90 protein-coding genes, 3 tRNA genes and 1 pseudogene (2 of these 94 running past the window's edge) are annotated in these 115,343 nt (G+C 72.1%); 40 read left to right on the top strand and 54 right to left on the bottom strand.

Annotation, left to right across the window (positions count from 1 at the left end; translation table 11 throughout):
- Both K7C98_RS30860 and K7C98_RS30855 read right to left on the bottom strand, forming a co-directional pair.
- Positions 1 to 4,221: the 5' portion of a tetratricopeptide repeat protein gene (locus K7C98_RS30860; protein WP_224195388.1), read on the bottom strand. The gene continues 603 nt to the left of window position 1, outside the view; 4,221 of the gene's 4,824 nt are visible here — the first part of the coding sequence; the start codon lies at positions 4,219 to 4,221; its stop codon lies beyond the left edge, outside the window.
- Between the two features lie 13 nt (positions 4,222 to 4,234).
- Entirely contained in the window at positions 4,235 to 4,507 is a 273-nt protein-coding gene (locus tag K7C98_RS30855; RefSeq protein WP_224195387.1) for a hypothetical protein, read from the bottom strand.
- Positions 4,508 to 4,615: 108 nt separating this feature from the next.
- Between K7C98_RS30855 and K7C98_RS30850 the strand changes: the two genes are divergently transcribed.
- Positions 4,616 to 8,293 (top strand): protein kinase domain-containing protein, encoded by a 3,678-nt coding sequence (locus K7C98_RS30850; RefSeq protein WP_224195386.1) that lies wholly within the window; start codon positions 4,616 to 4,618, stop codon positions 8,291 to 8,293.
- A gap of 179 nt (positions 8,294 to 8,472) precedes the next feature.
- On the opposite strand, the gene K7C98_RS30845 is transcribed toward K7C98_RS30850, so the two are convergent.
- From K7C98_RS30845 to K7C98_RS30825, 5 genes are all read right to left on the bottom strand, one after another.
- The gene (locus K7C98_RS30845) at positions 8,473 to 9,108 is read right to left on the bottom strand and encodes an RNA polymerase sigma factor (RefSeq protein ID WP_224195385.1); all 636 of its coding nucleotides are present in this window, start codon (positions 9,106 to 9,108) and stop codon (positions 8,473 to 8,475) included.
- Positions 9,109 to 9,435: 327 nt separating this feature from the next.
- A complete protein-coding gene (locus K7C98_RS30840) occupies positions 9,436 to 9,804 on the bottom strand; it encodes a hypothetical protein (protein ID WP_224195384.1) in 369 nt (122 codons plus the stop codon).
- A 338-nt stretch (positions 9,805 to 10,142) separates the two neighbouring features.
- Complete coding sequence (locus K7C98_RS30835; protein WP_224195383.1) at positions 10,143 to 11,552, bottom strand: KamA family radical SAM protein; 1,410 nt, start codon at positions 11,550 to 11,552, stop codon at positions 10,143 to 10,145.
- 171 nt (positions 11,553 to 11,723) lie between these two features.
- A complete protein-coding gene (locus K7C98_RS44050; protein WP_346660314.1) occupies positions 11,724 to 13,283 on the bottom strand; it encodes a sensor histidine kinase in 1,560 nt (519 codons plus the stop codon).
- Positions 13,280 to 13,951: a response regulator gene (locus K7C98_RS30825; RefSeq protein ID WP_224195382.1), complete on the bottom strand. Its 672-nt coding sequence runs from the start codon at positions 13,949 to 13,951 to the stop codon at positions 13,280 to 13,282. Before K7C98_RS30825 ends, K7C98_RS44050 begins: the two co-directional genes overlap by 4 nt.
- Positions 13,952 to 14,095: 144 nt before the next feature.
- Here K7C98_RS30825 and K7C98_RS30820 point away from each other — a divergent pair, with 144 nt between their 5' ends.
- The 4 genes from K7C98_RS30820 (at position 14,096) to K7C98_RS30805 (ending at position 20,119) form a co-directional block, all read left to right on the top strand.
- A complete protein-coding gene (locus tag K7C98_RS30820) occupies positions 14,096 to 15,136 on the top strand; it encodes a protocatechuate 3,4-dioxygenase (protein ID WP_224195498.1) in 1,041 nt (346 codons plus the stop codon).
- A gap of 420 nt (positions 15,137 to 15,556) precedes the next feature.
- Positions 15,557 to 17,170 (top strand): DNA polymerase, encoded by a 1,614-nt coding sequence (locus tag K7C98_RS45120; protein WP_224195381.1) that lies wholly within the window; start codon positions 15,557 to 15,559, stop codon positions 17,168 to 17,170.
- Between the two features lie 92 nt (positions 17,171 to 17,262).
- Positions 17,263 to 18,813, top strand: a complete 1,551-nt coding sequence (locus tag K7C98_RS30810) for a TldD/PmbA family protein (protein WP_224195380.1) — start codon at positions 17,263 to 17,265, stop codon at positions 18,811 to 18,813.
- Entirely contained in the window at positions 18,806 to 20,119 is a 1,314-nt protein-coding gene (locus K7C98_RS30805; RefSeq protein ID WP_224195379.1) for a TldD/PmbA family protein, read from the top strand. The genes K7C98_RS30810 and K7C98_RS30805 overlap by 8 nt, the downstream gene beginning before the upstream one ends.
- A gap of 205 nt (positions 20,120 to 20,324) precedes the next feature.
- Here K7C98_RS30805 and K7C98_RS30800 read toward each other — a convergent pair whose 3' ends face one another.
- The 7 genes from K7C98_RS30800 to K7C98_RS30770 form a co-directional block, all read right to left on the bottom strand.
- Positions 20,325 to 21,107: a hypothetical protein gene (locus tag K7C98_RS30800; protein ID WP_224195378.1), complete on the bottom strand. Its 783-nt coding sequence runs from the start codon at positions 21,105 to 21,107 to the stop codon at positions 20,325 to 20,327.
- A gap of 118 nt (positions 21,108 to 21,225) precedes the next feature.
- A complete protein-coding gene (locus tag K7C98_RS30795) occupies positions 21,226 to 22,002 on the bottom strand; it encodes a hypothetical protein (protein WP_224195377.1) in 777 nt (258 codons plus the stop codon).
- A 133-nt stretch (positions 22,003 to 22,135) separates the two neighbouring features.
- The gene (locus tag K7C98_RS30790; protein ID WP_224195376.1) at positions 22,136 to 23,305 is read right to left on the bottom strand and encodes a chlorophyllase/cutinase-like alpha/beta fold protein; all 1,170 of its coding nucleotides are present in this window, start codon (positions 23,303 to 23,305) and stop codon (positions 22,136 to 22,138) included.
- 288 nt (positions 23,306 to 23,593) lie between these two features.
- Positions 23,594 to 24,826 (bottom strand): NAD(P)/FAD-dependent oxidoreductase, encoded by a 1,233-nt coding sequence (locus K7C98_RS30785; protein ID WP_224195375.1) that lies wholly within the window; start codon positions 24,824 to 24,826, stop codon positions 23,594 to 23,596.
- 38 nt (positions 24,827 to 24,864) lie between these two features.
- The gene (locus tag K7C98_RS30780; protein WP_224195374.1) at positions 24,865 to 25,719 is read right to left on the bottom strand and encodes an MBL fold metallo-hydrolase; all 855 of its coding nucleotides are present in this window, start codon (positions 25,717 to 25,719) and stop codon (positions 24,865 to 24,867) included.
- Positions 25,719 to 28,013 carry a transketolase C-terminal domain-containing protein gene (locus K7C98_RS30775; protein ID WP_224195373.1) on the bottom strand — a complete coding sequence of 765 codons (2,295 nt, stop codon included), beginning with the start codon at positions 28,011 to 28,013 and terminating at the stop codon, positions 25,719 to 25,721. The genes K7C98_RS30780 and K7C98_RS30775 overlap by 1 nt, the downstream gene beginning before the upstream one ends.
- A gap of 197 nt (positions 28,014 to 28,210) precedes the next feature.
- On the bottom strand, positions 28,211 to 29,761 hold the full coding sequence (locus K7C98_RS30770) for an FHA domain-containing protein (protein WP_224195372.1): 1,551 nt from the start codon (positions 29,759 to 29,761) through the stop codon (positions 28,211 to 28,213).
- 45 nt (positions 29,762 to 29,806) lie between these two features.
- On the opposite strand from K7C98_RS30770, the gene K7C98_RS30765 reads away from it, so the two are divergent.
- Positions 29,807 to 31,507: a glycerol-3-phosphate dehydrogenase/oxidase gene (locus K7C98_RS30765; protein ID WP_224195495.1), complete on the top strand. Its 1,701-nt coding sequence runs from the start codon at positions 29,807 to 29,809 to the stop codon at positions 31,505 to 31,507.
- Between the two features lie 108 nt (positions 31,508 to 31,615).
- Here K7C98_RS30765 and K7C98_RS30760 read toward each other — a convergent pair whose 3' ends face one another.
- The 7 genes from K7C98_RS30760 to K7C98_RS30730 all read right to left on the bottom strand — a co-directional run bounded on the left by K7C98_RS30760 (position 31,616) and on the right by K7C98_RS30730 (position 37,626).
- Positions 31,616 to 31,861, bottom strand: coding sequence for a hypothetical protein (locus tag K7C98_RS30760; RefSeq protein ID WP_224195371.1), 246 nt, complete (start codon positions 31,859 to 31,861; stop codon positions 31,616 to 31,618).
- A 1-nt stretch (position 31,862) separates the two neighbouring features.
- On the bottom strand, positions 31,863 to 32,828 hold the full coding sequence (locus tag K7C98_RS30755) for a hypothetical protein (RefSeq protein ID WP_224195370.1): 966 nt from the start codon (positions 32,826 to 32,828) through the stop codon (positions 31,863 to 31,865).
- 107 nt (positions 32,829 to 32,935) lie between these two features.
- Positions 32,936 to 33,946 carry a hypothetical protein gene (locus tag K7C98_RS30750; RefSeq protein WP_224195369.1) on the bottom strand — a complete coding sequence of 337 codons (1,011 nt, stop codon included), beginning with the start codon at positions 33,944 to 33,946 and terminating at the stop codon, positions 32,936 to 32,938.
- Positions 33,947 to 34,075: 129 nt separating this feature from the next.
- On the bottom strand, positions 34,076 to 35,455 hold the full coding sequence (locus K7C98_RS30745) for an ABC transporter permease (protein WP_224195368.1): 1,380 nt from the start codon (positions 35,453 to 35,455) through the stop codon (positions 34,076 to 34,078).
- Positions 35,452 to 36,162 carry an ABC transporter ATP-binding protein gene (locus tag K7C98_RS30740; protein WP_224195367.1) on the bottom strand — a complete coding sequence of 237 codons (711 nt, stop codon included), beginning with the start codon at positions 36,160 to 36,162 and terminating at the stop codon, positions 35,452 to 35,454. The genes K7C98_RS30745 and K7C98_RS30740 overlap by 4 nt, the downstream gene beginning before the upstream one ends.
- An 11-nt stretch (positions 36,163 to 36,173) precedes the next feature.
- Positions 36,174 to 36,998 (bottom strand): VOC family protein, encoded by an 825-nt coding sequence (locus K7C98_RS30735; protein WP_224195366.1) that lies wholly within the window; start codon positions 36,996 to 36,998, stop codon positions 36,174 to 36,176.
- Between the two features lie 55 nt (positions 36,999 to 37,053).
- On the bottom strand, positions 37,054 to 37,626 hold the full coding sequence (locus tag K7C98_RS30730; RefSeq protein ID WP_224195365.1) for a hypothetical protein: 573 nt from the start codon (positions 37,624 to 37,626) through the stop codon (positions 37,054 to 37,056).
- A gap of 287 nt (positions 37,627 to 37,913) precedes the next feature.
- On the opposite strand from K7C98_RS30730, the gene K7C98_RS30725 reads away from it, so the two are divergent.
- From K7C98_RS30725 to K7C98_RS44040, 3 genes are all read left to right on the top strand, one after another.
- Positions 37,914 to 39,893, top strand: a complete 1,980-nt coding sequence (locus tag K7C98_RS30725; protein WP_224195364.1) for an IgGFc-binding protein — start codon at positions 37,914 to 37,916, stop codon at positions 39,891 to 39,893.
- 139 nt (positions 39,894 to 40,032) lie between these two features.
- Positions 40,033 to 41,319 (top strand): dicarboxylate/amino acid:cation symporter, encoded by a 1,287-nt coding sequence (locus tag K7C98_RS30720; RefSeq protein ID WP_224195363.1) that lies wholly within the window; start codon positions 40,033 to 40,035, stop codon positions 41,317 to 41,319.
- Positions 41,320 to 41,492: 173 nt separating this feature from the next.
- Complete coding sequence (locus tag K7C98_RS44040; protein WP_263429956.1) at positions 41,493 to 44,327, top strand: serine/threonine-protein kinase; 2,835 nt, start codon at positions 41,493 to 41,495, stop codon at positions 44,325 to 44,327.
- 151 nt (positions 44,328 to 44,478) lie between these two features.
- Here the strand turns inward: K7C98_RS44040 and K7C98_RS30705 are convergent.
- Positions 44,479 to 44,549: transfer RNA gene (locus K7C98_RS30705), tRNA-Cys, on the bottom strand.
- Between the two features lie 25 nt (positions 44,550 to 44,574).
- Positions 44,575 to 44,645, bottom strand: a tRNA-Cys gene (locus K7C98_RS30700).
- 640 nt (positions 44,646 to 45,285) lie between these two features.
- On the opposite strand from K7C98_RS30700, the gene K7C98_RS45115 reads away from it, so the two are divergent.
- A complete protein-coding gene (locus K7C98_RS45115; protein ID WP_224195362.1) occupies positions 45,286 to 46,908 on the top strand; it encodes a hypothetical protein in 1,623 nt (540 codons plus the stop codon).
- Between the two features lie 65 nt (positions 46,909 to 46,973).
- Here the strand turns inward: K7C98_RS45115 and K7C98_RS30690 are convergent, their stop codons facing one another.
- A complete protein-coding gene (locus tag K7C98_RS30690) occupies positions 46,974 to 49,247 on the bottom strand; it encodes a response regulator (RefSeq protein ID WP_224195361.1) in 2,274 nt (757 codons plus the stop codon).
- Between the two features lie 53 nt (positions 49,248 to 49,300).
- Positions 49,301 to 50,188 (bottom strand): CAP domain-containing protein, encoded by an 888-nt coding sequence (locus K7C98_RS30685; RefSeq protein ID WP_224195360.1) that lies wholly within the window; start codon positions 50,186 to 50,188, stop codon positions 49,301 to 49,303.
- A gap of 110 nt (positions 50,189 to 50,298) precedes the next feature.
- Between K7C98_RS30685 and K7C98_RS30680 the strand changes: the two genes are divergently transcribed.
- On the top strand, positions 50,299 to 50,664 hold the full coding sequence (locus K7C98_RS30680) for a cupin domain-containing protein (RefSeq protein WP_224195359.1): 366 nt from the start codon (positions 50,299 to 50,301) through the stop codon (positions 50,662 to 50,664).
- 251 nt (positions 50,665 to 50,915) lie between these two features.
- Here K7C98_RS30680 and K7C98_RS30675 read toward each other — a convergent pair whose 3' ends face one another.
- Positions 50,916 to 52,631, bottom strand: coding sequence for an OmpA family protein (locus K7C98_RS30675; protein ID WP_224195358.1), 1,716 nt, complete (start codon positions 52,629 to 52,631; stop codon positions 50,916 to 50,918).
- Positions 52,632 to 52,774: 143 nt separating this feature from the next.
- A complete protein-coding gene (locus K7C98_RS30670; RefSeq protein WP_224195357.1) occupies positions 52,775 to 53,299 on the bottom strand; it encodes a hypothetical protein in 525 nt (174 codons plus the stop codon).
- Between the two features lie 294 nt (positions 53,300 to 53,593).
- Between K7C98_RS30670 and K7C98_RS30665 the strand changes: the two genes are divergently transcribed.
- The 8 genes from K7C98_RS30665 to K7C98_RS30630 all read left to right on the top strand — a co-directional run bounded on the left by K7C98_RS30665 (position 53,594) and on the right by K7C98_RS30630 (position 63,562).
- Entirely contained in the window at positions 53,594 to 54,967 is a 1,374-nt protein-coding gene (locus K7C98_RS30665) for a hypothetical protein (protein ID WP_224195356.1), read from the top strand.
- 56 nt (positions 54,968 to 55,023) lie between these two features.
- Positions 55,024 to 56,769: a hypothetical protein gene (locus K7C98_RS30660; RefSeq protein ID WP_224195355.1), complete on the top strand. Its 1,746-nt coding sequence runs from the start codon at positions 55,024 to 55,026 to the stop codon at positions 56,767 to 56,769.
- 455 nt (positions 56,770 to 57,224) lie between these two features.
- Positions 57,225 to 58,817: a lamin tail domain-containing protein gene (locus K7C98_RS30655; protein WP_224195354.1), complete on the top strand. Its 1,593-nt coding sequence runs from the start codon at positions 57,225 to 57,227 to the stop codon at positions 58,815 to 58,817.
- Between the two features lie 19 nt (positions 58,818 to 58,836).
- On the top strand, positions 58,837 to 60,330 hold the full coding sequence (locus K7C98_RS30650; protein WP_224195353.1) for an amidase: 1,494 nt from the start codon (positions 58,837 to 58,839) through the stop codon (positions 60,328 to 60,330).
- Between the two features lie 70 nt (positions 60,331 to 60,400).
- Positions 60,401 to 60,946: a gamma-glutamylcyclotransferase gene (locus K7C98_RS30645; RefSeq protein ID WP_224195352.1), complete on the top strand. Its 546-nt coding sequence runs from the start codon at positions 60,401 to 60,403 to the stop codon at positions 60,944 to 60,946.
- Positions 60,947 to 61,213: 267 nt separating this feature from the next.
- Positions 61,214 to 61,795: a sugar transferase gene (locus tag K7C98_RS30640; RefSeq protein WP_224195351.1), complete on the top strand. Its 582-nt coding sequence runs from the start codon at positions 61,214 to 61,216 to the stop codon at positions 61,793 to 61,795.
- Positions 61,786 to 62,802, top strand: coding sequence for a sensor histidine kinase (locus K7C98_RS30635; protein ID WP_224195350.1), 1,017 nt, complete (start codon positions 61,786 to 61,788; stop codon positions 62,800 to 62,802). The genes K7C98_RS30640 and K7C98_RS30635 overlap by 10 nt, the downstream gene beginning before the upstream one ends.
- Positions 62,803 to 62,839: 37 nt before the next feature.
- Positions 62,840 to 63,562 (top strand): LytR/AlgR family response regulator transcription factor, encoded by a 723-nt coding sequence (locus tag K7C98_RS30630; RefSeq protein ID WP_224195349.1) that lies wholly within the window; start codon positions 62,840 to 62,842, stop codon positions 63,560 to 63,562.
- A gap of 60 nt (positions 63,563 to 63,622) precedes the next feature.
- Here K7C98_RS30630 and K7C98_RS30625 read toward each other — a convergent pair whose 3' ends face one another.
- From K7C98_RS30625 to pyk, 9 genes are all read right to left on the bottom strand, one after another.
- Positions 63,623 to 64,546, bottom strand: coding sequence for a pirin family protein (locus K7C98_RS30625; RefSeq protein WP_224195348.1), 924 nt, complete (start codon positions 64,544 to 64,546; stop codon positions 63,623 to 63,625).
- A gap of 142 nt (positions 64,547 to 64,688) precedes the next feature.
- Positions 64,689 to 65,606, bottom strand: coding sequence for a LysR family transcriptional regulator (locus K7C98_RS30620; protein WP_224195347.1), 918 nt, complete (start codon positions 65,604 to 65,606; stop codon positions 64,689 to 64,691).
- A 116-nt stretch (positions 65,607 to 65,722) separates the two neighbouring features.
- Positions 65,723 to 66,094, bottom strand: a complete 372-nt coding sequence (locus K7C98_RS30615) for a hypothetical protein (RefSeq protein WP_224195346.1) — start codon at positions 66,092 to 66,094, stop codon at positions 65,723 to 65,725.
- Between the two features lie 229 nt (positions 66,095 to 66,323).
- Entirely contained in the window at positions 66,324 to 68,048 is a 1,725-nt protein-coding gene (locus tag K7C98_RS30610) for an FG-GAP repeat domain-containing protein (RefSeq protein WP_224195345.1), read from the bottom strand.
- Positions 68,049 to 68,244: 196 nt separating this feature from the next.
- Entirely contained in the window at positions 68,245 to 68,652 is a 408-nt protein-coding gene (locus K7C98_RS30605) for a RidA family protein (RefSeq protein ID WP_224195344.1), read from the bottom strand.
- Positions 68,649 to 69,377 carry a hypothetical protein gene (locus K7C98_RS30600; protein WP_224195343.1) on the bottom strand — a complete coding sequence of 243 codons (729 nt, stop codon included), beginning with the start codon at positions 69,375 to 69,377 and terminating at the stop codon, positions 68,649 to 68,651. The genes K7C98_RS30605 and K7C98_RS30600 overlap by 4 nt, the downstream gene beginning before the upstream one ends.
- 133 nt (positions 69,378 to 69,510) lie before the next feature.
- Entirely contained in the window at positions 69,511 to 70,377 is an 867-nt protein-coding gene (locus K7C98_RS30595) for a 3-hydroxyacyl-CoA dehydrogenase family protein (RefSeq protein WP_224195342.1), read from the bottom strand.
- Between the two features lie 151 nt (positions 70,378 to 70,528).
- Positions 70,529 to 70,613: transfer RNA gene (locus K7C98_RS30590), tRNA-Leu, on the bottom strand.
- Between the two features lie 49 nt (positions 70,614 to 70,662).
- The gene (gene pyk / locus K7C98_RS30585; RefSeq protein WP_224195341.1) at positions 70,663 to 72,114 is read right to left on the bottom strand and encodes a pyruvate kinase; all 1,452 of its coding nucleotides are present in this window, start codon (positions 72,112 to 72,114) and stop codon (positions 70,663 to 70,665) included.
- Positions 72,115 to 72,260: 146 nt separating this feature from the next.
- Between pyk and K7C98_RS45550 the strand changes: the two are divergent.
- Positions 72,261 to 72,425, top strand: a pseudogene (locus K7C98_RS45550) (hypothetical protein); the annotation flags it as partial.
- Positions 72,426 to 72,627: 202 nt separating this feature from the next.
- Here K7C98_RS45550 and K7C98_RS30575 read toward each other — a convergent pair.
- From K7C98_RS30575 to K7C98_RS30565, 3 genes are all read right to left on the bottom strand, one after another.
- Positions 72,628 to 72,930 (bottom strand): hypothetical protein, encoded by a 303-nt coding sequence (locus K7C98_RS30575; RefSeq protein WP_224195497.1) that lies wholly within the window; start codon positions 72,928 to 72,930, stop codon positions 72,628 to 72,630.
- The gene (locus tag K7C98_RS44025; protein ID WP_263429954.1) at positions 72,927 to 73,262 is read right to left on the bottom strand and encodes a hypothetical protein; all 336 of its coding nucleotides are present in this window, start codon (positions 73,260 to 73,262) and stop codon (positions 72,927 to 72,929) included. Before K7C98_RS44025 ends, K7C98_RS30575 begins: the two co-directional genes overlap by 4 nt.
- Positions 73,263 to 73,380: 118 nt before the next feature.
- Positions 73,381 to 73,788: a hypothetical protein gene (locus tag K7C98_RS30565; RefSeq protein ID WP_224195340.1), complete on the bottom strand. Its 408-nt coding sequence runs from the start codon at positions 73,786 to 73,788 to the stop codon at positions 73,381 to 73,383.
- A 250-nt stretch (positions 73,789 to 74,038) separates the two neighbouring features.
- Here K7C98_RS30565 and K7C98_RS30560 point away from each other — a divergent pair, with 250 nt between their 5' ends.
- The 6 genes from K7C98_RS30560 (at position 74,039) to K7C98_RS30535 (ending at position 80,137) form a co-directional block, all read left to right on the top strand.
- On the top strand, positions 74,039 to 74,731 hold the full coding sequence (locus K7C98_RS30560) for a CAP domain-containing protein (RefSeq protein ID WP_224195339.1): 693 nt from the start codon (positions 74,039 to 74,041) through the stop codon (positions 74,729 to 74,731).
- 96 nt (positions 74,732 to 74,827) lie between these two features.
- Positions 74,828 to 76,003 carry a THUMP domain-containing class I SAM-dependent RNA methyltransferase gene (locus tag K7C98_RS30555; RefSeq protein ID WP_224195338.1) on the top strand — a complete coding sequence of 392 codons (1,176 nt, stop codon included), beginning with the start codon at positions 74,828 to 74,830 and terminating at the stop codon, positions 76,001 to 76,003.
- Positions 76,004 to 76,033: 30 nt separating this feature from the next.
- The gene (corA, locus tag K7C98_RS30550; protein ID WP_224195337.1) at positions 76,034 to 77,014 is read left to right on the top strand and encodes a magnesium/cobalt transporter CorA; all 981 of its coding nucleotides are present in this window, start codon (positions 76,034 to 76,036) and stop codon (positions 77,012 to 77,014) included.
- Between the two features lie 128 nt (positions 77,015 to 77,142).
- Entirely contained in the window at positions 77,143 to 78,405 is a 1,263-nt protein-coding gene (gene glgC, locus K7C98_RS30545) for a glucose-1-phosphate adenylyltransferase (RefSeq protein WP_224195336.1), read from the top strand.
- Between the two features lie 20 nt (positions 78,406 to 78,425).
- Entirely contained in the window at positions 78,426 to 79,871 is a 1,446-nt protein-coding gene (gene glgA / locus K7C98_RS30540) for a glycogen synthase GlgA (protein WP_224195335.1), read from the top strand.
- 44 nt (positions 79,872 to 79,915) lie between these two features.
- Entirely contained in the window at positions 79,916 to 80,137 is a 222-nt protein-coding gene (locus tag K7C98_RS30535) for a DUF3820 family protein (protein WP_224195334.1), read from the top strand.
- A 6-nt stretch (positions 80,138 to 80,143) separates the two neighbouring features.
- Here K7C98_RS30535 and K7C98_RS30530 read toward each other — a convergent pair whose 3' ends face one another.
- Positions 80,144 to 80,950: a hypothetical protein gene (locus K7C98_RS30530; RefSeq protein ID WP_224195333.1), complete on the bottom strand. Its 807-nt coding sequence runs from the start codon at positions 80,948 to 80,950 to the stop codon at positions 80,144 to 80,146.
- Between the two features lie 35 nt (positions 80,951 to 80,985).
- The gene (locus tag K7C98_RS30525) at positions 80,986 to 81,912 is read right to left on the bottom strand and encodes a LysR family transcriptional regulator (protein ID WP_224195332.1); all 927 of its coding nucleotides are present in this window, start codon (positions 81,910 to 81,912) and stop codon (positions 80,986 to 80,988) included.
- Between the two features lie 96 nt (positions 81,913 to 82,008).
- Between K7C98_RS30525 and K7C98_RS30520 the strand changes: the two genes are divergently transcribed.
- Both K7C98_RS30520 and K7C98_RS30515 read left to right on the top strand, forming a co-directional pair.
- Entirely contained in the window at positions 82,009 to 82,797 is a 789-nt protein-coding gene (locus K7C98_RS30520) for a 3-oxoacyl-ACP reductase family protein (RefSeq protein WP_224195331.1), read from the top strand.
- A 54-nt stretch (positions 82,798 to 82,851) separates the two neighbouring features.
- A complete protein-coding gene (locus K7C98_RS30515) occupies positions 82,852 to 83,448 on the top strand; it encodes an NADPH-dependent F420 reductase (RefSeq protein WP_224195330.1) in 597 nt (198 codons plus the stop codon).
- Positions 83,449 to 83,532: 84 nt separating this feature from the next.
- Here K7C98_RS30515 and K7C98_RS30510 read toward each other — a convergent pair whose 3' ends face one another.
- The 6 genes from K7C98_RS30510 to K7C98_RS30485 form a co-directional block, all read right to left on the bottom strand.
- The gene (locus K7C98_RS30510; protein WP_224195329.1) at positions 83,533 to 84,444 is read right to left on the bottom strand and encodes a zinc metalloprotease; all 912 of its coding nucleotides are present in this window, start codon (positions 84,442 to 84,444) and stop codon (positions 83,533 to 83,535) included.
- Positions 84,445 to 84,811: 367 nt separating this feature from the next.
- Positions 84,812 to 86,884, bottom strand: a complete 2,073-nt coding sequence (locus K7C98_RS30505; RefSeq protein WP_224195328.1) for a carbon starvation CstA family protein — start codon at positions 86,882 to 86,884, stop codon at positions 84,812 to 84,814.
- Positions 86,885 to 86,960: 76 nt separating this feature from the next.
- Positions 86,961 to 87,764 (bottom strand): PAS domain-containing protein, encoded by an 804-nt coding sequence (locus K7C98_RS30500; protein ID WP_224195327.1) that lies wholly within the window; start codon positions 87,762 to 87,764, stop codon positions 86,961 to 86,963.
- 42 nt (positions 87,765 to 87,806) lie between these two features.
- Positions 87,807 to 88,706, bottom strand: coding sequence for an aldo/keto reductase (locus tag K7C98_RS30495; RefSeq protein ID WP_224195326.1), 900 nt, complete (start codon positions 88,704 to 88,706; stop codon positions 87,807 to 87,809).
- A gap of 457 nt (positions 88,707 to 89,163) precedes the next feature.
- Positions 89,164 to 89,583 carry a hypothetical protein gene (locus K7C98_RS30490; RefSeq protein ID WP_224195325.1) on the bottom strand — a complete coding sequence of 140 codons (420 nt, stop codon included), beginning with the start codon at positions 89,581 to 89,583 and terminating at the stop codon, positions 89,164 to 89,166.
- Between the two features lie 96 nt (positions 89,584 to 89,679).
- Positions 89,680 to 92,667 (bottom strand): carboxypeptidase regulatory-like domain-containing protein, encoded by a 2,988-nt coding sequence (locus K7C98_RS30485; protein WP_224195324.1) that lies wholly within the window; start codon positions 92,665 to 92,667, stop codon positions 89,680 to 89,682.
- An 80-nt stretch (positions 92,668 to 92,747) separates the two neighbouring features.
- Here K7C98_RS30485 and K7C98_RS30480 point away from each other — a divergent pair, with 80 nt between their 5' ends.
- Complete coding sequence (locus K7C98_RS30480) at positions 92,748 to 93,158, top strand: hypothetical protein (RefSeq protein WP_224195323.1); 411 nt, start codon at positions 92,748 to 92,750, stop codon at positions 93,156 to 93,158.
- A gap of 75 nt (positions 93,159 to 93,233) precedes the next feature.
- Here K7C98_RS30480 and K7C98_RS30475 read toward each other — a convergent pair whose 3' ends face one another.
- The gene (locus K7C98_RS30475) at positions 93,234 to 93,377 is read right to left on the bottom strand and encodes a hypothetical protein (RefSeq protein ID WP_224195322.1); all 144 of its coding nucleotides are present in this window, start codon (positions 93,375 to 93,377) and stop codon (positions 93,234 to 93,236) included.
- Positions 93,378 to 93,476: 99 nt separating this feature from the next.
- Between K7C98_RS30475 and K7C98_RS30470 the strand changes: the two genes are divergently transcribed.
- The 4 genes from K7C98_RS30470 (at position 93,477) to K7C98_RS30455 (ending at position 98,009) form a co-directional block, all read left to right on the top strand.
- On the top strand, positions 93,477 to 94,388 hold the full coding sequence (locus tag K7C98_RS30470; RefSeq protein WP_224195321.1) for an ABC transporter permease: 912 nt from the start codon (positions 93,477 to 93,479) through the stop codon (positions 94,386 to 94,388).
- Complete coding sequence (locus K7C98_RS30465) at positions 94,385 to 95,308, top strand: ABC transporter ATP-binding protein (RefSeq protein ID WP_224195320.1); 924 nt, start codon at positions 94,385 to 94,387, stop codon at positions 95,306 to 95,308. Before K7C98_RS30470 ends, K7C98_RS30465 begins: the two co-directional genes overlap by 4 nt.
- A 52-nt stretch (positions 95,309 to 95,360) precedes the next feature.
- Positions 95,361 to 96,509 carry a hypothetical protein gene (locus K7C98_RS30460; protein WP_224195319.1) on the top strand — a complete coding sequence of 383 codons (1,149 nt, stop codon included), beginning with the start codon at positions 95,361 to 95,363 and terminating at the stop codon, positions 96,507 to 96,509.
- Positions 96,510 to 96,815: 306 nt separating this feature from the next.
- Positions 96,816 to 98,009, top strand: a complete 1,194-nt coding sequence (locus K7C98_RS30455; RefSeq protein WP_224195318.1) for a hypothetical protein — start codon at positions 96,816 to 96,818, stop codon at positions 98,007 to 98,009.
- A 13-nt stretch (positions 98,010 to 98,022) separates the two neighbouring features.
- Here the strand turns inward: K7C98_RS30455 and K7C98_RS30450 are convergent, their stop codons facing one another.
- The 4 genes from K7C98_RS30450 to K7C98_RS30435 form a co-directional block, all read right to left on the bottom strand.
- A complete protein-coding gene (locus tag K7C98_RS30450) occupies positions 98,023 to 98,625 on the bottom strand; it encodes a GTP-binding protein (RefSeq protein ID WP_224195317.1) in 603 nt (200 codons plus the stop codon).
- Between the two features lie 99 nt (positions 98,626 to 98,724).
- Complete coding sequence (locus tag K7C98_RS30445) at positions 98,725 to 99,399, bottom strand: TetR/AcrR family transcriptional regulator (RefSeq protein ID WP_224195316.1); 675 nt, start codon at positions 99,397 to 99,399, stop codon at positions 98,725 to 98,727.
- Positions 99,400 to 99,631: 232 nt separating this feature from the next.
- Positions 99,632 to 100,669, bottom strand: coding sequence for an RNA 3'-terminal phosphate cyclase (gene rtcA / locus K7C98_RS30440; RefSeq protein WP_224195315.1), 1,038 nt, complete (start codon positions 100,667 to 100,669; stop codon positions 99,632 to 99,634).
- Positions 100,670 to 100,679: 10 nt separating this feature from the next.
- A complete protein-coding gene (locus tag K7C98_RS30435) occupies positions 100,680 to 101,915 on the bottom strand; it encodes an RtcB family protein (RefSeq protein ID WP_224195314.1) in 1,236 nt (411 codons plus the stop codon).
- A 156-nt stretch (positions 101,916 to 102,071) separates the two neighbouring features.
- Between K7C98_RS30435 and rtcR the strand changes: the two genes are divergently transcribed.
- Entirely contained in the window at positions 102,072 to 103,673 is a 1,602-nt protein-coding gene (rtcR, locus tag K7C98_RS30430) for an RNA repair transcriptional activator RtcR (protein ID WP_224195313.1), read from the top strand.
- 234 nt (positions 103,674 to 103,907) lie between these two features.
- Positions 103,908 to 104,798, top strand: coding sequence for a hypothetical protein (locus K7C98_RS30425; RefSeq protein ID WP_224195312.1), 891 nt, complete (start codon positions 103,908 to 103,910; stop codon positions 104,796 to 104,798).
- 128 nt (positions 104,799 to 104,926) lie between these two features.
- On the opposite strand, the gene K7C98_RS30420 is transcribed toward K7C98_RS30425, so the two are convergent.
- Together K7C98_RS30420 and K7C98_RS30415 are read right to left on the bottom strand one after the other, a co-directional pair.
- Positions 104,927 to 106,075 carry an elongation factor Tu gene (locus K7C98_RS30420; protein WP_224195311.1) on the bottom strand — a complete coding sequence of 383 codons (1,149 nt, stop codon included), beginning with the start codon at positions 106,073 to 106,075 and terminating at the stop codon, positions 104,927 to 104,929.
- 517 nt (positions 106,076 to 106,592) lie between these two features.
- The gene (locus tag K7C98_RS30415; protein WP_224195310.1) at positions 106,593 to 107,651 is read right to left on the bottom strand and encodes a hypothetical protein; all 1,059 of its coding nucleotides are present in this window, start codon (positions 107,649 to 107,651) and stop codon (positions 106,593 to 106,595) included.
- A 172-nt stretch (positions 107,652 to 107,823) separates the two neighbouring features.
- Between K7C98_RS30415 and K7C98_RS45110 the strand changes: the two genes are divergently transcribed.
- The 5 genes from K7C98_RS45110 to cphA all read left to right on the top strand — a co-directional run.
- Positions 107,824 to 109,431, top strand: a complete 1,608-nt coding sequence (locus tag K7C98_RS45110; RefSeq protein WP_224195309.1) for a sensor histidine kinase — start codon at positions 107,824 to 107,826, stop codon at positions 109,429 to 109,431.
- A gap of 15 nt (positions 109,432 to 109,446) precedes the next feature.
- The gene (locus tag K7C98_RS30405) at positions 109,447 to 110,244 is read left to right on the top strand and encodes a hypothetical protein (RefSeq protein ID WP_224195308.1); all 798 of its coding nucleotides are present in this window, start codon (positions 109,447 to 109,449) and stop codon (positions 110,242 to 110,244) included.
- Between the two features lie 152 nt (positions 110,245 to 110,396).
- A complete protein-coding gene (gene iadA / locus K7C98_RS30400; protein ID WP_224195307.1) occupies positions 110,397 to 111,623 on the top strand; it encodes a beta-aspartyl-peptidase in 1,227 nt (408 codons plus the stop codon).
- Entirely contained in the window at positions 111,620 to 112,465 is an 846-nt protein-coding gene (locus K7C98_RS30395) for a cyanophycinase (RefSeq protein WP_224195306.1), read from the top strand. The genes iadA and K7C98_RS30395 overlap by 4 nt, the downstream gene beginning before the upstream one ends.
- 59 nt (positions 112,466 to 112,524) lie before the next feature.
- A protein-coding gene (cphA, locus tag K7C98_RS30390) for a cyanophycin synthetase (RefSeq protein ID WP_224195305.1) crosses the window boundary here: on the top strand, positions 112,525 to 115,343 show its 5' portion. Its footprint extends 43 nt past the window's final position; only the first 2,819 of its 2,862 coding nucleotides appear in the window; it begins with the start codon at positions 112,525 to 112,527; its stop codon lies off the right edge, out of view.

Here is a 115,343-nt window from a genome sequence, read left to right as displayed (position 1 = left end):
CTCGAGGCCGATCGCCCCGCGGGCGCGCAGCGATCGCAGCTCCCACGACGCCAGCAGCCAGTCGAGCGGTCCGGCCACGCGGTACCAGCCCCACAGGTAGCCGACCACCGCCGCGGCCGCCGGCACGCGCAGCAGATCGGTGAGCGTGCGGTCGAGCTGGGCCGCCGTCACCCGCTCGCGCACCAGCGCCGCCGCGTGCTCGAGCCACTCGCGCTCGATCGTCGCGTCGCGGGCGTGGGCGGCGAACAGCTGCAGGCCCTGGTTCGGCCCGCGCTCCAGCGCCAACCGCAGCTCGGCCTCGCGGGCCACGTCGGCGTCGCCGAGCCGGCGCAGCGTCGCCAGCGTCTGCTCGGCCGCCGGCGTCGCGCCCGCGCGCAGCTGCACCTCGAACAGCGCCTGCGCCACCTCGAGGTTGTCGGGGTCGAGCCGCAGCAGCTGCGCCAGCGCCTCGGCGTGCTTCTGTCCGGCCGCGACCTGGCGGTACCACTCCGCCAGGCAGCTCCAGCCGAACGCGTAGTCGGGCTCCTCCGCCACCAGCTCCTGCATCTGGCGGATCCCCTTGTGGATGTCGCGGCGGGCCCGGATCCACACCGCCCGCCCGCGCAGGTTGAGCGGCGGCGGCGAGCCCAGCTCCGGGGGCGAGCAGGCCGCGAGCGCCTCTTTCCACCGCTCCGCCGCGCAGAACAGCAGCACCTTGTCGTCGTGGGCCACGCCGTTGTGCGGGTCGAGGCGCAGCACCTCGTCGTAGGCCGCCAGGCGCTCGTCGATCGCCGCCTCGGGCGCCAGGCGGGCCACCCCGAAGTGGGCCCAGGCCAGCTGCGGCCGGGCTGCCGCCAGCCTGCGCGCGGCCCGGAGCGCGTGCTCGCGCATGCCGAGCAGGTCGGCGACGCGCTCGATCTGCCGCCAGCGCGCCTCGGACGACGGATCGATCTCGATCGCCGCCAGCAGGCGGTCGAGCGCGGCCCGCTGCTCGCCGGAGCGCCACAGCAAGTCGGCCAGCTTCTCGCTCAGCTCGACCACCAGCGGCTCGCGGGCGATCGCCCGCTCGACCAGCTCGACCGCGCGGCGGACCTGGTCGGCCTCGACCAGCGCCGACGCCAGCTCGAGCACCGGCGCCACCGCACCGGGCGCGCACGCCACCGCCCGCTCGAGCGTCGCCAGGGCCGCCTCGCGCTCGCCGGCGCCGCGCTGGACCGCCGCGAGCGCGAGCATCGCGTCGAGTTCGCGCGGGAACCGGCGCGCCGCCTCGGTCATGACCGTCAGCGCCTCGGCGTGGCGGCCCATGCTCGACAGCTGGCGCGCGTACTCGCTCCAGCTGGCCGCCAGGTCGGGCCGGACCGCGCGCGCCTCCGCCAGCAGCTCGAGCGTCGCCGCGGGCGGCTCGATGCCGGCGGCCGCCTGGCGGTAGGCGACGAGCGCTCGCGCGCCGACGACCTGGCGGCGCAGCTCGGCGCGCACGTGGGCGAGCGCGGCGGCGCGCGCCGCGTCGGTCAGCGCCGTCCCGAGGCACACGGCGATCGCCCCGGGCGCGTCGACGTCGGCGCTGACGGCCGCCCGCAGCGACGCCGCCGCCGCCTCCCGCTCCTCGCGCCACATCGCCAGCTGGGCCGCGACCAGGTGGGCCTGGGCCGAGTGGGGCGCCAGCGCGCGCGCCTCGGCGATCGCCGCCGCCGCCTCGTCGTGGCGCTTCAGCCGGCCGAGGCGCAGCGCCAGCTCGCCGTGCATCCCGGCGTTGCCGGGCTCGACGGCGAGCAGCGCCCGCACCACCTCGACCCCCGCCTCGCCCTCGGCCGGGGCCCAGGCCACGCGCAGGCGGGCCAGCCCGGCGTGGTGGGGGAAGCGGGTCACCGCCGCCTCGATCCGCTCCAGGGCCGCCGCCGGCCCGGCCAGCGCCGCGTCGAGCCCGGCCAGGGCCACGCGGGCGTCGAGCGCCAGCGGGTTGTGCTCGAGCACGCGCTCGTAGCGGGCGCGGGCCGCCGCCAGCTCGCCGGCCAGCGCGTCGAGGTGGGCGGCCGCCACCTCCCACGCCGCCGCGCGGGCCAGCGGGCGCGCCTGCTCGAGCAGCGCCCGCGCGCGCTCGGGCGCGCCGAGGCTCGCGTGGGCGCGCACGGCGGCCAGCAGCAGGTGGGCGTCGTCGGGGCGGAGGGCGACCGCCTGCTCGAGCACCTCGACCGCCTCCGCGGTGCGGTCGCACGCCTCGAGCGCGCGCGCCAGCCCGAGCGCCGGGCCGGCGAAGCGGCGGCCGAGGCGGGCGAAGCGGTCGCGCAGGAACGCCAGGCCCTCGGCGCGCTGGCCGGCCTGGACGAACGTCGCCGTGTACTGGTCGACCGCGTCGCTGTCGACCTGGTCGAGGCAGACCGCGAAGCGCAGCAGCGCCGCGCCCTCCTCCCAGCGGTCCTGAGCCGCGCGCACGCCCGCCAGCATGGCGTACACCGCCGGGTCGGCCGGCATCGCCGACAGCAGCCGGCGCAGCAGCTTCTCCGCGCGGGCCAGGTCGCGGTCGCTCTTGAGGATGTCGTCGACCAGCAGCTGCAGGAAGAACGGGTGGACCGGGCGCGCCTCGGCCAGCGCCTCGAGCCGGGCGCGCCGCTCGGCCCGCTGCCCGAGCCCGCCGAGGCACGCCAGTCTCCTGGCCTGAAGGACATGCGCGTCCGGCCATGTCTCGAGGCGCATGTCGAGCGACGCCAGCACGCGCGCCTCGTCACCGTCGTAGGCCGCCAGCGCCTGGGTCGCGTGGCCGACCAGGTAGTGCTGCGGCGCCGCCGCGGCGATCTCGGCCGCCGCCGCCACCGCGGCCTCGCGGTCGTGCACGCGCAGCGCCTGGTCGACCGCGTGCATGCGGTCGTACAGCGGCGCGTCGGGCAGCTCGAGCCCGTCGAGGCGGCTCGCCAGCTCGGGCGGCACCAGCACCATCCCGCGCGGCCCGTTCCACGCGTTGCCGCGCAGCAGCGGCTCGACGTTGAACAGCACCGGCTTGGCCTGGCTGGGGTCGCGGACCGAGAACGACCCGATCTCCGCGTCGTAGCCGGTGACCGCCTGCGCGTGGCCCGACGTCACCGCCACCGTCGACAGCGCGAACGGCAGCCCGCGGTCGAGCAGCGCCGTCGCGGCCGCCCACGTCACCGTGAACTCGCGGACGACGAAGCCGCGCGCCTCGGCCCAGCGGCGCTCGCTGGCCGCCGACGTGCCGTCGAAGCAGATCTCCTCGGCGATCGCCAGGTGGTCGGCCGTCTTGCCGAAGAACTGACACAGCGCCGTGAGCGTCGCCGGCACGCACGTCTTGTGGGCCTGGCGCACGTACGGCACGTCGAGGCGGACCCGTCGCCGCTCGCCCCCGGCCTCGAGCCGCTCGGCCAGCGCGTCGAGCCCGGCGTTGCGCGCCAGCGCGGCCGCGGCGAGCCGCTCCCCGGCCTCGCAGGCCGCCTCGCAGGCGGCCGCCGCCAGCGCCTGCAGCACCTCGACCTCGAGCCACGGGAACAGCCCGGCCGCACGCACGACCCAGTCCCACGCCGGGCGCGGGCGCTGGCGCGTCAGCTCGAGGTGCGCCAGCTGCAGCGCGATCGCCCCGCACTCCATCGTCGTCATCGCCGTTTCCAGCAGCGCCGCCGCCTCGTCGACGCGGCCGAGCTCGAGCAGCAGGTGGCCGGCGAACTGCACCGCCGCGCGGTGATCGGGGCGCGCGGCCAGCAGCGCCTGCAGCCCGGCCAGCGCCGCCGGCAGCTCGTCCTGGGCCTCGTGCAGGCGCGCCCGCACGCCGGCGATCGTCGGCGACGTCGGGTCGAGGGTCTCGGCGCGACACAGCTCGAACTCCGCCGCCTCGAAGTCGCGCAGCGCGATCAGGGCCTGCGCGCGGACCAGGCGGAGCTCGCACTGCGCCGGCGCCGGCGCGGCGTCGACCGCGAACGCGCGCAGGAGCTCGAGCGCCGCCAGCGGCCCGCGGGTGCCCTTGAGGTGGCGCGCGTACGCCTCGGCGACCGCGGGCTCGCGCGGCGCGGCCCGCCAGGCCCGCAAGCACTGCAGCGCGGCCGCCCGCGGCGCGCCGGCGTGGTGCAGCAGCCGGCTGGCGAACGCACAGGCGCCGGCGTCGCGCCACGCCAGCGGCCCGCCGGCGATCGCCTCGGCGGCGCGGAACGCCTGCACGAACAGCCCGCGCTCGTGGAGCGCTTCGAGGCGCCGCAGCGCCTCCGACGACGGTCCTGCCGGACCGGGCGCGGGCGTCAAGGAGCGACCCGCCTCAGCCGTGGAAGCCGGAGCCGTCCCAGCGGTGCGCGGGATCGGGGTAGAACAGCGCGCCGCCGGTGTCGCGGTACTCCTGGCAGATCAGCACGAGCCACCCGCCGGGCACGCGGGTCCGATAGGTCTCGATGTTGTTGCTGGCGGTGAGGCGCTCCCACACCACCTGGGGGCGCTTCATCCCGCGCTCGGTCCAGTAGGCCTCGGTGTTGGGGTCACCTTCCGACTCGAAGCCGCCCTCGGCATCGTCCCGCATCATGTTGCTGATCGCCATGGCAACCGCGATGGTGACATAGCCCGCGGGCAGCGACCAGGGGGCCTGGACCATTGTCGCGCCCGTTCGGCTTTGGCATCTTCAAGAGCCCCCGGCTTCAGGACCCCCGTGCACAAGGACGCTCCGGCGGACGCCCCCGACGGCGACTCCTTCGCGGCGCAGTTCGCCGCGGCCGTGCCCACGCGGCCGCGCGAGCCGCCGGCCGAGCACACGCGCGCTCGTCTGGCGGCCCAGCTCTTCGGCGCCGAGCTGCGGGTCCCGCCGCTCGGGCCGTACAGGGTGCTGCGGGAGATCGGGCACGGGGCGATGGGCGTGGTGCACGAGGGCCGCGGCCCCGGCGATCAGCAGGTCGCGCTCAAGACCCTGCGCCGCCCCGATCCCGCCGCGATCGCCCGGCTCAAGCGGGAGTTCCGCAACGTCGTCGACGTCGGCCACGCCAACCTCGCCGCCGTCTACGAGCTCGCCCTCGATCAGGCGCGCGGCGAGTGGTACATCGTCATGGAATATGTCCCCGGGGACAGCTGGCTGGCGCACCTGCGCCCGGCCGGCGAGCGCGCCCCGGAGGCGGCGATCCGCGGCGCGCTCGGGCAATTGGCGTCGGGGGTCTACGCGCTGCACCGGGCCGGCCTCTTGCACCGCGACCTCAAGCCGTCGAACGTGCTCGTCACCGGCGAGGGCCGGGTCAAGATCGTCGACTTCGGGCTCGCGCGCCTGGCCGACGGCGGCCACGAGGGCCTGGCCGGGACCGCCGGCTACCTCGCGCCCGAGCTGCTGGCCGGCGCCCCGCCCTCGCCCGCCAGCGACTGGTTCGCCGTCGGCGTGATGCTCTACGAGGCGCTCGCCGGCCGGCGCCCGCGCGTCCCCCCGGGGCCGACCCCGATCGACGGCGTCCCCGCCGACCTGCTGGCGCTGTGCCGCGACCTCCTCGCCGAGGACCCCGAGGCGCGCCCGAGCGGCCGCGACCTCCTGCTGCGCCTCGGCCTCGACGCCCCGCCCGCGCCTTCGCCGGTGTTCGTCGGCCGTGCCGACGAGCTGGCCGCCTGCGCCCGCGCCCTCGACCCCGCGCCGGCGCTGCTGCTGCTGGTCGGCCCGAGCGGCGCCGGCAAGTCGGCCCTGCTCGCCCGCCTCGTCGCCGACCTCCGCGACCGCCGCGGCGCGCTCGTCCTCCACGGCCGCTGCTACGCCGGCGAGTCGGTGCCCTACAAGGCGCTCGACGGCGTGGTCGAGGCCCTCGCCCAGCACCTCGGGACATGCTCCAACAAACATGTCCTCTCATCCATGCCCGAAGAGGCATACGACCTGGTGCGCGTGTTCCCGGCGCTGGCGCGGGTGATCGCCGCCACCGGCGGCGGCGGCGACCCGGCCGACGCCGCCCCGCGCGAGACCCGGCGGCGGGCCGTCGCGGCGCTGCGGCGGCTGCTGGCCGGGCTCGGCGGCGAGCGCCCGGTGGTCCTGGCGATCGACGACCTGCAGTGGGGCGACGCCGACTCGGCGCGCCTGCTCGGCGAGCTGCTGGCCCCGCCCGACCCGCCGGCGATCGTCGTCGCCGCCAGCGTGCGCAGCGACGTCCGCCCGGGCTCGCCGTTCTTCGCCGAGCTCGACGCCGCCCCGCTGGCCTGCCCGATCCACGAGGTCGCGCTCGACCCGCTCGCGCCCGCCGAGGCCGAGCGCCTGGCCGCCTCCATCCTGTCCGAAGGGCCAGGTCGTGGCGACGATCCGGCCGCGCGCCGGCGCCTGGCCGCCGCGATCGCCCGCGAGTCGCAGGGCAGCCCGCTGTTCATCGAGGCCATGGCCCAGCGCATGAGCGGCCACGGCGCCGCCGGCGTCGCCGCGACCTCGCTCGAGGGCGCCCTGCAGGCCGAGGTCGCCGCGCTCGAGCCGGGCGAGCGGCTCACGCTCGAGCGCCTGGCCGTCGCCGGTCGCCCGCTGCGCCGCGACCTCGCCCTGCGCCAGGCCGGCGGCGCCGCGGCCCGCGTGCTCGACGGCGCCGCCCTGGCCGTCCTCGGCGCGCGCCGCCTGGTCCGCCCGTGCGGCGAGGGCGACAGCGTCGAGACCTACCACGACCGCGTGCGCGAGGTCGTGCTCCACCGCCTCGCCGCCGCCGACCGCCGCGCCCACCACCGCGCCCTCGCCCTCGCCCTCGCCGCCGCGCCCGACCCCGACCCCGACGAGCTCGTCCTCCACTTCCACGGCGCCGACGACCTGGCGCAGGCCGGCGCCTGGGCCCTCCGCGCCGCCGAGCGGGCCGCCGCCGCCCTCGCGTTCGCCCGGGCCGCCAGCCTGTACGAAAAGGCCATGTCCTGGGGTTCATGTCCTCCAGAGCATGTCCTCAAGTACACCATCGCCCGCGCCGACGCCCTCGTCCACGCCGGCCGCTGCGCCGAGGCGGCGCCCGTCTACCTCACCGCCGCCGCGCTCGCCCCCGACCGCCTGCAGGAGCTCGAGCTGCGCGGCCGCGCCGTCGAGCACTACCTCGTGTCCGGCCGCGTCGACGCCGGCCTGCACGTGCTCGACCCGCTGGCGCACGAGCTCGGCCTGCCGTTCCCGGCCACCAGCGCCGGCACCGCCGTGCGCCTGGTCGGCGAGCTCGCGCGCCTGGCCGTCGCCCGCCGCCTCCCCGCCCCGCCGCCGCGGACCCCCGCCGCCCCCGAGTTGCTGCTGCGCATCGACCTGTGCTGGTCGGCCGGCAAGGGCCTCGGCTTCATCGACCCGATCCGCGCCGCCGCGATCTCGGCCCAGGGCCTGCGCCTCGCCCTCGCCAGCGGTGATCCGCGCCGGATCGCCCGCGCCGCCGCGTACCTCACGATCGTCGACATCAACGCCCCCGACCCGCGCCGGGCCAGCGCCGCCGCCCGCGAGCTCGCCCTCGCCCGCGGCCTCGCCACCCGCCTCGCCGACCCCCACCTCACCGGCCTCACCACCATCCTCTCCGGCGTCGCCGCCCTCAACAACGGCCACTGGCGCCGCGCCCTCGCCGGCGTCGAGACCGGCGCCGACCTCCTGCGCGCCCGCTGCGTCGATGTCCACTGGGAGCGGGCCATCGCCCACGCGATGGCGATGCACGCGCTGCTCATGCTCGGCGACTTCGCCGGCCTGCGCGCCCGCGCCGAGGCCTGGCAGCACGAGGCCGAGGACACCGGCGACCGCTTCGCCGGCGTGGTCGCGATCCTCTACACCGCCCACGCGGCGCTGGCCGCCGGCGACCCGAGCCGCGCCCGCGCGGCTGTCCAAAAGGCCCTGTCCTTGTGGCCATACGAGGGCTTCTCGTTCCAGCACTGGCTCGCGCTCGGCGTCGAGGTCGCCTGCGACCTCTACGACGGCCGCGGGCGCGACGCCTGGCGCCGGGTCGAGCGGGCCTGGCCGGCGCTGGTCCGCTCGCAGCTGATGCGCATGCAGATCCCGCGGATCGACGCCCACCGCCTGCGCGCCAGCGCGGCCCTGGCCGCCGCCGCCGCCGGCCGCCGCGAGCTCGTGCGCGTGGCCCTGAGCGACGCCGCCGCCCTCGCGCGCGAGCGCATCGAGCTGGCCCACGCCGGCGAGGACCTCGTCCGCGCCCAGATCGCCGCCCTCCGCCGCCGCCCCGCCGCCGACCTGGTCCAGCGCGCCGCCGACCGCTTCACCGGCGGCAACATGCCCGCCCTCGCCGCCGCCGTCCACCTCGCCCACGACCGCCTCGTCGGCCGCCCCCACGCCGCCGCCGAGCTCGCGCTCACCCGCCACGGCGTGCGCGACCCGATCCGCTGGTCCGCCACCGTCGCACCAGTCCTCCACGGCCGGTCCTCCTGAGGCACGCATCACCTGCCCCTTACGACCTGTCCTCTCACGCAGCCGGCCGCTCGCGCCCTGTCCCTTCCGACCTGTCCCTTACAACCTGTCCTCTCGCACTCTCAGCCGTCCACCGCGTCCCTGACTCTTGCGACCTGCCCTCGACCCCGTCCGGCTCCCGCGAAATTCTGACCTGTCCCTTACGACCTGTCCTCTTGCACTTCCCAGGCCGAGCTCGGCAGCGCCGCGACCCAGCCGTCGAGGTCGAGCTCGACCGCGGGCAGCTCGGCGAGCGCGTCGCCGGCCGCGAGCTCGGTCATGTGGCGCCGCAGCTGCGTCTTCGCGCCCTGCAGCCTGCCCTTGACCGACCCCAGGCTGATCCCGAGCGCCGAGGCCAGCTCGCTGTGGCTCATGTGCTCCCAGTAGTGGAGCTCGAGCAAGATCTGCAGGTCGAGCGGGATCCGCCGCAGCGCCGCCGCCAGCAGCCGGGCCGCCACCGCCTCGTCGACCAGCCGGCTCGGGCTCGGTCCGAGGTCTTCGAGCGACGTGTTCACCGCGTCGAAGCGCTCGTGCAGGTGCTTGCGGTAGTGGGCGTACAGCACGTTGCGCGCCGTGCCGAACAGGTAGGCGCGCACGCTGGTCGTCGACTCGCCGGCGATCCGGTCGCGCCCCTCGACGCACGCCAGCATCGTCTGCTGAATGAGGTCCTCGACGTCGCGCGACACCTTGCCGGCGAAGAACCGGTAGAGCCCGTCGAAGTGGCGTTCGAACAACGCGTTGCCGGCCGCGAGGTCTCCGTCCCGCCACCGCCTCAGCAGTTCGCGCTCGTCGTCCACCACCGCCATCGTAGCTGCGTCTGCGACTCGCGTGCCACATCCGAGGAACCTGCAGGCGCAGGCCCGCAAATCCCCCGCGAAGGCACCGACATGGCCGGAAGGCCATGGCAGAACGGTCACGCGTGAACCCCGCTAGAGCTCGAGCGATTGCAGATGTCCGCGCCGTTATGGCGCGTGAACGCGATTATTTTCAGAAAGACAGATCCCCGAGCACCTGGCCATCACTACTAAGGCAACGACTGGACGGCCGCCATGCCCCCCACCAAGCCCCCGCGCCCCTTTGCAGACGCCACACCTCCGCGCGAACTGTCTGCACCGGAGCAGTCGTCACGGACCTCGCCCGAGGGCGACCCGCTGCGCCAGCTCTTTCGTCGTCACGCGAACCACTTTTCCGGCGTCCGCGCCCGGCAGATCCAGCATCGCCTGCGTGACCGCCTCTTCCGCGAAGTCCCCGGCGACCCCGACACCCCCTGAGCCGACACCGACGGTCATGCCCGAGGTGCCCGCCCCCTCACGGCGCGCCTCCACCCCGTCGCTGCCGCAGCCCCGGCACAGGTCACGTTCCCGTTCGCTGCACAGCTCGGTCGGCCCCCGCGCTCGCTGAGCCCGCTGCACCGCCCCGGTGCGCGTGGTGATGTCGGCGCGATCACACCGGCCGCGGCTGCGGCGAGATCGTCGCGCCGGCGACACTTCCACAGTTGCGACACGGGCAGTCGCGGCCGCGTGAGACGGATCGCGCTCGCGATCGCCAGGCCGGTCGCAAGAGACGTCGTGAAGTGCGAAGCACTGCCAGCCGACCCGCACAACCCATGGTCTCCGCGAAGTGCCCTCGCCTTGGCTATCTATCCCTATTCGTCGCCCCGGCCGGCGAGCCCGACCGTCAGTACGCGAATTCCCTGAATTTCGCACTCCTGGCCCTCGGGATAGATCGAATCACGCCACCTGCGCCAGGGGACATGTCCCGACGGACATCACATAACAGACCGCGAGGGCCGACGCAGCGCCGGCCCTCGCTCTCTCGGCGAGAGAGAGCCTCAGCGCTTGCGGTCGCGGGCCGCCGCGACGGCCTCGCGCACCATCACGTCGTGTTCGGCCGGGTCGGCCCAGCGGCGCTGGCCGGCCTCGGGCAGCAGCTCGATCGGGTCGAAGTACAGGTAGTGCGCGTCGGCGTTGACGTTGGGGCTGCGGTACACGCTGATGCCCGTCTCGCGGTTGTAGTGCTCGAACGAGTGGCAGTCGCGCTTGCCGCCGCCGCCGGGCGCGTCGACCACGAAGGTCGGCGTGTTGAAGCCGGCCGTCAGCCCGCGGACCTGCTTCTCGAGCTCGATCGCCGTGTCGACGGTGGTCCGCAGGTCCTCGACGCCCTTCACCAGGTCGTGCACGTACACGTAGTACGCGTGCACGTTCAGGTAGCTCATGCGCTTGATCAAAAGCCGCATCGCCTCGGGCGTGTCGTTGACCCCGCGCTGCAGCACCGACTGGTTGCGCACGAACACCCCCGCCGCGAACAGCCGGTTCATCGCCTTCTGCGTGATCTCGGTCAGCTCGGCCGGGTGGTTGAAGTGCGTGTGCAGCACGACCTCCTTGTGCATCTTGCGCCCGCGCTCGACCACCCCGACCAGCGCCGCGAACCACGCGTCGTCGGTGAGGATCTTCTGCGGCATCACGGCCGGGCCCTTGGTGGCGAAGCGCATGCGCCGGATGTTCGGCATGTCGAGCAGGCGGTTGCCGATCGTCTCGATGTGCTCGGCCCGCAGGTTGTACGCGTCGCCGCCGCTGATGACGATGTCCTCGAGCTCCGGCCGCGACGCCACGTAGGCGAACGCCCGCTCCCAGCGGTCCTGCGTCGGCCGCAGGTGCACCTTCTCGACCTGGTCGGTGTCGATGCCGACGGCGTAGCTGCGCGTGCAGAAGCGACAGTAGACCGGGCAGGTGTCGAGCGCGAGGAACAGCGCCTTGTCGGGGTAGCGGTGCGTCAGACCCGGCACCGGCGCGTCGGCCTGCTCGTGCAGCGAGTCGAGGTCGAGCTTGGGGTGGTCGGGCCGGAGCCGCGAGCCCAGCGGGATGAACTGCCGCCGCAGCGGGTCGACCGTCGGGTTCTGCCAGTCGATCAGGCTCAGCAGATACGGCGAGACCCGCAGGCTCATCGGCGAGCGGTGAAAGCCGTCGCGCACGTCGGCGATGAACTCCGGCGTGACCAACTCTTGCACAGCCTCGAGCAGCTTGTCGGGCCGCGTGATGGTGTGCTTGGCCTGCCACTTGTGATCGAGGAACGTGGCCTCGTCGATGTCGCGATACGCCGGGATCTTGCGCCAAAAATCGCCGCCGAGTAGCTGCCGGTGAACGAGCGAGGCCGGGTCGACCGGCGGCTTGAGTGCCGGCACCGGCTCGCCGCCGGAAGCCGCCGTGGTGGTCACCACGGGCAATTTGATCGGGCTCGTCACGCTGCTCTCCATAGCGAGAGAAGGTGTAGTCGAAAACGTCGCGCCCGGGCACAAAGCGCGGATCTTCGCCGCAATCGCGCCCAACTCGCGGGCCTCGCCGCGAACTACCGCACGCGCGAGGCCGCCGCACACCTGTCCACAAGCGCAACGCCGCACACGCCGGGATCTACCTCACAAGTGCGCCTCCTGCGTGGAATCAGCGGCCTCTCCGAAGTGACACACGCCGGTGAAATCGACCTGCAGACCGCCGCCCGGCGGTGTCGCGAACGCGAGCCCGATGCCGTGCAGCGCCGCGACCCGGGCCGCGATGTGCAGCCCCAACCCCTGCCCGTCCGGCGTCCGCGTGCGCGCGGCGTCGCTGCGAAACCCGCGTTCGGCGAGCCGCGCCAGCTCGGCGGGTGGCACCCCCGGCCCGTCGTCGACGACCCGCAGGCGAAACCTGTCACCGGCGACATGCTCGAGCAACACCGCCGCGTGTCCGCCCGCCCGGTTGTGACGGATCGCGTTGTAGACCACGTTGCTGACCGCCTGCTCGAGCAATGTGACATCGGCCGCGACGCGCACCGGCGCCTCCGGGACGCCGCCGTCGAGCTCGACCCCGAGCCGCCGCGCGATCGGCCGGTGCCGCGCCAGCACCCGCTCGACCAGCTCGTCGAGCGCCACCGGCTCGCGGTGCAGCCGCGGCACCTCGGCGTCGATCTTCGCCATCACCGCCAGGTTGTGCACGATCGCCGCGATGTAGTGCGCCTCGGCCATCGCCGCCACCAGCGCGCCGCGGCCCTGCTCCGCCCCCGCGAGCAGCTCGCTCAGGTGCCCCTGCAGCACCGTCAGCGGGATCATCACGTCGTGCGTGGTGTTGGCCAGGAACTCGCGCAGCGCCAGCTCGCGCCGATCCTTCGCGGCCAGCTGCGCCCGCACCTCGCGACCCGCGGCGTCGAAGGCCCGCGCCAGCTCGCCGATCTCGTCGTCGCCGTCGACGGGCACCGGGCTCGCGTAGCTCGCGGAGGCCGAGCGCCGCACCGCCTCGGTGAGCCGGCGGATCCGCCCGACGATCGGGCCGAGCGCGAGCAACACCGCGGCGAACAGCGCCACCAGCGGCGCCAACCAGATCCGCGTCGGCGGCAGCACCGCGCCGAGCCAGCCCGGCACCGTGGAGCCCTGCGCCAGCACCAGCGCGCACGGCCCCGACTGCCACGGCATCCGCACCAGGATCTCCACCTCCGCGCCGACCCACGCGCGCGGCCACGTCGCAACCTCCGAGGTTGCGATCGCCGCCGCCAGCGGCCCGCCGATCGTCGGCGCGGCAGGGTTCGCCGAGCGCAGCTGCAGATCGTACGCGTACAGCACCGCCGGCCGCCCCCGCGGCCGCCCGTCGTCCGGCGGCGGCGGACGCCTCGCCTCTGCTTCCCGCTCACCGTGGCCCGGCGGACGTCTCGCCTCTGCATCCGTCGGCCCTCCGCCATCCGGCGGACGCTCATCATCCTCCGCGCTTCGCGGTCGCGCGTGCTCCGGCGGCGGTCCTCGCCCCGGCCCGAGCTCACCGCCCCAGCGCGAAGGATCGGCCTCGCAGCGGTCGCGTCCGCCCGGCTCCTGCATGCGCGCCAGCGTGTAGCCGGCCAGCGCCTCCTCGGCCGCGCGGTGGCGGGCCACCGCGTCGAACAGCACCAGCCCGACCACCATCGGGATGGTCACCGCGATCGTCGTCAGCGCCAGGCGGAGCCGCAGCTTCACGGCGACGGCTCCACGCGCAGGCGATAGCCGATCCCCCACACCGTCTCGATGCACTCCTCGGGCGCCAGCTTCTTGCGCAGGCGCGACGCGTGGACGTCGAGCGTGCGCTCGCTGCCCTCGCGCTCGGGTCCCAGCGCCTGTTCGGCCAGCCAGCTGCGAGTCACCGCCGCGCCCGGGCGGCGTGCCAGCGCGACCAGGAAGTCGAACTCGACCCGCGTCAATTCGACCGCTCGCCCGCGCACCTGCACCGTGCGCCCGGCCCTGTCGATCGTCAGCGGACCGACCGTCAGCGTGTCGCTGCGCTGCAGCGCCGGCCGGCGCAGCCGCGCCCGCACCCGCTCGACCAGCTCCTCCGGCCAGAACGGCTTCGTCATGTAGTCGTCGGCCCCGAGCTTGAGCGCGCCGACCTTGTCCATCGTGTCGGCGCGGGCGCTGAGCACCAGCACCGGCACGTCGGCGCGGGCCCGCAGCTCGCGCAGGATGTCGAGCCCGTGCGTGCCCGGCAGCATCAGGTCGAGGATCACCAGCGCGAGCCCGGCTGCCTCCTCGGCCGCGATCGCGCGCCCCTCCGTCCACCACGTCGGCTCGTAGCCGGCGCGCCGCAGGTGCAGCACGATCTGCCGCCCCAGCTCGCGATCGTCCTCGATGACCAGCACGCGCTCGCCCACCCCGCAGTGATTCTCGATCGCGCAGCCGCGCGCAACGCCGCCCGGCGTGAGCCCCCTGCACGACTCGCGTCGGCGATCCTCCGTCGCGCGCAACAATTGCTTAAGATCCCTCGCCTATCGTTCGGCGACGAGGGAGCGAACACCATGACATCGCAACAGACCCATCGACGTCCCACGCGGCGTGAATTCACGCTCGGCGCCCTCGGCGGCGCCGCAGCGGCCGTCCTGACCGCCTGCGGCGGTTCGGAAGGCGGCGACACCGACACCGCGAGCACCACCGGCGCCACCGAGCCCACCGGCACCACGAGCACCACGAGCGGCTCCGAAGCGACCACCGGCCTGACCTCGACCGGCGCCCCGACCACCGGCGACAGCGACGCGGGCACCACCGGCGATCCGACGGGCGACACCACCGGCGACACCACCGGCGCCGCGTGCGGCGACGCCACCGCGTGGGCCACCGGCGGCACCGCGGCGATGACGATGAAGCACTGCTACCCCGACCCGTTCGCCGGCGGCGTCAGCGAGTGCGTGCTGATGTGCGAGACCACCGAGGGCCCGTGCACGGCCGACACGCTCGAGCGCCAGGACGTGAGCGAGGGCTTCTCCGGCCTGCCGGTCCGCCTCGCGCTGCTCGTGGTGGCCGCCGACACCTGCGCGCCGATCGCCAACGCGAAGGTGGAGATCTGGCACACGCAGCGCACGGGCGTGTACTCCGGCGAGACGCCGAGCGGCGCCTTCTGCTACGGCGACGACCCCGACGCCGAGAACTACCTCTACTTCCGCGGCACCCAGACCACCGACGCCGCCGGCCGCGTCGACTTCGACACCTGCTTCCCCGGCTGGTACAGCGGCCGCGCGATCCACATCCACTTCCGCGTCTACGTCGACGACGCCCTGCACGCCACCTCGCAGCTGTTCTTCGCCGACGAGCTCAACGCCGAGATCTTCGCCGGGCACCCCGAGTACGCCGAGTTCGGCCAGCCGAACACCACCAACACCACCGACAACATCATCGGCGGCGAGGGTGACATGACGAATTATCTCTGCACCACCGCGCGCATGCCCGACGGCGCGATGCTGGCGTCGAAGGTGATCGCCATCCGCTCGTCGCTCGGCCACCCCACGTGCCAGACCCAGGGCGCTGGCGGCGGCGGCATGATGCCCCCGCCGCCGATGCCCTGACGACAGCGCTGCCTCGTCGCCACGACCGAGTGACTTCACGGACACAGTCACTCGCGGCTTCGCGTCGCCCCTCGCCCGAGTGACTTCGCGACCGACGCGGCTGACTCGCCGCCCCGTCACAGTCACTCGCGGCTTCGCGTCGCCCCTCGCCCGAGTGACTTCGCGACCGGCGCGGCTGACTCGCCGCCCCGTCGCAGTCACTCCACCGCTTCGCGCCGCCCCTCGCCCGAGTGACTTCGCGACCGGCGCGGCTGACTCGCGACACCGTCGCAGTCACTCCACCGCTTCGCGCCGCTGCAATCCCGGTCTCCGCGCTCGCCGCCCGGACGCCCTCGCGCGATCGGCGACCGGGGCCCCGGCTCGCGGCCCACCTCACGCCCGGTCCTCCCGGCCGCCCGCCCGCGCTACACTCGCGCGCTCGTGACCGCGACGATCGCCAGCGAGGACGTGCTCGACGCCGAGGCCCTGCGCCGCGCCGCCGACCTGCTCGCGGGCAGCCCGGTGCTCGGCGTCGCCGTCGTGCTCGCCGCGCCGCACCCCGACCTGCCCCGAGAGGCAGCCAGCGATCCGCGCCGCGTCCGCGTCGACCTCCTGGCCCTCGCCAGCGAGCGGCACACCTTCGTCGTCCACTGCACCTGCTTCGCCGACCTGCGCCCGCTCGCGCCGGTGCTCGCCGGCCCGCACGCGCCCTACGTCGTCTTCCCCGACGCCCACTTCCACCTCACCGCCCTGGCCGGCCTCGGCCTGCAGGCCCCGCGCGTCGGCTGCACCCGCACGGCCGCCACCCTGCTGGCCGAGGGCGTCATCGGGCGCCACGACGAGCTCGAGATCTCCGCCCTCGCCCGCCGCCACCTCGGCGCCACCTTGCCCGGCGAATGGCTCTCGGGACAGGTCCTTCCGGCCTGGTCGCGGCTCGAGGTCGTCGCCGCCGCCGCCGCCGCCGCGCCCGCGCTGCTGCGGGCCCTCACCCCCGAGCTGCGGGCCCGCGGCCTGTCCCGCGCCTACGAGCTCGAGTGCAAGCTGCTGCCGGCCGTGGTCGCCATGGAGGCCGCCGGCATCGGCGTCGACGGCCCGCGCTTCCTCGCCATCGCCGAGGGCTGGCGCGCCGAGCTGCAGGTCGCCGAGGCCGAAGGGCGCCGGGCCCAGCTCGAGAAGCTGATCTCGACCTACGCCGGCTGGCCGCGCGACTTCCTCGGCGACGACGGCCGCATGCGCACGCACCTGCACCCGCTGGCCACCGACAGCGGCCGCTTCGCCTGCAGCCAGCCCAACCTGCAGCAGGTCCCGTCGGAGCATACGGCGCCGGGCCTGCGCTCGTGCTTCCGGGCCGAGCCGGGGAACGTCCTGGTGGTCGCCGACTACGCCCAGATCGAGCTGCGCGTGGCGGCCCACCTGGCCCCGTGCGCGGCCATGCGTGAGGTCTTCCACGCCGGCCGCGACCCGCACCGCGCGACCGCGGCGAACCTCGCGCGCAAGCCCGAGGCCGAGGTCACCAGTCACGAGCGCAAGCTGGCCAAGGCCGTCAACTTCGGGTTCCTGTTCGGCATGGGCGCGCGCCGCTTCCAGGAGTACGCCGAGGGCAACTACGGCCTCGTGCTCGACCTCGCCGCCGCCGAGCGCGCCCGCGAGGCCTTCTTCGCCACCTTCCCCGGCATCGCCGCCTGGCACCGCAAGGTCTCGGCCCTGCAGCCCCGCAGCGCCCGCGAAGATCTCACCGTCCGCACCGCGATCGGCCGGCGCAAGCGCTTCCTCGCCGGTAAGTTCAGCTTCAACGCCGCCCTCAACATCCCCGTGCAGGGCACCGCCGCCGAGGGCTTTAAAAAGGCGATGATCGCCCTCCATCCGGCGCTCGCCGAGCTCGGCGGCCGGGGCGTCCTGTGCGTTCACGACGAGTACCTCGCCGAGGTCCCCGAGGAGCACGGCGAGGCGGCCCGGGCGCTGGTCCAGCGCATCATGCAGGAGGCCATGGCCGAGGTCGTGACCTCGGTCCCGATCGTCGTCGACAGCCGGGTCGCCCGGCACTGGGCCGAGTAAACTCGGAGCCCGCCGGCTGCCTCATCTTCGCGCCGCGAAACCTCACGCGACATCTTCGGTTCCAAGCACGCCAGACCCCACGCGGAGCCCTCATGCCACAGACCCTCTCACGCCGCTCGTTCGCGGCCCTCTCGACCCTCGGCCTCGGGCTCCCGGGCTTGCTCGCCGGCTGCAGAGGCACCACAAAGGCCGGGAGCACCACCATGATCCCCGGTGAACACGCCCCCCTCGCCGACCACCTCGGGTGGTTCTCCGTCGACAAGCCCACGATCGCGCGCGTCATGAGCGAACTGACGTCGCGCGGCGCCGACGCTGCCGACCTCTACTTCCAGTACAGCCGCGACAACTCGATCACGATGGAGGACGGCATCATCAGCCGCGCCAGCTCCTCGGTCGACCAGGGCGTCGGTCTGCGGGTGGTGGTCGGCGACCAGACCGGCTACGCGTTCACCGAGGACCTCTCGCTCGAGGCGATGCTGGCGGCGGCGCGCACGGCGGCCGGCATCGCCCACGGCGGCGCGGCGCGCGGGCCGGTCGAGTTCAAGCAGCGCCAGCGGCCCAGCTACTACGCGCTGTCGCAGCCGTGGTCGGACATCCAGACGGTGCAGAAGCTGCCGCACATCGAGCGGCTCAACGCCCTGGCGCGCAAGGCCGACCCGTCGATCCACAAGGTCACCGTCAGCTGGGCCGACGGCGAGGAGCTGGTGCTCATCGCCGACATGCACGGCAACATCCAGACCGACATCCGGCCGATGACGCGGCTGTGGTGCATGCTGACCGCCAAGAAGGGCGACGTCACCCAGAGCAACTCGGCCAACCTGGCCGGCCGCCACGGCTTCGACTGGTACACCGAGGAGCGCCTGCAGTTCCTGGCCGACGAGGCCGTCAAGCGCACGATGGTGCTGTTCGACGCCCGGCGCCCGCCGGCCGGCGAGATGCCGGTGGTGCTGGCCGCCGGCGCCAGCGGCATCCTCCTGCACGAGGCCATCGGCCACGGCATGGAGGCCGACTTCAACCGCAAGAACACCAGCATCTACGCCAGCATGATCGGCAAGAAGGTCGCGCCCGACTTCGTGACGATCGTCGACGACGCCACCCAGGACGGCGAGCGCGGCGCGCTCAACGTCGACGACGAGGGCAACGCGGTCGAGAAGACCGTGCTGGTCGACCACGGCGTGATGGCGTCGTACCTGCACGACAGCATCAGCGCCAAGCACTACAAGGTGAAGGCCACCGGCTCGGGCCGGCGCGAGTCGTTCCGCCACTCGCCGATGCCGCGCATGCGCAGCACGTACATGGAGAACGGCCCGCACACGCGCGAGGAGATCATCGCCTCGGTGAAGAAGGGCATCATCGCCGAGACCTTCACCAACGGCCAGGTGCAGATCGGCGCCGGTGACTTCACCTTCTACATCAAGAACGGCTGGCTCATCGAGGACGGCAAGATCACCGCCCCGATCAAGGACATCAACATCATCGGCAACGGCCCCGAGGCGCTGCGCAACGTCACCATGGTGGCGAACGACTGCAAGCTCGACTTCGGCGGCTGGACCTGCGGCAAGGACGGCCAGAGCGTGCCGGTCTCGCAGGGCCTGCCCACCACCCTGGTCTCGAAGATGACCGTCGGAGGCGAGAATGTCTGACCTGCTCCAAAGCGCCAAGACCGCGGTCGACCTGGCCAAAAAGTCAGGTGCACAGGACGCCTGGGCCGCCGTCTCGCGCGACCGCTCGGTGTCCCTCATCTACCGCGACGGCAAGGTCGAGAAGGTCGAGGAGAGCACCTCCCGCGGCCTCGGCATCAACCTCTACGTCGACGGCCGCTACTCGTCGCACAGCACCACCGACCTGCGGCCCGACCGCCTGGCCGGCTTCATCAAGGAGGCGGTCGCGCTGACCCGCGTGCTCCAGCCCGACCCCTACCGCGTGATCCCCGACCCCGCGCTGTTCAAGGACCGCCCCACCGTCGACCTCGAGCGCGTCGACCCGGCCGTCGCCAAGCTCACCCGCGAGCAGCGCGAGGCCTGGTGCGCCGAGATGGACGCCAAGGCCCACACCGACCCGCGCGTCATCTCGGCCGAGAGCAACCTGTTCAGCGGCGAGTCGCAGGGCGCCGCCGCCAGCAGCAACGGCTTCGACGGCGAGTGGAGCGGCAGCTACCTCGGCTACGCCTGCACCGCCACCGTGCGCGAGGGCGAGGACAAGCGCCCCGAGGGCTCGGCCATGGCCGTCGGCCGCTTCATCCAGGGCCTGCCCGAGCCGGGCTCGGTCGCCGCGCTGGCGCTGCGCCGGGCGGTCGAACGCCTCGGCAGCACCAAGGGCCCGACGGTGCGCACGACGATGGTCGTCGACCCCGAGGCCGCGGTGTCGCTGCTGTCGCGCGCCCTGGCCCCGCTGTCGGCCGCGTCGATCCAGCAGGGCCGCTCCTACCTGGCCGGAAAGCAAGGTCAGAAGGTGTTCGGCGACAAGCTGACGATCACCGACGACCCGCTGCTCCCCCGCGGCCTCAGCTCGCGCCACTTCGACGGCGAGGGCATCTCCGCCAGGCGCATGCCGCTCATCGAGGCCGGCGTGGTCCGCAACTACTACGTCGACACCTACTACGGCAAGAAGCTCGGCATGGCCCCCACCAGCGGCTCGGCCAGCAACCGCGTGCTCGGCCTCGGCAACAAGCCGCTCGCCGCCCTCATCGCCGACGTGAGCGAGGGCATCTACGTCACCTCGTGGCTCGGCGGCAACAGCGACGCGACCACCGGCGACTTCTCGCTCGGCCTCCGCGGCCACCAGATCAAGGGCGGCAAGATCGGCGCCCCGATCGGCGAGATGAACGTCACCGGCAACCTCGCCGCCCTGTTCGCCAAGCTCGCCGTCGTCGGCGACGACCCCTACCCGTACTCCAGCCTGCGCGCCCCCACCCTCGTGTTCGAGGACGTGCAGTTCAGCGGGACATGACCCAAAGGACCTGTCGCTCGCGCCAGGTCTCTTAAGCAAGAAGGCAGATTCAGGGCGCGGAACGGCGCCCTGTTCTGCTTCTTGCGCGCCGATCCGCGCCGCGGTCGCAGTGGCGGTCCGCCCGCGGCCGCGCCACCATGGTGGCGATGAGCGCCACGAAGATGCACCAAAGGACATGTCGCCATCGACATGTCCTTGCATGCGCTCACCGGGCATCGACCCGCTCGCATCGTGGCTCGCCGGTCGTCATGTCGATCGTGAAGCCGAGCGAGCGCCAGCCCGGCTGGTCGGGCAGGCAGCCGCTGGGAAACTCCCACTTGCCCCCGCGCGGGTCGACGGCGTGCGTGATCGAGTCCGTGCACCCCTCCGCGCGCGTGCAGCCGGCCAGCGCCGCGGGCTCGCGGCAGCGCGGCAGACCGTGGAGGTCCTGGCAGAACGCGTGCGCGGGGCACTGGTCGACCCGCAGCCGCTCGCAGGCGCAGAACTCGTGGTCGTCCTCGGCGCAGCTCGGCGTGACCATGTAGACCTGCGGCAGCCCCATCGCGCCGCGCACCGCCGGGTGCGGCGCCGTCACGCTCACGCTGTCCCGGCCCCAGTTTTCGTCGATCTCGTGGGCCCCGTCGGCGCGCAGGCGGTCGAGGACCTGCTGCCTCCGCTCGCGCAGCGCCGCGTCGCCGAGCGCGACGCGGTCGCCGCGCTCGTCCGTCGTGTACTCGTCGAGCGACAGGAGCCACGAGAAGCGCACCTCCGGGTGCGCCCGCGCCTGCAGGCAGCGCGCGAGGTAGTGCGGCGCGTGACACTTCACCTCGACGTCGCCAGGCATCAGCTCGCTGCTGATCAGGAGCGATGGATCGACGCCCACCGGCTCCGGCGCGACGCCGGCCGCGGGCGACGCCGGCGGCCCCGGCTCGACCGGCCGCGCACACGCGAGCGCGACGCACAGCCCGATCGCCGCGCAGGCCAACCATTCCATCCGCGCCTCGGCCATCGAGCCGACGCTACCACGACCGCGCCCGGGGACCCTCGGACGTCGCTCGGCGGCGGACGCTCATCTCGCCAAACTTTAAAAGACATGTCTCCAGGGACATGTCCTTGTCGCCGCTCGATCAGCGAGGCCGCGTCGCGGCCTCACACGGCGGCGTCTCCCCCGTCCAGCCCACCGGTCGCCAGCCCGGCTGGTCGGGCAGGCAACCGCTGCTGAACTGCCACAGCGTGCCCCCCGGGTCATACGCGTGACCGATCGCCGTCTGGCACAGTTCGGCGCGGGTACATCCTGCCAGCGCGGCCGGCTCGCGGCAGCGCAGCAGGCCGTGGACCTCCTGGCAGAAGGCGTGCGCGGCGCACTGGTCGACCCGCAGGCGCTCGCAGGCGCAGAACTCCCGGTCGTCGTCGGCGCAGTTCACCGTGACGACGCGGACCTGCGGCAGCGCCATCGCCCCGCGCACGGCGGGCGCCGGCCCGACCAGGATGACCTCCGACAGCCGTGAGCGGCGCGGATAGATCTCCCGCACCCCGTCGGCGAGCGCGCGGTCGATCACCTGCTGTCGCCGGGCCAGCATCTCCGACTCCGTGTACGCGACCTGGTCGCCGCGCTCGTTCGTCCGGTGCTCGTCCCACGCGAGCGACCACGTGAAGCGCACCTCCGGGTGCGCGCGCGCCTGCAGGCAGCGCGCGAGGTAGAGCGGCGATGGACACTTCGCCTCGACGTCGCCGGGCGCCAGCTCGCCGGTGGTCAGCAGCGATGGATCGACGCCCACCGGCTCCGGCGCGACGCCGGCCGCGGGCGACGCCGGCGGAGCCGGCTCGGCCGGCCGCGCGCACGCGAGCGCGGCGCACAGCCCGATCCCCGCGCAGGCGAACAGAACCCGAAGCGCTCCGGCCATCGAGCCGACGCTACCACGACCGCGCCCGCGGGCCTTCGGACGTCGCTCGGCGGCCGATGCGAACGCGGCTCGGCTGCTCACATGTCTTCAAGGACATATCTTCGCGACAAGAGCGCCGTTCAGCGCGCCGCCCTCACTTCTCGGCGAGCGTCACCAGCCCCGGGTCGACGTAGCGCTGCTGCGCCGCCGCGCCGGTGAGGTACGTGTCGTAGCCGGCGTTGCCGCGCAGGTATCGCCCGTAGTAGGCGACCACGTAGGCGCGCGCGAGGTCGTTGACGACCGCGTTCTCGAGCGTGGGCATCTGGCAGAACGAGCAGGTGATCCCGCACGACGCGACATCGTCGAGGAAGCTCATGTGGTTGGCGCCGTTGACGGTGACTTGCAGGGCCGGCGCGCCCGCCTCGGCGTAGAAGGTCGTGAAGTTCTCGGCCGCCGGCGCGCAGGCCATGAAGCCGGCGGTGTCGAGGGTCTCGCCGAGGAAGCCGAGCGGGATGGCGATCGGCAGCAGCCCGCTCGCGTCGGGGCACGCCTGCATGTTCGGGCACATATTGGCGCCGTCGACCGGGTCGAGGGTGATCGCGGCCTTGATCCGGGCGTCGTACATGGCCGCGAGCACGGAGATCTTGCCGCCCAGCGAGTGACCGGTGGCGCCGGCGTTGTCGACGTCGCTGATCGGCCCGAGCTCCGGATGCCCGGCCGCCCAGTCGAGCCCGGCCAGCAATTGATTCGCGTTGGCGACGTGGTCGACCGGTCCGAACAGATAGCCGGCATGATCGACGTTGACGACCACGTAGCCGTGCGAGGCCAGGCGCGTGGCGTAATTGGTGTACTGCGTCGGCGGCAGGTTGAAGCCGTGGGCCAGCAGGACCACCGGATACGGCCCCTCCTCCGGCCCGCGCGTCGGGTAGTGCGCGGTCACGCCGATCGTCTCGCCGCCGACCTCGATCTCGCCGGCGAGGTCGTCGTACTGCCACGGCCCGTCCTCGTCCGGATCGTAGACGTCGCCGGCGGGCTCACCGGTGGTGCCGTCGTCCGTCGTCGCCGTGGCGGTGGTGTCGGGCCCGTCGCTCGTCGCCGAGGTCGAGGTCGGCCCCGACGTCGGCTCGCTCGCGGTCGCGGTGGTGGTCGTGATCGGCGGGCTCGTGGTGCCCGTCGTCGGGGTGTCGCCGCCGGTGCTCCCGGTCGTGGTGCCGGTGCTCGTGCCCGGACTCGTACCGGTCTCGGTGCCCGTGTCCGACGACGTCCCGCCGCCGTTGCAGGCGAGGGGGAGGACAAAAAATAGCGTGATGACAGACCGCTGCATGCGACCACGCATAGCGGCGGCCTCGCCTGCCAGCAATCGCCGCTCGCTCACGAGACCGGGTGAAACGCCGGCGCCGCGCCGGCGCGGAGGCCCGCGGCGTGGTGCGGCGACGACACCACCTTCGCCCCCACGAGGGCGCCCTCACGCCATTTCATCCCCCTGGAACACGAGGCGAGGTCTGGACGCCACCAATACCTATTTTCGCGTAGATTTGACCGCCGCTCGCCGCGATCAATTCCCCGCCGCGCACCGCATGTCCGTTCGGACATGTCCCGCCATTCACGGCGGTCAGCTGTAGCGGGCGAAGTAGCGGCGCATCAAGAACCGGCGGAACCAGGTGTTCACCGCCGCGAAGTCGAGCACCAGCCGGCCGTACACGATCAGCGACTCGTCGCCGAGGCTGATGCCGTGGAAGAAATCCTCGCGCAGCGTGTGCGGCCGCAGCGGCGGCACCCCGTGCGGGTAGTCGGGCGCCTCGTGGGCCAGCCGCGTCAGGTTGCGCGCGGTCAGGCCCGCCTGCCACAGGCACTCGATCGCCCGCTGCATCGTCGGCCACTCCCCGGTCGCGCTCTGGACCCGCGCCGCGTCGCCGATGGCGAAGATGTCCGGCCGCGTCGGCTTGGCGGTTGCGAAGCACTGCAGCGTCGGCCCGACCGCCAGCCAGCCGTCGTCGGTGCGCGGCAACGACAGCTTCGCCAGCACCGGCGCCGGCCGCACGCCACCGGACCAAAAGGCCATGTCGCAAGGGACATCCTCGATCCCGGCCCCGGCCCCGCCCGCGCTGGGCCGGATCGCGGCTGTCCCCGCGGCCAGGCGGGTGAGGCGCGTGTTCAGCCGCAGCTCGACCCCCTGGGCCCGCAGGTGCCGCTCGGCCGTGGCGCCGGCGCGGGCGCACAGGTGCGGCAGCAGGCGCGCGCCGGAGTGGACCAGCGTGACCTTCGGGGCGCGCCAGCCGGCGGGTCGCACGCGCGCGAGGCGGGCCAGCTCGCCGGCCAGCTCGACGCCGGAGATCCCGCCGCCGACGACGACGAGCGCGGGGCGCTCGCCGGCCGGGCCGCCGGGCGCGAGCAGGGCCGCCAGCCGGTCGGCGGCGTGCACGAACTCGCGGTCGAACTTGTAGTCGACGAACCGCTCGGCGCCCTCGATCGCCGCCGGCGGCGCCAGCACCGAGCCGAGCGCGACGACGATGAAGCGCGCCCGCAGCCGCTCGCCCGAGGCCAGCGCGACCTCCTTGCGGTCGGGGTCGAGCCCGACGACGTCGCCGACCACGTAGCGCGCCCTCGCCGGGCCCTCGACGTAGCGCCGCGTCGCCAGCACCGAGCCGGCCGCGTCGATCCGCCCGACCAGCCGCTCCTGCACCAGCGGGATGTACGGGTGCTCGGCCTGGCGGTCGACGACGACGATCTTGAGGCCCCGCCCCCGCGCGCTGCGGCGGAGCTGGTGCAGCAGCTCGACCCCGGCGAAGCTGGCCCCGAGGATCAGGACATCGGCGCCGGCGTCATCAACTGTCCCATCAGCCATGTCCGTTCCTCCCTGTCCCTCGGGTCCTGTCCTGAGCGTCAGTGGCCGAACACGACCACGCGATCGCGCACCCCGGCGGGGAAGCGCTCGCGCGCCAGCCGCTCGGCCTCGGCCCGGCTGTGCCGCATGCTGCGGTGGACCAGCACCAGCGCCTCGCCGGTGAACTGCTCCGACGCGGCGACCAGCTCGTCGAGGTGGGTGTGGCCCCACCGGCGGGTCTGTTCGACGTCGCGCTCGTCGGTCCAGCTGGTGACCTCGTGGACCAGCACCCGGCAGCGGCGCGCCAGCTCGTGCTGGTGGAAGAACTCGATCTGCGTGTCGCCGGTGACGCACAGCAGCGGCTCGGTGTGGGCGTCGAGCACGTCGGCGCCGCTCCGCCGCAGCTCGGCGATCTCCGGCCCCGGCAGGCCGACGTACTCCGGCTTCAGGCGGCTGGTGGTGCGCTCGACCACCCACGCCAGCGACGGCACCCGGTGCGTGGTCCGCAGGCAGGTCGCCGCGCACCCGCGCGCGAGCCCGCCGCCGAGCGAGAAGCGATCGCCGGGCGCGTGCCCGTGCAGCTGCCACTTGAGGTCGAAGCCCTCGATCTCGGCCCACGCGCGGAGGATCCGCGTCAGCGGCTCGTGGACCTCCTGCGGCAGGTGGATCGCCGGCGGCGGCGCGCGCATCAGGTTGCGCTGCGACACCAGGTACGCGACCCCGCCGAGGTGGTCGGCGTGGCCGTGCGACACCAGGACATTGTCGTACTTGAGCGCGCCGGGCGGGCACATGCCGACGTCGAACATGACCCCGAGTTCAGGGACCATGAGACAGGTCTCGATGCCGCCGCGGGTGATGCCCCGCAGGGTGAGACCGCCGACCTTGAGCTCGTCGAGGGCCGCGAGGTCGTGCATCAGGTGACCGAGTTACGGCTCGGCGTCCACAAGATCTGCGGGCGCGCGAACACTTCGGCGCCGCCGCGCGCGGGCCGGACCGGGGCCGGCGGGGCCGCGGCGGCCGCCTTCTTCACCGACATGACCTCGAGGACAGCCGCGTGGACCTTCTCGGGGCTGACCACGATCTGCTCCTCGAGCTCGATCGGCGACGGGATGCCCGGGCTGGGGTCCTGGCCGAGCACGCGGGTGATCACGTGCTCGCCGGCCAGCGCCTCCTGCACGGCCCCCTGGATCTCACGGCCGAGGCTGGCGAACACGCGGTCCTCGTGGACGACCAGCAGGCGGCCGGTCTTGCGCACGCTGGCGAGGATGGCCTCGAGGTCGTAGGGCACGATCGTGCGCAGGTCGATGAGCTCGACGTCGACGCCCTCGCCCGCGAGCTTCTGCACCGCCTCGCCGCAGAACAGGGTGCAGCGGCCCCAGGTGACGACCGTGATGTCCTTGCCGGGGCGGCGCAGCGCGGCCTTGCCGAGCGGCACGCGGAAGTCGTCGGGCAGGTCAGGGATGTGGCCGCCGAAGCCGATGCTGCGCTTGAGCGCCGCGATCTCCTTGGGGTCGGTCGGCTCGCCGGGGAACGCGTCGCCGAGCGTCATGCGGTAGAGCCCCTTCGACTCGAACACCAGCACCGGACCCGGGTACTCGGCGGCGCTGCGGAGCAGGCCGTACATGTCGCGCGAGGTCGTCGGCGCGACGATCGTGATGCCCGGGATCGAGGCGTAGAAGCCCTCCATGCACATCGAGTGGTAGACCGACCCGCCGTGCAGCGGCTCGACCGGCAGGCGCAGGACCACGTTGACGTCGACCGTGCCCGCCGACTGCCAGCGCTGGTTGCCGAGCAGCACCAGCCAGTGCAGCGTGTTGAGCGAGTAGTCGGAGAACTGGATCTCCGGGATCGCCGTCGCGCCCTTGTGCAGCGCGAACCCGAACGCGGTGCCGAGGATCAGCGGCTCGTTGATCGGCGCGTCGCGGACCTGCTCGGGGAAGCGCTCCCACAGGCCCTTGGTCGCCACCATCACGCCGCCCTTCTTGGCGACGTCCTGGCCGTACACCCACGTCATCGGGTTGGCCTTGAGGATCGCCTGCAGCGCCGAGCGGATCGCCCCGTTGATCGAGATCGCGGTCGGGCGGTTCTCCGGCGGCGCCTCCTCCACCGCCGGGAACGGCGCGCGGATGTCCGAAAGGACAGACTCGTAGCTCGGCTCCGGCTCGGTCGCGCAGATCGACATGGTCTCGAGGACGTAGTCGTCGGCGGCCTTGGCCAGGGTGCCCCAGTCGTGGCGGCGGAAGTAGTCCTTGCCCTCGGTGATCGCGTTGCGGCGCAAGATCTCGTGCGGCATCGCGATCCCGGCCTGCACCAGCGCCTCGCCGAAGTCGATCAGCGGGTCGTAGCTGTCGAACTCGAACGTGAAGTCGGCCGCCGAGCTGTGGTTGTTGAGGCGCGACAGGTTCTTGACCCACATCAGCGCCGGCGCCTGCTGCTCCTGGCAGTAGCGCGCGGCCGCCCGGGCCGTCTCGTAGACGCCGAGGAAGTCGTTGCCGTCGCACTCGAAGTAGGCGAAGCCGAACGCGGCCGCGTAGTGCTCGAAGCTGCGGATCCCACGGCCGTCCTCGGGGCGCACGCTGATGGCGACGTTGTTGTCGGTGACGGTCAGCAGCACCGGCAGGCGCAGGATCGACGCGCCGGTCATGCCCTCGTGCATGTCGCTCTCGGCGGTGGTGCCGTCGCCGACCACGGCGACCACGAGGCCGTCCTGGTGGCCCTGGCGCCGCAGGCCCTGGGCGTAGCCGACCGCCTTGCCGAACTGCATGCCGAGCGCGCTCTGCACCGGCAAGGTGTTGAAGCGCAGGTCGTTGAAGTGCGCCGTCATCAGCCGCCCGCCCGTCCACGGGTCGGTGACCTTGCACAGCTGCTGGCGCATGTGGTCGAGGTGGAAGTCCTGGTAGCCGCGCAGCCGCGACCACATCGCCAGCAGGCCGGCCGAGCGGTAGTGGGCGCAGATGCCGAACGCGTCGGGGTTGACCACCTCGGAGAACGCCAGCGCCTCGGCCGCCCCGTGCAGCTCCTCGCCCGAGCCCCAGATGGCGAACTTGATGGTTCCCTTGGCGCACTCCTGGACCACCCGCTCGACGTGGCAGCGGGCGATCAGCATCTCCTGATAGGCCAGCCGCAGCAGATCCGGGGTGAGGCTCGGGAACCGCGCGAGGTCGCGGAGATCGAAGCGGAGGGTCTTGCTGGGCGTCGGCAGGTCCATGCGCGTGGCAAAGCCTAGGCGACTTCAGCGCTGGGGTAAACCGACGCCAGATGAGCGCTACGTCGCAGCGCAGCGGGCGCGAGCGCCCTGCGTGACGTGGCGCATGCCCGTGTGTGGGGACCGTGAAACGAACTCGGCACCTGGCGAAAAGGCCAGGTGCCGCTGCAGCGCGCGCCGTCGTGCGACGGCGCGTCGACTCACGCGCTCGGGAGCGCGGCCACTTCCCCGCCGAGGCGCGCGCGCGCCTCGCTCTCGGGATCGCCGCCCTCGTGCTTGCGCCGGACCCAGAAGTACAGGAACACGCTGAGCGCCGCGCCGAAGGCGATCATGAACGCCATCACGCCGTTGACGAGAATGCTGTTGAGGAGCCCGCCGAACGGCAAGAAGCCGAGGATGATCCCGAGGATCGTCATGGCGATGCCGACGGCCAGGCCGCCACCGAACACCGAGGCGAGGATCGGCACCAGCTCCTTGCCGAGCAGGTTGAAGTTGCGGCCGATCACCGCGCCGATCTTCTTGTCCTCGACGAAGTAGATCGGCGCGGCGAACACCCCGAACACGATGCCGGGCACGAAGCAGTTGACCGCGACGTCGGCGACCTTCTGGATCGACTGCTGCACGGCCGCCTGGATCGTGATCGGCTGGCCGAGGTAGCTGGCGAGCACGAAGCGCCCGACCGACGGGAACAGGATCACCATCGCCGCCAGCTGCACGAGCGACAGCAAGCCCGCCAGCAGACCGGCGAGGCTCAGCGGGAGGATCAACAGGCCGAGCTGCGCGAGCAGGCCGATCGGGATGAGCACCGCGCCGACGGTCGCGACCGCGGGCGCCGCGACCGGCTGCAGCACCTTCCAGCTCTCGCCGAGGATGAACTTCACCTGCGAGACCAGGTCGTTGCCCGCCGGACTGGCGGCCGGAGCCGCGGCCTCGCCGGCAGGCGGCACCTCGGAGACCGCGGCCTCGGGCACCAGCACCGGCGGGCCCGACGGCATCGGCGCGGCGGCCATCGGCTGCGGCGGCGTCGGCGCGGCTTGCGGCGGCGGCGTGGCGATCGCCGACTGCGGCGTCGGCGCGGCGCCGAACACCCCGGGCCCCGGCGGCGTCGGCGCAGGGAACGGTGCGGGCGCGGGCGCGGGGAACGGCGCGGGCGCCGGTGCGCCCATCGGCGGGGTCATCGGCGCCGGCATCGGCTGCGGCGGCGCGGCTGCGAACCCGCCCGGAGCCGGACCAGGCGCGCCGCCGGGCGCCGGACGGAGCAGCGGGCCCTGGTGCTGCGCCGTCGGCGCGAAGGCGAACCCACCGCCGGGCGGCGGCGCCCCTGCGGGCGCGGGCGGGGCGGGCATCACCGGCCCGGGGGGGCGCGCCACGGCCGGCTTCATCGGCGCCGGGAAGCCCGGGACCATGCCCGGCGCGGCGATCACGGTGCGACCCTTGCCCGCGCTGGAGGCGACGCCCTCGATGTTCTGCACGGTGATGAGCGAGTTCCCGAGGCGGAGGGCGATGCCGGGGGTCAGCTCGAGGTTGGCGACGCGCTGGCCCTGGAGCAGGAAGCTGCCGTTGGTCGACCCGAGATCGGAGAACTTGAGGGTCGAGCCGTCCCAGAGGATCTCGGCGTGGCGGCCCGAGACCTGGCTGTCGTGGAGGATGATGTCACCGGCGTCCCGACCGATGAGGAGCTTGGGCTGGGTGACGGTCCGGGTCTCCGCAGGGCGGTCGACGTACTGGATGTGGAGCGTGTACGAGGCCATCGAGGTCTCCGGGGGGTCGCGGTAGGCTTGGGCAGAGTGTCACAAATGCCCGCCGTGCGGCGCAACCATCGCGCCGATGTCCTGCCAGTACAAGAGTCGCCGCCTCCGTGGGGGCCCGTCGAGATCCGCTCGCTGCGAGACCGATTGCGGCAGGCCGACGCCGATGAGCGCGGCCGCACCGAGGCCGCCTGGGATTTGATCGTCGTGGGGGCCGGGATCGCCGGCGCCGGCGTCGCCCGAGACGCCGCCCTCCGCGGCCTGCGGGTCCTCGTCCTCGACGCGCGCGACCTGGCCTTCGGGACCTCCTCGCGCTCGAGCCGACTGATCCACGGCGGCGTCCGCTACCTCGAGCAGGGCGAGCTCGGGCTCGTCTACGAGGCCCTGCGCGAGCGCCGGCTGCTCTACAAGATCGCCGGGCACATCGTTCAGCCGGCGCGCTTCCTGTTCCCGGCCTACCGCGGCGACCGCCTGCCGCTGTGGAAACTGCGGATCGGTCTGTCGCTCTACGACGCCCTCAGCCTCTACCGCAGCCACGGCCACCGCGTGCTCCGCCCCGCCGCCGCTCGCGCGCTCGAGCCGCTGCTCCGCGAGGAGGGCCTGCGCGGCGCGGTCACCTACGAGGACGCGGTCACCGACGACGCCCGCCTCACCCTCGCCACGCTCCAGGACGCGCGCCGCCACGGCGCGCAGGTCCTCACTTACGCGCCCGTGGTCGCCATCCGCCGCGCCGACGACGACCAGCTCGTCGAGCTCGACGGCGGCCTCCGCGTGCGCGCGCGCGCCGTCGTCGTCGCCGCCGGGCCGTGGACCTCCGAGCGCCTCCTCGGCGTCGCCGGCGCCCACCTGCTCGCCCTCTCGCGCGGGATCCACCTCGTGCTGCGGGCCGCCGACGTCCCGATCCGCCAGCCCCTCGTCGTCCAGGCGCAGAAGGAGCGCCGGATCTTGTTCGTCGTCCCCTGGGGCGCGCGGACCTACCTCGGCACCACCGACACCGCCTACGAGGGCGACCCGGCCGCGTCCGGCGTCACCGCGAGCGACACCGACGAGCTGTTCGCCTTGATCGGCAAGGTCTTGCCGGGCGCGGTCCTCGGCCGCGAGCGCATCGTCAGCGCCTGGTCCGGCGTGCGGCCGCTGGTACGCGACGAGCATGCCGATCCCGGCGACCCGACGGCGGAGATCTCCCGCTCGCACCGGATCGTCGAGACCGCCGAGGGCGTCATCGCCGTGGTCGGCGGCAAGCTCACCACCTACCGCAGCATGGCCGAGGAGACCGTCGATCGGGTGATCCGCCGCTTGCGGCAACGCGGCCGACTGCCGGCCGGAGTCGGCCGATGCCAGACGCACCGCCATCCGCTCGTGGCCGGCGAGCCGCTCTCGCCGCTCGAGCTGCAGAACCCGCTCCTGGGCGATCTCGCCCAGCGGCACGGTCCGCTCGCCCGCGACCTGCACGCCCGGATCGAGGCCGATCCCCGGCTCGGCGCCCGCATCGTCGAGGACCTGCCCTACTGCTGGGCCGAGGTCGACCACGCCATCAGCCACGAGGGCGCCGTCCACCTCGAGGACGTGCTGCGACGCCGGATCCCCCTCGCCCTGACCGACGCCGACCTCGGCGCCCGCGTCGCCCGCGAGGTCGCCACCCGCCTCGTCACCGCCTGGGGCGGCGGCGCGGCGGACATCGAGGCCGAGCTGCAGCGCTACCGCGAGGCGATGCGGGTCGAGACCGGCCGCGTCCTCGCTCCGTGCTGACCTGTCCCTCGCGCCAGATGACATGTCCCTTGCGACACGTCATCGAGGGCGCCGGTGACATGTCCCTTGCGACATGTCATCGACGCGTCGCAGGGGGCTGCGGGCGCGTCAGCCGGCGAACAGACCGACCACGCCGGTGACGGCCCAGGCGATCCAGCCGTCGGGGTAGTGGGCGCCGATCAGCACGCCCCCGCCGAAGATCCCGCCGAACACCAGGCCGGGCACGCCGACCCAGCCGATGAACCACGCCAGGCGCGACGGCGGAGCCTCGTCTTCCTCGCGCTTGGCGACCTCCTTGCTGGGGGGTTCCTGGCGCTTGGGGCTGTTGTTGGCGACGCGGGCGGGGGCGGCCATCTCAGATGTCTCCTTTGGGGGCGGCGTCCTCGGCCGGCTGGGCGGGGTCTTCGGCCTCGGGCGTGAACGGCAGGTGCTTGCGCTCGAGGATGATGCGTCGGTCCTCGTCGGCGAAGGCGATCGGGTTGGCGTCGGCGGAGATCGGGTCGCTGCCCATCGCGTGGGTGACCGCGCGCAGCAGGCCGCGCAGGTGCGGCGCGGGCGACGTCGGGTCGGAGCCGAACGCGATCGCGGTCGACGCGTGGTGTTTGGGGGTGGTCGCCGCGGCCTGCAGCGGCGTGCGGACGTTGCGGCCGCCGAGGCCGATCAGCAGGTCGGCGCCGTCGTTGCCGACCCCGGCGAGGTCGGCGAATGCGACCTGCCCCGAAGACCAGGTGGTCGGCCACGCGACGATCCCGCGCAGCTCGAGCTCGACGCCGAGCTGGCTCTGCAGCACCTGGGAGGCCCAGCGGACGTGGCGCTCGACGTAGTCGATCCAGTCGCTGCGGCGACCTGCCACCTCCTCGTCGACCACCACCTTCACGCGGATCTTGAGCGGCTCGGACAGCTTGGCCTGCAGCTCGGGGGGCAGCGGTGCCGGGTCGACGACCGCGAGCGGGAGCGCGTCGGGGCCGCGGGGCGGCTCCGGGGTCGGCGTCTCGGGCTTCGGCGGCGGTGTCTCCACGACCGGCTGCGGCTCCGGTTTGGCCTCCGGCGGCGGCTCCGGGGTCGTCACCGGCGGCTTGACCTCCGGCTCCGGCTTGGCCTCCGGCTTCGGCTCGGGCCTGGTCGTCTCGGACGTGGGCTTGCTCGGCTCGCCGGGGACCGCGACGTCGAGGCCGAGCCAGTCCCGCTCGAAGCCGAGGATCGCCGCCCGGTGACCGTGGCCGACGTAGACGCCGGCCCCGAACAGACCGACGACGAAGGCGACGGGCAGGCCGATGAGGACAGTCAGCTTGCCGAGACTCTTCAGACGCGCCGCACTCATGACTGTGGGGCAGTATACTGCGCCTTTTAAAAGGACCAGGCCGGGCCGCGAGATCGGCGAGATTTCGCCGTCTTCGCCGACTCCGGCCCGCCGGGGAGCGCCCTCGCTCAGAGCCCGTCGAGCGCGCTCGCCGGGATGACGCAGGTCTCGGGGTCGCCGAAGTTGTAGCCGGGCGCTTCGAGCGCATAGGGCTCGTTGAGCGCTCGCCACGTGAGGAAGCCGTCGGTCCCCTGGCACTCGTCGAGGAACAGGTCGCCGTGCTTCATGTCGCCGACGCCCTCGACCTCGAGGATGCTGCCGCGCGCCCGGCCGTTGCCGTCGCCGTCCCACGCCGCCTGCACACTCGCCTTCTCCTGCTCCGGCCCGCTCCAGCCGTAGTCGTCCCACTCGCCGTACAGCGTCAGGTCGAAGGTCCCGCCGCCCTTCGCGTCGCGCGTGTAGGTGTACTTGTCGTCGCTGAAGAGCACGTCGTCGTCGAGGTAGCCGAGGTACTCGAAGCTGACCGCCTTGAAGTCGAGGTCGATGACCTTCTCCTCGGTCTCGACGTCGCGCTTGAAGGTGACGTCGACGACCCCGCCGATCACGCTCATGTCGGCGTCGGGGCCCTTCATCTCGCGGTACTTCTCGACCACGTCGAAGTCCATCGTGAAGCCGCCGCTGCGCTCGCTCTCCTCCTTGTGGAGGTCGCCGCGCATCAGCAGGTCCATCGCGTCCTGGCCCTTCGCCCCGCGGTTGCCGACGTAGACCTCGTAGTTCGAGCCGTCCTCGAGCGTCTCGACGCGCACCAGCCAGGCCAGGTCGCGGCCGTCGTTGTCGTCGTAGGGCCCGTAGACGCGGGTGTCGCCGTCGCGCGAGGTCGGCTGCACGTCGTCGAGGTAGGCGATCACGCGCGCGCAGTGCTCGACGATCACCGTCACCCAGCGGTTGACCTGGTCGGCCGTGTACTGCACCCCGATGTGCAGCGTGCCGCGGACCTGCCCGCCCTCGCGCGCCGCGATCGACTCAGGCAGTTCGAGGCGCACGTCGTCGGCCTCGATGAAGGCCGTCTCCTCTTCGGTGAAGAAACAGCCGGTGGTGAGAGCCGCGGAGAGGGCGAACAGCGGGGCGAAGCGCGTCATGCCCGACCCCTTAGCGGGGGACGTTCCACCGGCGCCGCCCGCGATTCGCCCGCGATCTCCAGGTCTTGCGCGGCGCGCTCGGAGTCGCGCGGCGGGCCTGTGGCGGGACGCCACGCCGCGCCGCGCCACTCATCGGCCGGTGAGGACCGCCGCCGGGTCCATGCGCGCGGCGCGACGCGCGGGCAGCCAGGCGCCGAGGACACAGAAGCCGGCCGCGAACCCGAGCGCCAGGGCCACGAGGTCGACGCTGAACGCGAAGTAGGTCTCGGGCTTGTAGGGGAAGTCGGGCAGGTGCTGCGCCGAGACGTAGTCGAACACGCGGCTGGTCGCGTACGCGAGGCCGACCCCGATCGCGCCGGCGATGAGGCCGACGCAGGCCGCCTCGCCGAGGATGATGCGCTGGATGTCGGAGCGGCGGGCCCCGACCGCGCGCATGATCCCGATCTCCCGCTGGCGCTCGTACACCAGCATGAAGAACACGTGCATGATGTTGACCGCGGCGATGCCGACGATGATGGTCGACAGCAGGCTGAACACCAGCACGAATACGCTGATGAGGAAGCCGGCCTGCTCGGCGCCGCCGTCGGTGACCTCGAAGCCGAGCTCCTCGATCGCCTTGGCCACCGCCGCGACCTGGTCCTTGCTCTCGATCTTGACGATGATCGAGTGGTAGCGGGTCGCCGCCTCGGGCGCCCCGAAGTGCACGTTGTAGCGCGCCACCTGCGACAGCGGCAGCGTCACCCCCAGCGGCACCGCCTTGTCGGAGAAGCCGACCAGCTTGAGCTTCTCGTACAGCAGCTCGTCCTTCTCGGCCGCCTGCACCATCGACGCCCCGACCTGCATGTCGAGCGTCACGCCGATCAGGAAGTCCGGGTTGAGCCGCGGCAGGTTGTAGGCCCGCCGCAGCGAGCCGTTGTAGATCTCGAGCATGTGCGGCGACGCGATCACCGGCACGTAGTCGCGGCACACCTTGCCCGGGCCGCCCCTGTAGGGCTTGCCGCAGTACATGTCCTTCGGGCAAGCCGAGTCGGCGGCGCAGGCCGTCGGCGTCGTCGCCAGCGGGTCGGGCACCACGCGGAACTGGTCGGAGCCCGAGAACTCGCCCTGCACCAGCGCCGGGTCGACGCCGTCGATGATGAGCTCGGTGCGGATGTCGTTGCCGATGATCTGCTTGCCGCCGAGCCCGATCGCCGGGGCCGTCAGCTTCATCTTCGGGTAGACCCCGCGCACCCCGGCGACCCCGCGCAGCTGCTCGGCCGCCTTCTCGTCGAGCACGTCGCTGGCCAGCCCGAGGCTCACGGGGCCGACGTCGAGGGTCATCGACTTGGCGATCACCTCGAGCTGGTCGAGCGGGAAGATCTTGCCGAGCACGACCTCGCGCACCCCGGCGCCGAGGGCCAGGAAGAACGCGAACGCGGCGATGCCGACGATCACGCCGACCGACGCCAGCGCGAAGTGGACCGCGTTGTTGCGCAGGTTGCCGCGGACGATCGCGCCCAGGCTGCTCACGCCTGCACCTCCTCGCCGCCGCCGGCCAGCTCGACCACGCCGTCGCGGATCTCGATCACCCGGTCGGCCGCCGCGGCGATGGTCGGGTCGTGCGTCACGATCGTCAGCGTCACCCCCGACTCGTCGCGCAGGCGGCGGAACAGCGCGATGATCGCCGCCGCCGACGCGCTGTCGAGGTTGCCGGTCGGCTCGTCGCAGATCAGCAGCTTGGGCCGGTGGTAGAGCGCCCGCGCGATCGCCAGCCGCTGCTTCTGCCCGCCCGACAGCGTACCCGGGCGCGCGCCGATCTTGTCGGCGATCCCGACCGTGTCCATCAGCTCGCGCGCGCGCGTCAGCCGGGCCTCCTTGCTCTCCTTGCCGTCGACGCGGAACAGCGCCGGCAGGGCCACGTTGTCCTCGCAGCTCAGGTGGTCGAGCAGGTGGAACGCCTGGAACACGAAGCCGATGGTGGCGTTGCGGTACGCGCTGAGCTCGGCGTCCGACAGCGTGCGCAGGTCCTTGCCCGCGACCTTGAGCTCGCCCGAGTAGTCGCTGTCGAGCCCGCCGAGCAGCGCCAGCAGCGTGCTCTTGCCGCTGCCCGAGCGGCCGATCACCGCCGCGAACTCGCCGTCCTCGACGTCGAAGTCGACGCCGCGGAGCACCGGCAGCTCGCCCGCCCGCGCGCCGGCGAGGCGGTAGCTCTTTCGGATCCCGCGGGCGCGGATCATCGCCGTGGACGCTACTCGCTGCGGCCGATCGCGGTCAACCCCCGCTCCGGCGGCGAGCCGCGGCCCGCCTGGCCGTACGCGACGATCGAGAAGATACCCCCGTGTGGGTCGCTCACCACCGCGAAGCGACCGACCGGCGGGATGTCGCACGGCGCGACCAAGATCGCGCCGCCGAGCTTCTCCGCGAGGGCCGCGCCCTCGTCGCAGTCCTCGACCCGGAAGTAGGTCATCCAGTGCGACGGCATCCCGCCCCACGCCTCGTTCATCTGCAACATGCCGCCGACCTTGCGCTCGCCGACGAAGAAGTCGGTGTAGCGCGTCGCCGCGTCGACCGACCTCTCCGCGCGCCGCCAGCCGATGACGTCGCTGTAGAACACGCCGGCCTCGTCCGCGTCGCGCGTGTTGAGCTCCCACCAGCACATCGTCGCCGGCTCGTCGATGAGCCCGGCGCCCGCGTGACCGACGGCTTGCCACAAGGCCAGGTGCGCCCCGCTCGGGTCCTCCAGCACCGCCACGCGCCCGGCGTCGTACACCTCGCGCGGCGGCACGATCACCCGCCCGCCGCGCGGCTCGACCCGCGCCACCGCGCGGTCGATCGAGTCGACGTTGACGTGCAGCAACCAGTACGGCGTCTCGCCCCGCGCCTCGCGGTCGGCCGGCATGCGGTGGATCGCCGCCACGTCGCGCCCGCGCTTGCGCAGGATCGTGTAGCCCTTGCCGTGGTGGATCCCGAGATCGAACAGCGCGCTGTAGAAGCGCGTCGTCACCGCCGGCTCCGGACTGCCGAGCTCTGCCCAGCAGAAGCTCCCGTGCTTGTAGCGATCGACGACCGTCACCCCACGCAACCTACCAAACCGGCTCGGATCCGCCCAAGCGTTTTCGCCCGCGACGTCAGCGCGCCGCGATGAGTCCGAACACGAACTCCCGGGGACATCCGGACCCCGGCAGGGTCGCCCTGGCCGCCTCGACGTAGGCCATAAACGCCCCTTCGTCGCCCGCCGGCGAAGATGTCCCATCGTACAGGCGCACCGGCGCGCCGCCCGAGAGCTGCAGGTCGAGCGCGCCGCGCCGGGCCTCGCCGCAAGCTGTCTCTTCGACCATGCAGGCGCTGGCCGCCTCGCGGAAGGCGAACGGCGCCGCCCAGCCGGGGTCCGCCGGGGGGTCGACGCGCGCCGCCACGGCCGCCGCCAGCAAGAGGCGCCCGTCGGCGGCCTCGACCCGCAACCACACGTCCGCCGCGCCGACCGCGGCGCCCGGCGCCCGGATCGCCGCGATCTTCACGGCCTGCCCGGGCAAAAACCCGTCGCGCGCCGGCGCCGGCTCGGCCTCGACCGACAACCGCGCCGCCGCCCCGCCGCACTCGAGGTCGAGGACGCGAGACCCCGGCTCACCCCGCATCGCCGTCACCGCACAGTCGAGATCGGCGCGCGGCTCGCCCGGCGTCGGCTCGAGCGTCGCGCGCAAAAACGCTGCCTCGGTCGGCACACAAGGTGTGAGCTCGGGGCCCGCCTCGTCCGCCGGCAAGACGCCGTCGCTCGGGGCCGCGACCTCGCAGGCGATCATCATGACCCCCGCCGCGCAACACCGTCCTCGCCGACCTCCCACCACGACCGCAGAATTTAGCCGGCCCTCGGTGGGCCTGTCCAGAAGGACATACGAGGCCTAGGGCCGATCCCGGGCGCATGTTTGCGGACCTGTCGCCCCGACGCCTGGATCTTGTGGCGCCGCGGCGGGCGCGGCACCATCGGACCATGCACTTACGCCGGCTCGCCTGCTCGACCCTGGCTCTCGCCCTCGCCGGCTGCCCCCCGCCCTACACCGCCACGACCGAGCACGAGAGCGAGACGACCGCCACCACGGCGACCAATGGCGGCCCGACCGACGCCACCAACCCGACGACCACCACCGGCAGCGCCGGCCCGACCACCAACGACCCCCCGACCACCGACACCACCTGCGAGGGCGTCGGGGAGCGCTGCGACGGCGAGCAGCACCAGCTGTGCGTCGGCGGCAACTGGGTCAACGACCCCTGCCCCGCCGGCACCGGCTGCGAGGCGGGCGCGACGACCTGCCAGCCGTGCGACTGCGCCGCGCCGCCGACCTGCGTCGACGCCATGACGCTCGAGACCTGCGGCTGCCTGACGCCCAAGCAAATCACATGTCCCGAAGGCCAGGCGTGCGACGCCGCGTCGGGCGGCTGCAGCGCGGTGATCTGCACCCCCGGCGAGCAGGTGTGCGTCGGCTCGAACAGCCGCCAGACCTGCAACGAGCACGGCACCGGCTACGACGCCCCCGACGCCTGCGACGGCGACGAGCTGTGCGACGCCGACGTCGGCAGCTGCCAGCCGGCCTGCGCCGTGGTGGCCAAGCGCGACTCGAGCCTCGGCTGCGAGTTCTGGGCCGTCGACATGGCCAACGTCCCGCCGCGCGACGCCTTCGTCTACGCGATCGCGATCTCGAACCCGAGCGCCACCCAGCCGGTCAACGTCGAGATCTTCGACGCCAAGAGCGGCAGCGAGCAGAAGCTGCTGGGCGGCGTGATCGCCCCGCGCCAGGTCCGGACCTTCCTGCTGTCGGGCACCAGCAACGCCCAGAGCGGCTTTTACCCCGGCGACGCCGGCTTCCTCGGCTCCGGCATCGCCGGCGGCCGGGCCTTCCGCGTCGTCAGCGACCTGCCGATCGTCGCCACCCAATTCAACCCGCTCGGCGGCGCCCTCGCCTTCACCACCGACGCCTCGCTGCTGCTCCCGACCCACGCGCTCGGCACCCGCTACTTCCACCTCGCCTGGGGCGAGGGCCTCGGCAGCGGCTCGTCTCTGGTCGTGGTCGCCACCGCCGACGACACCAAGATCTCCATCAAGCCGACGGTCAGCGTCGCCGCCGGTCTCGGCGGCATGCCGGCGATGACCAAGGGCGTCGTCACCGAGGTCCAGCTCGACCGCTACGACTACATCCAGCTGCAGAGCAGCAGCGGCGACTTCACCGGCTCGGAGATCGAAGCCGACAAGCCGATCGCGGTGTTCGGCGGCCACACCTGCGGGCAGGTGCCGAACAAGAACGTCACGTTCTGCGACCACCTCGAGGAGCAGATCTTCCCGGTCGAGACGTGGGGCGTCGAGTACGTCGCGCTGCGCAGCCCCAAGCGCGGCACCGAGGACATGTACTGGCGGGTGCTCGCGCGCGAGACCGGCGCGACCGTCACCTTCACGCCGAAGCCGGAGGGCCTGGTCGACGCCACCCAGGACATCCCGGCCGGCGGCTTCATCCAATTCAGCGCCAGCGGCGACTTCCGCATCCAGTCCAGCAACCCGATCCTCGTCGCCGGCTACATGTACGGCTCCGAGGCCCCCGGCGTCCCGGTCGACGGCAACCCCGGCGACCCCTCGATGGTGCTGATGGTCCCGACCGAGCAGTGGCTCGGCGACTACGTGTTCCTGGTCGACAGCTCGTACGCCAACGACAACGTCCGGCTGGTGCGCAAGGCCATGAACAACAACGTCGAGCTCGGCTGCCTCGGCGCCGTGCCCGACGCGGACTGGCAGCAGATCGCCGGCACCCAGTACGTCACCGCCGTCGTCAACATCAACCCCGGCGAGGGCAACTGCGAGCCGGGCACCAACACCGCCTCGGCCCAGACCACCACCTTCGGCATCGTCGTCGTCGGCGAGGCCCAGGGCGCGTCCTACGCCTATCCCGGCGGCATGGCCCTGAAGGAGATCGCGCCGGGCTGACCGACCCCGGCCGCGAGCTTTCGGTCCCCCTGCCGGCCCGCGCAGGAGCGGCCTTCCCGGCGGCCCGGGCGCCCCTGCCGGCGTGAGTCTCCTGGCCCCCGCGCCCGCGACGGCCGACCTCGCCTACCATGCGCGCCGCATGCCGCTGCACACCCGGATCTTGCTCGGCCTCGCGGTCGGCGCTGCTCTCGGCCTCGCCGCCAACCTCGGCCTCGGCGCCGACCATGGCCTCGTCAAGTTCGCGCTGACCTACATCGCCGGTCCGATCGGACAGGTCTTTTTGCGCATGTTGTCGATGGTGGTGATGCCGCTGGTGTTCGCCTCGATCGCCCTCGGCGTCGCCGGCGTCGGCGACATCCGCCGCGCCGGACGCATGGGCGTCAAGACCCTCGGCTTCTTCCTCGTCACCACCGCGCTCGCCTCCGCCCTCGGCCTGTTCCTCGTCAGCGTCGTCGACCCCGGCGCCTACGTCCTGCCCGCGGTGCGCGACGAGCTCGTCGCCCAGTACGCGCGCACCAGCGGCCCCCCGCCCGCGCCGACCAGCTTCGGCGTCGACACCTTCATCGCCATCGTCACCAAGAACCCGCTCAAGTCGGCCGTCGACGGCGACATGCTCGGCGTGATCTTCTTCGGCCTGATGTTCGGCGCCGGCATCACCCTCATCCGCGAGGACCGGCAGAAGTCGATGATCGGCTTCCTCGAGGCGCTCGCCGACGTCATCTCGGCGATCGTCGACATGGCCATGAAGCTGGCGCCGTGGGGCGTCGCCGGCCTGATCTTCGGCGTCACCGCCATGTTCGGCTTCGCCCTGCTGGCCCCGCTCGGCGTCTACGTCGCGCTCGTGCTGGCCGCCCTCCTCCTGCACGCCCTCGGCACCATGGGCCTCGTGATCCGCGCCCTCGTCGGCGTCAGCCCGCGGATCTTCCTCTCGAGGATCCGCGCCGCGCTCGTCACCGCTTTTTCGACCTCCTCGAGCAGCGCGACCCTGCCGACCAACCTCCTCGTCGGCCAGCAAAACCTCGGCATCCCGCCGCGGATCTGCGGCTTCGTCTATCCGCTGGGCGCAACCATGTGCATGAACGGCACTGCGCTGTTCGAGGGCATCACGGTGATCTTCCTGTGTCAGGTGTTCGGCGTGACGCTGAGCCTCGGCCAGATGGCGGTCGTCATCGCCATGGCGGTGCTCACCTCGGTCGGCGCCGCCGCCGTCCCGGGCGGATCGGTCCCCCTGCTCGTCGGGATGTTGACCATGTTCGGGGTCCCCGGCGAAGGGATCGCCGTCATCATCGGCATCGACCGGATCCTCGACATGGCGCGCACCGCCGTGAACGTCCTCGGCGACCACGTCGCCGCCGCCTTCGTCGCCCGCAGCGAGGGCCTGTGGAGCCCGGATCTCCTGTCTAAACCTGTTCCAACAGACAGGTGAGCTCAGCTCGCACCCGGGGTGGTGCGGCCCATGCCCCCCACACGCCGCGCGCCTCGGGTCGGCCCGGAGCCGCGCGAGCGCGACGCCTGCGCGCTCGATCGCACATCGAAACCGCGACGAGGCGTGCCGGGACCCGTCGTCGGGGCCCACAGAACTCGGTATGTTAGTGCTCCATGGCGTCCTCTCTCGAGCAGGCCGGCGACGTCGCCGCGTGGAAGCCTCGTTCTGCGCTTCTCGGCACGTTGCTGGCCAACCGCTACCGGATCACCCAATCCATCGGTCAGGGTTCGACCGGCGCTGTGTACCGCGCCGACGACCTCTTGATGAATCGTCCGGTCGCGATCCGGATCCTCGTACCGAGCCTGGCCCAGAACCCCGCGTTGGTCTCGCGGATCCGCGCTCGCATCGACCGCAACATCAAGGTCCAGCAGCAGCAGCCTGATGCGTTGGTCAACCTCGTCGACGCCTTCGACGTCGGCATGACCCTCGAGGGCGAGCTCTTCATCGTCACCGACTTCCTCGACGGCGACCACCTCTCGGCGATGCTCGAGCGCGGCGGACGGCTGCCGTGGTCGCGAGCCCGCCACCTCTTCATCCGCCTGAGCCAGCTCCTGCAGGCGCTCCACGAGCGCGGCATCGTGCTCGGCACCTTGCAGGCCCAGCACTGCTACGCGGTGCGCAACCGGCCGAAGAACGAGGCGATCAAGATCGTGAGCACGGCGGTGTTCGAGCACATCGCCGCCAACCTCGGGCCCGGCGCCGGCGAGGTCGGGGCGCAGATGGCCCGCTACGCCGCGCCCGAGCAGGGCTGCGGCGAGCCGATCGACATCCGCACCGACGTCTACTCGTTCGGCATCATCGCCTACGAGCTGCTCACCGGTCGGCTCCCGTTCAACGACAGCAACCCGATCCGCCTGGTCGCGCAGCACCTGCACGCCACGCCGACCCCGCTGCGGCAGGTCGCGCCCGACGCCGACATCCCGGCCGCGGTCGAGGAGGTCGTGCTCAAGGCGCTGGCCAAGTCGCCGGCCGATCGCCACCCGAGCATGGAGGCGTTCGCCGCCGCCCTCTCGGCGATCCCCGCCGACGCGAGCGACACGGCGGCCCCCGTCGCCGCCGTGCCCGAGCCTGCGCCGCCTCCGGCCCCGCCTCCGCCGGCCCCGCCCCCGCCGGCCCCGGCCAAGCCGCTGGCCTCGACGCTCCCTGTCTCTTCGGACACCCTCTCGGCACCTGTCCCTCCGGTCAGCTCGGCCGCCGCCGCGGGGGCCGTGGTCGAGGAGTCGCCGGCGCCGACCCCCAGCACCGCCCCGGCGAAGATCGCCCCCTCCGTGGTGATGCGCGTGGTCGACGCGCCCGCGCCCCCGCCGGCCCCGCCGCCGCCTCCGGCCGCGATCGCCCCGCCGCCGCTGGTCGGTCCGAAGCGGCCGCCGACGCTCTCGCTGCCGACGCTGATCCCCTCGCCGCAGCCCCGCGCGCCCGAACCGGCCCCCGCGGCACCTGCACCTTCGGCCATGTCCGAAGCGCCAGCCGACAAGCCGGCGGACAAGCCCGTCGAGCCGGTCGCCGCTGCGCCCGAGCCCCCGCCCGCGGCCCCGCCCGCCCCTGAGCCCGAGCCCGCGCCGGCGGCAGCCGCAACGCCGCCGCCTCCGCCCGCCGCGCCGCCTCAACCTCCGCCCGCGCCCGAGCCGATCGCCGCGGCCGTCCCGGCGCCTGCCGAGCCCGCTCCGGCCCCCGCGCCCGTCGAGCCCGTCGCTGCCGCAGCGCCTGCGCCTGCGCCTGAGCCGGCTCCCGCGGTGGTCACCGCGGTGCAGCCCACACCTGACCCTGCGGACAGGCCCAAGGAGCCCCCGCGTCCGGCCGAGATCATCCGGATCCCCGCGCCCGGCGAGTCGGCCCGGCTCCGCGCCAGCGAGCTCGCGCGCGCCGCTGCGGCTGCCGAGTCCGCCCGCGGGCTCGTGCCCGCCGACTCGGGCCGTGGTCCCGCGGCCGGCGACTCTGTTCGTGGTCCTGCGGCCGGCGACTCCGTCCGCGCGCCTGCGCCGGCCGACTCCGCCCGTGCGCCCGCGCCGGTGGCCGAGATCGCCGCAGTCTCGCCGCCCGTGACACCGCCGCCCGAGGAAGCGGCGCCCGCCCCGGCGACCGCCCCGCGCAAGGCCGTGGCCGCCGACGTCCCGCCCGAGGCCCTGCGGGCCGCCGCGCTCCGGCAATCGTCCGAGCGGATCACCTCCAGCGCGGAGATGCGGCCCACCGAGTCGATCATCGCCGAGCTGCCGAAGCGGCGGACCCCGTGGTTCGCGATCATCGGCCTCGGTGCCGCCATCGCCGCCGGGACTGCCGCTTACATCCAGACCGAGCCCGAGCTCGCGCCGCAGGCCGGTCGCGCGGCTCCCCAGCCGCCGGCCAAGACCGAGCCGAAGTCGCCGCCGCCGACCAAGGTCGAGGCGCCTCCGACGCCGCCGGTCAAGGTCGAGGCCCCGCCGGTCGAGACGCCGGCGATCGTCGCGCCACCGCCCGACCCCGAGCCGCAGCCGCCGCCCGAGGCCGAAGAGCCCAAGAAGAAGAAGAAGAAGCAGCGCAGGAACACCGAGCCCGAGGAGGAGGAGGAGGACCTGTTCGACCAGGTGCGCAAGCACATGGAGGCGAAGAAGGCCCAGGAGGAGGCCTACAAGAAGGCCGCCGAGGCCGGTACCTCGCTCCCGGCTCCTACGCCCACGCCGGCGTCCGCGCCCGCGCCTGCGGTCAAGCCGGTCGAGGACAACGCGACCAGGGCCAAGGACACCCTCGACCGCGCCCGCCAGGCCGCCGCGCAGGGCAACTACACGCTCGCCTACAGCCTCGCCAAGCAGGCCAACACGCTCGCGCGCACGCAGGAGGCCATCGAGCTCATGGGCGTGTCCGCCTGCAAGTCCGGCAACGCCGACAACGCCCGCTCCGCCGCCGAGCAGCTCTCGGGCGCGCGCCGCAGCGCCGTCTACAGCGCCTGCGCCGGCAACGGCATCACCCTCTGAGCCGAGCGCGGTCTCGCCGCCTCGACTCGGCCGCCGCGCCCTTCGGCGTGGCGGCCGAGTCGCTCGCCAGGACATGTTCTCCCCGACATGTCCTTCGAGCCACAGCGTCGCCCTGGCACAGAAGGGCCGCCCCAGGCTGCATTTTTTTAAAAGGTCCCGTCGGGATTCGAACCCGAGTCGCTCGAGTTGCAGTCGAGCACCTGGCCGCTCAATCACAGGACCGTCTCTCCGCGAACTAGTAAATTAAAGGTCCCGTCGGGATTCGAACCCGAATAGCTCGAGTTGCAGTCGAGCACCTGGCCGTTCGGACACAGGACCCAGTGAGCATTCGGCGGCGTCAGGATGCGCGCCCGCGAGGATGCGAAGCCGCGAATCATGCGATTGCGGCGGGGCTCGACTCACGCGAGTGTTGCACGTCGAGTCCGGCCGGCCGCTTTGCATCCACGCGCAAGCGTACCGGGCCCACGAGCCGAATTACCGCGACTACCTGCAGCTCGGACCGAGCCGCCGCCTCAGCGTCGACACAACGACGTCGCCAGCCGCGGCTGAAAGCGCGCGCGCTGCGAAAGGTCGATGGTGGCGACACCGGGCATGATGCGAATGGGTTACCACCGACACGCCACCCCGTCAACTCCTGCGATTCACGACCTTCGATTTTTGTTCGTCGGCCGCACGCACTGCCACGAATCGCCGCTGTCGCCATCTCGAGCGCACGCCGCACCGTGTCCTCGCGCACCGATCGCCCGCTCGCGGCCGACGCCTTGAGCCGACCTGTGCGCCCCGCTACTGTCGCCCCCTCGTGCCGCGCAGCAACGCCCTCGCGCTCCTTCGCCGATGCCTCCCCGTCCTCGCGCTCGCAGCGGCCTGCGCCGGCCCGCGAGCCGCACCTGCCCCCGCCCCCGAGCCTGCCCCCGCGCGAGCACCCGCCCGCGAGCCGGTCGCCTACGCCCTCGCGCCCGTGTTCGAGCAAGGCGCCCTCGTCGCCCTGCGGGTCGAGCTGCGCCTGCGCGGCGACCTCTCCGGCACCACGCGCCTCAAGCTCCCCGAGGAGTGGGGAGGAGCCCGCGAGCTGTGGACTTTCATCAAAGATCTCGAGATCGACGGCGCCACCGACGTCCGCGAGGACGGCCCCGTGCGGCGGATCGTCGAGCACCCCGCGAACGCCCCGCTGGTGGTCCGCTACCGCGTCGTCTCCGGCTTCGACCACGACCCGACCTCCGACGACGGCCAACCCTTCAAACCGATCATCCGCCCCGACTGGTTCGATCTGTTCGGCGAGACCCTGTTCATCTTCCCCGAGGGCCGCGAGGACGACCCTGCCACCTTCCGCTGGCACGACGCGCCGGACGGGTTCCAGTTCGCCTCCGACCTCGAGCACCTCGCGGGCGCGCGTCCGGGCGTCGTCGGCGACGTCCTCGAGAGCGTCGTCATCGGCGGCCGCGGCCTGCACACCCGCAGCGACGCGAGCGGGCAGATCCGCGTGGCGATCCTCGGCAATTTCACCTTCAGCCACGACGCCTTCTTCGACCTCGCGCTCGCCGTGATCGCCGCCGAGCGCGAGTTCTGGGGCGTCACGGACGGCCCGTTCCTGATCGCCCTCGCGCCGCAGAAGAAGGTCGAGGGCAGCCTGTCGCTCGGCGGCACCGGGCGCACCGACGCCTTCACCCTGTCGATGTCGGAGGACGCCCCGTTCGCGCGCCTGCGCCACCTCCTCGGCCACGAGTACTTCCACACCTGGAACGCGCGCCAGCTCGGCGGCCAGGCCGAGGGCCCCGAGGAGGCCGCCGGCAAGTGGTTCTCCGAGGGCTTCACCGAGTTCTACACCTGGCGCCTGCTCCTGCGCGCCGGCCTCTACAGCCTCGAGGACTTCGTCGCCGCCTGGAACGAGTCCCTCGTCGAGTACTGGACCTCGCCCGCGCGCGAGCTGCCCAACGCGCGGATCGTCGCCGACTACTGGAACGACCCCGCGCTCAACCACCTGCCCTACCGCCGCGGCTCGCTGCTCGCCGTCCTGTGGGACCAGCAGCTGCGCCGCGCCACCGCCGGCGCGCGCGACCTCGACGATGTCCTCAAGGCCATGCGCGACAGGGTGCAGGCCGCCGCCGAGAAGCTCGCGCCCGACGCCGCCCGCGTGTTCCCGCCGGTGTACCGCGAGCTCGGCGGCCCCGACCTCACCGCCGACCTCGCGCGCTTCGTCGACCAGGGCGCCGCGATCTCCCTGCCCGCCGACGCCTTCGGCGAGTGCGTCCGCGTCGTCACCACCGCGCGCAGGAGCTTCGAGCGCGGCTGGGACGTGAAGGCCACCGAGGCCGCCGGCCGCGTCATCACCGGCCTGCGCAAGGGCTCCCCCGCCTGGCGCGCCGGCCTGCGCGACGGCATGAAGATCGTCCGGCGCGAGGCCGGCGAGCCCGGCGACTCCACCGTGCCGTATGTCCTGCGGGTCCTGGCGGGCAAGCGCGAGAAGCTCATCACCTTCAAGCCCGAGGGCGAGCAGGAGCTGTCCGTCCAGCAGCTCGAGCTGGCGCCCGACCTCACCCCCGAGCGCCGCGCCGCCTGCGCCCGCGAGCTGTCTGGCGCCTAGGACATGCCCGCCAGGGCATGTCCTGAAACGCATGCCCGCCCGGACATGTCCCCGGGGACCGACGCTCAGCGCCGGACGAAGTGCGCGGCCAGGCGGCGGATCTCCCGCATCAGGCGGTTGCGCGAGTACATCCCCTTCTGGATGACCTGCTCGACGCGGCCGCCGAGGCGCTCCCAGTCGTCGCGGGCCAGCTCGAAGGCCGTCATCACGGCGACGGGCACGCGCACGAACTCGGGGCGGCTGCGGATCCGTTGCAGCACCTCGTAGCCGTCGAGCTCGGGGATCTTCAGGTCGAGCAGGATGAGGCCCGGGCGGCTCTTCTCGATCAGGTCGAGCGCCTGCGGGCCGGTGCTGGCCACGCGGACCGACCAGCCCTCCTCGAGCAGGGTGCGCTGGAGCAGCTCGCGCAGGCCCTCGTCGTCCTCGACGACCAGGATGTAGCCGTCGCGCACCGGCACCAGCCGCTGGATGCAGGCGACCAGCTGCTCGCGGCGCAGCGGCTTGGTCAGGTAGTCGTCGGCGCCGAGCGCCAGCCCGAGCGGCTTCTCGTCGAGCATGCTGACCACCACCACCGCCGTGCCCTTGAGGTCCGGGTCGGCGCGGATCGCCTGCAGCACCGCCCAGCCGTCCATGCCCGGCATCATGATGTCGAGCGCGATGACCACCGGCTTGAGCCGCTTCGCCAGCGCCAGGCCCTCCTTGCCGGTGGCCGCGCCGTAGACCTCGAGCCCCTCGCGGCTCAAGATCCGCTCCATCAGGTCGTAGACGTTGGGGTCGTCGTCGATGACCAGCATCGCCTGCGGCGCCGCCTCGCTGCGCGGCCCGAGCGGCAGGCTCGGCTCGCGCGCGCCGTCGTCGGCCGGAAGGCTCTGGCCGATGACCCGCGCCGGCAGGCGCACGCGGAACGTCGAGCCGGTGCCCGGCGTGCTCTCGACCGCGATCTCGCCGGCCATCATCTGACAGAAGCGGCGGCTGATCGCCAGCCCGAGCCCGGTCCCGCCGTACTTGCGGGTCGTCGACGAGTCGCCCTGGTAGAACGTCTGGAACAGGCGGTTCGTCTGCTCCGCCGACATCCCGATCCCGTTGTCGGCGACCACGAACTCGAACCAGTCCTGGCTGCGGTCGCGCGGCTCGCCGGCCTCGGCGGCGGCGCTCGGCAGCCGGCGCACCTCGAGGGCGATGCGCCCGCGCTCGGTGAACTTGGCCGCGTTGCTGAGCAGGTTGAACAGCACCTGCCGCACCTTGGTCAGGTCGGCCGTCATCTCGCCGAGGTCGTCGGCGAGGTGGAGGTCGAACGCGTTGTTGTTCTGCGACATCAGCCGCTGGGCCGTGTTGCACACGTCGGCCAGCATGTTCTGCACCGCGAACGTCTCGATGTGCAGCTCCATCCGCCCGGCCTCGATCTTCGACAGGTCGAGGATATCGCTGATGATCCCGAGCAGGTGGTTGCCGGCGCCGTGGATCTTGTGCACGTCGACGGCGACCTGGTCGCGACGCCCGCGCAGCTCCTCGAGCACGATCTCCGAGTAGCCGATGATCGCGTTGAGCGGCGTCCGCAGCTCGTGGCTCATGTTGGCCAGGAAGGCGCTCTTGGCCCGGCTGGCCTCGATCGCCTCGTCGCGCGCCACCTCGAGCTTCTCGTTGAGCTCGCGCAGCCGCTGCTCCGAGCGCACGCTCTCGCTGATGTCCGTCGCCACCCCGATCGCCCCGAGCTGGGTCCCGTGCGCGTCGTGGAACGGCGCCGTCCACGTCTCGAAGTGGCGGTCGGTGAACTCGAACACCCCGCGCAGGCTGAGCCCCTTGAGCGCCCGCCGCACCCCGTCGAGCAGCGCCGGCAGCCCGGCGAACACCTCGTACACCGGCTCGCCGAGGTAGCCGCGCGGCTCGAGCCCCAGCGCCGCCAGCCCGCGGCCCTCGAGCAGCAGCAGCGCCCCGCGGGCGTCGGTCGCGAACAGCACGATGGGCACGTTGGCGACCACGCTGCGCAGCACCTCGCCCTGCAGCGCGCGCGGGTCCTCGGCCGGGCGACCGACCACGCACACCTCTTCACAACCTGGCTCTTGGACCATGGTCCATGCGACAGCCAGCTCGCCGGCCCGCGGGCGACAGACCACGCGCGCCGTCTCGCCGCCGCAGGCGCGCCGCCAGGCGTCGAGGAACGCCGGCTGATCGACCGGGCGCAGCAGGTCGACGAAGGTGATGCCGAGCGGCGGGTCGCCGAACATCTGGCGCAGGCCGACGTTGGCCGCCTGCAGCTCGCCGCTCGGGCCGATGACGGCGAGCCAGTCGCTCGAAAGATCGAGGAGGCGGGAGACGCTCGCGCTCACGAGGTTCGGCATGCCCGGACGGCGCACATGGTAGCCGGAGGCGCGGCAAAAATGCTACGCGCGCGCTACTTCGCACCGAACACTTGCGTCCACAGGTGGCCCCACTGGCCGCCTGGGTAGTACCCCACGCCGATGTGCTCGAAGTCGGGGTTCATGATGTTGGCGCAGTGGCCGTCGCTGTTCATCCACTGGTCCATCGTTCCGGCGGCGTCGGGCGACCCGCCGGCGATGTTCTCGCCGGCGTTGCTGTAGTTGCCGTAACCCGCCTTGCCCATCCGGTCCCACGGCGGCTCGCCGTCCGGATTGGTGTGGTCGAAGAAGTCGCGGTCGTTCATGTCCTTGGAGTGCATGCGCGCGGCGCACCGCAAGGCCGGGTCCATCGTCAGCGGGCCGGCGGGCCCGAAGTCGCCCTTTCCGCCGCAGTTCGCGCCCTGCGCCCGCACTTGATTGACCGCGGCCAGGATGTCCTCCTCCAATTGCTTCCACGCCGGGTCCCAGCCGTTGGCCGGCTCGCAGTACGGAACTCCGTCCGGCACGTCGGGATCGACCGGCGCGCCCGTGGTCGACGTCGTGCTCGGATCGCTCGTGGTGGTGCCGGTGGTCCCGGTAGAGGAGGGATCGTTCGTGGTCGTGCCGTCGCTCGGGTCGGGAGCGGTGGTCGTATCCGGACCGCTCGTCACGTCCGGCGCGGTCGTGGTGGCGGGCTCTCCGCCGGTGGTCGCCGCCGGCGAGGTCGTCGCGTCGTCATCCGTGGTCTCGCCCGGGTCCGCGCTCGCGCCCGACATCGAGCCGCCGCCCCCGCCGGAGACGTCGCTGCCGCCCGTGCCGTCGCTGTCGCCGTCGCTCGCGCCGTCGGAGATCCCCGGCAACGAGTCGTCGGCGCCGAGGCCCGAGTAACAGCCGGTGACGACCAGCGCGAGCGCGACACCCGAGAGACGAAGCGATCTCAGCATGGCGCCACCTTAGCCTCCCGCTCGCGTCGACCTCAAGCCTTCATCGACGCCCCAGTTCGTGGGGCCTCTCGACGACAACAGGCGCGCGAACCGCCGGCTACGCTTCCACCATGCCCAAGCTCATCGCCCAGCCCACGCGGGTCGTCGCCGACGGCGAACCCCCCAAGCTCATCGACGAGTACGTCGGCCGCGTCAATACCCACGCGACCGCCGTCAGCATCGCCCACATGCGTTCGCCCGCGGGCTGGCGCGAGCGCGGTCAACGGCCCGAGTTCGACGAGTACTCGCTCGTCCTGCGCGGCACCCTCCGCGTCGAACACGACGGCGGCACCCTCGACGTCGCCGCCGGCCAGGCCGTGCTCGTCCGCGGCGGCGAACACGTCCGCTACAGCACCCCCGGGCCGGACGGCGCCGAGTACATCGCCGTGTGCCTGCCGGCCTTCTCGCCGACCACCGTGCACCGCGACGAGGCCTGACCGCCCGGGCATGTCCTCACGGACATGGGCGCGGGAGCATGCTCGAAAGCGCATGCCCGAAAGGGCAGACGCCGCGAGCGCCGCAGCGACGAGCGGAAAGGCACGGGGGCGATCGTGCGGACAACGCAGCGGCGCCGCCGCCGCCGCGCCCGCTCCGAGTCAACCTGTCCTCTCGGGCAGGCGAAACGAGCCAGCGGCCCGGAGCGCCGCCCCGGGCCGCCGTTCGCGGACCTGTCCCTGCGGACAGGTCCTTACTTGCCGCCGCCGGCCGGCGGGGTCCCGGCGTCGCTCGGCGCGTCGCCGTCGTCGCTCGAGGCCGCGCCCTCGGGCCGGTCGATGAGCACCTTGAACTCGATGCGGCGGTTCTTGGCGCGGGCCTTCGAGGTCTTGGCCGGGTCGATCGGCCGGTCGGGGCCGAAGCCGCTGGTCTTGATGCGCGAGGCGTCGATGCCCTTCTCGACCAGGTAGTTCTTGACCGAGTCGGCGCGGCGCTGCGACAGGTCGAGGTTGAACTCGCGCCCGCCGACGTCGTCGGTGTGGCCCTGGATCTCGATCTTGAGGCTCGGGAACTCCGTGAGCACCGCGACCGCGCGGTCGAGCGTCTTCTCCGAGCCCTTCTTGATCTTGTCCGACCGGGTCTCGAAGTTGATGCCCTCGAGCGGGCGGTTGTCCCACTCCTTGGCCTTCTCCGGCAGCTTGTCCGGGCAGCCGTCGTCGTCCTCGAAGCCGTTGTACGACTCGGGGTGCATCGGGCACTTGTCGAGCGTGTCGATGATCTTGTCGCCGTCGGTGTCGGGCGGCGGCGGGCAGCCCGGCGGCTCCGGCCACGGCTCGGTCGGGCACTGGTCGTCGGGGTCGATGATCCCGTCCTTGTCGGTGTCGGGCGGCGGGCAGCCGTCGGGCGCCACGCCGGCCTCGAACGGGCACTTGTCGTCCTTGTCGAGGAAGGTGTCGTTGTCGGAGTCGATCGACGGGCAGCCGTCGGGCGGGTCGCCGGCCAGCTTCGGGCACTTGTCGACGTCGTTTTGCACGCCGTCCTTGTCCCAGTCGAGGTCCTTCGGGGCCGGCTGCGGCCGCACGCGCCCGAGCACCAGGCTGAAGCCGACCGTCACCTGCGCGTGGCTGGTGAACAGCGGCGCCTGCTTGGCCGCCTTGGCCGAGATGATGTGGCGCGCGTCGACGCGGAACGCCGCCATGCGCGAGATGAAGATCTTGAGGCCGCCGCCCCAGTGACCCGCCGGGTCGATGTCGCTGCCGAGGCCCTTGTCCGGCGAGCTGATGCCGAGCATGCCGTAGCCGCCGAGCAAGAACGGCGTGACGCGGTACGGCAGCTGCAGCACCGCGCTCCCGCGCAGCCCGTACACGAAGGCCGGGCTGTTGTGCACGTTGCGGACGTAGGTCGGCACCGCCGAGAACTCGGCCTCGACGCCGAAGATCCGCAGCGGGAAGTAACCCAGGCGGGCGCCCACCGTCGGGCCCAGGCGCCACAGCGGCTTGTGCTCGTCGGGCCGGCCCATGATCGGCTTGTAGAGGTCGTGGTCGTCGGGCGGCAGGTTGAGGCCGCCGAACACGCCGAGCTCGATCAGGTGGCGCTCGGGCGAGTAGCGGTGGATCCACTTGCGCGTGTCTTTGACCTTGCCCGTCTTCTCGTCGAGGATCACCCCGGCGGGCGGCTGGCGCTTGCCCTTCCTGGCCTTCGGGCCAGCTGCGTCGACCTTGACCGCCGCCTTGCCCCCGCCCGCGCTCGCCGACGCCGCCGGCTCGGCCTTCGGCGTCGCGTCGGCGGGCGCCGCAGCCTCCGTCGGGGCCGCCTCGGTCGGGGCCTCGGTCGGGGCCTCGGCCGGGGCCGCCTCGGTCGGCGCCGCCTCGCCGGCCGCGGGCTCCTGGGCGAGGGCCTCCGGCGCCGCGAAGAGCAGCACGCCGGCGGGGATCAGAGCAGCGGTGCGAGGCTTGGGAGTGAGGGTCATGCGGCGGCCGAGGCTTCGGTGACAGCGAGCAGGTTACAGGAAAAGCGGACGATGGGGGGCTTCAGGAACGGGCGAGGAGCTACACCGAAGCGGACCTGTCCGTATGGACAGTCGACCCCGAAGCGCAGGCGCATGCGGCGGCCCTACTTGCACGCGTTCGCCTGGTCTTCGCACCCCTCCGGCGGCGGAATGGCGGTGCCGAGCTTGAGGAGGTAGCAGAGGTTGCACTTCTCGTCGTCGCCCTCCATGCACTCGGGCGTGGCCGTGCACACCCCGACCACGCACTCGACGAGGTCGAACAGCTTGAGCCACTCCTCGGCGTTGAGCTCCGTCAGGCACTTGTCGAAGAAGCACTCCTGCCACGGATACTCGGGCGGGGTCGGGCTGGGGATCGTGAGCGCGCAGTTGACGACGCAGCTGATCCCGTCGCGGCAGCTGTCGGGCGACGGCGCGGGCGGCTCGGACATCGTCGTGTCCATCGGCTCGGCGGTGGTGAACGTCGGGACCTCGGTCGGGTCGACCTCCGTCGTCCCCGACGTCGAGCTGGTGAACTGCTCGCGGTCGTCCGAGTTGCACGCGGGGCCCAGGAGCGCCACGGCCGCAGCCCAGACGACGGCCCGAACTGCGGCCAGATCCGAGAGGTGCAGGAGGGTGTGCGCCCGGGTCATCTCCGGCACAATACCAGCGGCGGCCAAGCCGACCAAATGTTCCCGACTGCCCGTGTAGGCGGGACCACACCCGTTCTGTCGCTAGCGTCATCCACCCGCGCCGCGCCGGAGCCCGCCGCGCGCGCGAACTCGCCTCGCTTGTCACTCGCGGCGAAAAGGTGCCAAAATGAGGAGCCCAGCGCCGCCCTGGGGCCATAACCCGTCTTCAGTCGCCCCCTGCGCCCGCGTCTTCCCTCCCTCGAACGCGGGCAAAACTCGCCACCTGCGCCCCTCCTGTCTTAAGGATCATCTGCCATGAGCCATCGCCGCCTCGCCTCCACCGGCCTCGCTTACGTCCTCGCTTTCGGCGCCGCCTGCGACCTCGAGTCGTGCGTCCGCGGCCAGCAAGAGGAGCTCGACTGCGGCGACCGCCGGGCGGCGTTCGAAGAGACCGCCGCGCGCGAGGGCGTCCTGCTCGACGCGATCCCCGACAAGCCCAGCTTCCCGATGGCGCTCGTCATCTCCGAGCTCGGCATCGCCGAGCTGATCAAGGGCATCACGAGCGACACCAATCCGGTGGCGGGCGGCAACCTGGAGCTGTTCGGCCTCGCCCTCGAGATCGTCCCGAAGAAGACCGAGCTCCGGCTGACCAGCGAGCTCGACAAGTGCAGCCGCTGCGTCGTCTTCGCCGTCGACTTCAACGTCCAGGCCCTCACCGAAGAGGGCAAGTCGCAGCTGGCCGGCACCGGCAAGTCGGAGATCAGCATCCCGCTGCGCCTCGAGGAGCTCGGGGCCGACACCACCGCGCTGATCGCCGCCTACGACAAGCTCACGATCCTCCAGATGTCGATCTCGGCGATGGGCTTCGTCAGCGAGAAGTACCCGGAGTTCGAGAAGGCGCTGGCGATCAAGATGACGGAGCTCATCCGCGAGCAGTCGGAGCCGGTCCAGCTGATGCGCTTCGCGCCGTGGACCATCGGCACCAACTCGGTCAAGGTCGCGGCCAGGGAGTTCGCCATCTTCCCCGAGACCGGCGTCATCTCGCTCGGCATGCAGACCAACCTCGCCCTGCCCAAGGCGGTCGCGCTCGAGGTCGGCCAGGCCCTGCCGGACGGCGCGATGATGGCGGTGCAGATGCACCCGGGCCTGTTGTTCGGCATGGCCGAGCGGATGATGGCCGAGGGCGTCATCCCGCGCCGCTACAACGACGACGGCGAGCCCGACCCCGAGGGCCCGCAGGGCATCACGCTGACCAGCATGAGCAAGAACGCCATCGGCGCCACCGACCTCGACGTCAACTTCCGCGTGTGGCGCATCAAGGGTTCGGAGGACGGCGAGGCGGAGTACTGCGGCTTCGCCGACGCGGTCACCGTGCTGCGGCTCGACCTCGTCGACAGCGACGGCCTCCAGGACCGCATCACGGTCACCCCGACCGACGAGCTGCGGGTGCTCGACGGCGAGGGCGTCGGCGAGCTCTACGAGGACAACAAGGACCTGGTCGAGGAGAACAAGGACCTCGTCGACCACTTCAAGACCAGCCTGGCCGACCAGATCGGCATCACGGTCAACTACAACGAGCTCGCCGTCGAGGGTCAGAACATCATCTTCGACGCCACCGGCCTCACGGTCGACGACAAGAAGGTCGACATCCTGCTCGACTTCCTGGTCCTCACCGCCGAGGGCAACTGAGCCAGCGCGCGGCCCGCCGCGCGACCTTCCTCTACCCTTAACCCTGAGCCGATACGATGCGACCTCACCAACGCCCTCTCGTCACGCTCCTGGCCCCGCTCGCCGCCCTGCCCCTCCTCGCCGGCTGCCCCGGCCTGCTCGGCAATTCGACCGACAGCAACGGCGAGGACACCACCGGGACCTCGGCCACCAGCGACCCGCCGCCGACGACGACGCCGGACCTCACCACCACCGGCTTCATGCTCGAGTGCTACCCGGGCCAGCTGCGCTGCGACCCGAAGAACCCCGGCGTGGTCCAGGAGTGCAAGGACACCGGTCTGTCGTGGGAGTCGACCTCTTGCACCGAGCAGGAGGATTGCGTCGAGGACGTCGAAAAGGGCACGGCCTTCTGCATCGGCCCGTGCGAGCGCATCGACAACCCGACCTCGGTCGGCTGCGAGTTCCTCGCCATCCGCATGGCGAGCCACAACTACAAGCCCGAGGACAAGGACGTCATCATCGTCGGCAACACCGACCCGCAGCGCACCGCCCAGGTCCAGCTGTACTTCACGCCGCCCAACAGCTTCGTCGAGGAGCCGCTGTTCGAGCCGGTGTTCCTCGCGCCGGGCGAGTCGCACATCTTCGACCTCGTCGCCGACCCGATCACCGACTACAGCGGTTTCCGCACCGGCGGGGTGTTCCGCGCCGAGAGCGACATCCCGCTCACCGCCTACCTCCACTCCGCCCTGCAAAACACCGCCAGCAACGACTCGTCGATGCTGCTGCCGATCCCGACGCTGCGGCAGGACTACGTCATCGCCTCGTACCCGGGCTTCGCCGACAAGGTCGACCCCGTCTTCCTCAACGGCCGCCCGAGCTACTTCAACGTCATCGCCATCGAGGACGGCACCACGGTCGAGTGGGTGTCCCCGCGCGACACCGCCTACGGCGGGCTCGTCCCCGCCGTCCCGGCCGGCGAGAAGCACTCGATCGTGCTCAACCGCTTCGACGTGCTGCAGGTCGGCGCGTCGTCGGAGACCCACCCCGAAGACAGCGAGCACCACGACCTGTCGGGCACCGTCGTCACCGCCGACAAGAAGATCTGGGTCGTCGGCGCCACCGAGTGCGCGTTCGTGCCGCACGACGTCGGCTACTGCAACCACCTGCAGGAGCAGATGATCCCGCTCGAGTACTGGGGCAAGAAGTACGTCGGCCCCAACTCGCCCGTGCGCGCGAACGAGAAGCACTACTGGCGCGTCTACTACGGCGAAGACAACGTCTTCGTCACCGTCGAGTCCAACGAGGCCGGCTTCACGCCCCAACAGCCCAAACAGCCCCATCTCCTGAAACGCGGCGGCTTTTGGGAGATCGAGGCCCCGCACGGCGCCAGCCTGATCTTCACCGCGACGGGACCGATCTTGCCGGTGCAGTACCTGGCGGGCATGCAGCAGGCCAACAGCATCGGCGATCCGGCCATGTACCAGATGGTCGCCGTCGAGCAGTGGCTGAAACGCTACGTCGTCGTCACCGGCATCAACTACGAGCTCAACTACGCCCAGATCATCCGCAGGAAGGACGCCGCCGACGTCACGATCAACGGCGAGGTCGTCACCGGTTACAAGCTCATCAACGGCGTGGGCCCCGACAACCGGTGGGAGGTCGCCGACGTCCAGCTCATGGACGGCGACGAGGCCCGCACCTACGTCGCCGAGTCGGACGACCCGTTCAACATCGTCGTGGTCGGCTACAACAAGAGCAACCCGGAGAAGTCGGCCTACGCCTACCCCGGCGGCATGAACCTCAAGACGATCAACATCCCGTGAGAGTTCGGCCGCTCGCGCATCACCGCGAGCTGAGCCGACACGGCGCGACCTCATTCGCACGCTCGCTGCGCTGTGCTCGCGGCCCCGGTGACGTCGTCCGTGCGGTCGCCGCCGCGCGAGAGAATCACGCCACCGACGTCCTCATGTCATTCATGCGTCTTCTGCGACGGCGGAACGACGACGCGGATGGAGATCGCACCGGGCTCGGCCGCCATGCCCGGGCCGCGTATGCGTGGACACGTGTCACCTGGCCGCCCTGCAGCCGCGAGCCGACCGCGGCATGACGTCCGACCCGCGTCGGACCTGGGGCCACGACGGTCGATCGTCCGCGCAGGCATTTTGGACGGCGGTGGCCACATCGCCCCCGCCTTGCGCGGCCGAGAGGCGGAGAAATCTCGCTGTACCGCGGCACCCCGGTCGCGCCGCGCGCCCGGCTTTCCGCTACCCTCCGGCCCATGTCGAAGCTCTCCTATCGTCTTGGTTTCGCCCTCCTCGTCTTGCCCGCGTGCAGCAATCCTGCACCGGCGGACACGGACAGCACCTCCGACACGTCGACCAGCACGTCGACCACCGACGACACGCAGTCGACCGCGCCGCCGACCACCACCGAGCCGCCGACCACCTCGACGACCGAGACTTCGACCACCTCGACCTCCGAGCCGACCACCACCGAGGCGGTGACCTCGACCGACACGTCGACCACCACCACGACCACGGCGACCGACACCACCGACACCACCGACACCGCCGACACCACCGACACCACCGACACCACCACCACGACGTCGGGCACCGACACCGAGACCTCCTCGACCACCGACGCGCCCGACCAGTGCGCCGACGGCGAGCAGAACGGCGACGAGACCGACATCGACTGCGGCGGCGGGGTCTGTTCGCCCTGCGCCGACGGCGGCGCCTGCCTCGCCGACACCGACTGCGCGAGCCAGAGCTGCGTCGACGGCTTCTGCGTGACCCCGCCCGGCTGCGGCGACGGCCTGAAGAACGGCAACGAGACCGACATCGACTGCGGCGGCGACGAGTGCCCGGCCTGCGCCGACGAGCTCGCCTGCGTCGACGGCGACGACTGCCTGTCGAAGGTCTGCACCGACGACATCTGCGTCGCCGCAACCTGCGACGACACCGTCCAGAACGGCGAGGAATCCGACGTCGACTGCGGCGGCCCCACGTGCGACCAGTGCATCGACGGCGACAGCTGCGACAGCGCCGACGACTGCGCCAGCGGCGTGTGCGACAACAACGTCTGCTCGCCGGCCACCTGCGACGACACGGCCAAGAACGGCGAGGAGACCGACATCGACTGCGGCGGCCCCGACTGCGACCCGTGCGGCACCGGCGATGCCTGCCTGACCGATGCCGACTGCGCCAGCGGCGACTGCACCGACGGGGTGTGCGTCGGCGCCGGCTGCAACGACGGCGTCCAGAACAACCAGGAGACCGGCGTCGACTGCGGCGGCCCCGACTGCGAGCCGTGCTCGAACCTGGGCCTCGTCATCAACGAGGTCGACTACGACCAGATCGACGGCGACAGCGAGGAGTTCATCGAGCTGCTCAACACCAGCGCCCAGCCGATCGACCTCGCCGGTCACAAGGTCGTGCTCATCAGCGGCAGCGACAACAAGGCGTACTCCACCTACGACCTCTCGCCCGCCGGCGCCATCGAGCCCGGCCAGTACCTGGTGCTCGCCAAGCCCAGCTTCGTCATCCCCGCGGGCGTCCTCAAGATCAACTTCAGCGGCGACGCTGACCGCGTCCAGAACGGCTCGCCCGACGGCATCGCGCTCGTCCGCGATACCACCCTCGTCGACGCCCTCAGCTACGAGGGCGCGATGACCATGGCCAACACCGGCATCGCCGGCCTCGGCGTCGTCAGCCTGGTCGAGGGCACCGTCCTGCCGATGAACATCCAGGACTCCAACATCGAGGTCCGCTCGCTCGTGCGCCTGCCCAACGGCTTCGACGGCAACGACGCCGCCACCGACTGGGCGCTGTCGGCCACCCCGACCCCCGGCGCTGCCAACGTGCCCTGACAAGGCGTATCCTCGGCGCATGATCGCCGAGTACGAAGACCTCGACGGCCTCGCCCTCGCCGCCCTCGTGCGCGCGGGCGAGGTCTCGCCGCTCGAGCTCGTCGACGAGGCCATCCGCCGCTGCGAGGCCGTCGGCGTCCCGCTCGGCGCCGTGGTCGCGCCGATGTACGAGCGCGCGCGCGAGCTGGCCCGCGGGACAGTGCCCGAAGGCCCGTTCCGCGGCGTGCCGATGGTCCTCAAGGACCTGCTGTCGGCGGCCGAGGGCGCGCCGCTGCAGTGCGGCAGCCGGTTCCTGCGCGGCCAGGTCTCGCCGGCCGACTCGGAGATCGTGCGCCGCTACCGGGCCGCGGGCCTGATCCCGGTCGCCAAGTCGGCGACCTCCGAGTTCGGCCTCGTGCCCACCGTCGAGACGCTCGCGCACGGCCCGTGCAAAAACCCGTGGGACCTCCGTCGCTCGGCCGGCGGCAGCAGCGGCGGCACCGGGGCGGCCGTGGCCGCGCGCGTCGTCCCGCTCGGCAGCGGCGGCGACGGCGGCGGCTCGATCCGGATCCCCGCCAGCTGTTGTGGTTTGTTCGGCCTCAAGCCCACGCGCGGCCGCACCCCGCTCGGCCCCGACGTCGCCGAGAGCTGGCAGGGCTTCACCGTCGTCCACGCGCTGACCCGCTCGGTCCGCGACAGCGCCGCCCTGCTCGATGCGACATGTCTCCCGGAACATGGCGCTCCGTACTACCCGCCCCCGCCGGCGCGGCCCTACCTCGCCGAGGTCGGCGCGCCGCCGGGCAAGCTGCGGATCGCCGTCACCACCCGACCGATGCTCGGCGGCCGGGTCCACCCCGACTGCGCCGCCGCCCTCACCGCCGCCGCCGCGCTGCTGCAGGACCTCGGCCACCACGTCGACGAGGCCGCGCCCGAGGTCGACGGCCCGGCGTTCTCGCGCAGCTTCTTCAAGATCCTCTGCGGTGAGCTGGCCGCCGACATCGACGAGGCCGCGCGCCGGACCGGCCGCAGCCCGCGCGCGAGCGAGTTCGAGTTCGTCACCTGGACCCTCGCCCAGATCGGCCGGAGCCTGTCCGCCGGCGAGTTCGTGGCCGCCCGGCGCCACCTGCTCCACGCCGCGCAGACGATCGCGCCCTTCTTCACCACCTACGACGTCCTCGTCACGCCGACCCTGTCCCAGCCGCCCGCGCCGCTCGGCACGCTCGGCCCGCAGGGCCTGTCCGCCGCCCTGATGAAGCTCCTCGGCCGCGCCCGCGCCGGCGGCCTGCTCAAGCGCCTCACCGCCGTCGACCCCAGCGCCGACGAGGTCTACGCCTACCTGCCCTGGACCCCCGTCTTCAACGTCACCGGCCAGCCGGCCATGAGCGTGCCGCTGCACTGGAGCGCCGAGGGCCTGCCGATCGGCGTCCACTTCGTCGGCCGCTACGGCGACGAGGCCACCCTGTTCCGCCTCGCCGGCGAGCTCGAGCGCGCCCGCCCGTGGGCCGACCGCAAGCCGCCCCGCCCGGCCGCCTGAGCCGCCCGATACACATGTTCATGGGGACATTGTTTTTAGAACATGCTCCTTCGCGCATGGACTTTCGAACATGACCGATCGTGATTCTCTGTGGTTGTTCGGCTACGGCTCGCTGATCTGGCGCCCGGCGATCCCGTTCGCCGAGCGGCGGCCGGCCCGCGCCGGCGGCTACGAGCGCCGCTTCTACCAGGGCTCGACCGACCACCGCGGCGTCCCCGAGGCGCCGGGCCGGGTCGTCACCCTCGTCCCGAGCGCCTCGGCCAGCTGCCACGGCGTCGCCTACCGCGTCGCCCCGCCCGACGTCGACGCCGTGCTCTACACCCTCGACGTGCGGGAGAAGGGCGGCTACACCCGCCTCGAGCTGCCGATCGACGTCATCGGCGACGAGCCGGTGACCGTCACCGCGCTCACCTACGTCGCCGCGCCCGACAACCCCGACTGGCTCGGCCCCGCCCCGCTGGCCGCGATCGCCCGCCAGATCGCCGGCAGCCGCGGGCCGAGCGGCACCTGCCGCGAGTACCTGGTCCGCCTCGCCGCCGCCCTGCGCGAGCTCGCCGTCGACGACCCCCACGTCTTCGACCTCGAGCGCGAGGTCGACGCCCTCGCGCTCACCTGACCCTTCGGGCAGCCGATCCCGGCCCCCGCTGCGGACCTCCGCGAACGCTCCGCCGCCCGCCCGCGACCGCTCGCACGGCGCCCGCGACCGTTCGCCGAGTCGGCGCCGCTGCGGCGCCCCGGCGCGTGTCACCTTGCCGGCGGAGCCCACCATGACCCTCCTCGCCAAGAGCATCCTCGTCCTCGCGCTGGTCGCCCTCGGGCCGCTCGCCCTCGCCGCCGCCGCGTTTCTGCCGCTGTTCGACCTCTCGCCGCTGAGGACCTGGCGATGAGCGCGCTCGCCCGCAAGCGCGCCTTCGACCTCGCGCTGCTGCTCCCGCTGGTCCCGCTGTTCGCCCTCGCCGTCGCCGCGCTGGCCGTGTGCGTGTGGCTGTGCGACGGCCGCCCGATCTTCTTCTCGCAGCCGCGTGTCGGCCAGGGCCGGCGGATCTTCCACATCGTCAAGCTGCGCACGATGACCTGCGAGGCCGACCCGGGCGCGCGCAGGCCGACCCGCTTCGGGCGGTTCCTGCGCCAGCGCGGCCTCGACGAGCTGCCGCAGCTGCTCGTCAACATCCTGCGCGGCGACATGAGCCTCGTCGGCCCGCGCCCGCTCACCCCCGCCGACGCCGAGCGCCTCGTCGCCGAGCACCCGCCGTTCGCGCGCCGCTTCGACGTCCCGCCCGGCCTCACCGGCCTGGCCCAGGTCTGCCTGGCCCAAGGGCCAGCCTTGACCGCCGCGCTCGACGCCGCCTACGCTGAGCGTCGCAGCGCCCTCCTCGACCTCCAGCTGCTCCTGCGCACCGCCTGGATGAACCTCGTCGGCAAGCGCCGCGGCGCCCTCCGCACGGCCCTCCCCCCATGGACCTGATCGCCCACACGCTGCAGGCCCTGCTCGCTCCCCGGCGGCTCGTCCCGATCGTCCTCGTCAGCATCCCGCTGGTCGTCGCGCAGCACCGCTACTCGCCCGCGCGCGACCCCGGCGCCGTCGTCGTCGGCCTGCTCATGTGCCTCGTGTTCGCGCTGGTCGCCCCGTGGCTGTGGCGCGTCACCGCCGCGCGCGGCTGGCTCGGCCTCGTCCTCTACGGCCTCGTCGGCGCCCTCGTCGTCGCGTTCCTCGGCCTCGGTCTGCCGGCGCTGTTCGGCGTCGGCCGCACCTTCCTCACCGAGCAAGAGAGCCTGCTCGTCGCCCTCGCCCTGTTCCTCGTCGGCGGCTGGGGCCTCGGCCGCGACATCGACCTCGAGGCCAGCCTCGACCGCGAGCGCGCCCGCGCCGAGGCGCTCGCCCGCGAGGCCGAGCGCGCCCAGCTGCTCGCCCTGCGCAGCCACCTCGACCCGCACTTCCTCTTCAACACCCTCAACGCGATCGCCGAGTGGTGCCGCACCGACGGCGAGGTCGCCGAGCGGGCCGTCCTGCGCCTGTCCGCCATGCTGCGCACGATCCTCGAGGGTGCGCGCCTGCCCGCCTGGCCGCTGCGCCGCGAGCTCGACCTCTGCCGCGACCTGTTCGCCCTCCACGCCGTCCGCGACCCCGGCCGCTTCGACTGCGTCGTCGACGGCGACCCGCGCGACGTCCTCGTGCCGCCGCTGCTGCTGTTGCCGCTGGCCGAGAACGCGATCAAGCACGGCCCCGCCGCCGGGCACCGCGGGCCGGTGCGGATCGGCGTGTCCGTGTCGCCGGCCGCGGCCGAGATCGTGATCGACAACCCCGGCCCGTTCGCCGGCCCGCGGCTCGGCGGCGAGGGCCTGCACATGGCCCGGCGCCGCCTCGCCCTCGCCTACGACGACCGCGCCGCCCTCGTCATCGGCCCCGCCGACCACGGCACCCGCGCCGTCGTCACGATCCCCGCCGGCCCCGCCCCCACCGTCGTCACGTGACATTCCCTTTTCGCCATGCTCCTTTGAACATGTCCTCATGACCACCCTGCGCATTCTCATCGTCGACGACGAGGAGCTGGCCCGCCGCCGGCTGGTCCGCCTGCTCGCCGACCTGCCCGGGGTCGAGCTCGCGGGCGAGTGCGACGGCGGCCAGGCCGCGCTGGCCCGCCTGCGCGACCCGGAGGCCGACGTCGACGTCGTCCTGCTCGACATCCGCATGCCCGGCCTCACCGGCCTCGAGACCGCCGCGCTGCTCGGCGACGACGGCCCGTACGTCATCTTCACCACCGCGCACGACGACCACGCCGTCGACGCCTTCGACCTCGGCGTCGTCGACTACCTGCTCAAGCCGATCGAGGCCGTGCGGCTGCACCGCGCGCTCGAGCGCTCGCGCCAGCGCCTCGGGCCCCAGCGCGGCGGCCCGCGCGAGCTCGTGCGCCTGCCCGTCACCACCCGCGAGGGCATCGTCCTCGTCGACCCGCACGCGCTGTCGCACGCGACCTTCGACGGCGCGCTCGTCACCCTCCACCTCGAGGGCCGCGCCCTCCTCACCGACCAGAGCCTGCAGGACCTCGAGGACAGGCTGCCGGCCGCCGCGTTCGAGCGGGTCCACCGGCGCGCGCTCGTCAACCTCGAGAAGATCGAGCGCCTCGAGCCGCTCGACACCGGCGGCTACAACGCCCGCATGCCCGGCGGCGACGTCGTCCCGATCTCCCGCCAGGCCGCCCGCCGCCTGCGACGCCGCCTCGGCCTGTCCTGAGGGCCTGTTGATTCGACGACCTCGAGGACATGCCCTTTCGGGCATGTCCTCGAGCACGACTCACTTCGGCACCGCGCCGAACTTGCCGGCCTCGAAGTCGCGCACGGCCGCCGCGATCTCGACGCGCGTGTTCATCACGAACGGCCCGTACGACGCGATCGGCTCGTCGATCGGCTCCCCGGCCAGGACCACCAGGTGCGAGTCCTCTTTGGCGACCAGCTCGACGAACGCCCCGTCGTTCTCGAACACGAACAGCTCGCCGTCGCGCCCGTGCTCGCTGCCCGCCTTCGCGTGGCCCGACTCGACCAGCACCAGCGCGTTGTGGTCCTGCGGCAGCGGCACGACCAGCCGGCCCTTCGCCCGCAGCTCGACGTCGAGCAGCGAGATCGGCGTGTGCGTCCGCGCCGGCCCGCGCGCCCCGGCGAACTCGCCGGCGATCACGCGCACCTGGCCTGCGTCCTCGTCGAGCGCGACCGTGGGGATCTGCGCCGCCGTGATCGGCTGATAACCCGGCTCGCTCATCTTGAGCCGCGCCGGCAGGTTGACCCACAGCTGCAGCAGGCGCACCGGTCCGCCGCGGCGCGAGAATTCTTGCTCGTGGTACTCCTCGTGGAGGATCCCCGACGCCGCCGTCATCCACTGCACGTCGCCCGGGCCGATGATCCCCGAGTGTCCGGCCGTGTCGCGGTGCGCGACCGTGCCTTCCCACGCCAGCGTCACCGTCTCGAAGCCGCGGTGCGGGTGCCAGCCCACGCCGCGGCGCCCCTGCGTCAGCGCCGGATAGACCTGACGCGGGTGATGGTCGAGCAGCAAGAACGGGCTCGTCCGCTCCATCGGCAGGCTGCGGCCGGGGAACACGCCCCGGACGTGAAAGCCGTCGCCGACCCAGTGCATCGGGCCGCCGCGGTGGACGGACTCCACGCGGCGGGCGCGGGCCGCGAGCTCGGGGCCGTGAAGGGTCGAGGAAGTGATCGTCGTGTCCATGCCGACGAGGATGGGCCCGCCCGCGCGCGGCGAAACTGCCGCACGGATGATGGCTGCCATCACACCGGGTGATGCTGCCCGCGATCTCGCAATCGCCGAAGCTGCCGCCGCGACGGCCTTTGCGGCCCACGACGCGCCGGCGTCACGACGCGTCTGCCAGCGCGAGGCGACACAGCTCGGTGAGGCGACCGGCGGCCCAGCTCGCCACCGGCCCGAGCGCCGACCGCTTGCGCCGCACCAGCGACAATTGACGCAACGGCGGCGCGGCCCCCCACGCGGCCAGCTTCAGCGCCACCAGCCGTCCGCGCGCCAGCTCCTCGCGCACCAGGTGCTCCGGTTCGTGCCCCCAGCCGAGGCCGCCGACGATCAGCGCGTGCTTGGTCGACAGGTCGGCCACCCGCCACGTCCGCGGCGACAGCACCCCGCGATCGGCCGACCCGCGACCCTCGGGCGCGCGCTCGCTGAGCACGATCTGCACCCCCGTCGCCAGCGCCGCGTCCTCGATCGGCCCGGCGATCGCCGCCAGCGGATGCGACGGCGCCGCGACCGCGAGCATCCGCAGATCGGCGAGGTGACGCTGCTCGAGCCCCGTCAGGTCGGCGTCGCTGCCGGCGATCCCGAGCGTCGCTCGCCGCTCGCGCACCATCGCCGTCACGGCGTCGAGCATCTCGGTGGCGATCGTCAGCTCGACCGCGGGGTGGGTCGCCGCGAACTCGCGCGCGAACCCGACCAGCGCCGCGCTCGGGAACATCGCGTCGACCACCAGCGACAGCCGCGCCTCGGCCCCGCTCTTGAGCCGCGCGACCAGGGCCTCGACCGCCTCGACGTCCTCGTGGATCTTCGCGGCCGCGGCGACCAGCGCCTCGCCGTGCTCGGTCAGCGTCGGCACGCGACCTGACCGATCGAACAACTTGAGCCCGAGCTGCGCCTCGAGCCGCTGGATCGACTGACTGACGGCCGCCTGCACCCGCCCGAGCTTGCGCGCCGCGGCGGTGAAGCTGCCCGCCTCGGCGACCGCGCGCAGCGTGCGGAGCTGGTCGATGCTGATGCCCTCGAGCACGCCCGTCAGTTCACCACGACCCGCGCCGATTTGCACCCGCCCGGCCGCTCCGGTGGCCTGTCTCGAGAGACATGTGATAACCCGCGAGCGAGCCGGCGACCGGCCAGGCCAGGTCCTTACGGGTTGCTGGCGAGGATCGCCTTGCAGCTGCCCGCCTCGCAGGCGCAGCGGCCCCCGCAGTCCATCGTGTCGGGCGCGCACTGCATCGTGCACATCACGTCGGTGCAGTCGGGCTTCTGCGCCGCCGGCACGCAGCTGGCCGGGTGACAGCACGAGGCCGGGACGCAGTCGGCGTCGACGGTGCACTCGCCCTCGCCGCCCGCGCTCACCGGCGCCGGCTTCGGCTCGACCGCCGGCGGCGCCTCGGCCACCGGCGGCGGCTCGGCCGCGGGCTTCGGCGCGCAGGCGGTCGCGACCAGGCCGAACAGCGCCACGCCGAGGCGACCGCGGGACCACACCGAGAATTCGTTCGAGAGACGGACGTGCATGCGCAGCCTGTATGCCGCGGAACGCTCCCGTGTTCCACGACCGAACTCACCTGCCGGCGACGCGACCTGCCTCCCCCGACGCCGCCGTCGAGCTCGCCCTGCACCCCCCATCCCCGGCGGCGAACCCGCGAACATCGACGCCCTGCCTCTCGGGACAGATGACGCTCGATGCCCGGGATCGAAGACGAGGCGCTGTACCGCTTTCACTCGCGAGCCCCGCGCGTGGGGCTCACATCGGCGGGATGCAGATCTCGCCGCCCTCGATCTGCGAGTTGGTGCGGAACGTGTTGAGCGACTGCCACCACGGCTTCTCGAACTGCGGGATCTTGCCGTCCTCGCGCACGTTGGTGACGTGGTACGTGTGCTGGTTCCAGATCCGTCGCGGCTGGATCCACCGGTCCTCGACGTCGCGGATCACCTGCACCGTCGGCGCCGACTGGTTGCCGCTCCAGCCCGAGTCGGACACCACCACGATCTCGGCCGACCCGTCGTTGTCGACGTCGGCGACCACCGGGTACTCCGCCAGCGTCTTGGCGCTGCGCGGCACGTTGAGCAGCGGCTGACCGTCGCCGTCGAACACGTAGAGGTTGTTCTCGTCGGCGTACATCGCCTCGGCCACGCCGTTGCCGTCGAAGTCGAACGCCGTGCCGGCTGCCCAGCCGCTGGCGTCGACGATGGGCGCGATCCAGTTGACCGTCAGGTCGCCCTCGAACATCACGTACGAGTTGGCCGCGCTGGTCGCCACCTCCGACACGTTGTCGCCGTCGAAGTCGTGCACCGTGCCCGGGCGGAACCACGACGAGCCGCCGCCGGGCGCCTGGTTCTGGTACTTGATCGCGCCGGTGTGCTCGAGCAGCGTCAACCCCCCGCTGCTGTTGACCATGATCTCGGGCTCGGGGTCGGCGTCGAGGTTGGCGACCTGGGCGAAGCCGTGCTGGAGGCCCGGGTTCGAGTAGTAGACGGTGCCGTCGTGGTGGTACGCGTTGGCGCCGATGACGATCTCGAGGTCGCCGTCGCCGTCGAGGTCGGCCGCGACGGTGGTGAAGTTCTCGGCGAACTGATTCTCCGGCAAGGTCACCACGGTCTGGCCGTTGTGGTCGATGATCAGCTTGTCCATGCTGATCTCGACGTCGCCGTCGTTGTCGAGGTCGGCCAGGGTGATCGCGCCGCCCTGGCTGTGCGACACGGGCGTGTTGTTCTGCCACTTGACGGTGCCGTCGTGTTCGAACGCGATCGCCATCGAGGGCCCGCCGAAGCCCGGCCCGACGGCGGCGATGATCTCGGGCAGGCCGTCGTCGTCGATGTCGCCGATCGCCGGGTTGATCGACCACGTCACCGCGGTCGGGATCATGAAGTGCAGCGCTCCGGTCGCGCCGTCGAGCACGTAGATGTGGCCCGGGTTGGAGAACTGGGTCGCCAGCACGACCACGTCGGGCGTGTCGCACAGGTCGATCTCGCCGTCGCCGTTGTCGTCGGTCAGGTTGGCCACGAGCGGCGTCACCAGCGACTCCTTCTCCAGCCCGGGCCCGTTCCAGCTCCACTGCACGGCGGGCTCGAACGCGTCGGGCGGGGCCTTCATCGTGCAGTCGCCGACGCCGCCCATGTCGTCGTCGGTCGCCTTGCACACGTCGACCGGGTTGCCCGTGGTCCCCGGCGCCTCGGTGTCCTCGCCGATGTCGAACTTCGTCCCCGTGGTCCCGTCGCTCTCGCTGCTCGGCATCGACGTCCCGGTGGTCTCGCTCGCGCCGGTGGTGGTCGTCGACGTCGGCACCCCGGTCGCGCTGTCGGAGACGGTCCCCTCGGTGTCCGTCGCGCTGGCGCTGCCCGAATCGCTGGTGGTCGGCGCCGTCATCGTCGCGCCCGTCATCGTCATCGTCGCGCCGGTCTGGCTGACGCCGCCCTGGGTGGCCGTGGCGCCGTCGTCGTCACCGCAGGCCGCGAGCAAGAGAGACACCGTCACCGGGAGTAACCGAGTCATATTGCGCATGCCGGCGACGATACGCCGGCCACCTGGTCGCTACCAGCGAGGATTTATCTGTCCCAAGAGACACCTACTCACCCGCGCCCGCAGACGGCCCGCTCGCTGCAGGCGCGGGCATGTTCACACCCGCGCTCGCGCCCGCATGCTCCGCGCTCCCGACCGCGAGCGATCACCGCGACACCGGCGCGAACACGTCGGCCTCGATCTCGATCAGCATCGCCGGGTCGATCAGCCGCCGCACCTCGACCATCGTCGTCGTCGGCCGGTGCTCCTGGAAGAACTCCGCGTGGGCCCGCCCGAACTCGGCCCAGCGGGCGATGTCGGTCACGAACATCCGCGTCCGCACGACGCGGGTGCGGTCGGTCCCGAGCGGCCGCAGCGCCCGCTCGATCAGCTCGAGGCAGCGGGCCGCCTGCGCGTACGCGTCGCCGGGCGCGAACACGCCGCCGCCGGCCTCGTCGATCGGCGCCGTACCTGTCACAAAGACCATGTCACCGGCCCGCAGCGCGCGGCAGTAGCCGACCTGCTGCTCCCACGGCGCGCGCGAGTAGATCCGCTCGAATTCCGTCTGGCTCACGCCGGCACGCTAGCACGCGCGGGCGCGGGCGCGACCGCCTCGCCGGCGCACACGCGCCGGCGCACCGCAGCCACGAGCCCCCACAGCCGCCGCGGCGCGCCGTCGATCGCCAGCGCTCGCAAGGTCGCCCGGTGGTCGACGAGCACCACGACGCAGGCGGCCGCCGCGACCACGAACCACGCCAGGCTGAAGACCGCCCGCCGCCACGCCGACGCGGTCTGCAGGCGGAAGAACGCGCAGTGGAACTCGAGGTGGGCCTGCTCGTCGCCGCAGATCTCGCTCAACGCCTGGCCGATCGGACAGGCGCCGAGGCGCTCGGCGAGCAGGCCGTAGAAGCCGATGCCGATGACCTCGGCGACCAGCAACACGAGCAGCTTGAGGCGCAGGCCGAGCAGTCGGCGGCCGCGCACGAACAGGCGGTCGGTCCAGGCGGACCGGCGCAGCGAGCCGCCGAGCCCGCGCACCATCGCCGCGAGGATCCGCGCGTGCCGGCCCTCCTCCTTGACGAACAGCTTCAGCGCCGCGCGGTAGTCGGCGTCGACCCCCGCCAGGCGCGCGCGCTCGATCTCCTGCACGATCCGCCCCTCGCCGCTCTCACCGACCTGGAAGATCGCCAGCGACCGCATCAACGGCCCGCGCCAGGCCGCCGCGATCCCCTCGGCGTCGACCGGCGGCAACGGCCTGCGCGCGTTGACCTCGAAGTACTCTCTCCACCGGCTCCACATGCGAGCGCCTCCTGCGCTCGCTCATACGCCGGCCCTCGCGCGGCCCATACCGGTCAACTCCGCGAACGGTCGCAACCGCGGCGCGAACGGTCGGAGCGCGCAGGCGGCTCGAACGCGGCCGGGCGGCCGCCGCTCACCACTTGTAAAAGCCCTGCCCCGACTTCTTGCCGAGCTTGCCGGCCGCGACCATCTCGCGGAGCAGCGCCGGCGGGCGGAAGTGGTCGCCCTGTTGCAGGTTCGCGGCCAGGTACTCGGCGATGTTGAGGCGCACGTCGAGCCCGACCAGGTCGGTGAGCTTGAGCGGGCCCATCGGGAACCCGTAGCCGAGGCACATCGCCTTGTCGATGTCCTCCGCCGACGCGACGTTCTCCTCGACCATGCGGATCGCCTCGAGCCCGATCACGAGCCCGAGCCGGCTGGTCGCAAAGCCAGGCGAGTCGCGGACGACGATGCAGTCCTTGCCGAGCTTCGCGCCCCAGGCCTGCACCGCCGCCAGCACCTCGGGCGCGGTCTGCTGCCCGACCACGATCTCGAGCAGCTTCATGACGTGGACCGGGTTGAAGAAGTGCGTCCCGATCACCCGCTCCGGGTGCGGCAGCCCCGACGCGATCGCCGTCACGCTGAGCGAGCTGGTGTTGGTCGCCAGCACCGCCGTGCTCGCCACGTGCGCCGCGACCTGCGTGAACAGCTCCTGCTTCAGCGCCAGCTTCTCCGGCACCGCCTCGACGACGATGTCGGCGCCGGTCACCGCCGCCGCCAGCTCGCTCTCGCCGCGCAGCGCCGCCAGCGTGGCCGCGCGCTGGGCCTCGGTGACCTTGCCCTTGGCGACCCCGCCGTCGAGGTTCGCGCGGATCTTGCTCAGACCGGCCTCGACCAGGTCGGCGCGGACGTCGAAGAGTCGGGTCTGGTAGCCGGCGGCGGCGGCGACCTGGGCGATCCCGTGGCCCATGGTGCCGGCGCCGATCACGGCGACGGTGGAGATCGATGCGGACGCTGTCATGGCGCCCGGTTATAGCCCGAGGCCGCCGGCAAAATTCGAGGCGCCCGCGTGAGGCCGTGCGAGCGAGCGGCCGACGGGCGAAGCCGCCGCGCCCGGACGTCCGGTCGCACGGCGACCAAATCAAAAACGCCGAGGAGAGCATCCTCGGCGTTGGTGCGAAGGGAGGGACTCGAACCCTCACAGGTTACCCCACTAGATCCTTAGTCTAGCGCGTCTACCAATTCCGCCACCTTCGCGTGGCTGTTTGGCCGTCCCCCTGGGCTCGCCCAGGGGAGGCGCTGTGTATCACATGTTCGGCGGGGGAGGCAAGCTCTCCCCGACGACGTGGAGCTTGAGGAGGTTCACGGACTTGTGATCTTTCACCGGGTAGCCGAGGGTGATTACGACGCGGTCTCCGCGCGCCAGCATCCCGCGGCTGAGGATGAGCCTGTCGATGTCGACGAAGATGCTGTTCCCGTGGGGGCTGGACACCGTGAACAGCACCGGGACCACGCCCCAGTAGACGGCGAGCGCCTGGTAGGTGGCGGGGTTGGGGGTGAACGCGAAGATGGGGACGCGCGGGCGGTAGTCGCTGACGAGCCGGGCGATCCCGCCGGACACGGTGTACGTCACGATCGCCTTGGTGTCGGGCAGCGACTTGCAGCAGACCACGGCGGCGCGGGCGATCGCGTTGGTCGAGTGGCCGAGGTCGAGGTCGGACGGCTCCCGCCAGTAGCGCTCCTGGCGTTCGATCGAGCGGATGATCTTGTCCATCGTGTGCACGGCCTGCAGCGGGTACGCGCCCGAGGCTGTCTCTCCGGACAGCATCACCGCGTCGGAGCCGTCGAGCACCGCGTTGGCGACGTCGGACGCCTCGGCGCGGGTCGGCCGCGGGTTTCGGATCATCGAGTCGAGCATCTGCGTCGCCGTGATGACCAGCTTGCCGGAGCGGTTGGCCAGCTCGATGCCCTGCTTCTGGATCACCGGCACCTCCTCGGGCCCGATCTCCACCCCGAGGTCGCCGCGGGCGATCATGATCCCGTTCGACACCTCGAGGATCGACTTCAGGTTGGTCACCGCCTCGGGCTTCTCGATCTTGGCCACGATCGGGACCACGCGGCCGAACTCCTCCATCATCGTCCGCACCGCCAGCACGTCCTCGGGCTGGCGCACGAACGAGATCGCCACCAGGTCGACGCCGAGCTCGAGCGCGAAGCGCAGGTCCTCCTTGTCCTTCTCCGTCATCGACGGCAGCGACAGGTGGACCCCCGGCAGGTTGACGCCCTTGCGCGACGTCAGCACCCCGCCGGTCACCACCGACGTCTTGATCTCGGGCCCCTCGACGCCGGTGACGCGCAGCTCGAGCGCCCCGTCGTCCATGAGGATACGGTCGCCCGGCTTGACCTCGCCGGCCATCTGCGGATAGTCGACCGTCACGCGGCCCGGCTCGACCTTGGCCGCGGGGTCGACGCTGAGGACGAACTCGTCGTTGACCTTGAGCTCGAACCCCGGCGCGGGGATCTTGCCGACGCGGATCTTCGGCCCCTGCAGGTCGCCGAGCACCGCCACCGCGATGTCGCGCGCCGACGCCTCGCTGCGGATCGTCTGGAACACCCGCGTGTGGTCCTCGTGCGACCCGTGCGAGAAGTTGAGGCGGGCGACGTTCATGCCGGCCGAGATGAGCGCGCCGATCTGATCCTGGCTCGAGGGACCGATCGTGCAGACGATCTTGGCGCGGCGAAGAGGCGGAAGCGACATGGCGCGCATCATGCCATGACGCCCCCGCCCCGCCACATCCCGTCCCGGTGACGCGTTTGCCACGGCGCACACTCCGACCCGCGCACCGCGCGCATCCGCCCGTCCGGCCGCGTCACGCGCCCGAACCTCATGATACGCTCGCGCTCATGAGCGCCGTCGCGGAGCAGCCCGAGCCGTCCGAGCCCGCCGGGGCCGACACCGGCTTCAAACTGCGCCGGCTCGAGATCGAGAACTTCAAGGCGATCGACAAGCTCACGCTCGAGCTCCCCGCACCGCTGATGGAAGACGACCCGGACGTCTTCGTCATCGGCAGCAAGAACGGCGTCGGCAAGACGAGCATCCTCGAGGCGTGCGTGCTCCTCACGTTCGCCGCCTTGATGCGGCCAGCGTTCTTCAAGCTTACCGAGAGCAAAAAATACTCCTTGCGGGACTACTTCATCCGTGGGGAAGCCGCTGCGTTCCGGCTTCAAGGCTCCTTCCCGTCACTGAGAAGAAAGGGTTCACATTGCGAGGTCATCCTCCCCGCAAAGAGCCAACCGCAGGTGAACGGCACAACCAAAGATCCTTCGATTCCTCCTCGCGCAGGCCGGCCTCTTCGAGAACATCCGTGCATCTTCCGTCGAGGAGACCGCTCGAGTCTTCGAGGAGCTCTTCAAGGAGTTCGCGGACGCCAAGCTCGCCAAGCTCCGCACTCAGCCCAACAACGCGCTGGATATTCGCGTCCAGCCCCTCTCCGGCGGCGAGTCCTTCTCCGTCGATGCGCTCAGCTCCGGCCAGAAGGAGATGATCACGACGCTCTTCCTGACCTGGTATCAAACTCGTGATGAGCCGGCATCGTCCTGATCGACGAGCCGGAGCTGCACCTGAACGCCGAGTGGCAGGTCAAGTTCGTCCGTCTCCTGTTTAAACTCGCGCCGAAGAACCAGTACATCTTCGCCACGCACTCGGAGTTCATCTTCCGCTCGGTCCAGGAGGACCGGCGGATCCTCATCGGTCCTCAGGGTTGAGGCATGGCCGTCGTCGTCTCGCCGTCCGCACAGCAGATCAACCAGGGCGCTCGGCACACCCTCTTCGTCGAGGGCAAGTTCGACGCCGACGTCCTGACCGCCTTCTTCGAGGCCCACCCGCTCGGAGACAAGCTGCTCCACGTCGTTCCGTTCGGTCCCAGCTTCCGCTCGTCAAGGGGCCGTTCGAGCAGCAGCCCGACGACCTGCGCGCGCTGCACGAGCTCCTGCGCACGCGCATCGGCGCGCCTGTCGTTTGAGCTCACCAGCGCGAGTAGAGCGACCCGAGCTCGACCGGCGTGTTCACGCCGAAGCTGTTGCTGATCGACGTGATGCACACGTGCTTGTGGTTCGCCGGGTCGACGATGACCTCGCACGGCGCGCCGGCGACGAGCAGCGACTGCAGCGTCTCCGGCACCACGATGGCGACCTCGAGCTGCACCTCGCCTGTCGGCAGCGCGACCTTCAGCGTCACCGGGCGCACGAAGATCGTCAGCGATCCCTGGCGCGACGAGACATGCCCTGCGCCCACCGACAGGATCGTGCCGGTCGCCTTCGTCCCGCTCGCGCGCAGCTGGTCGTGCGCGGCCTCGCCGGAGTTGGTCACGAGGCCGCTCACCAACCAGATGAAGAGCCCCAGGACCACGACCGAGACGCTGAACCCAAACACCTGACGAGTGTAGTCATTCGCAGGCGCGACATGGCCGCACTCGTGAACGTCCGCGCGCGCGCGATTGCGACGCGCGCACGCACTCGCCACCGCGGCTCGAGCACCGGCATCGCGGGGAATTACCCGCGCCCGTCTCCGGCCCCGACGAACCGCCCAGCGGGGGCCGCGAGGCCTGCCGCTTGCGCACGCGCGCGGCGACGCGGCGGGCGCGTGCGCCTGGTATGTTCGCTCTCACGTCCCGGAGGTCGTCATGCGCACTCTCGTCTCGCTGGTCCTGTTCGCTCCGCTGAGTCTCGTCGCCTGCTCCGACACCAAGGATCCGCTCGACGGCCTCACCGCCGTGCCCGACACCAGCGGCGGCGACACGACCAGCGGCGGCGGCACCGACGGGCCGACGAGCAGCGACGGCGGCAGCGCCTCGATGAGCGCGAGCGGCAACCCTGCGACCTCGGCGACCTCGACCGGCGACCCGCCGGACCCGACCGGCAGCAGCGCCACGACCTCGGCCTCGAGCCCGGGGGGCGATCCGACCTCGGCCACGAGCACCACCGCCGATCCCGGCGATCCCTACGGCCAGGCGCGGCAGTTGTGCGTCGACACCATCAACATGTACCGCGCCACCATCGGCCTGCCGCCGTATCAGCGCTGGAGCGACGCCGAGACCTGCTCCGACGACGAGGCCGCTGCCGACGCGCAGAGCGGCACGCCGCACGGCGCCTTCGGCCAGTGCGGCGAGTTCGCCCAGAACGAGTGTCCCGGGTGGCCGAGCCCGGCCGAGCAGTCGCTGCCCGACTGCCTGGCTCAGATGTGGGCCGAGGGTCCGGGCGAGGACTTCCAGATGCACGGGCACTACATCAACATGTCGAGCACCGACTACACCATGGTCGCCTGCGGCTTCGCCGACATCGGCGGCGAGCTGTGGATGGTGCAGAACTTCAAGTGACGGCCGAGCCTGTTCGCGGCGGCGGTGGCCGCGAATTGCCGCCTTGCGCCGCCCGCGAATTGTGATCGACGTCGCAAAGGCGCTAGACTCGGCTCGATGCGCGAACTGTTCGCCGTGGCCCTGCCGGGGCTGGAGCCGCTGGTCGCCGCCGAGCTCGACGAGCTCGGCCTCGGGCCGGCGCGCGTCGTGCCGGGCGGCGTCGGCTTCCGCGGCGACTGGGCCGCGCTGGTCGCCGCCAACCTGCACCTTCGGACAGCCACGCGCGTGCTCGTCCGCCTGGCCGAGTTCCCGGCCACCAGCTTCGCCGTGCTGTCGCGGCGGCTGGTCGACATCGCCTGGGAGGACCTGTTCCCGCCGCACGCCCCCGTGCGCCTGGCCGTGCGGGCCACCGCCCACAAGTCGCGCCTCTACCACACCGGTGCGATCGCCGAGGGCGTCCACCTCGCCGTCGCCGCGCGCCTCGGCGGCCACGTCGAGCTCGCGCGGCCCCACGACGACGCCGAAGATGGCCCCGAGGTCAGCTCCTCGCATTCGACCGTGCTGCTGGTGGTCCGCCTCGAGCGCGACCGCTGCACCGTCAGCGTCGACAGCTCCGGCGACCCGCTGCACCGCCGCGGCTACCGCCTCGCCACCGCCAAGGCCCCGCTGCGCCCGACCCTCGCCGCCGCCCTGCTCGCCGCCGTCGGCTGGCGCCCGGGCGAGCCGCTGCTCGACCCCTTCTGCGGCTCCGGCACGATCGCTATCGAGGCCGCGCTGCAGGCCCACGGCATCCCGGCCGGGGCCCTGCGCGACTTCTCGTGCGCCCGCTGGCCGGCGCTCGCCGCCGCCTATCCGGCGCTGCGCCGGGCCGCGACGAGGCTGTCCCGAGCGCCATGTCCTTACGCGCCGATCGTCGCCTCCGACCGCGACGAGGGCGCCGTCGCGGCCGCGCGCGCCAACGCCCAGCGGGCCGGGGTCGACGCCGCGATCGCCTTCTCCGTGCGGCCCTTCGCCGCCTGCGAGCCGTTCAGCGCGCGCGGCCTGCTCCTGACCAACCCGCCCTACGGCGTCCGCGTCGGCCGCACACGCACGTTGCGCGACCTCTACGCCCACATCGGGCACGTCCTTCGGGACAGGTTCCCCGCCTGGCGCACCGCCTTGCTCTGTCCGCCCGACCTGCGCGTGACCGTCGGCGTCGATCTGCGGCCGGTCCTGAGCACGCGCACCGGCGGGCTCGCGGTCGAGCTCGCCCTCGCGGAACAGCAGCGGGCCGACCTCCGGCTGCGCGGGTGAGGCCAAGCGGCCGCGTGGTACCCTCGCCGCGTGTTCACGCTGCACGCCTTTCACCCGACGCGCGGGCACTGGAACGAGACCGACCTCGCGACCATCCCGGGCCTGCTGGCGGCGCCCGACGTCACGATCTGGCTCGACCTCCAGGACCCGACCGAGGACGAGGCGCGCGTGCTCTCGGAGGTGTTCCACTTCCACCCGCTGGCCATCGAGGACATGCTCCACGACTACGGCCACCCCAAGCTCGACGTCTACGACGACTACGTGTTCCTCATCGTCCACGGCATCGACTTCCACAGCCTCGACCTGATCGACAACTTCGTCGTCAACACGCTCGAGCTCGACATCTTCGCCGGCCCGCGCTACGTCGTCACCCACCACGCCGAGAACACCCTGCGCTCGGTCAGCGAGCTGCACCGCGACGTGTGCGACCCGTGTCATCGCCCGTGGATCTCCGTGCGCGTGCTGCACCGCCTGCTCGACCGGCTGGTCGACAATTACTTGCCGGTCATGGACAAGATCGGCGCTCGCCTCGACGCGCTGGAGGACCTCATCATCCACCGACCCGAGCCGGAGCACCTCGAGCTCGTGCTCGACGCCAAGAAGGTCATCAACCGCCTGCGCCGGATCACCGGTCACCAGCGGCTGATCTTGGAGTCGCTTGCGCGCGGCCACATCGACCTCATCCCGCGCGACAGCATCGCCTTCTTCCGCGACATCTACGACCACTTCGTGCGCGTCGCCGACCTCAGCGAGGCCAACCGCGAGGGCGTGCAGGCGGCCGTCGAGGCCTACCTCTCGGTCTCGGCCAACAAGACCAACGAGATCATGAAGGTCCTGACCCAGATCTCGACCGTCATGCTGCCCCTGACCTTCATCGCCGGCATCTACGGCATGAACTTCGACATCATGCCCGAGCTGCGGTGGAGCTTCGGCTACCCGTTCGCCCTCGGGCTGATGGCGCTCACCGCCGCCGGGCTCATCTTCTGGTTCCGGCGGCGCCACTGGCTGTGATTCCCGGCGGCGGACCGTGGCGCTGCGGCGGTCCCGGCCGTGACGCGAATCGACGCTCGCCCGCCTGCACCCCGCGAAGTTGATCTCGCGGGGCGGGCGGTGGTACATCCCGGAGGGGAGGGCCTCTTATGGTCTTCGAGCCGCGTCTCCGTGAACTCACCCGAACCGCGCTGACCCTCGTGTTGGCCGGGGGGCGCGGCAGCCGCCTCGCCGCCCTGACCGATCGCCGGGCCAAGCCTGCCGTCTACTTCGGCGGCAAGTTCCGCATCATCGACTTCGCGCTGTCGAACGCGATCAACTCGGGGTTCCGCAGGATCTCCGTGCTGACGCAGTACAAGTCGCACAGCCTCCTGCGCCACCTGCAGCGCGGCTGGAGCTTCCTGCGCGGCGAGATGGACGAGTTCGTCGACCTCTTGCCGGCGCAGCAGCGGCTCAACGAGGAGAACTGGTACCGCGGCACGGCCGACGCCGTGTGGCAGAACCTCGACATCTTCCACAGCCTGCGGCCCTCGCACGTCATCATCCTCGCCGGCGATCACATCTACAAGATGGACTACGGCAAGATGCTGTGGCAGCACGTGACCCGCGGCGCCGACGTGACGGTGGCCTGCTTCGAGGTCCCGCGCAAGGACGCCAGCGCGTTCGGGGTCATGGCGGTCGACCCCGGCGGGCGCGTGGTCCGGTTCGTCGAGAAGCCGGCCGACCCGCCGCACCTGCCTGGCAACCCGGAGATGTCGCTGGCGAGCATGGGCATCTACGTGTTCAACGGCAACTTCCTGTTCGACCAGCTGCGCCGCGACGCCGAGGATCCGAACTCGAACCACGACTTCGGCAAGGACATCATCCCCCACCTCGTCCAGGGCCGGGCCAGCGTGTTCGCGCACCGCTTCCAGGAGAGCTGCGTCGTCAGCGAGGCCGGGGGCACGCCGTACTGGCGCGACGTCGGCACCGTCGACGCCTACTGGGAGGCCAACATCGACCTCACCAACATCATCCCGCCGCTCGACCTGTACGACCCGCAGTGGCGGATCTGGACGTATCAGGAGCAGCTGCCGCCGGCCAAGTTCGTCCACGACGAGGACAACCGGCGCGGCCAGTGCCTCGGCAGCATGGTCTCGGGCGGCTGCATCATCTCCGGCTCGCTGGTGCGGCGCAGCCTCTTGTTCTCCAACGTCCGCTGTCACTCCTACTCGAAGCTCGAGGGCGCCGTGGTGCTGCCCGACGTGGTCGTCAACCGCAGCGCGCGGCTGACCAAGGTCGTCGTCGACCGCGGCGTCGAGATCCCCGAGGGCCTGGTGGTCGGCGAGGACCCGCAGGAGGACGCGCGCCGGTTCCTCCGCACCAGCGGTGGCGTCACCCTGATCACGCGTGAGATGATCGACCGGCTGTAGCGATCACGAGCTTTTTCCGCATGCGCGTCCTGTTCGTCGCCTCCGAAGTCTATCCCCTCGTCAAGACCGGCGGCCTGGCCGACGTGGTCGGCGCCTTGCCGATCGCGCTGGCCGAGCTCGGCGTCGACGTCCGCGTCCTCGTGCCCGGCTACCCCAAGGTGCTCGCCGGGCTGCACGCGCGCGGCCGCGAGGTCGAGCTCCACGGCCTCGTCGGCGGCGCGGCCAAATTGATGTACGGCCGCGTCGGTCGGCTCGAGCTGCTCGTGCTCGACGCGCCGCACCTGTACAATCGGCCAGGTAATCCCTACGTCGACGAGCACGGGCGCGACTTCGGCGACAACCACCTCCGCTTCGGCGCCCTGTGCCAGGCCGCCGCGTGGCTGGCCGGACCCGACGGCGGCGAGCGCTGGCGGCCGGAGCTGATCCACGGCCACGACTGGCAGAGCGGCCTCACGCCGGCCTACGTCGCGCTGATGCCCCCGCAGCAGCGCCCCGCCACGATCACCACGATCCACAACCTCGCCTACCAGGGTGTCTTCCGCGCCGAGACCATGGGCGCGCTGCGGCTGCCCGGCTCGATGTTCGACATCCACGGCGTCGAGTTCCACGGCCACCTCGGCTTCCTCAAGGCCGGCCTCTGGTACAGCGACAAGATCACCACCGTCAGCCCGACCTACGCCCGGCAGATCCAGACCGAGGCCTACGGCCACGGCCTGCACGGCCTGCTGCGTCGGCGCGACGCCGACCTCTACGGCATCCTGAACGGCATCGACACCGCCGTGTGGGACCCCGCCAGCGACAAGCACCTGCCGGCCACGTACAGCGTCGACGACCTCGCCGGCAAGCGGATCGGCAAGCGCGCGCTGCAGCTCGAGCTCGGGCTTCACCCCGACCCCGACGCGCCCCTGTTCGTGGTCGTCAGCCGGCTCGTCACCATGAAGGGCCTCGATCTGCTGCTCAGCGCCGGGCGCTCGATCCTCGAGCGCGGCGGTCAGCTCGCCGTCCTCGGCTCCGGCGAGGAGCGCCTCGTCGACGGCTTCGCCCACGCCGCGCGCCTCAACCCCGGCCGCGTCGCCTACCGCGGCGGCTACGACGAGCCGCTCGCCCACCGCATGCAGGCCGGCGGCGACGCCATCATCATCCCCTCGCGCACCGAGCCGTGCGGCCTCACGCAGATGTACGGCCTGCGCTACGGCACCGTCCCGGTGGTGCGCCGCACCGGCGGCCTCGCCGACAGCGTGGTCGACACCACCCCCGAGACCCTGAGCGTCGGCCTCGCCACCGGCGTCGTCTTCAACGACATCGACGCCTCCGCGCTCGCGTGGGCGCTGGGCCGCACGATCGCCCTCTACCACAACCGCCCGGTGTGGCAGCAGATCGTCCGCAACGGCATGGAGCAGGACTTCAGCTGGCGCCGCAGCGCCGCCCGCTACCTCGACCTCTACCACCGCGCCCTCGGCCGCTGAGCGCGCTCCGCCTCGCCGGCCCCGGTTTGCGGTAGCCTCCGCGCGTGGCGGAACTCCAGCTCGACCCCGAGGCGCTCGAGGCCCTGGTCCAGGCGCGCATGCCGTTCGGCAAGTACCAGGGCGTCGCGCTGCTCGACCTGCCCGAGCCGTACCTGGTGTGGTTCTCGCGCCAGGGCTTCCCGCCGGGCAAGCTCGGCCAGCAGCTCGCGCTCACGCTCGAGATCAAGACCAACGGCCTCGAGCGGCTGCTCAAGCCTCTACGCTGACATCGACTACGTCCACACCCGCGAGATCGCCGCGCCGTGGACCAGGCCGGTGCGCGCGTCGATGCCGGCGTGGATGAAGAGCCCGTCGACGCTGTCGCTATTCGGATACTCGTAGAAGTACATGCCGGCGCTCTCGGTCCAGAACAGAGCGTCGACCCGCATGAGCTGGTCGGCCTTGATCTCGAGCGGGTAGTCGCCGTCGCCGCGCTGGGCGCCGACGCGGCCCCAGCCGTCGTGGGCCCAGCAGTAGTACCAGGTGACTCCGGTCTCCGGGACCTCGAAGGCCGTGAACGGGTCCTGGCAGGGGTCGACCGGGAAGTGCTGCGTGTGCACGAACTCGCGGATGAACGGCGCGCGGGCGAGGTAGGCGAGCAGCGTCGCGTGCAGCGAGCCGTCGACCGCCGGCAGCTCGAAGAAGTCGAGGTCCGGATCGCCCTCGTCGCTCGGGTTCCGGATCGTAAAGCCGTGCCCCTGCAGCGCCCGCACATAGGCGGCGAACGAGGGCACTTCGTGGTGGAACAGCTGCAGCACCTCCTGCGCCCGCACGAAGATCCGGTCGGGGTACTTGGCCAGCGCCTTCTGCGGCGGCTTCGCCCGCCCGTGCACGACGACCTCCACGCCCGCCATCATCTTGCTCGACACTCCCCTGGCGCCGAGCGCGTAGAGCATCGAGCGGTGGAGATCGTAGTCGTCGACCTCGGCGACGTGCACGCTCTTGCCGGCGATGACGGCGGCGGCGAGGCCGGGCGGCGCCGCGTCGGGCTGGAAGTGAGCGGCGGTCGAGTGGCGCTTGAGCGGGGGCGTCATGTTCACATCGACCTCATATCACGGTGCAACAGCTCGCGGCCTCACCGGTCGGCCCGGAAGCGCTCCGCCAGCCGCTCCCGTTTGAAATAGGCCACCAGGTGGTCGACGAACGCCCGCGTCTTGGCGGGCAGCAGCTTCTGCCCGCCGAAGTAGACGAAGATCGCGCCCGCGTCGGCGTACCACCTCGGCAGCACGCGGACGAGCGCGCCGCTGTCGAAGTGGGGCACCGTGTGCGGCATGCTGATGAGGCCGACGCCGAGGCCGGCGAGGGTCGCCTGGCAGACCGCCTCCATGTCGTTGAACACGATCCGTGGGCGCGGCTCGAACGTCGCCTCGTCGCCCGTCTTGCTGCGGAACGACCACGTGCGCACGCGGCCCGACTGCGGCGAGCGCAGCACGATCCCGTCGTGACGGGCCAGCTCGGCCGGCGACTTTGGTGCACCGTGGCGAGCGAGGTACGCCGGTGACGCGGCCGCGACGATGTGCGCGCGGGCCAGCTCGCGCGCCACGATCCCCGAGCGCAGCTCGATCGCCGCGCCGATGGCCGCGTCGAATTTGTCCGCCACGAGATCGACCTGGCGGTTGTCGAGGTGCCAGTCGGGCGTGATCGCCGGATACTTCTCAAGAAATCCCGCGAGCATCGGCAGGATGTAGTCGCGCCCGAACGTCGGCGACATGCTCACCCGCAGCGTGCCGGCCGGCTCGCGCTGCGCGCTGGCGAGGCCGGCGATCGCCGCCTGCAGCGTGTGCAGCCCGCTCGCCGCCTCGCGCAGGAACAGCTCGCCGGCCTCGGTCAGCTCGAGGCTCCGCGTCGTCCGCTGGAACAGGCGCACGCCGAGGCGCTCCTCGAGCTTCGCCACGCTCTTGCTGACCGCCGCCGGCGTCACCCCCAGCTTGCGCGCCGCCGCCGAGAAGCTGCCGGCCTCGGCGCTGTGAACGAAGCTCTCGATCGCGGCCAGGCTCTCCATGGGTGCGTGCTCCTGCAGGACTTTCAACTTTTGGTCAAAAGTGTTCCGACTGTCTTGTTACTACCGGGAAGTGCCGGCGGCAAGCATCTTCCTCGCATGACCACGACGCAGTCCGCCGCCACCACCCTCGCTTCCACCCCCACCAAGCTTCCGCTCGCCGGCAAGGTCGCCCTCGTCACCGGCGGTTCGCGGGGCATCGGCGCCGGCATCGTCCAGCGCCTCGTCCGCGACGGCGCCGCCGTCGTCTTCACCTACGCCGGCTCGAAGGACCGCGCCGACGCCCTCGTCGCCGAGCTCACCGCCGGCGACGGGCGCGTGCTCGCCATCGAGGCCGACAGCGGCGACGTCGACGCGGTGAAGCGGGCCGTCCAGCGCACGCGCGAGGCCTTCGGCCGCCTCGACATCCTCGTCAACAACGCCGCGATCGCCCGCACCGGCCAGCTCGTCGACGCCAGCGCCGACGACATCGAGCGCACGCTCGCCGTCAACGTGCGCGGCCCCGTCGTCGCCACCCAGGAGGCCCTGCGCCACATGGAGCGCGGCGGACGGATCATCAACATCGGCAGCATCAACAGCGAGTACGTCCCGTTCCCCGGCGCCTCGCTCTACGCCCTCAGCAAGGGCGCCCTGTCCGGCTTCACCCACGGCCTCGCCCGCGAGCTCGGCGCGCGCGGGATCACCATCAACAACATCCAGCCCGGCCCGGTCGACACCGACATGAACCCTGCCGACGGCCCGAACGGCGCCTGGCTGACCGGCCAGATCGCCGTGCAGCGGTTCGGCCACACCCGCGAAGTCGCCGGCCTCGTCGCCTACCTCGCCGGGGACGACGGCGCCTACGTCACCGGCGCCGACCTCCGCATCGACGGCGGCTTCGCGGCCTGAATCACCCGACTACCGCCATTCTCCAATCATCACACCATCCACGGAGACCTCGTCATGACCATCGGCATCATCGGCACCGGAGCGATCGGCCAGGCCCTTATTAAACATCTCGTGCGCGCCGGGCATCGCGTCCTCCTCAGCAACAGCCGCGGCCCCGAGTCGCTCGCCGACCTCGCGCGCGCGCTCGGGCCCGGCGCCCGCGCCGTCACCGTCCGCGAGGCCGCGACGGCCGACATCGTCTTCCTCGCCGTGCCGTGGAAGCACCTGCCCGCGGCGCTGAAGGGCCTGCCCGCGTGGGACGGCCGGATCGTCGTCGACCCGACCAACCCGCTCGGCCCGCCCGACTTCCGCGTGGCCGACCTCGGCGGCCGCACCTCGAGCGAGGTCGTCGCCGACATGGTCCCCGGCGCGCGCGTGGTCAAGGCGTTCAACACCCTCCCGCCGCCGGTCCTCGGCGCCGACCCGCGCCAGGGCGGAGGTCGCCGGGTGATCTTCATGTCGGGCGACGACCAGGCGGCCAAGGCGAAGGTCCGCGACCTCATCGACGGCCTCGGCTTCGCCCCGGTCGACCTCGGCAGCCTCGCCGAGGGCGGCAAGCTGCAGCAATTCCCGGGCGGTCCGCTGCCGACCCTCGACCTGCTCAAGCTCTAGCTAGCACGGCTGCTCGAAATGCCGCGGAGGCCGAGGTGCCAATCACATCGCTCGCGCCTCGGCGCTCGCGTTCGTCCCGGCGCGTCAGCGGAACAACGAATAATTCCAGGACATGCGGCTCCGCTGCCCGGGCGTGAACTCGTTTCGACACGTGTCGTTCGTATAATCCATGTAGTTGTGGATCGGATCGCTCCCGGACGCCTTGCAGCTGTCGCGGCTCGCGGGGCAGCCGGTCGCGGGGGACTGCTCGGCGGGAGTGTCACCGACGAAGTCGCCCAGGAACGAGCACCCGTTCTGGAACGTGTGATAGAGGCCCAGCCAGTGCCCGACCTCGTGCACCGCCGTCAACCCGCTGTTGAAGTTGACCGCGTGCCCGCCGGGGAAGGTCGCGCGGTCGACCACGATCCCGTCGTTCTGTGGGTCGCTCGAGTACCACCAGGGGAAGGTCGCCCAACCCAGCAGGCTCACCGCGTTCACCACGTACACGTTGAGTGTCCGCGCGCCGCCCTGGCGGAGCGCGCTCTTGGCCTCTGATTCGGCGGCGCTGTCCATCGCCATCAGGTGCCAGGCGCTCTTGCGGGTGCGCGTGACGCCGGCGCGCGAAAAGTCGAAGCCCGAGCCGGCGAAGGCCTTATTGAGCACATCGAGCTGCCGGGTGATCTGCGTCTCCGAGATATCGCCCGACCCGGCGTCGTCGCTGATCACATGGAAATAGACCGGGATTGTCGCCCGGGCCTCGGGATAGTGCGTCGCCGCGGTCACGCGTGCGCTGATATCCGCCTCCATCGCCGCGACCTCGAGCGACGTCGGGTGATTGCCGCAGCGGCCGTCGTGCGCCGGGCCGAGGGCGAATTCCTCGCCGCCGCAGGCCTCGCTCTCGCCGGCCTCGCAAACCTCGGTGTCGGCGGCCGCCTCGTCATACGCGGCCCCCTGTGCCGCCTCGCACGCCAGCACGCCCACACAGAGACCGACATGGCAATATCTCGTGATCTTCATACATATCCTCCCGCCCGAGAGGGCACGAATCCAGGTATGCCGGGATCGTGCAGGCGAGCCAGCGGCGGACCGACGGCAACGTCGGGCTCGCCACATCCTGCCGAGAATCACCGCCCGCGGAGGCCGGGCGCACACGCAGCCCAGACTCTACGGCCTCACGCCGACGCTGCGCGCAGGCGCAGCAGCTCACGGCACTCGCGGGTGCTCATCACCAGAGCAGCGTCCCGCACCGGCATGTCGACGACCTGTCTCTTCGGTCAGGCCCGGTGCACGAGCCTCTCGACTCACTCGAACAACGCTCTCCAATGGCAAGAGTCGGCGGCTGTGTCGCAGGGGCGGTCCTGCGCCGGCGCCGGCTGCGAGCGGCTCAGGCCGCTGCGCGCAGGCGCAGCAGCTCGCGCCACTTGCGGGCGCTCATCACCAGGATGGCCACCACGCACGCGAGCAGCGTCCCGGTCACCAGCGTGTTGACGTAGCCCATCGTCGCCGTCGCCGCGTCGCGGGTCATCGGCACGTACACCTCGACGAGCGAGCGGAAGCCGGCGGTCAGCGTCGTCGTGCCGACGAACAGCAGCGGTCCGAGCGTCACCCACGCGTAGACCGGGCGCGGGCTCTCCTTGAGCACGATCGTGGTGCCGACCGCCAGCGCGACCGAGGCCAGCAATTGATTGGCGATGCCGAACATCGGCCAGATCGTGGCGACCGAGCCGGTCAGGATGAAGTAGCTCCAGCCGGCCACGATCACCAGCGACGACAGCACCGCGCCCGGCAGCCACGACGGGTCGCCGAGCCGCTCGTTGAAGCGCCCGAGGAACTCCTGCAGCAGGAAGCGGCCCACCCGCGTCCCGGTGTCGATCGTCGTCAAGACGAACAACGCCTCGAACATGATGGCGAAGTGGTACCAATAGTCGAGCAGCGTGCGCATGCCGGGCAAGCCCGAGAACACCCGCGCCATGCCGACGGCCAGCGACACGGCGCCGCCCGTGCGCGCCGCGATCACCTCGTCGGTCGCCTCGGCCAGCGTCGGCAGGTCCTCGACCTTCACCCCGAGGCGCGTAAAGTCGGCCGCGCTGAGCTCCGACGCGTGCACCGAGCCCGGGTCGGCGTGGTAACCCAGGGCCGCGAGTGACCCATTGGACAGGCGCAGCACCTCCGACAGCTTGAGCGTCTTGTTCGCCGCCGCCGTCGCCGACTGTCCCTCGGCCAGGCCGAGCCGCTTGCGGTCGTCCGCCGTCATCACCGGGTCGAGCGCGGCCAGGGCCGCTTGCGACGGCGCCAGCCCGCCCTTCGCGTCGGCGACCACCGCGATCTTCGGGTCGGTGTTGATGGCGAAGTAGTCCGCGGGCGGCAGCGCGGTCGCGGCCAGCAGCGCCGTGATCCCGACCAGCCCCTCCATCAACATCGCCCCGTAGCCGATCGGCCGGCAGTCGGACTCCTTGTCGATCATCTTCGGCGTCGTGCCCGAGGCGATCAGCGCGTGGAAGCCGGAGATGGCGCCGCAGGCGATGGTGATGAACACGAACGGGAACAGCGACCCGCGCACCACCGCCGGGAACACCTCGCCGTCGACCGCGATCGTCCCGGCCCCGACGGCGTTGACGAGCGGCATCTCGATCACCGGGTTGACCAGCACGATCCCCAGCACCAACAGCGCGATCGTCCCGATCTTCATGTACGACGACAGGTAGTCGCGCGGGCACAGCAGCATCCACACCGGCAGCACGCTGGCGACGAACCCGTAGGCGGCGATCAGCAGCGTGATCGTCGTCTCCGACAATTGCAGCAGCTGCCCGAGGCTCGAGTCCTGGACCTGCTTGCCGAACACCACGCACAGCAACAGCAGCAGCACCCCGACGGCCGTCGCCTCGCGCACGCCCTGGGCGCTGCCGCGGCGCACCATGTAAATATAGAGGCCCATCGCCAGCGCGATCGGGATCGACGCGCCGATGGTGAACACGCCCCACGCGCTCTCGGCCAGCGCGCCGACGACCACGCGGCCGAGGCCGGCCAGGGCGATGACGACGATGAACAGGATCGCCACGCCGGCGACCACGCCGACGCCGGGGCCGAGCTCCTCGCGGGCGATCTCCGCCAGCGAGCGGCCGCCGCGGCGCACCGACGCCGTCAGCATCACCAGGTCGTGGACCGCCCCGCCGAGCACCACGCCGATGAGGATCCACGAGTACCCGGGCAGGAACCCGAACTGGGCCGCGAGCACCGGGCCGACCAGCGGACCGGCGCCGGTGATCGCCGCGAAGTGGTGGCCGAACAGGACCCAGCGCGACGTCGGGTGGTAGTTCTGGCCGTCGTTGCGCTCGTGCGCCGGCGTGCGGCGGGCGTCGTCGAGCGCCAGTACCCTGGCCGCCAGGAACGCCGAGTAGTAGCGGTAGGCGATCGCCAGCACCGCGAGAGCCAGGATCATGAACCACAGCGCGTGCATCGACCGGACCGCAGGCTACCACCCGCGTGCCGCGCCGCTCAACCGGCGCTGCCGGGCCGCGCCCGCTGATTCGGGCTCAGCCGCGCCGCTGCTGCGCCGTCGCCAGGGCGTGGGCGACCCCGGCCTTGAGGTCGCCGAGCACGGTGACCTGGCCGAGGTCGACGCCGAGCCGCACGATCGCCTGGGCCACCACCGGGCCCACGCCGGTCACCACGGCCGCCGCGCCGAGCAGGCGAACCGCCGCGGCCGCCCTCGCCAGCGCCTCGATCGCCGTGGTGTCCATGCGGCGCACGCCAGTGACGTCGAGGATCGCCGTGTGCGCCCGGTGCAGCGCCACGCCGGCCAGCAGCGTCTCGGTCATCTGCGCCGCGCGCTGGGCGTCGAGCTTGCCGATCAGCGGCATCACCAGCACCCCCTCGGCCACCGGCAAAAGCGGCGTCGCCATCTCGAGCGTCGCCTCGAGCTGCGCCTGCGCCTCGGCGTCCTCGGCCAGCTTCTTCGCCGTCACGTCCTCGAACCACCCGATCACCCCGACCACCGCTCCGCTCGCGTCGCGCAGCGGCACCCGGTGGCGATCGATCCACACCGTGCCGCCGTCCTCACCCGGGAACGGCAGGCGCACGTGCAGCTTCGGCTGCCCCGACTCGATCACCTCGAGGTCGTCGGCGCGGTACTCGGCGGCGTTGTCTCGCCACCACAGGTCCGTGTCGGCGAGCCCCACCAATTCCCGCGGACTGGCGAATCCCGACAACTTCGCCATCGCCTGATTCCCGCCGAGGTACCGCGAGTCGCGGTCCTTCCAGAAGATCGCCCACGGCAGCGAATCGACCATCGCCTGGAACTGCGCCAGTCGACCCTCGAGATCGGGACCTTGAGTCATCGCGGCGACCGTATCACGCCGCAAAACGCCGTAAAGGGGTCCTCAGACGGCGCGTGCCGCCGACGGGGACGCCTGCGCGAGCGGGAAGGCCTGCTCCAGCGCGGCGATGTCGTCGCTCGAGAGTTCGAGCGCGCCGGCCGCCGCGCTGTCGATGGCGCTGGTGATCTTGCTCGCCCCCGGGATCGGGACAATCACCGGTGAACGGGCCAGGAGCCATGCGAGCGCGATCTGGAACGGCGACACGCCATGGTTGGCGGCGATCCGGCGCAACGTGGGATCATCTGTGACACGATGCTTGCCCCTGGATCCACCGACCGGGCTGTAGGCGAGGTAGGCGATCTTCTCGGCCTCGCACAGCGGGATCACGCCGTTGTTGAAGTCGCGGCGATCGAACACGCCGCAGCGGTTCTGCACGCTGACGATCGGCGCCACCTGCTGCGCGCGGCGGATCTGCGCGGCTGTCACATTGGACAGGCCGATGTGCATGATCTTGCCGGCGCGGCGCAGCTCGGCGAGCGCGCCGACGCTGTCCTCGAGCGGCACCACGTCGTCGACCGCGTGCAGCTGATAGAGCGCGATCGCGGGGATCTTGAGCGCCTTGAGGCTGGCCTCGCAGGCCGCCTTGAGCCGGCGCGGGTGGGCGTCGGTCACCCACGCGCCGCCCGGTCGCGTCAGCCCGCCCTTGGTCGCCACCACCACCGACTCGGGGTCCGGCCACTGATCGAGCGCCGCCGCGATCAACTTCTCGTTGTGCCCGACCTCCGCGTGGTCGATGCAGTACACGTCGGCGGTGTCGATCAGCGTCACGCCGGCGCGCAGCGCCGCGTGGATCACCTTGATCGCCTCCGACTTGGCCGGCCGGCTCTCGAGGGACAGCGGCATGCCGCCGAGGCCGATGGAGGACACGTGGAGGCCAGTGGAGCCGAGCGGTCGGAGCTTCATGGGGTGCGTCCTCGAGGGTGCGACGTGACCACTTAGCACAGTTGGAAGAACATCGGACACGGGCAGTTATGCCCGCGCGGGCGCCCGTCGCGCGGCGAGCCGGGCGGGTCCGTGACGTCGCGTGCGCACCGCCGTGCTTCGCCGTGAAGCCGACTTCATCTCACCAGGCGTTGCGAGGTCGTCGATCGGATGACACGGGCGTCCGTCGTCGCGCGGTCACGATCGTGCGACCGCATCATGTCGCTCGCGTCATGGAAACGCGGCGTCGACGTCGGCGCTCGATCGAGTCCTCGGGCCGAGTCGCAGCGAACCCCGCGAGCATCCGCTGGCCAGGCGTCGCGGTTTCCAGGGTCCGCGTTCGGCCGCTCCGCCGTGAGACCGCACACCGTGACGATGCAACGATCGGCGGCCTCGAACATCGCAGCAAGAATCGGAGCGGCGCAGCGTCGCCGGCGCCTCACAGCCCGCGCCGCTCGAGGTGGCGGAACAGGTCGTCGAGGAACTGCACCTCGTCGGTGGTCGCGTGCAGGTCGCGACCGAGGGTCAGCGCGGCCACCGAGATCAGCATCGCCACCACCTTCGAGCGCACCAGGTACTCGACGTGGTCGAACGCGTCGTTGTGCTGCTTGCCCCACCGCTTGAGCTCGTCGCGCGCCGCCGGCTCGTACGTCGTCATCTCGGCCCACTCGTGGAACACCGTCAGGCGGCCGGAGCTCATCTCGCGCGCGGCCCGGGTCATGTAGAAGTTCAGGGCCGTCAGCGTCGCCTGTCCTTTGAGCCTGGTGATGATGAAGCGCTCGGTCGGGCGCCACAGCAACACCTCGGTGCCGTCCGCGTAGTAGACGTCCGCGGCGGCATCGTTCCAGGCGAAGGGCACTTCCGCAGATGTGCCCGAAACCCCCGGCGGTGGGAAGTGCGCGAAGGGCGGCCGGACATTATCGCCCGCGCGTCGCGGCATCACGACCTCGCCGGTTCACGGCGCCTCGCCGGCGGTGAGCTCGACCGTCGCCCCGCGGGCCAGCCCGAGGCGCAGCGTCGTGCCGACCGGCACGCGGGTCAGCTGCTCGTACAGGTAGCGCCGCTCGCCGGTCACGTCCTCGCCGTCGACGCTGACGATCACGTCGCCCGCCTGCAGTCCGGCGCTGGCCGCCGGCGAGCCGGGCCGCACCAGCGCGACCTCGAACTTGCGCTGCGCCGGGTCGACCGCCGGCGCGCCGAGCTTGATCGCGTACCCGAGGTCGCCGCTCGAATCCCCCGCCTTGAGGCGCCGCTTCGTCACCCGGATCGGCGCCAGCTCGACCTCCGGCCCGCCGGCGATGTTGGTGCTGATCACCGCCTGGTTGTACTCCACCGCCGCGCCGCGCGGGCCCGCCACCAGGATCGTCACGGCCCCGACCGGCGCCCCCTCGACCTCGAAGCGGCCCTCGGCGTCGGTGCGCGGCGTCTCGCGGTCGTCGACCGTGTACGTCCGACCGTGGCTGACCCGCACCGCCGCCCCGACCACCGGCGCGCCCTCGAGGTCGACCACCGACCCGCGCAGCTTCACCTTGGCCGCCATCTCGACGCGCACCCCCGCCTTCTCTTCACCTGACCCGAGAGACACCTCGGTGTCGACCGTGCCCTCGGCCGCGCTCACCGCCAGCTTGTAGTTGCCCGCCGGCAGCTCGCTGAAGCTCCACGCGCCGCCCGTGCGAAAGAACTGGTCGGTGCGGCGGTAGCCGGTCGTCGGCTCCTCGAGCGTCGCCGAGAACTCCTGCGGCGCGCCGCCGGCCTTGAGCGCCACCGTCCCCGCCAGGCGCCCGGTCGGCGCGAACGTCAGCGTCACCTCGGCCCCGAGCGCCACGTGCTCGACCGTCGCCTCGCCGCCGCCGCGGCGGAACGCGCGGACCGTGTACTTGCCGGGGAACAGCTCCTCGACCGCGAAGCGGCCCTCGGCGTCGGTCAGGTGCGGCCGGTCCCCCAGCGAGAAGAACCGCGAGGACCGCCCGCCCGGCCCGGCCGCGCTCTCCGACTCACGGGTCGCCTCGACGAACGCGTCGCTCACCGCCGCGCCGCCCTCGTCGCGGACCACCCCGACGATCCGCCCGTTCCCTGTCTCGACGACCAGCTTGACCGTCGCCACCGCGTCGGCCTCGACCGTCACCTTCACGCCCTGCATGTCGTCGTCGCCGGTGCCCGGCGCGCGCAGCTTGACCCCGTCGCGGCTGGCCGTCACCCGGTACTCGCCGGTCGCCGCCTCGGGCGCGTGGAACGTGCCGTCGTCGCCGGTCATCGCCGTCACCCCGCGCCGCCCCGGCGACTGCAGCGACACCTGCGCCCGCGCCACCCCGTTGCCGTGGACGTCGCGGACCTCGCCGCGCACCTGCCCGGCCGCCACCAGCTCGATCCGGATGTCCTCGAGGTCCTGTCCTTCGGGCAATGTCACTTCGATCGGCTTGGTCGGGGTCGCCCGGCTCTGCGCCTTGGTGAACACGCTCACCTCGTACTTGCCGGGCAGCAGCCCCGCGAGCTCGAAGCGCCCGCGCGCGTCGGAGTCGACGAACGCCGGCCCGCCGGCGCGCGGGCTCGGCCGGCCCGGCTCGGCCTTGCTGCGCGCCATCACGCTGATCCCCTGCACCGGCTCGCCCTTCGCCGACGTCACGCTGCCGCGGATCGCCCGCCCCGGCGCGACGTCCCAGCGCAGGCCCTCGAGCGGCTTGTCGGCGACCACCACCGGCTCGTACTTCTCGGCCGACACGAACCCGTCGCAGGTGGCCGTCACCGCGTAGGTGCCCGGGAGCAGCCCGCGGATCTGCACCACGCCGTCGGCCTCGACCTCCGCGGCGCTCTCGCGCTCGCCCGCGGCCGCGTGCAGGCTCACCGACCCGCGCGGGCACGACGTCCCGCCCGGCGTCACCACCACCTTGCCCGTCAGCATCGCCGCCGGGTGGGCCTCGATCACGATCGCCTGCGACGTCTCGCCGAGCCCGAGCACCACCTGCTCCGCCGCCATGCCGAGCGCGTCGTCGGCCTCGACGGCCGGCTTGTAGGCGCCGGGCGACAATTGAGCGAGGCGGAAGTTGCCGCCCGCGTCGGTGATCGCCGTCCCGCTGCCGCCGCCGAAGAACGTGTCGCCGCGCTGCGCCGTCACCCGCGCGCCCTCGACCGGCTCGCCGCTGCCGGCGCGCACCACCTTGCCGACCAGCACCGCCTCCGGCGTCATGAACAGCTCGAACCGGTGCCCCGGCGCCGCCCCGCGGTCGCCGCCCCCGGCGTAGCCCTCGGCGCGCGCCCACACCTGCGGCTGCCCGGGCGCCACCCACAGCGAGAACTCGCCCTCGGGGCCCGACGTCGCGAACGCCATCCCCGTGCCGATGAACAGCCCGCCCGAGCTGACCACCGCGCCCTCGACCGCCCCACCGCTGAGGTCCTTGACGACGCCGTGGATCTCCACGCCCCCGCCGCGCAGCGTGAGGTCGACGTCCGGCACCTCGGCGCCGGGCACGAGGTCGATCGGGTCGTAGGCCCGCGGCCGATCGCCGCGCGTGTAGAACGTCGGCACGTGCCCCGGCGCCGACGCGCTCACCGAGTGACGCACCGGCCACAGCCCCTCGATGCGGTAGTGGCCGTCGCGCCCGCTGGTGGCGCACGGCGGCGTGAACGTGTCGCGCGCGTCGAGCCGACCCGAGCTGGCGATCGCGCACACCTGCGCCCCCGCGAGCGGCCGCCCCTTGTCGTCGCGCACCGTGCCGCTGATCGCCGCCTTCTGCAGCTTGTGCGGATCGATCCCCGGCAGCGGCGCCGCTGGCAGCGCCGCGCCTGTCGCCGGTCGCGGGTCCTTCGCGTCGTCCGGCGCCGGCGGCTCGGTCTCCTGCTGTCCCTTCAGACATGTCGACCAGGACAGCCCCGCGACGCCCAGCGCGAGCGGCAGCAGCCACAAGATCCGCGACCGTCCCTCGCGCCCAGGCTCTCGATCCGCCATGGCCCATGGTCTAGGCCGCGGGGCCGGCCAGCGTCAAGGCGGCTTGACCGCCCCTTCGCTCTCGGCGATCGCTGGCTCGGGTGGCTCGCAGGACCTTCGTCGCGCTCGGCCTCGCCGCGCTGATCGGCCTCGGCGGGGCCGTGTGGTGGGTCGTCACGCCGGCGCGGCGGAGCGTCCTGCTGGTCCGCGGCCAGGCTCCGCCCGAGTCGCAGCGGGCGCACTGCGACGACGTCATCGGCCCGCCGCGGATCGTTGCGATCTCCGAGCGCGTGCGCCTGGCGATCGGCTGGGACCTCGCCAGCACCATCCTCGTGCGCACCGGCGCCGGCAACGTCATCGTCGACGTCGGCATGAGCCCCGCGCGGGCCGCCCCGGTGCGCGAGGCCCTGCTGCGCGACAGCCCGGGCCCGATCGCCGCCGGCGAGCTCGACGTCGCCGGCGATGTGCTCGGCTTTCGCCGCTTCACCGGCCGCTTCCGCCGCGGCCTCTGAGGTGCTCCGAAGGACAGGTCCAGCGACCCGCGGGCGAGCGGGACGTGGGCGAGATCCCGAACGAGAGGCGTCACGTCATCGCGCCTCGGTCGTCGGCGCTGCGGCGGCCGCGTCGGCGGCGACCAGGGAGGACAGGGCGGCGATCGAGCCGCCGACGAGGAGGACCCCGAGCAGAACCAGCGCACCGGGGCCGCGAGGGCGATAGTGTTGGCGCGTCATGAGAATGGTCAACGACGCGCCGGGGCCTCCGGTCTGCGGTCCCTGTCACGACGCCGCGACTTCTCGGCGCCCGCGTCCTCGGGTACGATCGGCGCCCCCTTGGCCGCCTCATCGACTTTCTGGCGCGACGCGTGGCTGATCGCCGGCTTCGATCTCCGCGAATCGATCCGGACCCGTCGCGCCCTGGTGCTCGCGCTCCTCTATCTCCTCGTCGCCTCGATCACGAGCTACATCTACGTCGAGGTCGTCAAGTTCGCCGAGGAGGCCACCGCCGAGGTCGTCGCCGGCATCAGCGACACCGGCGAGAAGGTCGCCGCGGCGGCGGCCGCCGGGGCCGCGCAGGGCGCCGGCTACACCGGCCTCCTCTACGTCATCGCCGGCGGCGACCAGCAGATCGCCGGCCACCTCGCCACCTACCCGCCGATGGTCCTGGTGTTCGCGTGGCTCTCGCTCGGCGCCTTGCCGTGGCTGATCGCGCTCACCAGCTACGACCTCGTCGCCGGCGACCTCCACCTGCGCACCGTCCGGTTCGTCGCCTTGCGGGCCAGCCGGGGCGCGTTCGTCCTCGGCAAGTTGTTGTCGCAGGTGCTGCTCGTCGCGCTGATCGCCGGCCTCGGCATGCTGCCCGTCTTGCTGATCGGCAGCGCTTACTTGCCGCGCTTCGACGTCCTCGACTCCTTGCTCGCGCTCCTGCGCGCCTGGCCGATCCTGGCCCTGTTCGCGTTCGCGGTGCTCGGCCCGGTCGCCTGCGCCTCGCAGCTGGTGCGCGGGCCCGGGGCCGCGCGGTTCCTGGCGATCTTCTTCCTGTCCGTGCTGTGGATCGTCGGCGTGTGGGCGCTGTTCACTCCGGCGCCGCTGTCGCTGCTGCGCTGGCTGACCCCGTTCGCCTACAAGACGCAATTCTTCCACCCTGACCTTTTGCACAGGTTGATGAACGCGGCCGGCTGCATCGCCCTGTGCGCCGGCTACGCCTGGATCGGCTTTCAAGTGTTTCGCCGGAGGGACCTGTGACCGCCCTCGCGCTCGCCCTCGGCGGCGTGCACAAGCGCTTCGGCGCCGTACACGCCCTCCGCGGCGTCGACCTCCGCGTCCCACGCGGCTCGGTCTTCGCCCTCATCGGCCCCAACGGCGCCGGCAAGACCACCCTGTTCTCGGTGGTGTGCGGGTTCCTCCGCGCCGACCAGGGCCAGGTCAGCGTGCTCGACGGTACGCCCGAGGTCGAGCGCTTCAAGGGCCGGCTGTCGGCCTTGCCGCAGGACGCGGTGCTCGGGCGCGAGCTGACCGTGCGCGAGCACTTGACCTTTCTAGGCCGCCTTCAGGGCATGTCCCAAGAGACAGCCAAGCGTGAGGCCGAGCGCGTGCTCGCCATCGTCGACCTCGGCGAGCTGGCCGGGCGGCGCGCCGGCACGCTGTCGCACGGGCAGATCAAGCGGGTGGGGGTCGCGCAGGCGTTCCTCGGCGACCCGGAGCTGATCCTCCTCGACGAGCCGACCGCCGGCCTCGACCCGCGCCACGCCCACGACCTGCGCGAGGCGCTCCGCGGTCACCGCGGCCGGCGCACCATCGTCGTGTCGTCCCACAACCTGCAGGAGCTCGAGGCGATCTGCGACGAGGCCGCATTCATCGACAAGGGCCAGACGCTCGAGTCGGGGGCGGTCTCCGCCCTCACCGCACAGGACGCCGAGATCTTCGTGGTCCTGGCGGCGGGCCCGGAGCCGATCGACGTCGTGCGCGCGCGCCTCGGCGACGCCCGGGTCGAGTGGGAGCCGCAGCCGCGGGTGCTCCGGGTGTCCTTTCAGCCAGGTCCCGATCGAGCCGCCGAGGACGTCATCGCCGACGTGCTGCGCGAGCTGCTGGCCCAGGGCGCGCGCGTGTCCGGCGTCGGCAAGGGGCGTTCGCTCGAGCAGCGCTACCTCGAGGCCACGCGCTGATCTGTGACGCCATCCACGGCCCTCGGCCGCGGGTCGGCGCTATGGAATCGGCATGTCTCGTCCGATGTCGCCTCCTGTGCACCTGTGGTTGATGTGCACCCTCGTGTTCGCGTGTACTGACAATGACGGACAGCGTGGGGACGTCACGGACGGCGGCGCCCTGCCGCCGTTCGGCGACCCCCCGGCGCTCTCCCTGCCCTCGGGCCTCGACGACGGCGAGGACGAGAAGCTCGACCTGCCCGACGGCGGCACCAGCACCGGCGGCGACAGCGGCCTCGCGGTCAAGGGCTGCGACAAGGTCGACTTCCTGTTCGTGATCGACAACTCCAACTCGATGGCCGACGAGCAGAGCAGCCTGATCGCCTCGTTCCCCGGCTTCATCGCCGCGATCGAGGAGACGCTGACCGCCGACGACTACCACATCATGGCGATCTCGACCGACGACGGCAACGCCATCGACGGCGAGCAGGACTGCGACTTCAAGACCGACACGTGCAAGTGCGCCCCGGCGCCGACCTGCTGCAAGAAGGTGTGCGACTCCCTGTTCGCCGACGACCGGACCTGCAACGGCACCCCGTGCGAGCAGGTCACGATCGACACCTGCGAATTCCAGTACGGCAGCGGTCGCCAGTACGATCAGCTCGGCAAGCCGTGCCCGATCGCCGCCGGCCGCCGCTACATGCTGGCCGACCAGCCCGACCTCGAGTCGACCTTCGCCTGCGCCGCCCGCATCGGCGCGTGGGGCAGCGGCGACGAGCGGCCGATGCAGGCCGTGCAAGCGGCCCTCGGCGGGTGGCAGAACGGGCCGACCGGCTGCAACGAGGGCTTCTTGCGCGACGACGCGATCCTCGTGCTCGTCCTCATCACCGACGAAGAGGACGACAACATCGAGGCCGGCGAGGGCTCGCCCGGCGATCCGGCGGCGTGGTACGAGGCGGTCGTGGCGGCCAAGCGCGGCGTGCCGGAGAACGCGGTGGTGCTCGGCCTGGTCGGCGACGGCAACCTCCCCGGCGGCCTGTGCCCGGCGGCCTGGAACCCCAAAGAGGACGGCGGCGAAGCGGCCCCGCGCCTGCAGTCGTTCGTGAAGATGTTCCCGGCGCACGTGCTCGGCAGCGTCTGCTCCGCCGACTACACGCCCTTCCTGCTCGAGGCCGTGGACGTCATCGACAGCGCCTGCGACAGCTTCGTCCCGATCGGCTGAGCGCCGCCTCGCGGCAGCTCGCCCCGCCCGCCCTCGCGCCGTCCGGCTCGAGGGCGGCGACGTCTCGGCGCACCGCTCGCCGCGCCGACGCGGGCGCGCGAGGCGGCGCCAATCATCATACCGCGCGCGGCCTCGGCGATGATGGTCGTCACGCCTCATGGCATTCGCCGTGTCGCCGCGATTCGCCGCAACGACCGGCATGAACAGCGTTATCGGGGTGCCTCCGTGTATGACCATCGCGGCCTCCGGTGATGGCACCCACGGCGTCGGCCATGTGCCCGGACGGTCGGGGCTAAATAGTTGGACATGACTCGCACTACGAAGACCGTAATTGGAAGCTGGCTGGTGTGCGCCTCGGCGCTCGCCGCCTGCGTCGACAACGAGCCGCAGGGCGGCACCGAGAGCGATGGTGGCGGGGGCGGCTCGGTCCAGCCGAGCGGGGCCGTCGACACCGACGCTCTCGACAGCTCGGCCGTCCCGCCCGGGGACACCGAGGACGGCGGTTCGGGGGCCGCGAGCGCGGGCAGCGGCGACACGTCGGCGCCCGGGACCACCGGCGAGGACATGACGGCGGGCGTCGAGGCCGGCTGCTCGAAGGTCGACCTGCTGTTCGTGGTCGACAGCGGCAGCACCATGAAGGCCGAGCAGCAGGGTCTGGTGGCCGCGTTCCCGGGGTTCTACGACAGCGTCAAGGCGACGCTCGGCATGCAGGACACGCACGTCATGGTGGTCGGCACCGACGACGCCAAGGCGCTGTCCGTGACCAGCCAGTGCCTCGGCGGCGGCAAGTGCTTCTGCGGCCCGGCGCCGACCTGCTGCACCGAGGTGTGCGGCGGCGGCAACGCCAGCTCCTGCAACAGCAACGACTGCGCGACCCTGCAGGTCAGCGAGTGCGCCTCGCAGTTCGGCGCCGGTCGCGAGCACGACACCCAGGGCGCGTACTGCAACATCGCCGAGGGCCGCCGCTACCTGCTCGACAGCCAGCCCGACCTGCACGCCACCTTCGGCTGCGTCGCCGAGACCGGCCTGTACGACTCGCCCGCCGGCAAGCAGCCGATGTTCGCCGCGATCGAGGCGGTCGGCCCGACCATGAACGGCGCCGGCGGCTGCGACGAGGGCTTCCTGCGCAGCGACGCGCTGCTGGTCGTGGTGTTCGTGTCCGACAAGGACGACGCCCCCAACGGCAACGCCACCGGCTCGCCCGGCGGCCCGCAGGAGTGGTACGACGCGCTCGTCGCCGCCAAGGGCGGCAACGCCGAGTCGCTCGTCGTGCTCGGCCTCGTCGGCGACGGCAACATGACCGGGGGCACCTGCGCCCCGAACATGAACCCCGACAAGGACACCCTGGCCGGCAGCCCGGCCCCGCGCCTGCAGGAGTTCGTCGCCAAATTCAGCCACGGGGCCGTCGGCAGCATCTGCGCCGCCGACTACACCTCGTTCTTCACCAACGGCGTGAACCTCGTCCAGCAGGCCTGCGAGGGCTTCATCGTCGGCCAGTGAGCCGCTCGCTCGACTAGCGCGAGCGCGACGCGGCCTGCGGCGCCCGCAGCCGCTCGGTCACCCGCCGCGTGACCGCGCGCAGCGTGTCGAACACCCCCTCGCCGTCGCGCGCGACGGCGGGGAACTCCGGCCACCCGTCGGGGTTGAGCGCCGAGCGCAGCTCCGCCAGCGGCAGCGCGCCCGGCGTGTCGCGCTTGTTGTACTGCATCACGTAGGCGTCGCCGAGGTCGAGCGCGTTCTCGGCGACGTCGTGGTGCAGGTTCTCGAGGCTCTCGCAGTTGGCGTCCATGCGCACCTCCTGCGAGTCGGCCACGAACACCACCCCGTCGGCCGAGCGCATCACCAGCTTGCGGGTCGCCGCGTACATGACCTGCCCCGGCACCGTGTACAGGTGCACGCGCACGCGGAACCCGCCGATGGTGCCGAGCGTCAGCGGCATGAAGTCGAAGAACAGGGTCCGCTCGCTGTCGGTGTTGAGCCGCAGGAGCGGCCCGCGCCGCGCCTCCTCGGTCTTCCCGTGGATCCACTGGGCGTTCGCGGTCTTGCCCGAGAGACCTGGCCCGTAATACACGAGCTTCAGGTTGATCTCCTTGGCCGCATAATTGATGAACGGCATGATCATCCCTCCCCGGGCCCACCGCCCGGACCGAAATTTTCACCGACCACAACATGTCCTTCAGGTCATACCGACCCGAGAGACATCACCGACCCATTCTCAGGCGAGCACGGACAGGCCGACGTCGAGCATCTGCCGCAGCGCCGCGCGCGAGGCCCCGGCGCGGCTCATGATGCCGAGGCCGTAGAGCGTGTTGACCAGGTGCCTGGCCAGCGCCCGCGGCTCCTGACCGGCCCGCAGCTCGCCCGCCTCGCCCGCGCGCGCCAGCGCGGCGTGCAGCGCCTCCTCGACGCGCAGGAAGTAGGCCTTCACCACGCCCTGGATCTCCGGGTCCGCCGGGCCGACCTCGATCGCGGTGTTCGCCATCAGGCACGAGCCGCGTTCGCGGTCGAGCACCACCTCGGCGAGGAACAGCTCGAAGAACCCGCGGATCGCCACCAGCGCCGTCAGCGGCCGCTCGATCGGCCGGCTCCATCCGGTCCGCGTCAGCGTGTCCAGCATGCCGCCGACCGCCAGCTCCTCGTAGCGCGCCAGCACCTTCAAGAAGAGCGAGCGCTTGTCGCCGAACGTGTCGTAGAGGCTCTGCCGCGAGATCTCCATGTGCTCGATCAGGTCGCGCAGCGAGGCGCCCTCGTAGCCGCGGCGCCAGAACAGATCGAGGGCGCGATCGAGCGCCTCCTCGGGGTCGAACTCCTTGACGCGCGGCATCGGCTGTAGGTGCTGGTAGTAGGCCCGTGGGCGGGACCGTTCTTGACAGTAGAAATTCTGGACCACCCAGTCAAGATAGTGGTACCAGACCGGTCGGTCAAGAAAAATTGCGGCGCAGCCGGCCCTGCGCCCGCGCTCCCGGGGCCGTCGAAGCACGATCTCGCGGGGCCCGGCGGAGCCATGTCCGGACGGACATTGCTGAAAGGACATGCTCATAAAAACATGCCCTTTTGCACCTCTCACGAAGCGCCTGCGCGCGGAGCACGGGCGCCGGGTCGCGAAGCCGCGGGCGAGAGGCTCAGCCCGGGCGGACCGACACGCGCCGCGCCCCGTCCGGGGCGTCGGTCACCTCGAACTCGACCGCGAGGAAGCGGCGGACGATGCTCATGTTGGTCAGCGTGTGCTGGGTGAGCGAGTGCGACAGGAAGCTGCCGCTGCCGGCGAGGGCCAGCGGGATGAGCAGCTGGTCGGCGAGGTGGGGGCCGACGGGCGCGGCCGAGCCGAGGTGTTCGCCGAGCTCCTTGACCACGCGGGCGGCGACCTGTTCGGCGGAGATCCGCTTCTCGCCGAAGGCGGAGAACAGCTCGCTGCCGTGCTCGAACTCGACGGACAGCAGCAGCGCGTTGCCGGGGCCGGCGCTCTCGACCTCGATCGCGCGCAGCTCGGAGCGCTCCCAGCCGAGCAGGTTCTGCACCGCCCGCAGCTCGCGGTCGGCGATCGACTTCGGCAGGTTGGCGTAGATCGCCCGCGCCTGGCGGCGGACCACCTTGCCGCGCTCGTGCCAGTGCAGCGGCTTCAGCGGCTCGCCGCCGGTGACCTTGGCGGTGAAGCGGCCGCCGCCGGCCGGGTAGAAGCCGACGCGCTCGAGGTTGGCCTGCACCTGCGCGCCCATGCGGTGCAGCAGCGGCAGGAACACCTCGGCGATGAACTCGAAGGGCGGCGCCATCGGGTTGTGCGTCCCGCCCTCGAAGCTCAGCGTCGACGTGCCCGGCGCGTGCAAGAGCGGCCAGATCACCGTCTGCAGCACCAGCGTCACGCTGCCGGCGCTGCCGACCGAGAACGTGTACTCGCCGTGCTTGACCGGGCCTGGCTGAAAGACCAGCTCCTGCGAGCCCAGCGCGTCGCCCTGGACCTTGGCCGCGCCGACGCTGGTGGCCGCGCGCACGGCCGTGAGGTGCTGGCGCAGCAGCCCCGGCTTGTGCCGGCGGGCCCGCAGCTTGACCAGGTGGAAGGGTCGCCCCGTGATGAGCGACAGGGCCAGCGAGGTGCGGAGGATCTGGCCTCCGCCCTCGCCCTCCGAGCCGTCGATCACGATCGCGTCCTTCGGCGCTTGCATCCTCGCAGCTCTACCCCTTCACGCACACGACCTGGCGCAGCGTATGGACGACCTCGACCAGGTCGCGCTGCGCCTCCATCACCGCGTCGATGTCCTTGTAGGCCATCGGCGTCTCGTCGATCACGTCCTCGTCCTTGCGGCACTCGATGTTGGCCGTCGCCTCGCGGTGGTCGGCCAGCGTGAAGCGCTTGCGCGCCTCGGTCCGCGACATCGCCCGCCCCGCGCCGTGGCTGCACGAGTGGAAGCTCTCCGCGTTGCCCTTGCCGCGGACGATGTACGAGCGGGTCCCCATGCTGCCGGGGATGATCCCGAGGTCACCCTCGCGGGCGCGCACCGCCCCCTTGCGGGTCACGAACACGTCCTTGCCGTAGTGGTGCTCGCGCGCGACGTAGTTGTGGTGGCAGTTGACGGCCGTCGCGCCGAAGGTGAACGGGGGGATGCCCTTGCAGCCGGCGACCGCCTTGATCACCGCCTGCATCATCAGCTCGCGGTTGTGCCGCGCGAAGTCCTGGGCCCACTCGACCGCCTCGACGTAGTCGCCGAAGTACTGCGTCCCCTCGGACAGGTACGCCAGGTTCTGGTCGGGCAGGTTGACGAACCACCGCTTCATCTCCTCCTTGGCGAGGGCGATGAAGTGCGAGCCGATGCGGTTCCCGACCCCGCGCGAGCCCGAGTGCAGCATGAACCACACCCGGTCGCGCTCGTCGAGGCAGACCTCGATGAAGTGGTTGCCGGTCCCGAGCGTGCCGAGGTGCACCGCCGTGTTGCTCTTCTCGATCGCCTTGTGCTTGGCGACGATCGCGTCGAAGCGGCGCTCGAGCTGCTTCCACACCGCGGTCACCGGCGCCGGCGGGTCGTGCCACGCGCCCTTGTCCCGCCCGTGGTTGGTGGTGCGGCCGTGCGGCACGGCCTTCTCGATCGCCGCGCGGACCTCGGCCAAACTGTCCGGAAGGTCAGACGCGACGAGGCTGGTCTCGACCGCCATCATCCCGCAGCCGATGTCGACGCCGACGGCCGCCGGGATCACCGCGCCGACGGTCGGGACCACGCTGCCGACGGTCGCGCCGATGCCGAGGTGGACATCCGGCATCGCGGCCACCCAGCGGTGGATGAACGGCATCTGCGCGATCCGCTCGAGCTGCTCGATCGCGTCCTGCTCGACCTGCACCCCGCGGGTCCAGCGCTTGATCGGGACCCCGCCCTTGGGTTGGTGGACCTCGTAGTTTTGCGCGTCACGGTTGGACATCGGCGTTCTCCTGAAGCCCGGTATCGCAGAGAACGTGCCTCACGGCCGTGACTCAGGGATTAACGAGTAAGTTTCAAGATCTTACCGAAGGCCGCCCGGGATTGGCCAGCACAATTTTCTATCCACACCTATAACTTTTGATAGATTCGGAGCGATATGCGCAAGCCCACGGTCGTCCTGGGCATCCTCGGCTCCCAGATGGACATCGGCGGACGCAACCGCTGGGACCGCTGGCGGCCCACCGTCGACCTTTGCCGCCACGACGACCTCATCGTCGACCGGCTCGAGCTCATCCACGGCAGCAGCCACACCGAGCTGGCCGAGGCCGTCACCGTCGACATCGCCCAGGTCTCGCCGGAGACCCGCGTGCGCCTGCACCGCCTCGATTTCGCCGATCCATGGGCCTTCGAGGTCGTCTACGCCGGTCTCCTCGACTTCGTGCGGGCCTACCCGTTCCGCCCCGACGACGAGGACTACCTGGTGCACATCACCACCGGCACGCACGTGCAGCAGATCTGCCTGTTCCTGCTGACCGAGTCGCGCTACCTGCCGGGGCGGCTGCTGCAGACGATCCCGCCGGCGCGCCGCGACCAGGGCGACCCAGGCGCCTACGCGCTGATCGACCTCGACCTGGCCCGCTACGCCCCGATCGCCGCCCGCTTCGCCGAAGACGCCCGCGCCGGCGAGTCCTTCCTCAAGGCGGGGATCGCCACCCGCAACGCCGCCTTCAACGACCTGATCGCCCAGATCGAGCAAGTCGCCGGGGTGACGCGCGCGCCGATCTTGCTGACCGGCCCGACCGGCGCCGGCAAGACCCGACTCGCGCGCAAGATCTTCGAGCTCAAGCAGAACCGCCACCAGATCCGCGGCGGCTTCGTCGAGCTCAACTGCGCCACCCTCCGCGGCGACGCGGCGATGTCGGCGCTGTTCGGCCACGTCCGCGGCGCGTTCACCGGCGCCGTCCGCGACCGCTCCGGCGTGCTCAAGATGGCCGACGGCGGCCTCCTCTTCCTCGACGAGATCGGCGAGCTCGGCGTCGACGAGCAGGCGATGCTGCTGCGCGCGCTCGAGGACCGCGTGTTCCTCCCGGTCGGCAGCGACCGCGAGGTCCGCAGCGAGTTCCAGCTGGTCGCCGGCACCAACCGCGACCTGCGCTCCGACGTCGCCACCGGCCGCTTCCGCGAAGACCTGCTCGCGCGCATCGACCTGTGGTCGTTCCGCCTGCCGCCGCTGCGCGAGCGTCGCGAAGACGTCGAGCCCAACCTCGACTACGAGCTCGAGCGCTGGTCTCAGAGACATGGCCGAAAGGCCAGCTTCTACGGTCAGGCGCGCACGGCCTTCCTGAAGTTCGCCACCGCCGCCGACGCGGTGTGGTCGGGCAACTTCCGCGACCTCGCGGCCGCCGTCGAGCGCATGGCGACCCTCGCCCCCGGCGGCCGGATCTCCGTGCGCGAGGTCGAGGCGGAGATCGCCCGCCTGCGCGCCGCCTGGTCGGGCATCGCCCCGCACGCCGGCGAGGACCTGCTGACGCGCCTGCTCGGCCGGGAAAAACTCGCCGAGGTCGACCCCTTCGACCTCGTCCAGCTGGCCGAGGTCGTGCGCGTGTGCGCGGCCGCCCGCAGCCTGTCCGACGCCGGCCGCACGCTGTTCGCCGCGTCGCGCCTGCGCAAGCGCTCGAGCAACGACGCCGACCGCCTGCGCAAGTACCTGCAGCGCTTCGACCTCGAGTGGGCCGACATCCACCCCGAGGACGCCTGATCGCGTGTCCGAAGACGCGGGGCCTGAAGAACTCGAGTGGGCGGACGAGGGGGCGGCGCGGCGGGTCCCACCGCGCCGCCCCCTCGTCCGCCCTGCGGAGATCGTCGCCAGCCCCGCTTGTCGCCATGCGTATCGTCCGAGATCCGCCCCGCGACGAGCTCGACCGCGCGCGTGGGCGCCCGGTGTAAGCGGCCCCGGCTCGCCGCGTTCTGGTCGCGCACCTGGACGAACGCCATGCCCCGCACCAACCTCGTCGCCTCGCTCCTCCTCGCCTCCGTCGCCGCTCTCGCTGCCTGTCACAAGTCGTCCGACGGGGCCCATTTGAGCGCCCCCGAGTCGGCCGGTTATGCCCCTGCGGGCCAGCAGTACCGCATCAGCGCCACCCCGACGAACGCAGACGCGGCCGGCCCGATCGCTCCCGGCGGCGGCGAGGCCAGCGTGGGCGGGGCGCTGGCCGAGCGCGAGCGCCAGCAGTCGCGCGGGCTCGGCACCGCCTACGGCGAGCAGCGCTCGAGCTCCGTGCGCGGCACCCGGTTCGAGCGCGCCGACGCCTACAACCCGGACCTGGTGCTCAGCCTGCGCTACAACGACGCCGAGGGCGTCAGCCAGATCTCCCACCACAAGACCGGCTCGCCGTACCTCCAATCGGCGATCCAGCAGAGCAACCCGGTCACCGTCACGCTGCGCGACGAGTACGGCGCGCCGCTGTCGGCCGCGCAGGTCGGCGGCGATGTCTACGCGATCGGAGAGATCGGCGCGCGTTACACGATCGGCGTCGAGAATCACAGCCCGCAGCGGCTCGAGGTCGTCGCCTCGGTCGACGGCCTCGACGTCCTCGACGGCGGCGAGGCCGACTTCCACAAGCGCGGCTACGTCGTCGCCCCGTACACCAGCTTCGCCATCGAGGGCTGGCGGACCTCCGACGACACCGTCGCCGCCTTCCGCTTCAGCGACACCGACGCCGGCTACGCCGCGCAGATGGGCAAGCCGCGCAACATCGGCGTCATCGGCGTCGCCTTCTTCCGCGAGGCCGGCCACGCCCACGACGACATCTTCCGCCGCGACACCGCCGACCCGTTCCCCAACCGCTACGCCCCGCCCCCGCCGGCCTACCGCGGCTACTGAGACCGCTCGTCGTGCGACATCGACCCGCCGCCGCGAGGCGCTGTGACAGCGACGTGCGAGCGGAAGACTCCTGACAAGAAGCAGCGCCGGCCGGTTCACTGAACCGGCCGGCGCTCTTTCTTTTCGTTCTACTCCGTCGTCAGCACCACGCCGGCGCCGACGGTCTTGCCGCCCTCGCGGATGGCGAACTTCATGCCCGGTTCGAAGGCGACCGGCTTGCCGAGCTTGAAGCGGACCGTCGCGCGGTCGCCCGGGGTCACCGAGCCGAGCGCGCCGACGTCGAGGATCGCCGTCGAGTCGCAGGCGCCGAAGAAGAACTGCGGCGAGTAGCCGGTGCCGAAGCCGGTGCGGCGGCCGCCCTCCTTCTCGGTGAGCGTGAAGATCTCCGCCGTGCCGGCGAGCCGCGGTTGCATCGAGTCGGGGGCGATCACCACCTGGCCGCGCTCGACCTGGTCGCGGTCGACCCCGCGCAGCAGCATGCCGACGTTGAGCCCCGCGCGGGCCTCCGGGATGTTCTTGTGGAACATCTGGATCCCCGTGACGACCGCCTCCAGCGGGCGGCCGTCGACGCGCCCGACCACCTGGATCGGCGTCCCGGTGGCCAGGGTCCCGCGCTCGACCCGGCCCGTCACCACCGTGCCGCGGCCGGCGATCGTGTGCACCCCCTCGATCGGCATGAGGAACGGCCCGTTCACGTCGCGCTCGGGCACGCTCATGCGGTCGAGCTCGGCGAGCAGCGCGAGGATCGATCGCTCGTCCTCGCCCCGCAGCGCCTGCAGGGCCGACCCGCGCACGAACGGGATGCCGTGGAAGCCCTGCCGCTCGAGCATCTCGCCGACCTCGAGCTCGACCAGCTCGAGCATCTCGGGGTCCGCGACGTCGACCTTGTTGAGGAACACGACCATCTGCCGCACGCCGACCTGGCGGGCCAGGAGGATGTGCTCGCGCGTCTGCGGCTGCGGCCCCTGGCTGGCGTCGACCAGCAGGATCGCCGCGTCCATCTGCGACGCGCCCGTGATCATGTTCTTCACGTAGTCGGCGTGCCCCGGGCAGTCGATGTGCGCGTAGTGGCGCTCGGCGCTCTCGTACTCGACGTGGGCCGCGTTGATGGTGATCCCGCGCTCGCGCTCCTCGGGGGCGTTGTCGATGTCCTCGAAGGCGCGGGCCTTCGAGCCGAAGCGCGCCGCGCAGACCCGGGTCAGGGCCGCGGTGAGGGTGGTCTTGCCGTGATCGACGTGGCCGATCGTGCCGCAGTTCAGGTGGGGCTTGATGTTCATGACATGCTCACATGTTCTCCTGGTCCTCCCAGGTCTACGCAATGGAGCGCCTCGGGGAATTGACCCGAGTCGCGCGGAGGGAAATCGATCACATGTCCTCTCGGACATACGACCGAGAAGACACGGCCGGCGCGAGGCGACGACGAATCGGCCGAATCGCGCGCGCGATTCGGCGATCGGCGAATGCTGCGAGTCGGCGCTGACGCGCCGGACGTCGCGGCGAGCGCCGTCGTCACCTCACGGAGGTGCCCGCACGCGGGCGCCTGCCGGATTCTTCAGTTTATTGGGTCCTGCAGCTCGCCCGGAGCCGCTGTGTCAGAGACACAACAACGCCAGGAGCTGCGGCTGCAAGAGCGCGAGCTGCGACTGAGCGATGTTGTTGGCTCCGAACATGACGGACGACGAGATAGCAGGACCTCGCCGCGCCGTCAAGCGCTGCTGGCACGATTCATGTCCCGCGCCGGCGACTCCGCGGAATCGCGCGACGGCTGCCTCTATCGATTCGGAGCGCGCCGAATCAGAAGTTGATGCCGCCGCCGAACATCACGCCGGAGAACGTCGGGGCCGCGCCGAAGTTGAAGCCGCGCTTTCGCAGCTTGGCCATCGTCGGCGTCTCGCGGTGGACGAACATCAACGTGGTGAACGCGATCGTCGAGGCGAGGGCGATGCCGCCGACCACCAGCAGGCCGGTGGTCGCCTTGGCCATCTGCTCGCCGCGGGTGCACTGGTTGGCGACCGCGGCGTTGGTGACGCCGTTGCCGAGCGGCGCGCGGGCGTTGGCACAGATGTCCTCGCCCTCGCCGTAGCGCACGTTGTCGTCGGGGTTGTCGTTCTGCGTGTACGAGTCCTGGGCCAGCTGCAGCATCTTCTTGAAGACCGGCCCGTTCGGCTTGCGCCACGCCATGAACAGCCCGAGCGACGCGCCGAACGCCAGCACGGCGACGCTGGCCGAGGCCGCGAGGCCGGCCTTCTTCCACGTCGGCTGCTCCTTGTAGCGGCCCCACACCAGCTTCGACCTGTCCGGCTGCGGCTCCGGCTCCGTCTGCTCCGGCTCGGCGACCGGGCCGCTCGGCGCCGCGGCCTTCTCGGCCCCGAGCACGCGCCCGACCAGGTCCTTCGCGGTCGCCTGCACCTGCCCGGCCTCGAGCGCCGACGCCGGGTACTCCGCGGTCACCGCCTCCTTCACGTTGGCGCCGGCCACGTCGAGCAGGTTGAGCTGGACCACGAACCCGCCGCCGCTCTTCGACAGCGTCCCGTAGACCATGTTGTCGACCCCGAGCGTGCGCCCGCCGTCGGCCAGGCACTTCGGCGACGGCGGCTCGTCGCAGCCCATCGTCATCTTCAGCTCCGACAGCGACATGTCGCGCCCGCCGCCGACCCCGCGGGCCGCGAACTCCGTCTGCAACGCCTTCGTCAGGGCCGCCGCCTTGGCGGCGTCGTCGCCCTCGAGCGTCAGCACCGACCCCTTGCCGGACACCGGCGCGGCGGCCGCGGTCGCGGGCAGGCTGAGCGACAGGGCCAGCGCCAGGGAGAGTGCGGCCTGGGACGGAGACAGTCGGCGCGGACGAGGCGACATCGGGGCCCAAACGTCGCACGGGACGCGCCGCCAGGGAAGAGGCCCGCGTCATCAGGCCCCCCGCGGACGGCTGCTCTCGCCCCGGTGTGCACGATTTTTCCCGCCGGCCCCGGCCTTACGGATCGCGGTTGCCGGTTTTGCCGGACGCGCCGACGCGGCATCATCGCCGCGCGTGCCCCCCGGGCTCCCCCCACCACCCGCTCCCCCACTGCGCCTGCGCCACAGCCTCGCCGCGCGGATCACCGCCCTCGTGGTCCTCGTCGTGATCACCAGCGCTGTCGCCTCGCTGCTCATCATTCGCGAGCTGCGCGCCCTCAAGGTCAGCTTCGACCTGCTCACGATCATCTACGTCAAGTTCAACCAGGACCTCACCACGGCCTATCGCCAGTCGGTCCGGATCAGCACCCACGCCCGCGAGCGGCCCAGCAGCGAGGCCCAGCGCATGAGCCCCGGCACCGAGGCCACCCTCGCCGAGGCGCTCGAGATGCGCGCCGAGCAGGTCCAGCAGGCCCGCTCGGTGCTCGACAGCGCGATCGCCCACCCCGAGCGGATCGGCGGCGAGGAGGCCGTCCGCACCCTCCGCGATTTCCGCGAGGTCCTGAGCCGCCTGGAGGACCTCGCCGCCGCGGCCGCCAACCAGAACCCGGCCGAGGCGCTGGCGGACGTGCGCACCCAGAACGAGATCAGCGAGCTGTTCCGCCGCCTCGACGACCAGGTCTCGCGCGCGATCATCGACCTGCAGAGCCAGGTCACCGAGCGCGAGCGCGAAACCGAGCGGACCATCGCCCTGCTGACCGCCGCCACCGCGGTCATGGCCCTGCTCGCGGCCCTCGGCGTGATCTGGACCCTGCGGCCGCTGCGGCGGCTGGCGACCAGCGTGCGACAGCTCGGCGAGGGCGACTGGGCCCAGCGGGTCGCGGCCCCCGGCGCCCTGCGCGGCGACGAGGTCGGCCGGCTCGCGCTCGAGTTCAACCACATGGCCGAGGCGCTGCAGGAGCGCGAGCGCCGGCTGATCCGCGGCGAGCGCCTCGCCGCCGTGGGCCAGCTCGCGGCCCAGGTGACGCACGAGATCCGCAACCCGCTGTCGAGCGTGGCCCTCAACGTCGAGCTGCTCGACGACGAGATCGCCTCCGCGAGCCCCGAGGCGCAACAACTCCTGCGCAAGATCACCGCGGAGATCGATCGCCTCACCGCGATCACCGAGGACTACCTCGGGCTGGCCCGCCGCAAGCCGCCGGAGCGCGTGCCGACCGACCTCGCGGCCGAGCTCCACAGCTTGCTCGACTTCATGGGCGAGGAGCTCGCCGGCGCCGGCATCGAGGTCGAGGTCGACGTCCCCGGGCCCGCGTGGGTGCTGGGCGACGCCGGGCAGCTGCGCCAGGCCTTCATGAACCTGCTGCGCAACGCCCGGGAGGCGCTGCTCGGCCGCGCCGGGGCCGCCGACGACGTCGGCGACCTCGGCGATCTCGCCTCGGACCTCGCGCGGACCCCGAGGATCGCCGTGCGTCTGCGCCAGGGCGCGGGCGTCGTGCGCGTCACCATCGAGGACAACGGCCCCGGCCTGCCGGTCGCCGACGTCGACAAGGTGTTCGAGGCCTTCTTCACCGCCAAGCCGCAGGGCACCGGGCTCGGGCTCTCGATCGTCCAGCAGCTGGTGCAGGACCACGAGGGCAGCGTCCGCGTCGCCGCGACCGGGCCCGCGGGCACCGCCTTCGAGGTCCAGATCCCGGCTTGCGCTCCTCCGGCCCCCTCCGTATCCTCGGCGGGCGTACCCGTCTAGGACCGCACTCCGCCCATGCCCATCCGCTCGCTCGTCGCCTCCGCCCTGTTCGCCGTGGTCGCCTCGCTCGGCTGCAACTTCATCATGAACCCCGACGGCGACGGCATCTTCCGCTGCGACAACGCCGACGACTGCGACGTCCCGCTGGCCGACGCGCTCGCCGACAACCGCACGCAGTCGCGCTGCGCCGCGGGCGGCGGCGGCGGCGGCGGCTTCACCCAGAGCCAGGACAACAAGGTCTGCAGCATCGTCGACCTCGAGAGCGTCTCGTGCAACCCGAGCGTCTTCACGAGCGACGAGAGCACCGAGGTCTCCAAGACCTACGCCGAGGCGGTCAAGCAGAACGGCGCCTACAGCGCGTGCCTCGCCGAGAACTACGGCACGGCCGGCTGCCCGCCGAACGCCGGCGCCTGCGACTCGGGCCTCGAGGTCCGCACCTACAGGGCGCTGAGCGGCGACGCCGACAACCCTGAGCAGAGCGAGTTCAAGGTGTGCGCGCCCAAGGGCGTCGACGCCGTCGCGCCCAACAGCGCGATCCGCCAGTTCGACGTGCTCGACCAGCACTGCCGCTCGTACTTCTGCGACGACTCGTTCGTGTGCAACCGCGGCAGCGGCAGCAGCAGCGGCTGGCGCTGCGTCCGTTGTGACCCCGACAAGCCCTACGGCAACGGCGGCTGCGGCACCATGTTCCTGCAGGGCGCCCCGTCCACCGTCTACACCGACGATCTCGGCGGCGACGCCTGCCTGGCCAAGGCCGACTTCGACAAGACCAGCTTCGGCCCCGTCGTCCAGGCCCCGGCCCCGAGCCCGTGAGCCCGTCCGGCGGCGCCGGTCCTCGACCCGCCGGCCGACCTCGGTCGTGGGGCCCACCAGCCCCTTCGGACATGTCCCCTCGACCAGCCGACGCGCCCCGCCCATTCGCGGAGCTTCCCGGCCCCGGGGCGCTGCGATAGACTCCCGCGCCGATGGCAGCCACCGCCGGCGCGTTTGAACATGTCCCTTCGGCCAGCCCGGGCCTGCTGCAGCTGCTCCGCGGCGCCGAGGTGTTCGCGCCCGCCCCGCTCGGCACCTGCGACGTCCTGCTCGCGGCCGGCAAGATCGCCGCCATCGCCCGCCAGCTGCCGGCCTTGCCGCCCGAGCTGGCCGGCGAGGAGCACGACCTCCGCGGCCGGCGGCTCGTCCCGGGGCTCATCGACGCCCACGTCCATCTGATCGGCGGCGGCGGCGAGGCCGGCCCGAGCACCCGGGTCCCGCCGGTCGGCCTGTCGCAGCTGTCGCGCGCCGGCATCACCACCGTCGTCGGCGTCCTCGGCACCGACGGCACCACCCGCACCGTCGCCGACCTCGTCGCGCGCACCCTCGGCCTGCGCGACGAGGGCCTGTCCGCCTACTGTTACACCGGCAGCTACGAGCTCCCGGTCCCCACCCTCACCGGCAGCGTGCGCCGCGACCTCGTCTACATCGACCCGATCATCGGCGTCGGCGAGCTCGCCCTGAGCGACCACCGCTCCTCGCAGCCCACCCTCGACGAGCTGCTGCGCGTCGCCGCCGACGCCCACGTCGGCGGCATGATGGCGAACAAGGCCGGCATCGTGCATTTGCACATGGGCGACGGCCTGCGCGGGCTCGACCTCGTGCGGCGGGCCCTCGACACCAGCGAGCTGCCGCCGCGGGTCTTCCACCCGACCCACGTCAACCGCAACCGGCGGCTGTTCGCCGAGGCCGGCGAGCTGGTGGCGCGCGGCTGCAGCGTCGACGTCACCGCCTTCCCGCCCGAGGATGACCCCGGGGACAGCCTCTACGCCGCCGACGCGATCGACCGCTGGATCGCGCAGGGCTTGCCGGTAAGCCGGCTCACATGCAGCTCAGACGGGGCCGGCTGCATGCCCGTCTTCGACGCGCACGGTCACATCTGCGCCATGGACGTCGGGCGGCCGACCACCCTCAGCGACACCCTGACCGAGCTCTTGGCCCGCGGCCACGACCTCGCCGTCGTCCTCCCGATCTTCACCAGCAACGTGGCCGGGCTGCTGCGACTTTCGCACAAGGGCAGGCTCACGCCGGGGGCCGACGCGGACCTCGTCGTCCTCGACGACCACGGTCACATCGCCGGCGTGATCGCCCGCGGACGATGGCTGATCCGGGGCGGGCAAACAGTGGTATGCGGGCCCTTCGAGAGGTCTGCCACGTGAGCCCAGCACGTATCGAAGAGCACCACAGCCGCGGGTGGATCGTCCCCGTCGGCGGCGCCGAGGAGAAGGAGCAGGACCCGGTCATCCTCCGTCGCTTCGTCGAGGTCAGCGGCGGAGCGGGCGCCCGCATCATCGTCATTCCCACCGCCTCGCGGCTCGCCGACACCGGCGCGCGCTACGAGAAGATCTTCCGCCAGCTCGGCGCCTACAGCGCTCGCGCCTTGCCGTTCGAGACCCGCGCCGACGCCGAGCGCGACGACTGGCTCGGCGCCCTCGACCAGGCCACCGGCGTCTTCTTCACCGGCGGCAATCAGCTGCAGCTCAGCACGATCCTCGGCGGCACGCCGGTGGCCAAGTCCATTCGTCGGCTCAACGCTCGCGGCGTCACCGTCGGCGGCACGTCCGCCGGCGCCGCGATCCTCTCGGAGCACATGATCGCCTTCGGCCAGGGGGGAGCGACCCCCAAGGCTGGCCTCGCCTCGCTCGCGCCGGGCTTCGGTCTGACCAATCGCGTCGTCATCGACCAGCACTTCCGCCAGCGCGACCGTCTGGGCAGACTGCTGTCGGTCCTCGCGTTCAACCCCTTCGCCGTCGGCATCGGCCTCGACGAAGACACCGCCGCCTTCCTCGGCCCCGACGACGTGATGCACGTCGACGGCGCCGGCGCCATCACCCTGGTCGACGTCGCCGGCCTGGAGCACTCGTCGATGGCCTTCGCAAAACCCGGCCAGCCGATCTGTCTGACCGGCATCAAGCTGCATATCCTCACCAAGGGCGCCCGCTATAACTTCGTCACCCGCGAGGCCGTCCCGCCGCTGCCGCCGCCCGACGACGACGACTGACCGGCGGCCCCACCGACCCGTCGCCCCCCGGCGTTCATCCACCTGACCCAAGGGACATCATGCAGATCCTCGAGCGTCGCGTCTACCGCGGTCCCAACCTCTACGCCCACTTCCCGGTCATCCGGATGAACATCGACCTCGGCGAGCTCGAGCAGTGGCCGAGCGCGACGATCCCCGGCTTCGTCGACGGCCTGCTCGCGGCGCTGCCGAGCCTGCAGCAGCACACCTGCTCGTACGGCGACGCCGGCGGGTTCGTCCGCCGCCTGCGCGAGGACAGCGGCACCTGGCTCGGGCACGTGCTCGAGCACGTCGCCATCGAGATTCAGGTGCTGACGGGCGCCAAGGTCAGCTTCGGCAAGACGCGCAGCACCGGCGCGACCGGCCAGTACTACGTCGTCTACGAGTACGAGGAGGAGCGCGTCGGCGAGGCCGCCAGCGACCTCGCGCTCGACCTCCTGCACTCGCTCTTGCCCGACGGCTTCGAGGGTCGCAAGGGCGTGCCCGAGGGCTTCGACTTCAAGTCGCGGCTCGAGGACCTGATCGCGTTCGCGCAGAAGCGCCAGTTCGGGCCCTCGACCGCCTCGTTGGTCCGAGCGGCCGAGCGGCGCGACATCCCGTGGATCCGCCTCAACGACCAATCGCTGGTGCAGTTCGGCCACGGTCGGTTCCAGAAGCGCATCCGCGCCACCGTCACCTCCGAGACGCGGCACATCGCCGTCGAGATCGCCAGCGACAAGGAGGAGACCAACAAGATCCTCGGCGACCTCGGCCTGCCGGTCCCGCGGCAGCACCTCGTGCGCACCGCCGACCGCGCGGTCGCGGCCGCGAGCCGGCTCGGCTTCCCCGTCGTCGTCAAGCCGCTCGACGCCAACCACGGCCGCGGCGTCTCGATCGACCTGCAGAGCGAGGTCGCCGTGCGGGCCGCCTTCGACAAGGCGCAGGAGCACAGCAACAGCGTCATCGTCGAGACCTACATCCCCGGCTTCGACCACCGCATGCTCGTCGTCGCCGGCGAGCTGATCGCCGTCGCCAAGCGCGTGCCCGGCCACGTCGTCGGCGACGGCGAGCGGACCATCGCCCAGCTCGTCGAGCTGGTGAACAACGACCCGCGGCGCGGCATCGGCCACGAGAAGGTGCTGACCCGCATCGAGCTCGACTACCAGGCGCGGCGCCTGCTCGAGCTCAAGGGCTACAGCGCCGACACCGTCCCCGCCGCCGGCGAGGAGGTGTACCTGCGCAGCACCGGCAACCTCAGCACCGGCGGCACCGCGATCGACCTGACCGACGTGTGCCACCACGACAACCGCGAGATGGCGGTGCGGGCGGCCAAGGCGATCGGCCTCGACATCTGCGGCATCGACTTCATCACCCCGGACATCACCCGCAGCTACCGCGAGGTCGGCGGCGGGATCTGCGAGGTCAACGCGGCCCCCGGCTTCCGCATGCACGTCGCGCCGACCGAGGGCACCCCGCGCGACGTCGCCGGCCCGGTCATGGACATGCTCTTTCCGCCAGGTACGCCGAGCCGGATCCCGATCGCGGCCGTCACCGGCACCAACGGCAAGACCACCGTCTGCCGCATGATCGCCCACATCCACAAGATGTCCGGCGCCACCGTCGGCCTGTGCACCACCGACGGCGTCTACATCGACGGCGAGCGGACCGTCGTCGGCGACATGACCGGCCCGGTCGCCGCGCAGATGGTCCTGCGCGATCCGCTGGTCGACCTCGCCGTCCTCGAGACGGCGCGCGGCGGCCTGCTGCGCGCCGGCATGGGCTACCGCGCCTGCAACGTCGGCGCCGTCCTCAACGTCACCGCCGATCATCTGGGCCTCGGCGGCATCGACAACCTCGACCAGCTGGCCGAGCTCAAGCGGATCGTCGTCGAGGTCGCGCGCGACTGCGCCGTCCTCAACGCCGACGACGAGCACTGCCTGCGCATGGCCGACTACACCCAGGCCACGCGGATCGGCTACGTCACCACGAGCCCCAAGCACGACCTCGTGCGCCGGCACATCCGCGCCGGCGGCCTCGCGGTCGTGCTCGAGGAGGGCATCAACGGCGACATGATCACCGTCTACGACCGCGGCTCGCACATCCCGCTGCTGTGGACGCATTTGATCCCCGCCACCCTCGAGGGCAAGGCGCTGCACAACGTGCAGAACGCGATGTTCGCCACCTGCGTCGCCTACGCCATGGGCGTCAAGCTCGAGAACATCCGCCAGGGCCTGCGCACCTTCGACAGCACCTACTTCCAGGCGCCCGGCCGGCTCAACGTCTACGAGGAGCTGCCCTTCAAGGTCATCCTCGACTACGGCCACAACCCGGCCGCGGTGCGGGCCATGGCGAGCCTGGTGTCGCGGCTCGACGTCAAGGGCAAGCGGGTCTGCGTGCTGGCGGCCCCCGGCGACCGACGCGACGCCGACATCGCCGAGATCGCCCGCCACGCCGCGCCGGCGTTCGACCAGTTCATCATCCGCCAGGACGACGGCCTGCGCGGGCGCGCCTCCGGCGAGGTCGCCGACCTGCTGCGCGCCGGCCTGTTGCAGAGCGGCGTCGGCGAGGAGCGGATCCAGATCATCCTCGACGAGCAGCGCTCGATCGACAGCGCGCTGGCGGCCTGCGACCAGGGCGACCTGCTGCTGATCTTCGGCGACAACATCTCGCGCTGCTGGAAGCAGATCGTCCGCTTCCGCGAGGATCGGTTCGCCCCGGCCAACCGGGCCGCCGCCACCTCGAGCGTCGGACAGCTCGCCGTCGGCCTGCCGAGCAACCCGACCGGGCACCTCGCCGGTCAGCCCGCCGGCCTCACCGGCCCGGTCAACGACGACCGCCCGCTCGAGGCTCGCGCCCCCGCCGCCGGCGTCGTCGAGGACGC

This window comes from Nannocystis pusilla, from assembly GCF_020073745.1.
Taxonomy (GTDB): domain Bacteria; phylum Myxococcota_A; class Polyangia; order Nannocystales; family Nannocystaceae; genus Nannocystis; species Nannocystis radixulma.
This window is presented reverse-complemented; position numbering and strand designations above follow the sequence as displayed.

What these genes read in the sequence shown, in the direction of transcription:
- K7C98_RS30655 (WP_224195354.1), top strand. Translation starts at nt 57,225, where the DNA reads ATGTCGAAGCTCTCCTATCGTCTTGGTTTCGCCCTCCTCGTCTTGCCC.
- K7C98_RS30405 (WP_224195308.1), top strand. Translation starts at nt 109,447, where the DNA reads ATGCCCATCCGCTCGCTCGTCGCCTCCGCCCTGTTCGCCGTGGTCGCC.
- K7C98_RS30680 (WP_224195359.1), top strand. Translation starts at nt 50,299, where the DNA reads ATGCCCAAGCTCATCGCCCAGCCCACGCGGGTCGTCGCCGACGGCGAA.
- K7C98_RS30415 (WP_224195310.1), bottom strand. Translation starts at nt 107,651, where the DNA reads ATGTCGCCTCGTCCGCGCCGACTGTCTCCGTCCCAGGCCGCACTCTCC.
- K7C98_RS30685 (WP_224195360.1), bottom strand. Translation starts at nt 50,188, where the DNA reads ATGCTGAGATCGCTTCGTCTCTCGGGTGTCGCGCTCGCGCTGGTCGTC.
- K7C98_RS30450 (WP_224195317.1), bottom strand. Translation starts at nt 98,625, where the DNA reads ATGCCGTTCATCAATTATGCGGCCAAGGAGATCAACCTGAAGCTCGTG.
- K7C98_RS30595 (WP_224195342.1), bottom strand. Translation starts at nt 70,377, where the DNA reads ATGACAGCGTCCGCATCGATCTCCACCGTCGCCGTGATCGGCGCCGGC.
- K7C98_RS30630 (WP_224195349.1), top strand. Translation starts at nt 62,840, where the DNA reads ATGACCACCCTGCGCATTCTCATCGTCGACGACGAGGAGCTGGCCCGC.
- K7C98_RS30600 (WP_224195343.1), bottom strand. Translation starts at nt 69,377, where the DNA reads ATGTGGAGCCGGTGGAGAGAGTACTTCGAGGTCAACGCGCGCAGGCCG.
- pyk (WP_224195341.1), bottom strand. Translation starts at nt 72,114, where the DNA reads ATGTCGCTTCCGCCTCTTCGCCGCGCCAAGATCGTCTGCACGATCGGT.
- K7C98_RS30785 (WP_224195375.1), bottom strand. Translation starts at nt 24,826, where the DNA reads ATGGCTGATGGGACAGTTGATGACGCCGGCGCCGATGTCCTGATCCTC.
- iadA (WP_224195307.1), top strand. Translation starts at nt 110,397, where the DNA reads ATGGCAGCCACCGCCGGCGCGTTTGAACATGTCCCTTCGGCCAGCCCG.
- K7C98_RS30760 (WP_224195371.1), bottom strand. Translation starts at nt 31,861, where the DNA reads ATGGCCGCCCCCGCCCGCGTCGCCAACAACAGCCCCAAGCGCCAGGAA.
- K7C98_RS30800 (WP_224195378.1), bottom strand. Translation starts at nt 21,107, where the DNA reads ATGGCCGAGGCGCGGATGGAATGGTTGGCCTGCGCGGCGATCGGGCTG.
- K7C98_RS30675 (WP_224195358.1), bottom strand. Translation starts at nt 52,631, where the DNA reads ATGACCCTCACTCCCAAGCCTCGCACCGCTGCTCTGATCCCCGCCGGC.
- K7C98_RS30420 (WP_224195311.1), bottom strand. Translation starts at nt 106,075, where the DNA reads ATGAACATCAAGCCCCACCTGAACTGCGGCACGATCGGCCACGTCGAT.
- K7C98_RS30615 (WP_224195346.1), bottom strand. Translation starts at nt 66,094, where the DNA reads ATGCACGTCCGTCTCTCGAACGAATTCTCGGTGTGGTCCCGCGGTCGC.
- K7C98_RS30670 (WP_224195357.1), bottom strand. Translation starts at nt 53,299, where the DNA reads ATGACCCGGGCGCACACCCTCCTGCACCTCTCGGATCTGGCCGCAGTT.
- K7C98_RS30455 (WP_224195318.1), top strand. Translation starts at nt 96,816, where the DNA reads ATGACTCGCACTACGAAGACCGTAATTGGAAGCTGGCTGGTGTGCGCC.
- K7C98_RS30525 (WP_224195332.1), bottom strand. Translation starts at nt 81,912, where the DNA reads ATGGAGAGCCTGGCCGCGATCGAGAGCTTCGTTCACAGCGCCGAGGCC.
- K7C98_RS30635 (WP_224195350.1), top strand. Translation starts at nt 61,786, where the DNA reads ATGGACCTGATCGCCCACACGCTGCAGGCCCTGCTCGCTCCCCGGCGG.
- K7C98_RS30640 (WP_224195351.1), top strand. Translation starts at nt 61,214, where the DNA reads ATGAGCGCGCTCGCCCGCAAGCGCGCCTTCGACCTCGCGCTGCTGCTC.
- K7C98_RS30765 (WP_224195495.1), top strand. Translation starts at nt 29,807, where the DNA reads ATGCCCGCCGTGCGGCGCAACCATCGCGCCGATGTCCTGCCAGTACAA.
- K7C98_RS30795 (WP_224195377.1), bottom strand. Translation starts at nt 22,002, where the DNA reads ATGGCCGGAGCGCTTCGGGTTCTGTTCGCCTGCGCGGGGATCGGGCTG.
- K7C98_RS30460 (WP_224195319.1), top strand. Translation starts at nt 95,361, where the DNA reads ATGTCTCGTCCGATGTCGCCTCCTGTGCACCTGTGGTTGATGTGCACC.
- K7C98_RS30520 (WP_224195331.1), top strand. Translation starts at nt 82,009, where the DNA reads ATGACCACGACGCAGTCCGCCGCCACCACCCTCGCTTCCACCCCCACC.
- K7C98_RS30750 (WP_224195369.1), bottom strand. Translation starts at nt 33,946, where the DNA reads ATGACGCGCTTCGCCCCGCTGTTCGCCCTCTCCGCGGCTCTCACCACC.
- K7C98_RS30510 (WP_224195329.1), bottom strand. Translation starts at nt 84,444, where the DNA reads ATGAAGATCACGAGATATTGCCATGTCGGTCTCTGTGTGGGCGTGCTG.
- rtcA (WP_224195315.1), bottom strand. Translation starts at nt 100,669, where the DNA reads ATGCAAGCGCCGAAGGACGCGATCGTGATCGACGGCTCGGAGGGCGAG.
- K7C98_RS30690 (WP_224195361.1), bottom strand. Translation starts at nt 49,247, where the DNA reads ATGCCGAACCTCGTGAGCGCGAGCGTCTCCCGCCTCCTCGATCTTTCG.
- K7C98_RS30770 (WP_224195372.1), bottom strand. Translation starts at nt 29,761, where the DNA reads ATGGCCTCGTACACGCTCCACATCCAGTACGTCGACCGCCCTGCGGAG.
- K7C98_RS30805 (WP_224195379.1), top strand. Translation starts at nt 18,806, where the DNA reads ATGTCTGACCTGCTCCAAAGCGCCAAGACCGCGGTCGACCTGGCCAAA.
- K7C98_RS30650 (WP_224195353.1), top strand. Translation starts at nt 58,837, where the DNA reads ATGATCGCCGAGTACGAAGACCTCGACGGCCTCGCCCTCGCCGCCCTC.
- K7C98_RS30780 (WP_224195374.1), bottom strand. Translation starts at nt 25,719, where the DNA reads ATGCACGACCTCGCGGCCCTCGACGAGCTCAAGGTCGGCGGTCTCACC.
- rtcR (WP_224195313.1), top strand. Translation starts at nt 102,072, where the DNA reads ATGCGCAAGCCCACGGTCGTCCTGGGCATCCTCGGCTCCCAGATGGAC.
- K7C98_RS30485 (WP_224195324.1), bottom strand. Translation starts at nt 92,667, where the DNA reads ATGGCGGATCGAGAGCCTGGGCGCGAGGGACGGTCGCGGATCTTGTGG.
- K7C98_RS30495 (WP_224195326.1), bottom strand. Translation starts at nt 88,706, where the DNA reads ATGAAGCTCCGACCGCTCGGCTCCACTGGCCTCCACGTGTCCTCCATC.
- K7C98_RS30775 (WP_224195373.1), bottom strand. Translation starts at nt 28,013, where the DNA reads ATGGACCTGCCGACGCCCAGCAAGACCCTCCGCTTCGATCTCCGCGAC.
- K7C98_RS30435 (WP_224195314.1), bottom strand. Translation starts at nt 101,915, where the DNA reads ATGTCCAACCGTGACGCGCAAAACTACGAGGTCCACCAACCCAAGGGC.
- K7C98_RS30665 (WP_224195356.1), top strand. Translation starts at nt 53,594, where the DNA reads ATGAGCCATCGCCGCCTCGCCTCCACCGGCCTCGCTTACGTCCTCGCT.
- K7C98_RS30505 (WP_224195328.1), bottom strand. Translation starts at nt 86,884, where the DNA reads ATGCACGCGCTGTGGTTCATGATCCTGGCTCTCGCGGTGCTGGCGATC.
- K7C98_RS44040 (WP_263429956.1), top strand. Translation starts at nt 41,493, where the DNA reads ATGGCGTCCTCTCTCGAGCAGGCCGGCGACGTCGCCGCGTGGAAGCCT.
- K7C98_RS30645 (WP_224195352.1), top strand. Translation starts at nt 60,401, where the DNA reads ATGACCGATCGTGATTCTCTGTGGTTGTTCGGCTACGGCTCGCTGATC.
- K7C98_RS30500 (WP_224195327.1), bottom strand. Translation starts at nt 87,764, where the DNA reads ATGACTCAAGGTCCCGATCTCGAGGGTCGACTGGCGCAGTTCCAGGCG.
- K7C98_RS30625 (WP_224195348.1), bottom strand. Translation starts at nt 64,546, where the DNA reads ATGGACACGACGATCACTTCCTCGACCCTTCACGGCCCCGAGCTCGCG.
- K7C98_RS30475 (WP_224195322.1), bottom strand. Translation starts at nt 93,377, where the DNA reads ATGACGCGCCAACACTATCGCCCTCGCGGCCCCGGTGCGCTGGTTCTG.
- K7C98_RS30725 (WP_224195364.1), top strand. Translation starts at nt 37,914, where the DNA reads ATGCACTTACGCCGGCTCGCCTGCTCGACCCTGGCTCTCGCCCTCGCC.
- K7C98_RS30660 (WP_224195355.1), top strand. Translation starts at nt 55,024, where the DNA reads ATGCGACCTCACCAACGCCCTCTCGTCACGCTCCTGGCCCCGCTCGCC.
- K7C98_RS30755 (WP_224195370.1), bottom strand. Translation starts at nt 32,828, where the DNA reads ATGAGTGCGGCGCGTCTGAAGAGTCTCGGCAAGCTGACTGTCCTCATC.
- K7C98_RS30560 (WP_224195339.1), top strand. Translation starts at nt 74,039, where the DNA reads ATGCGCACTCTCGTCTCGCTGGTCCTGTTCGCTCCGCTGAGTCTCGTC.
- K7C98_RS30790 (WP_224195376.1), bottom strand. Translation starts at nt 23,305, where the DNA reads ATGCAGCGGTCTGTCATCACGCTATTTTTTGTCCTCCCCCTCGCCTGC.
- K7C98_RS30740 (WP_224195367.1), bottom strand. Translation starts at nt 36,162, where the DNA reads ATGATCCGCGCCCGCGGGATCCGAAAGAGCTACCGCCTCGCCGGCGCG.
- glgA (WP_224195335.1), top strand. Translation starts at nt 78,426, where the DNA reads ATGCGCGTCCTGTTCGTCGCCTCCGAAGTCTATCCCCTCGTCAAGACC.
- K7C98_RS30555 (WP_224195338.1), top strand. Translation starts at nt 74,828, where the DNA reads ATGCGCGAACTGTTCGCCGTGGCCCTGCCGGGGCTGGAGCCGCTGGTC.
- glgC (WP_224195336.1), top strand. Translation starts at nt 77,143, where the DNA reads ATGGTCTTCGAGCCGCGTCTCCGTGAACTCACCCGAACCGCGCTGACC.
- K7C98_RS30515 (WP_224195330.1), top strand. Translation starts at nt 82,852, where the DNA reads ATGACCATCGGCATCATCGGCACCGGAGCGATCGGCCAGGCCCTTATT.
- K7C98_RS30810 (WP_224195380.1), top strand. Translation starts at nt 17,263, where the DNA reads ATGCCACAGACCCTCTCACGCCGCTCGTTCGCGGCCCTCTCGACCCTC.
- K7C98_RS30425 (WP_224195312.1), top strand. Translation starts at nt 103,908, where the DNA reads ATGCCCCGCACCAACCTCGTCGCCTCGCTCCTCCTCGCCTCCGTCGCC.
- K7C98_RS30820 (WP_224195498.1), top strand. Translation starts at nt 14,096, where the DNA reads ATGACATCGCAACAGACCCATCGACGTCCCACGCGGCGTGAATTCACG.
- K7C98_RS30855 (WP_224195387.1), bottom strand. Translation starts at nt 4,507, where the DNA reads ATGGCGATCAGCAACATGATGCGGGACGATGCCGAGGGCGGCTTCGAG.
- K7C98_RS30720 (WP_224195363.1), top strand. Translation starts at nt 40,033, where the DNA reads ATGCCGCTGCACACCCGGATCTTGCTCGGCCTCGCGGTCGGCGCTGCT.